The sequence below is a fragment of the Curtobacterium sp. 24E2 genome (assembly GCF_016925595.1).
GTDB lineage: Bacteria > Actinomycetota > Actinomycetes > Actinomycetales > Microbacteriaceae > Curtobacterium.
Map to the genome: position 1 here is coordinate 3,249,808 of NZ_CP068987.1, position 109,997 is coordinate 3,359,804.

General features: G+C 71.9%; 113 protein-coding genes, 3 tRNA genes, 14 pseudogenes and 1 riboswitch (1 of these 131 running past the window's edge). Of the genes and pseudogenes, 56 read left to right on the forward strand and 74 right to left on the reverse strand.

Annotated elements, in window-relative coordinates:
* Both JN350_RS15810 and JN350_RS15815 read right to left on the reverse strand, forming a co-directional pair.
* Positions 1-234: the 5' portion of a MaoC/PaaZ C-terminal domain-containing protein gene (locus tag JN350_RS15810; protein WP_205462784.1), read on the reverse strand. The gene continues 192 nt to the left of window position 1, outside the view; only the first 234 of its 426 coding nucleotides appear in the window; its start codon is at positions 232-234; its stop codon lies off the left edge, out of view.
* Positions 231-679: pseudogene (locus JN350_RS15815) on the reverse strand (FAS1-like dehydratase domain-containing protein). The gene JN350_RS15810 and the pseudogene JN350_RS15815 overlap by 4 nt, the downstream one beginning before the upstream one ends.
* Before the next feature lie 128 nt (positions 680-807).
* Between JN350_RS15815 and JN350_RS15820 the strand changes: the two are divergent.
* Positions 808-1,206 (forward strand): hypothetical protein, encoded by a 399-nt coding sequence (locus JN350_RS15820; RefSeq protein ID WP_205462785.1) that lies wholly within the window; start codon positions 808-810, stop codon positions 1,204-1,206.
* 253 nt (positions 1,207-1,459) lie between these two features.
* On the opposite strand, the gene JN350_RS15825 is transcribed toward JN350_RS15820, so the two are convergent.
* The 5 genes from JN350_RS15825 to JN350_RS15845 form a co-directional block, all read right to left on the reverse strand.
* Positions 1,460-1,533, reverse strand: a tRNA-Met gene (locus tag JN350_RS15825).
* A 32-nt stretch (positions 1,534-1,565) separates the two neighbouring features.
* Positions 1,566-1,636: transfer RNA gene (locus tag JN350_RS15830), tRNA-Thr, on the reverse strand.
* 93 nt (positions 1,637-1,729) lie between these two features.
* Positions 1,730-2,953 carry a M23 family metallopeptidase gene (locus JN350_RS15835; protein WP_205462786.1) on the reverse strand — a complete coding sequence of 408 codons (1,224 nt, stop codon included), beginning with the start codon at positions 2,951-2,953 and terminating at the stop codon, positions 1,730-1,732.
* 148 nt (positions 2,954-3,101) lie between these two features.
* On the reverse strand, positions 3,102-3,923 hold the full coding sequence (locus JN350_RS15840; RefSeq protein WP_205462787.1) for an inositol monophosphatase family protein: 822 nt from the start codon (positions 3,921-3,923) through the stop codon (positions 3,102-3,104).
* A gap of 57 nt (positions 3,924-3,980) precedes the next feature.
* A tRNA-Tyr gene (locus JN350_RS15845) sits at positions 3,981-4,065 on the reverse strand.
* 193 nt (positions 4,066-4,258) lie between these two features.
* Here JN350_RS15845 and JN350_RS15850 point away from each other — a divergent pair.
* Both JN350_RS15850 and cls read left to right on the forward strand, forming a co-directional pair.
* Entirely contained in the window at positions 4,259-4,747 is a 489-nt protein-coding gene (locus tag JN350_RS15850) for a YajQ family cyclic di-GMP-binding protein (protein WP_111084269.1), read from the forward strand.
* A gap of 5 nt (positions 4,748-4,752) precedes the next feature.
* Positions 4,753-6,213, forward strand: coding sequence for a cardiolipin synthase (gene cls, locus JN350_RS15855; RefSeq protein ID WP_205462788.1), 1,461 nt, complete (start codon positions 4,753-4,755; stop codon positions 6,211-6,213).
* Between the two features lie 179 nt (positions 6,214-6,392).
* Here cls and JN350_RS15860 read toward each other — a convergent pair whose 3' ends face one another.
* From JN350_RS15860 to JN350_RS15875, 4 genes and pseudogenes are all read right to left on the reverse strand, one after another.
* On the reverse strand, positions 6,393-7,568 hold the full coding sequence (locus tag JN350_RS15860; protein WP_205462789.1) for a heparan-alpha-glucosaminide N-acetyltransferase domain-containing protein: 1,176 nt from the start codon (positions 7,566-7,568) through the stop codon (positions 6,393-6,395).
* A gap of 5 nt (positions 7,569-7,573) precedes the next feature.
* Positions 7,574-8,946, reverse strand: a pseudogene (locus JN350_RS15865) (FAD-dependent oxidoreductase).
* 86 nt (positions 8,947-9,032) lie between these two features.
* A complete protein-coding gene (locus tag JN350_RS15870; protein WP_205462790.1) occupies positions 9,033-10,109 on the reverse strand; it encodes a polyprenyl synthetase family protein in 1,077 nt (358 codons plus the stop codon).
* Positions 10,110-10,141: 32 nt separating this feature from the next.
* Entirely contained in the window at positions 10,142-10,933 is a 792-nt protein-coding gene (locus JN350_RS15875; protein ID WP_111084274.1) for a demethylmenaquinone methyltransferase, read from the reverse strand.
* Positions 10,934-11,241: 308 nt separating this feature from the next.
* On the opposite strand from JN350_RS15875, the pseudogene JN350_RS15880 reads away from it, so the two are divergent.
* Positions 11,242-12,323, forward strand: a pseudogene (locus JN350_RS15880) (isochorismate synthase).
* 90 nt (positions 12,324-12,413) lie between these two features.
* Here the strand turns inward: JN350_RS15880 and JN350_RS21145 are convergent.
* Together JN350_RS21145 and JN350_RS21150 are read right to left on the reverse strand one after the other, a co-directional pair.
* Positions 12,414-13,409 carry a hypothetical protein gene (locus tag JN350_RS21145; protein WP_461964499.1) on the reverse strand — a complete coding sequence of 332 codons (996 nt, stop codon included), beginning with the start codon at positions 13,407-13,409 and terminating at the stop codon, positions 12,414-12,416.
* A 431-nt stretch (positions 13,410-13,840) separates the two neighbouring features.
* Positions 13,841-14,677, reverse strand: a pseudogene (locus JN350_RS21150) (thiamine pyrophosphate-binding protein); the annotation flags it as partial.
* On the opposite strand from JN350_RS21150, the gene JN350_RS15890 reads away from it, so the two are divergent.
* The gene (locus JN350_RS15890) at positions 14,571-14,906 is read left to right on the forward strand and encodes a DUF4229 domain-containing protein (RefSeq protein WP_205462791.1); all 336 of its coding nucleotides are present in this window, start codon (positions 14,571-14,573) and stop codon (positions 14,904-14,906) included. The pseudogene JN350_RS21150 and the gene JN350_RS15890 overlap by 107 nt on opposite strands.
* Positions 14,907-14,918: 12 nt before the next feature.
* On the opposite strand, the gene JN350_RS15895 is transcribed toward JN350_RS15890, so the two are convergent.
* The 4 genes and pseudogenes from JN350_RS15895 to JN350_RS15910 form a co-directional block, all read right to left on the reverse strand.
* Entirely contained in the window at positions 14,919-15,920 is a 1,002-nt protein-coding gene (locus tag JN350_RS15895; protein ID WP_131845706.1) for a 1,4-dihydroxy-2-naphthoate polyprenyltransferase, read from the reverse strand.
* A gap of 50 nt (positions 15,921-15,970) precedes the next feature.
* Positions 15,971-17,101, reverse strand: coding sequence for an AMP-binding protein (locus tag JN350_RS15900; protein WP_205462792.1), 1,131 nt, complete (start codon positions 17,099-17,101; stop codon positions 15,971-15,973).
* Positions 17,102-17,117: 16 nt separating this feature from the next.
* Positions 17,118-18,046 (reverse strand): annotated as a pseudogene (locus JN350_RS15905) (1,4-dihydroxy-2-naphthoyl-CoA synthase).
* A 22-nt stretch (positions 18,047-18,068) separates the two neighbouring features.
* Complete coding sequence (locus JN350_RS15910) at positions 18,069-18,479, reverse strand: hypothetical protein (RefSeq protein WP_205462793.1); 411 nt, start codon at positions 18,477-18,479, stop codon at positions 18,069-18,071.
* A gap of 133 nt (positions 18,480-18,612) precedes the next feature.
* On the opposite strand from JN350_RS15910, the gene JN350_RS15915 reads away from it, so the two are divergent.
* The gene (locus JN350_RS15915; protein ID WP_205462794.1) at positions 18,613-19,602 is read left to right on the forward strand and encodes an o-succinylbenzoate synthase; all 990 of its coding nucleotides are present in this window, start codon (positions 18,613-18,615) and stop codon (positions 19,600-19,602) included.
* A gap of 119 nt (positions 19,603-19,721) precedes the next feature.
* Here JN350_RS15915 and ccsB read toward each other — a convergent pair whose 3' ends face one another.
* The 6 genes from ccsB to JN350_RS15945 all read right to left on the reverse strand — a co-directional run bounded on the left by ccsB (position 19,722) and on the right by JN350_RS15945 (position 26,025).
* Complete coding sequence (gene ccsB, locus JN350_RS15920; protein ID WP_205464483.1) at positions 19,722-20,750, reverse strand: c-type cytochrome biogenesis protein CcsB; 1,029 nt, start codon at positions 20,748-20,750, stop codon at positions 19,722-19,724.
* A 5-nt stretch (positions 20,751-20,755) separates the two neighbouring features.
* A complete protein-coding gene (resB, locus tag JN350_RS15925; protein WP_240347363.1) occupies positions 20,756-22,465 on the reverse strand; it encodes a cytochrome c biogenesis protein ResB in 1,710 nt (569 codons plus the stop codon).
* Positions 22,449-23,147, reverse strand: a complete 699-nt coding sequence (locus tag JN350_RS15930) for a cytochrome c biogenesis CcdA family protein (protein WP_123292336.1) — start codon at positions 23,145-23,147, stop codon at positions 22,449-22,451. The genes resB and JN350_RS15930 overlap by 17 nt, the downstream gene beginning before the upstream one ends.
* A 45-nt stretch (positions 23,148-23,192) precedes the next feature.
* Positions 23,193-23,813 (reverse strand): TlpA family protein disulfide reductase, encoded by a 621-nt coding sequence (locus JN350_RS15935; RefSeq protein ID WP_173169313.1) that lies wholly within the window; start codon positions 23,811-23,813, stop codon positions 23,193-23,195.
* A complete protein-coding gene (locus JN350_RS15940) occupies positions 23,810-24,466 on the reverse strand; it encodes a histidine phosphatase family protein (protein ID WP_123292091.1) in 657 nt (218 codons plus the stop codon). Before JN350_RS15940 ends, JN350_RS15935 begins: the two co-directional genes overlap by 4 nt.
* Positions 24,467-24,534: 68 nt before the next feature.
* A complete protein-coding gene (locus JN350_RS15945; RefSeq protein WP_205462795.1) occupies positions 24,535-26,025 on the reverse strand; it encodes a SulP family inorganic anion transporter in 1,491 nt (496 codons plus the stop codon).
* Positions 26,026-26,094: 69 nt separating this feature from the next.
* On the opposite strand from JN350_RS15945, the pseudogene JN350_RS15950 reads away from it, so the two are divergent.
* Positions 26,095-26,442 (forward strand): annotated as a pseudogene (locus JN350_RS15950) (MerR family transcriptional regulator); the annotation flags it as partial.
* Between the two features lie 253 nt (positions 26,443-26,695).
* On the opposite strand, the gene JN350_RS15955 reads toward JN350_RS15950, so the two are convergent.
* Positions 26,696-26,995 carry a hypothetical protein gene (locus tag JN350_RS15955; RefSeq protein ID WP_205462796.1) on the reverse strand — a complete coding sequence of 100 codons (300 nt, stop codon included), beginning with the start codon at positions 26,993-26,995 and terminating at the stop codon, positions 26,696-26,698.
* 226 nt (positions 26,996-27,221) lie between these two features.
* Here JN350_RS15955 and aspS point away from each other — a divergent pair, with 226 nt between their 5' ends.
* On the forward strand, positions 27,222-28,562 hold the full coding sequence (gene aspS / locus JN350_RS15960) for an aspartate--tRNA(Asn) ligase (RefSeq protein ID WP_123292088.1): 1,341 nt from the start codon (positions 27,222-27,224) through the stop codon (positions 28,560-28,562).
* 150 nt (positions 28,563-28,712) lie between these two features.
* Here aspS and JN350_RS15965 read toward each other — a convergent pair whose 3' ends face one another.
* From JN350_RS15965 to JN350_RS15985, 5 genes are all read right to left on the reverse strand, one after another.
* Positions 28,713-29,006: a Dabb family protein gene (locus tag JN350_RS15965; protein ID WP_205462797.1), complete on the reverse strand. Its 294-nt coding sequence runs from the start codon at positions 29,004-29,006 to the stop codon at positions 28,713-28,715.
* Positions 29,003-29,257 (reverse strand): glutaredoxin family protein, encoded by a 255-nt coding sequence (locus JN350_RS15970; RefSeq protein ID WP_123338836.1) that lies wholly within the window; start codon positions 29,255-29,257, stop codon positions 29,003-29,005. Before JN350_RS15970 ends, JN350_RS15965 begins: the two co-directional genes overlap by 4 nt.
* A 69-nt stretch (positions 29,258-29,326) precedes the next feature.
* Positions 29,327-29,425 carry a 30S ribosomal protein bS22 gene (locus JN350_RS15975; RefSeq protein WP_003792170.1) on the reverse strand — a complete coding sequence of 33 codons (99 nt, stop codon included), beginning with the start codon at positions 29,423-29,425 and terminating at the stop codon, positions 29,327-29,329.
* A 128-nt stretch (positions 29,426-29,553) separates the two neighbouring features.
* The gene (locus JN350_RS15980; RefSeq protein WP_205462798.1) at positions 29,554-29,748 is read right to left on the reverse strand and encodes a helix-turn-helix domain-containing protein; all 195 of its coding nucleotides are present in this window, start codon (positions 29,746-29,748) and stop codon (positions 29,554-29,556) included.
* A gap of 100 nt (positions 29,749-29,848) precedes the next feature.
* Positions 29,849-30,364 (reverse strand): ArsR/SmtB family transcription factor, encoded by a 516-nt coding sequence (locus tag JN350_RS15985; RefSeq protein WP_111084288.1) that lies wholly within the window; start codon positions 30,362-30,364, stop codon positions 29,849-29,851.
* A gap of 74 nt (positions 30,365-30,438) precedes the next feature.
* On the opposite strand from JN350_RS15985, the gene JN350_RS15990 reads away from it, so the two are divergent.
* Together JN350_RS15990 and JN350_RS15995 are read left to right on the forward strand one after the other, a co-directional pair.
* Positions 30,439-31,872 carry a TrkH family potassium uptake protein gene (locus tag JN350_RS15990; protein WP_205462799.1) on the forward strand — a complete coding sequence of 478 codons (1,434 nt, stop codon included), beginning with the start codon at positions 30,439-30,441 and terminating at the stop codon, positions 31,870-31,872.
* 22 nt (positions 31,873-31,894) lie between these two features.
* Entirely contained in the window at positions 31,895-32,560 is a 666-nt protein-coding gene (locus tag JN350_RS15995) for a potassium channel family protein (RefSeq protein WP_111084290.1), read from the forward strand.
* Between the two features lie 39 nt (positions 32,561-32,599).
* Here the strand turns inward: JN350_RS15995 and proC are convergent, their stop codons facing one another.
* A complete protein-coding gene (gene proC, locus JN350_RS16000) occupies positions 32,600-33,430 on the reverse strand; it encodes a pyrroline-5-carboxylate reductase (RefSeq protein ID WP_205462800.1) in 831 nt (276 codons plus the stop codon).
* Between the two features lie 64 nt (positions 33,431-33,494).
* Between proC and JN350_RS16005 the strand changes: the two genes are divergently transcribed.
* On the forward strand, positions 33,495-34,451 hold the full coding sequence (locus tag JN350_RS16005) for a cation diffusion facilitator family transporter (protein WP_205462801.1): 957 nt from the start codon (positions 33,495-33,497) through the stop codon (positions 34,449-34,451).
* On the opposite strand, the gene JN350_RS16010 is transcribed toward JN350_RS16005, so the two are convergent.
* Positions 34,432-34,866, reverse strand: a complete 435-nt coding sequence (locus JN350_RS16010) for a nucleoside deaminase (RefSeq protein ID WP_123938773.1) — start codon at positions 34,864-34,866, stop codon at positions 34,432-34,434. The two genes, JN350_RS16005 and JN350_RS16010, sit on opposite strands and share 20 nt — an antisense overlap.
* Before the next feature lie 76 nt (positions 34,867-34,942).
* Between JN350_RS16010 and upp the strand changes: the two are divergent.
* The 7 genes and pseudogenes from upp to JN350_RS19790 all read left to right on the forward strand — a co-directional run bounded on the left by upp (position 34,943) and on the right by JN350_RS19790 (position 40,432).
* Positions 34,943-35,577, forward strand: a pseudogene (upp, locus tag JN350_RS16015) (uracil phosphoribosyltransferase).
* 497 nt (positions 35,578-36,074) lie between these two features.
* Positions 36,075-36,844 (forward strand): annotated as a pseudogene (locus JN350_RS16020) (winged helix-turn-helix domain-containing protein).
* Positions 36,845-37,121: 277 nt separating this feature from the next.
* Complete coding sequence (locus JN350_RS16025; RefSeq protein ID WP_240347364.1) at positions 37,122-37,634, forward strand: MarR family winged helix-turn-helix transcriptional regulator; 513 nt, start codon at positions 37,122-37,124, stop codon at positions 37,632-37,634.
* Positions 37,631-38,980 carry a cryptochrome/photolyase family protein gene (locus tag JN350_RS16030; RefSeq protein ID WP_205462803.1) on the forward strand — a complete coding sequence of 450 codons (1,350 nt, stop codon included), beginning with the start codon at positions 37,631-37,633 and terminating at the stop codon, positions 38,978-38,980. The genes JN350_RS16025 and JN350_RS16030 overlap by 4 nt, the downstream gene beginning before the upstream one ends.
* Positions 38,977-39,315 (forward strand): serine hydrolase domain-containing protein, encoded by a 339-nt coding sequence (locus JN350_RS16035; RefSeq protein WP_205462804.1) that lies wholly within the window; start codon positions 38,977-38,979, stop codon positions 39,313-39,315. Before JN350_RS16030 ends, JN350_RS16035 begins: the two co-directional genes overlap by 4 nt.
* A 2-nt stretch (positions 39,316-39,317) precedes the next feature.
* Positions 39,318-39,668 (forward strand): annotated as a pseudogene (locus tag JN350_RS21155) (serine hydrolase domain-containing protein); the annotation flags it as partial.
* A gap of 107 nt (positions 39,669-39,775) precedes the next feature.
* Positions 39,776-40,432 (forward strand): hypothetical protein, encoded by a 657-nt coding sequence (locus JN350_RS19790; protein WP_240347365.1) that lies wholly within the window; start codon positions 39,776-39,778, stop codon positions 40,430-40,432.
* A gap of 54 nt (positions 40,433-40,486) precedes the next feature.
* On the opposite strand, the gene JN350_RS16050 is transcribed toward JN350_RS19790, so the two are convergent.
* Positions 40,487-41,458: a carbohydrate kinase family protein gene (locus JN350_RS16050; RefSeq protein WP_205462807.1), complete on the reverse strand. Its 972-nt coding sequence runs from the start codon at positions 41,456-41,458 to the stop codon at positions 40,487-40,489.
* A 154-nt stretch (positions 41,459-41,612) separates the two neighbouring features.
* Here JN350_RS16050 and JN350_RS16055 point away from each other — a divergent pair, with 154 nt between their 5' ends.
* The gene (locus JN350_RS16055; RefSeq protein WP_205462808.1) at positions 41,613-42,188 is read left to right on the forward strand and encodes a hypothetical protein; all 576 of its coding nucleotides are present in this window, start codon (positions 41,613-41,615) and stop codon (positions 42,186-42,188) included.
* A gap of 84 nt (positions 42,189-42,272) precedes the next feature.
* Here JN350_RS16055 and JN350_RS16060 read toward each other — a convergent pair.
* From JN350_RS16060 to JN350_RS19795, 4 genes and pseudogenes are all read right to left on the reverse strand, one after another.
* A pseudogene (locus JN350_RS16060) lies at positions 42,273-42,888 on the reverse strand (superoxide dismutase).
* A 44-nt stretch (positions 42,889-42,932) separates the two neighbouring features.
* The gene (locus JN350_RS16065; RefSeq protein WP_111084301.1) at positions 42,933-43,442 is read right to left on the reverse strand and encodes a flavin reductase family protein; all 510 of its coding nucleotides are present in this window, start codon (positions 43,440-43,442) and stop codon (positions 42,933-42,935) included.
* A 144-nt stretch (positions 43,443-43,586) separates the two neighbouring features.
* A complete protein-coding gene (locus JN350_RS16070; protein ID WP_205462809.1) occupies positions 43,587-45,110 on the reverse strand; it encodes an MFS transporter in 1,524 nt (507 codons plus the stop codon).
* A gap of 226 nt (positions 45,111-45,336) precedes the next feature.
* The gene (locus JN350_RS19795) at positions 45,337-45,903 is read right to left on the reverse strand and encodes a substrate-binding domain-containing protein (RefSeq protein WP_240347366.1); all 567 of its coding nucleotides are present in this window, start codon (positions 45,901-45,903) and stop codon (positions 45,337-45,339) included.
* Positions 45,904-45,959: 56 nt separating this feature from the next.
* Here JN350_RS19795 and JN350_RS19800 point away from each other — a divergent pair, with 56 nt between their 5' ends.
* Positions 45,960-46,181, forward strand: coding sequence for a hypothetical protein (locus JN350_RS19800; protein ID WP_240347367.1), 222 nt, complete (start codon positions 45,960-45,962; stop codon positions 46,179-46,181).
* A 47-nt stretch (positions 46,182-46,228) separates the two neighbouring features.
* On the opposite strand, the pseudogene JN350_RS21160 reads toward JN350_RS19800, so the two are convergent.
* Both JN350_RS21160 and JN350_RS16080 read right to left on the reverse strand, forming a co-directional pair.
* Positions 46,229-46,369 (reverse strand): annotated as a pseudogene (locus JN350_RS21160) (LacI family DNA-binding transcriptional regulator); the annotation flags it as partial.
* Positions 46,348-48,383 (reverse strand): annotated as a pseudogene (locus tag JN350_RS16080) (aldo/keto reductase). The pseudogenes JN350_RS21160 and JN350_RS16080, both read right to left, overlap by 22 nt.
* Positions 48,384-48,585: 202 nt before the next feature.
* Here JN350_RS16080 and JN350_RS21165 point away from each other — a divergent pair.
* The 3 genes from JN350_RS21165 to JN350_RS16100 all read left to right on the forward strand — a co-directional run bounded on the left by JN350_RS21165 (position 48,586) and on the right by JN350_RS16100 (position 49,716).
* On the forward strand, positions 48,586-48,735 hold the full coding sequence (locus JN350_RS21165; RefSeq protein ID WP_205462810.1) for a twin-arginine translocation signal domain-containing protein: 150 nt from the start codon (positions 48,586-48,588) through the stop codon (positions 48,733-48,735).
* A gap of 196 nt (positions 48,736-48,931) precedes the next feature.
* On the forward strand, positions 48,932-49,456 hold the full coding sequence (locus tag JN350_RS16095) for a TetR/AcrR family transcriptional regulator (protein WP_240347368.1): 525 nt from the start codon (positions 48,932-48,934) through the stop codon (positions 49,454-49,456).
* A gap of 89 nt (positions 49,457-49,545) precedes the next feature.
* Positions 49,546-49,716: a hypothetical protein gene (locus JN350_RS16100; RefSeq protein ID WP_159574085.1), complete on the forward strand. Its 171-nt coding sequence runs from the start codon at positions 49,546-49,548 to the stop codon at positions 49,714-49,716.
* A gap of 445 nt (positions 49,717-50,161) precedes the next feature.
* Here the strand turns inward: JN350_RS16100 and ribH are convergent, their stop codons facing one another.
* The 7 genes from ribH to JN350_RS16135 all read right to left on the reverse strand — a co-directional run bounded on the left by ribH (position 50,162) and on the right by JN350_RS16135 (position 59,214).
* Entirely contained in the window at positions 50,162-50,641 is a 480-nt protein-coding gene (ribH, locus tag JN350_RS16105; RefSeq protein ID WP_123292070.1) for a 6,7-dimethyl-8-ribityllumazine synthase, read from the reverse strand.
* Positions 50,638-51,318, reverse strand: a complete 681-nt coding sequence (gene ribB, locus JN350_RS16110; protein WP_205462811.1) for a 3,4-dihydroxy-2-butanone-4-phosphate synthase — start codon at positions 51,316-51,318, stop codon at positions 50,638-50,640. The genes ribH and ribB overlap by 4 nt, the downstream gene beginning before the upstream one ends.
* A complete protein-coding gene (locus JN350_RS16115) occupies positions 51,318-51,971 on the reverse strand; it encodes a riboflavin synthase (protein ID WP_205462812.1) in 654 nt (217 codons plus the stop codon). The genes ribB and JN350_RS16115 overlap by 1 nt, the downstream gene beginning before the upstream one ends.
* An 89-nt stretch (positions 51,972-52,060) precedes the next feature.
* Positions 52,061-52,195, reverse strand: a riboswitch (FMN riboswitch).
* Between the two features lie 166 nt (positions 52,196-52,361).
* Positions 52,362-54,728, reverse strand: a complete 2,367-nt coding sequence (locus JN350_RS16120; RefSeq protein WP_205462813.1) for a bifunctional lysylphosphatidylglycerol flippase/synthetase MprF — start codon at positions 54,726-54,728, stop codon at positions 52,362-52,364.
* 53 nt (positions 54,729-54,781) lie between these two features.
* Positions 54,782-56,122: an alpha/beta hydrolase-fold protein gene (locus JN350_RS16125; protein ID WP_240347369.1), complete on the reverse strand. Its 1,341-nt coding sequence runs from the start codon at positions 56,120-56,122 to the stop codon at positions 54,782-54,784.
* 163 nt (positions 56,123-56,285) lie between these two features.
* On the reverse strand, positions 56,286-57,815 hold the full coding sequence (locus JN350_RS16130; RefSeq protein ID WP_205462814.1) for a hypothetical protein: 1,530 nt from the start codon (positions 57,813-57,815) through the stop codon (positions 56,286-56,288).
* An 88-nt stretch (positions 57,816-57,903) separates the two neighbouring features.
* Positions 57,904-59,214 (reverse strand): hypothetical protein, encoded by a 1,311-nt coding sequence (locus JN350_RS16135; RefSeq protein WP_205462815.1) that lies wholly within the window; start codon positions 59,212-59,214, stop codon positions 57,904-57,906.
* A gap of 111 nt (positions 59,215-59,325) precedes the next feature.
* On the opposite strand from JN350_RS16135, the gene JN350_RS16140 reads away from it, so the two are divergent.
* Positions 59,326-59,757: a GNAT family N-acetyltransferase gene (locus JN350_RS16140; protein ID WP_205462816.1), complete on the forward strand. Its 432-nt coding sequence runs from the start codon at positions 59,326-59,328 to the stop codon at positions 59,755-59,757.
* Between the two features lie 13 nt (positions 59,758-59,770).
* On the opposite strand, the gene JN350_RS16145 is transcribed toward JN350_RS16140, so the two are convergent.
* Both JN350_RS16145 and JN350_RS20310 read right to left on the reverse strand, forming a co-directional pair.
* The gene (locus JN350_RS16145; RefSeq protein WP_205462817.1) at positions 59,771-60,298 is read right to left on the reverse strand and encodes an Lrp/AsnC family transcriptional regulator; all 528 of its coding nucleotides are present in this window, start codon (positions 60,296-60,298) and stop codon (positions 59,771-59,773) included.
* Between the two features lie 9 nt (positions 60,299-60,307).
* On the reverse strand, positions 60,308-60,874 hold the full coding sequence (locus tag JN350_RS20310; protein ID WP_205462818.1) for a TetR/AcrR family transcriptional regulator: 567 nt from the start codon (positions 60,872-60,874) through the stop codon (positions 60,308-60,310).
* A 112-nt stretch (positions 60,875-60,986) separates the two neighbouring features.
* On the opposite strand from JN350_RS20310, the gene JN350_RS16155 reads away from it, so the two are divergent.
* Positions 60,987-62,462: an MFS transporter gene (locus JN350_RS16155; RefSeq protein ID WP_205462819.1), complete on the forward strand. Its 1,476-nt coding sequence runs from the start codon at positions 60,987-60,989 to the stop codon at positions 62,460-62,462.
* A 197-nt stretch (positions 62,463-62,659) separates the two neighbouring features.
* Complete coding sequence (locus tag JN350_RS16160; RefSeq protein ID WP_205462820.1) at positions 62,660-63,100, forward strand: phage holin family protein; 441 nt, start codon at positions 62,660-62,662, stop codon at positions 63,098-63,100.
* A gap of 20 nt (positions 63,101-63,120) precedes the next feature.
* On the opposite strand, the gene JN350_RS16165 is transcribed toward JN350_RS16160, so the two are convergent.
* Positions 63,121-63,627, reverse strand: a complete 507-nt coding sequence (locus tag JN350_RS16165; RefSeq protein WP_205462821.1) for a hypothetical protein — start codon at positions 63,625-63,627, stop codon at positions 63,121-63,123.
* 39 nt (positions 63,628-63,666) lie between these two features.
* Complete coding sequence (locus JN350_RS16170) at positions 63,667-64,056, reverse strand: DUF5997 family protein (RefSeq protein WP_111084320.1); 390 nt, start codon at positions 64,054-64,056, stop codon at positions 63,667-63,669.
* 33 nt (positions 64,057-64,089) lie between these two features.
* Between JN350_RS16170 and JN350_RS16175 the strand changes: the two genes are divergently transcribed.
* The gene (locus JN350_RS16175; RefSeq protein WP_205462822.1) at positions 64,090-64,902 is read left to right on the forward strand and encodes a LysR family transcriptional regulator substrate-binding protein; all 813 of its coding nucleotides are present in this window, start codon (positions 64,090-64,092) and stop codon (positions 64,900-64,902) included.
* Positions 64,899-65,369: a GNAT family N-acetyltransferase gene (locus tag JN350_RS16180; RefSeq protein ID WP_205462823.1), complete on the forward strand. Its 471-nt coding sequence runs from the start codon at positions 64,899-64,901 to the stop codon at positions 65,367-65,369. Before JN350_RS16175 ends, JN350_RS16180 begins: the two co-directional genes overlap by 4 nt.
* Before the next feature lie 63 nt (positions 65,370-65,432).
* Here the strand turns inward: JN350_RS16180 and JN350_RS16185 are convergent, their stop codons facing one another.
* From JN350_RS16185 to JN350_RS16205, 5 genes are all read right to left on the reverse strand, one after another.
* On the reverse strand, positions 65,433-66,245 hold the full coding sequence (locus JN350_RS16185; protein WP_205462824.1) for a DJ-1/PfpI family protein: 813 nt from the start codon (positions 66,243-66,245) through the stop codon (positions 65,433-65,435).
* Between the two features lie 56 nt (positions 66,246-66,301).
* The gene (locus tag JN350_RS16190; protein ID WP_205462825.1) at positions 66,302-66,943 is read right to left on the reverse strand and encodes a DNA-3-methyladenine glycosylase I; all 642 of its coding nucleotides are present in this window, start codon (positions 66,941-66,943) and stop codon (positions 66,302-66,304) included.
* 49 nt (positions 66,944-66,992) lie between these two features.
* Positions 66,993-67,409: a VOC family protein gene (locus JN350_RS16195; protein ID WP_123338810.1), complete on the reverse strand. Its 417-nt coding sequence runs from the start codon at positions 67,407-67,409 to the stop codon at positions 66,993-66,995.
* 284 nt (positions 67,410-67,693) lie between these two features.
* Positions 67,694-68,029 carry a hypothetical protein gene (locus tag JN350_RS16200; RefSeq protein ID WP_111084327.1) on the reverse strand — a complete coding sequence of 112 codons (336 nt, stop codon included), beginning with the start codon at positions 68,027-68,029 and terminating at the stop codon, positions 67,694-67,696.
* Positions 68,030-68,051: 22 nt separating this feature from the next.
* The gene (locus JN350_RS16205; protein WP_205462826.1) at positions 68,052-69,722 is read right to left on the reverse strand and encodes a sodium:solute symporter family protein; all 1,671 of its coding nucleotides are present in this window, start codon (positions 69,720-69,722) and stop codon (positions 68,052-68,054) included.
* A 142-nt stretch (positions 69,723-69,864) separates the two neighbouring features.
* On the opposite strand from JN350_RS16205, the gene aroQ reads away from it, so the two are divergent.
* Positions 69,865-70,308 (forward strand): type II 3-dehydroquinate dehydratase, encoded by a 444-nt coding sequence (aroQ, locus tag JN350_RS16210; protein WP_123313893.1) that lies wholly within the window; start codon positions 69,865-69,867, stop codon positions 70,306-70,308.
* 330 nt (positions 70,309-70,638) lie between these two features.
* Here aroQ and JN350_RS16215 read toward each other — a convergent pair whose 3' ends face one another.
* Entirely contained in the window at positions 70,639-71,235 is a 597-nt protein-coding gene (locus JN350_RS16215) for an NAD(P)H-dependent oxidoreductase (RefSeq protein WP_205462827.1), read from the reverse strand.
* Positions 71,236-71,324: 89 nt separating this feature from the next.
* Between JN350_RS16215 and JN350_RS16220 the strand changes: the two genes are divergently transcribed.
* A complete protein-coding gene (locus JN350_RS16220; protein ID WP_205462828.1) occupies positions 71,325-71,837 on the forward strand; it encodes an MSMEG_6728 family protein in 513 nt (170 codons plus the stop codon).
* On the opposite strand, the gene JN350_RS16225 is transcribed toward JN350_RS16220, so the two are convergent.
* The 7 genes and pseudogenes from JN350_RS16225 to JN350_RS16250 form a co-directional block, all read right to left on the reverse strand.
* Complete coding sequence (locus JN350_RS16225; protein ID WP_205462829.1) at positions 71,797-72,087, reverse strand: hypothetical protein; 291 nt, start codon at positions 72,085-72,087, stop codon at positions 71,797-71,799. The two genes, JN350_RS16220 and JN350_RS16225, sit on opposite strands and share 41 nt — an antisense overlap.
* A gap of 354 nt (positions 72,088-72,441) precedes the next feature.
* A complete protein-coding gene (locus tag JN350_RS20315; protein WP_275897996.1) occupies positions 72,442-72,576 on the reverse strand; it encodes a hypothetical protein in 135 nt (44 codons plus the stop codon).
* Between the two features lie 92 nt (positions 72,577-72,668).
* Positions 72,669-73,850, reverse strand: a complete 1,182-nt coding sequence (locus JN350_RS16230; protein ID WP_205462830.1) for a cysteine desulfurase family protein — start codon at positions 73,848-73,850, stop codon at positions 72,669-72,671.
* 2 nt (positions 73,851-73,852) lie between these two features.
* Positions 73,853-74,731 (reverse strand): carboxylating nicotinate-nucleotide diphosphorylase, encoded by an 879-nt coding sequence (gene nadC / locus JN350_RS16235; RefSeq protein ID WP_205462831.1) that lies wholly within the window; start codon positions 74,729-74,731, stop codon positions 73,853-73,855.
* Positions 74,728-76,427 (reverse strand): annotated as a pseudogene (locus JN350_RS16240) (L-aspartate oxidase). Before JN350_RS16240 ends, nadC begins: the two are co-directional and overlap by 4 nt.
* Before the next feature lie 44 nt (positions 76,428-76,471).
* The gene (gene nadA / locus JN350_RS16245) at positions 76,472-77,743 is read right to left on the reverse strand and encodes a quinolinate synthase NadA (RefSeq protein WP_205462832.1); all 1,272 of its coding nucleotides are present in this window, start codon (positions 77,741-77,743) and stop codon (positions 76,472-76,474) included.
* 8 nt (positions 77,744-77,751) lie between these two features.
* The gene (locus JN350_RS16250; RefSeq protein ID WP_111084339.1) at positions 77,752-78,450 is read right to left on the reverse strand and encodes an NUDIX hydrolase; all 699 of its coding nucleotides are present in this window, start codon (positions 78,448-78,450) and stop codon (positions 77,752-77,754) included.
* Between the two features lie 166 nt (positions 78,451-78,616).
* Here JN350_RS16250 and JN350_RS16255 point away from each other — a divergent pair, with 166 nt between their 5' ends.
* The 4 genes from JN350_RS16255 (at position 78,617) to JN350_RS21170 (ending at position 81,958) form a co-directional block, all read left to right on the forward strand.
* Complete coding sequence (locus JN350_RS16255) at positions 78,617-78,898, forward strand: acylphosphatase (protein WP_240347370.1); 282 nt, start codon at positions 78,617-78,619, stop codon at positions 78,896-78,898.
* A 203-nt stretch (positions 78,899-79,101) separates the two neighbouring features.
* Entirely contained in the window at positions 79,102-80,511 is a 1,410-nt protein-coding gene (locus JN350_RS16260) for an MDR family MFS transporter (protein ID WP_240347371.1), read from the forward strand.
* A 41-nt stretch (positions 80,512-80,552) separates the two neighbouring features.
* A complete protein-coding gene (locus JN350_RS16265) occupies positions 80,553-81,536 on the forward strand; it encodes an FAD-binding protein (RefSeq protein WP_205462834.1) in 984 nt (327 codons plus the stop codon).
* The gene (locus JN350_RS21170) at positions 81,455-81,958 is read left to right on the forward strand and encodes a D-arabinono-1,4-lactone oxidase (RefSeq protein ID WP_461964473.1); all 504 of its coding nucleotides are present in this window, start codon (positions 81,455-81,457) and stop codon (positions 81,956-81,958) included. The genes JN350_RS16265 and JN350_RS21170 overlap by 82 nt, the downstream gene beginning before the upstream one ends.
* Here the strand turns inward: JN350_RS21170 and JN350_RS16275 are convergent.
* Entirely contained in the window at positions 81,942-82,436 is a 495-nt protein-coding gene (locus tag JN350_RS16275) for a 2'-5' RNA ligase family protein (RefSeq protein WP_205462836.1), read from the reverse strand. The two genes, JN350_RS21170 and JN350_RS16275, sit on opposite strands and share 17 nt — an antisense overlap.
* A 147-nt stretch (positions 82,437-82,583) precedes the next feature.
* Here JN350_RS16275 and JN350_RS16280 point away from each other — a divergent pair, with 147 nt between their 5' ends.
* Genes JN350_RS16280 through JN350_RS16290 form a run of 3 tightly spaced genes read left to right on the forward strand, consistent with a single transcriptional unit; the run spans position 82,584 to position 85,245 of the window.
* Entirely contained in the window at positions 82,584-83,537 is a 954-nt protein-coding gene (locus JN350_RS16280; RefSeq protein WP_205462837.1) for a MetQ/NlpA family ABC transporter substrate-binding protein, read from the forward strand.
* Positions 83,537-84,577 (forward strand): methionine ABC transporter ATP-binding protein, encoded by a 1,041-nt coding sequence (locus JN350_RS16285; RefSeq protein ID WP_205462838.1) that lies wholly within the window; start codon positions 83,537-83,539, stop codon positions 84,575-84,577. The genes JN350_RS16280 and JN350_RS16285 overlap by 1 nt, the downstream gene beginning before the upstream one ends.
* 50 nt (positions 84,578-84,627) lie before the next feature.
* The gene (locus tag JN350_RS16290) at positions 84,628-85,245 is read left to right on the forward strand and encodes a methionine ABC transporter permease (RefSeq protein ID WP_111084480.1); all 618 of its coding nucleotides are present in this window, start codon (positions 84,628-84,630) and stop codon (positions 85,243-85,245) included.
* Between the two features lie 282 nt (positions 85,246-85,527).
* Here the strand turns inward: JN350_RS16290 and JN350_RS16295 are convergent, their stop codons facing one another.
* Both JN350_RS16295 and JN350_RS16300 read right to left on the reverse strand, forming a co-directional pair.
* Positions 85,528-86,304, reverse strand: coding sequence for an endonuclease/exonuclease/phosphatase family protein (locus tag JN350_RS16295; protein ID WP_111084345.1), 777 nt, complete (start codon positions 86,302-86,304; stop codon positions 85,528-85,530).
* 163 nt (positions 86,305-86,467) lie between these two features.
* The gene (locus JN350_RS16300; RefSeq protein ID WP_205462839.1) at positions 86,468-87,877 is read right to left on the reverse strand and encodes an MFS transporter; all 1,410 of its coding nucleotides are present in this window, start codon (positions 87,875-87,877) and stop codon (positions 86,468-86,470) included.
* Between the two features lie 159 nt (positions 87,878-88,036).
* Between JN350_RS16300 and JN350_RS16305 the strand changes: the two genes are divergently transcribed.
* The 6 genes and pseudogenes from JN350_RS16305 (at position 88,037) to JN350_RS16330 (ending at position 93,432) form a co-directional block, all read left to right on the forward strand.
* On the forward strand, positions 88,037-88,822 hold the full coding sequence (locus JN350_RS16305) for a type III PLP-dependent enzyme domain-containing protein (RefSeq protein WP_205462840.1): 786 nt from the start codon (positions 88,037-88,039) through the stop codon (positions 88,820-88,822).
* Positions 88,768-89,256 (forward strand): type III PLP-dependent enzyme domain-containing protein, encoded by a 489-nt coding sequence (locus tag JN350_RS16310; RefSeq protein ID WP_205462841.1) that lies wholly within the window; start codon positions 88,768-88,770, stop codon positions 89,254-89,256. The genes JN350_RS16305 and JN350_RS16310 overlap by 55 nt, the downstream gene beginning before the upstream one ends.
* Entirely contained in the window at positions 89,256-90,101 is an 846-nt protein-coding gene (locus JN350_RS16315) for an IclR family transcriptional regulator (protein WP_240347750.1), read from the forward strand. Before JN350_RS16310 ends, JN350_RS16315 begins: the two co-directional genes overlap by 1 nt.
* A complete protein-coding gene (locus JN350_RS16320; protein WP_205462843.1) occupies positions 90,098-91,075 on the forward strand; it encodes a sugar kinase in 978 nt (325 codons plus the stop codon). Before JN350_RS16315 ends, JN350_RS16320 begins: the two co-directional genes overlap by 4 nt.
* Positions 91,076-91,130: 55 nt before the next feature.
* Positions 91,131-91,685: pseudogene (locus tag JN350_RS21175) on the forward strand (bifunctional 4-hydroxy-2-oxoglutarate aldolase/2-dehydro-3-deoxy-phosphogluconate aldolase); the annotation flags it as partial.
* Positions 91,686-91,785: 100 nt separating this feature from the next.
* Positions 91,786-93,432: an N-acyl-D-amino-acid deacylase family protein gene (locus tag JN350_RS16330; RefSeq protein WP_205462844.1), complete on the forward strand. Its 1,647-nt coding sequence runs from the start codon at positions 91,786-91,788 to the stop codon at positions 93,430-93,432.
* A gap of 50 nt (positions 93,433-93,482) precedes the next feature.
* Here JN350_RS16330 and JN350_RS16335 read toward each other — a convergent pair whose 3' ends face one another.
* The gene (locus JN350_RS16335; protein WP_205462845.1) at positions 93,483-93,884 is read right to left on the reverse strand and encodes a RidA family protein; all 402 of its coding nucleotides are present in this window, start codon (positions 93,882-93,884) and stop codon (positions 93,483-93,485) included.
* Positions 93,885-94,090: 206 nt separating this feature from the next.
* On the opposite strand from JN350_RS16335, the gene JN350_RS16340 reads away from it, so the two are divergent.
* Positions 94,091-94,873 (forward strand): hypothetical protein, encoded by a 783-nt coding sequence (locus JN350_RS16340; RefSeq protein WP_205462846.1) that lies wholly within the window; start codon positions 94,091-94,093, stop codon positions 94,871-94,873.
* Positions 94,855-95,331, forward strand: a complete 477-nt coding sequence (locus tag JN350_RS16345) for a hypothetical protein (RefSeq protein ID WP_205462847.1) — start codon at positions 94,855-94,857, stop codon at positions 95,329-95,331. Before JN350_RS16340 ends, JN350_RS16345 begins: the two co-directional genes overlap by 19 nt.
* 152 nt (positions 95,332-95,483) lie before the next feature.
* Here the strand turns inward: JN350_RS16345 and JN350_RS16350 are convergent, their stop codons facing one another.
* Together JN350_RS16350 and JN350_RS16355 are read right to left on the reverse strand one after the other, a co-directional pair.
* A complete protein-coding gene (locus tag JN350_RS16350) occupies positions 95,484-95,975 on the reverse strand; it encodes a pyridoxamine 5'-phosphate oxidase family protein (protein ID WP_205462848.1) in 492 nt (163 codons plus the stop codon).
* Positions 95,976-97,124: 1,149 nt separating this feature from the next.
* Positions 97,125-98,234, reverse strand: coding sequence for an LLM class flavin-dependent oxidoreductase (locus JN350_RS16355; RefSeq protein WP_240347373.1), 1,110 nt, complete (start codon positions 98,232-98,234; stop codon positions 97,125-97,127).
* Between the two features lie 88 nt (positions 98,235-98,322).
* On the opposite strand from JN350_RS16355, the gene JN350_RS16360 reads away from it, so the two are divergent.
* A complete protein-coding gene (locus tag JN350_RS16360) occupies positions 98,323-99,231 on the forward strand; it encodes an SDR family oxidoreductase (protein WP_205462849.1) in 909 nt (302 codons plus the stop codon).
* A gap of 49 nt (positions 99,232-99,280) precedes the next feature.
* On the opposite strand, the gene JN350_RS16365 is transcribed toward JN350_RS16360, so the two are convergent.
* Positions 99,281-100,072 (reverse strand): NRDE family protein, encoded by a 792-nt coding sequence (locus tag JN350_RS16365; protein ID WP_205462850.1) that lies wholly within the window; start codon positions 100,070-100,072, stop codon positions 99,281-99,283.
* 40 nt (positions 100,073-100,112) lie between these two features.
* On the opposite strand from JN350_RS16365, the gene JN350_RS21180 reads away from it, so the two are divergent.
* The 9 genes from JN350_RS21180 to JN350_RS16405 all read left to right on the forward strand — a co-directional run bounded on the left by JN350_RS21180 (position 100,113) and on the right by JN350_RS16405 (position 106,907).
* Positions 100,113-100,916, forward strand: coding sequence for a flavoprotein (locus tag JN350_RS21180; RefSeq protein ID WP_461963212.1), 804 nt, complete (start codon positions 100,113-100,115; stop codon positions 100,914-100,916).
* Positions 100,802-101,410, forward strand: coding sequence for a phosphopantothenoylcysteine decarboxylase domain-containing protein (locus JN350_RS21185; protein WP_461963214.1), 609 nt, complete (start codon positions 100,802-100,804; stop codon positions 101,408-101,410). Before JN350_RS21180 ends, JN350_RS21185 begins: the two co-directional genes overlap by 115 nt.
* 30 nt (positions 101,411-101,440) lie before the next feature.
* A complete protein-coding gene (locus JN350_RS16375) occupies positions 101,441-101,839 on the forward strand; it encodes a DoxX family protein (protein ID WP_123672409.1) in 399 nt (132 codons plus the stop codon).
* Positions 101,836-102,627, forward strand: a complete 792-nt coding sequence (locus JN350_RS16380; protein WP_205462851.1) for a DUF2071 domain-containing protein — start codon at positions 101,836-101,838, stop codon at positions 102,625-102,627. The genes JN350_RS16375 and JN350_RS16380 overlap by 4 nt, the downstream gene beginning before the upstream one ends.
* The gene (locus JN350_RS16385; RefSeq protein ID WP_240347374.1) at positions 102,624-103,097 is read left to right on the forward strand and encodes a DUF1810 domain-containing protein; all 474 of its coding nucleotides are present in this window, start codon (positions 102,624-102,626) and stop codon (positions 103,095-103,097) included. The genes JN350_RS16380 and JN350_RS16385 overlap by 4 nt, the downstream gene beginning before the upstream one ends.
* An 80-nt stretch (positions 103,098-103,177) precedes the next feature.
* The gene (locus tag JN350_RS16390; RefSeq protein ID WP_205462852.1) at positions 103,178-103,828 is read left to right on the forward strand and encodes a GntR family transcriptional regulator; all 651 of its coding nucleotides are present in this window, start codon (positions 103,178-103,180) and stop codon (positions 103,826-103,828) included.
* Positions 103,829-104,014: 186 nt separating this feature from the next.
* Positions 104,015-104,470 carry a MarR family winged helix-turn-helix transcriptional regulator gene (locus JN350_RS16395; RefSeq protein ID WP_131921792.1) on the forward strand — a complete coding sequence of 152 codons (456 nt, stop codon included), beginning with the start codon at positions 104,015-104,017 and terminating at the stop codon, positions 104,468-104,470.
* Positions 104,471-104,881: 411 nt separating this feature from the next.
* Entirely contained in the window at positions 104,882-105,649 is a 768-nt protein-coding gene (locus JN350_RS16400) for an aggregation-promoting factor C-terminal-like domain-containing protein (RefSeq protein WP_205462853.1), read from the forward strand.
* 91 nt (positions 105,650-105,740) lie between these two features.
* Entirely contained in the window at positions 105,741-106,907 is a 1,167-nt protein-coding gene (locus JN350_RS16405) for a low temperature requirement protein A (RefSeq protein ID WP_240347375.1), read from the forward strand.
* 166 nt (positions 106,908-107,073) lie between these two features.
* On the opposite strand, the gene JN350_RS16410 is transcribed toward JN350_RS16405, so the two are convergent.
* From JN350_RS16410 to JN350_RS16425, 4 genes are read right to left on the reverse strand one after another with little or no spacing between them, the layout of a single operon-like run.
* Positions 107,074-107,382, reverse strand: coding sequence for a hypothetical protein (locus JN350_RS16410; RefSeq protein WP_205462854.1), 309 nt, complete (start codon positions 107,380-107,382; stop codon positions 107,074-107,076).
* Positions 107,379-108,017: a hypothetical protein gene (locus JN350_RS16415; protein WP_205462855.1), complete on the reverse strand. Its 639-nt coding sequence runs from the start codon at positions 108,015-108,017 to the stop codon at positions 107,379-107,381. The genes JN350_RS16410 and JN350_RS16415 overlap by 4 nt, the downstream gene beginning before the upstream one ends.
* Before the next feature lie 22 nt (positions 108,018-108,039).
* Positions 108,040-108,567 (reverse strand): RNA polymerase sigma factor, encoded by a 528-nt coding sequence (locus JN350_RS16420; protein ID WP_461963218.1) that lies wholly within the window; start codon positions 108,565-108,567, stop codon positions 108,040-108,042.
* 9 nt (positions 108,568-108,576) lie between these two features.
* A complete protein-coding gene (locus tag JN350_RS16425; RefSeq protein ID WP_205462856.1) occupies positions 108,577-108,747 on the reverse strand; it encodes a hypothetical protein in 171 nt (56 codons plus the stop codon).
* Positions 108,748-108,850: 103 nt separating this feature from the next.
* On the opposite strand from JN350_RS16425, the gene JN350_RS16430 reads away from it, so the two are divergent.
* Positions 108,851-109,498 (forward strand): MOSC domain-containing protein, encoded by a 648-nt coding sequence (locus JN350_RS16430; protein ID WP_123938558.1) that lies wholly within the window; start codon positions 108,851-108,853, stop codon positions 109,496-109,498.
* On the opposite strand, the gene JN350_RS16435 is transcribed toward JN350_RS16430, so the two are convergent.
* Entirely contained in the window at positions 109,499-109,873 is a 375-nt protein-coding gene (locus tag JN350_RS16435) for an MmcQ/YjbR family DNA-binding protein (RefSeq protein ID WP_205462857.1), read from the reverse strand.
* Positions 109,874-109,997: the final 124 nt, after the last annotated feature.

Genomic DNA, 109,997 nt, shown 5'->3' on the forward strand with positions numbered 1-109,997 from the left:
GCCGCTGTCGCCGAGCCACTCCGAGACCGGCTGCACGGCGAGGCCCATCGTGAGCATGCCGTGCGCGAGGACGCCGGGCAGGCCGACCGAGGCGGCGACGTCGTCGCGGTAGTGGATCGGGTTGAAGTCACCGGAAGCGCCGGCGTAGCGGACGAGCGAGTCGCGGGTGACGTGCACCTCGCGCTCGGCGACGACCGCGCCGACCTCGATCGCGGTGGCGGCTGCGGCGGTCATGCGTCGTCTCCTCGGACCACGAGGGTCGACGTCGCCGTGACGACGTGCTCCCCGAGGCGTCGTTCATGGTGCTCTGGGCCGTGACCATCGCGTTGCCGCCGAGCGTCTTGACGCTCGTCACGGTCAGGGTCGCGGTGAGCTCGTCGCCGGCCACGATGGGCCGGTCGTAGGTGAAGGACTGCTCGCCGTGGACGACACGCGAGAAGTCGATGCCGGCGTCCGGCTCGGCCAGGAGCTGCGCGAGCGTGGCTTCCTGCACGACGACCGCGAAGGTCGGCGGGGCGACGACGTCGGCGTACCCGGCGGCGCGGGCCGCGTCGGGCTCGTGGTGGACGGGGTTGGTCGCGAACACCGCGCGCGAGAACTCGCGCACCTTCTCGCGACCGACCAGGTAGGGCTGGGCCGGCGGGAACGTCCTGCCGACGAGCTCGGGGTTCACTGACACGTCGGCAGTCTACCGACGCCCGTCCTGGGGCCTGTCGATGCTGAGGATGCATCGGCTAGGCTGGCCGCGCCGGTTCGGGGGAATCGGCGGTCCGGTCGCGACTCCGGATCAGGGGACGGGGAGCAACCATGGACACCAGGACCGAGTTCGCCGTGCACACGGGCGACCGCTGCACCGCGATGGAGGTCGCCGGCGCGGCACTCCGCACGGCGGGACACCACGTCGAGTCGACCGGTGGGACCCTCACCGCGACGACCGGCAACCGGCTGCTCACGATCCTGCTCGGCGCGCTCGTGCACCCGTCCCGCGAGTTCCGCCGCTACGAGCTGTCGACGACCGTCACCGGAGCGTCCACCACGATCACGCTGCGGCACAGCGGACACGGCACGGCCGTCTCCGGCGGCAGCATCGGCGCAAGCCGTCGACGAGCCGCATGGCACGAGGTGAACGCGGCGATCGAGCGCGCACTGCGCGGCGCCGGCGTGCTGCAGACGCGCACCGACACCGGGTCGCACTCCGCGCTGTAGGCGCGCGGGTCGCGCGCGGTCGGCGCGCGGTCGCGCGGTCGCGACGTGACCGGCGCACAACGCAAGTGCATCTGCACAACGCGAACACACGGCGCGGACGCACTTTGATCGTGTGTGCGGCGCGACAGCCGCACTGGACCCGGCCACGCACCGGACAGGAGGCACGGAGCACGCCCGCCACGCGCCTCCCGACCGGAACGCCGTCGCGCCCGGGAACGACGAAAGCCCGGCGAACAGATCGCCGGGCTTGATGTAGCGAGGGCGGGACTTGAACCCGCGACCCCACGATTATGAGTCGTGTGCTCTAACCAACTGAGCTATCCCGCCAGAGATCCGGAGCGACACGCGCACCGGGTCGGAGCCCCGAGTCAGGATTGAACTGACGACCCCTCCTTACCATGGAGGTGCTCTACCACTGAGCTATCGGGGCGATGTGCCGCGAACGGCACCACACGAGGATAGCAGACCTCCGACGCTGCTCCGGAACCGGGCGAGACGCCCGGGCGTGCCGCGTCGGCGACCGCTAGTTCGCGTTGGTCTGGAGCCAGGCCAGCGGGTCCACGGGGACCCCGTCGACGTGCACTTCGAGGTGCAGGTGCGGGCCCGTGGAGTTGCCCGTGCTGCCCACGAGACCGAGCTCGTCGCCGACCTCGATCTGCTGACCGGTGACCACCTTGAAGGAGTTGTCCTCCATGTGGCCGTACACGCTGACGAACTGCTTGCCGTCGACGTCGTGCTCCACCCAGACGTCGTTGCCGAAGCCGCCGTCGTTCGCCTGGACCTTGATGACGGTGCCGGCGGCGATGACCCGGATCGGGGTGCCCTCGCCGGGAGCGAAGTCGACGCCCATGTGGTTCGTCGAGCAGAACGAGCAGCCCGCGACCTGACGACCGCCGAAGCCGGAGGTGATCGGGACGCCGGTGAGGAACGGCCACTGGATCGTGCCGGTCGGGTCGTTGGTGAAGCTCGAGGCGTCGACGTTCTTGTACTGCGTGGCGTCCGACACCGTGTACTGGTCGCGGGTCGTCGACCCGTCGGCTGCGGCGCCGACGCTCATCGACTGGGTCGTACCGCTCGCCGTCGACCGGACCGCGGTCGAGCCGGTCTCCGGCACGTAGAGCGCCTGGGCGGGCAGCGACGTCGAGACGACGAGACCGGCGACGAAGAGGAGCGCACCAACGGCCGTGACGCGCGAGGCCGCACGGCGGAACGAGGCGCCCTGCGTCCGGGCGGCAGGAGCCGGGGCGGGCGCGGCAGCGGTGCGGCCGGCCGCGATGTGCCGGGTGGCGCGGTCGACCTGCACGGCCGATGCGGCACGGCCGGTCCGCCGACGGGACGCCGGGACCTGGCCGATGACACGGCGGGGCTGCGGTGCGACGGGCTCCGCAGCGGCCGGCGCGGTGCGCGGTGCCGAGGCGCGGACGTCCGGCGACGAGGGAGCCGGTGGCGTCGTGATGCGCTGCGCCGGACGGACCGCCGACCCGGGCAGCGCGGGCGAGACCGGCGCGAGGTCGATCGGCGACGCGGGAGCGGCGGCCGACGACGGCGTGGTGAGCCCGACGACCTCGTCGAACGACGGGCCCGCGGCACGGTCAGGCGCGACGTCCTGCGTGTGGTCCTGCGTGACGGGGGCGCCCTTCGCAGCCGCTCGCTCCGCCTCGATCCGTGCTCGTCGGGTCAGGTGGACGACCGGGGTGGCGGCGTCGACGGGACCGGTGGGGACGGACGTCAGTGGGGAGTGGGGCATGCGTGCGGTGGCGATCCTGATCGGGGAAGGGGCGCGCTCGTTGGTAACGAGCAGGTAACGGGACCTGAGCACGGTAGCAAACGTCGTCGCACGTCGCCAGTCGTGGTCGCGTCCACCGGGCACCCCCAGAGCGAGGGACCGGCGGACCTCAGACGCCGAGCGCCTCGGCTTCCAGCCCGCGCAGCAGCGCCTCGAGGTCGTCGGCCACCGCGGGGCTCGCGAACAGGAAGGAACGGGTCCCGCCGGCCTCCCAGACGCGGATCGACGCCCCGGCCTCGCGTGCGACGACGGAGCCGCCGGCCATGTCCCACGGGTTGATCCCGCGCTCGTAGTAAGCGTCGACGACCCCGGCACCCACCGCGCAGCAGTCGAGCGACGCCGCTCCCCCGCGCCGGATGTCCCGCACCTCGCCGATCAACCCGGCGAGCACGGACACCTGCTCGCGGCGCCGGTCCGCCGTGTACCCGAAGCCCGTCGCCACGAGCGTCTCGGCGAGCGAGGCCGGAGCACTGACGGACAGGGGCACGCCGTCACGGGTGGCGCCCTGTCCGGCGGCGGCACGGAACACCACCCCGGTCGCGGGGGCGACGACGACGCCGGCGATCGGCTCCCACGTCGTGGGGTCGGCGGAGCCCCGCACGACGCCGATGCTCACGCCGTACTCGGCACTGCCGTACAGGTAGTTCACCGTGCCGTCGATCGGGTCGACGACCCAGGTGATGCCCGACTCGCCCGAGGCCGACCCCGACTCCTCACCGTGGAACGCGTCGTCCGGCCGGGCCTCGGCGATACGGGCCCGGATGAGCGCCTCGACCTCGCGGTCCGCAGCTGTGACCACGTCGACGATGCTCGACTTCCGGTCGGCGATCTCGACCCCCTCGGCCCGTCGTCGTGCGGCGAGCCTGGCCGCTTCGCGCGCGATCGTCTCGGCGAGGTCAGCGAACTGGGACGGTGTGCGGTCGGATGCCATGCACCGATCCTGCCAGGGACGACGAAAGCCCCGTCCGGGTCGGACGGGGCTTTTCGATGGTGGCAAGTGAGGGATTCGAACCCCCGAAGGCTACGCCGGCTGATTTACAGTCAGATCCCTTTGGCCGCTTGGGTAACTTGCCATGCGCACCCAGCCGGTGTGATCACCAACCGAAGGCGCGCACAAAAGCATAGCGGATCCAGAACGGTGGTCGTGACCACCGCCGGCCGACCGCCGGAGCCGAACCGGGCCTCCCCATCGGCACGGCCCGGGCGCCGCTGCGCGCCGCCCGGGTACCGGCGACGTGGGCCCTGTCCGCCGTTAGGCTGTCCGGCATGGCAGACAGTTCCTTCGACGTGGTCAGCAAGGTCGACAAGATGGAGGCGGAGAACGCCCTCAACCAGGCGGCCAAGGAGATCGAGCAGCGGTACGACTTCAAGGGCGCGGACGCGTCGGTCGCCTTCAGCGGCGAGGACGTCCTCATCAAGGCGAACTCGGAAGAGCGCGCGAAGGCCGTCCTCGACGTCCTGCAGAGCAAGGCGATCAAGCGCAACATCAGCCTGAAGAGCCTCGACGCCGGCGACCCCTACCCCTCGGGCAAGGAGTACCGCATCGAGGTGAAGTTCAAGAACGGCATCGAGCAGGACGTCGCGAAGAAGATCGGCGCGTTCCTGCGGGCCAACGCCCCGAAGACCGTGAAGAGCCAGATCCAGGGCGACGAACTGCGGGTGTCCTCGAAGAGCCGCGACGACCTGCAGAACACCATCCAGCTGCTCAAGGGTGAAGAGTTCGACGTCCCGTTGCAGTACATCAACTTCCGCTGACGTCCGTGGAGCACTGGCTCACCGTCGCGATCACCGTCCTGGCCGTCCTGCTGGACCTGGCGATCCGCGCCTTCTCGATCATCTACGTCCCGATCAACCGGAAGCCGCAGACGGCGACCGCCTGGTTGCTGGCGATCTTCCTCATCCCCTACATCGGCTTCATCGTCTTCCTGGTCATCGGGTCGACGAAGCTGCCGCGTGCCCGGCGTGAGAAGCAGACCGAGATCAACGCGTACATCCTCGAACAGACCGAGGGCATCGAACGCGTGCGGCGTGACCACCCGTGGCCGCTGTGGCTCGAGAGCATCACCACGCTGAACCGCGAACTCGGTGCCATGCCGCTGGTCGGTGGCAACTCGGCGGAGCTCTACCCCGACTCCGAGGAGTCGATCGCGGAGATGACCCGGGCGATCGACCAGTCGCGTCGGTTCGTGCACGTCGAGTTCTACATCGCGACGCTCGACGACACCACGCGGCCGTTCTTCGACGCGCTCGCCCGTGCACAGGCCCGCGGCGTCACCGTCCGGTTCCTGCTCGACCACTGGGCGAGCCGCGGCTACCCCGGGTACAAGGACACGCTGGCGTTCATGGACCGCGCGGGCATCGAGTGGCACCTCATGCTCCTGCTGCTGCCGCTGCAGGGGAAGTTCCAGCGCCCCGACCTCCGCAACCACCGGAAGATCATGGTCATCGACGGCTCGGTCGCCTTCACCGGGTCGCAGAACCTGATCGACGCCTCGTACGACATCAAGTCGCACATCGAGAAGGGCATGGTCTACAAGGACCTGTTCGCCCGGTTCGAGGGTCCGGTCGTCGCGGGGTTGAACGCCCTGTTCGTCACCGACTGGTACAGCGAGACCGACGAACTGCTGCTGCGCGAGAGCGACCCCGTCCAGCGGGCCGACCGCGGCGACGCCCTCGACTGCCAGGTCGTTCCGTCCGGGCCCGGGTTCGACGGCGAGAACAACCTGCGCCTGTTCAACGCGCTGCTCTACTCGGCGCAGAAGAAGGTGTCGATCACGTCGCCGTACTTCGTGCCGGACGACTCGATGCTCTACGCGATCACGACGACCGCCCAACGCGGCGTCGAGGTCGAGCTCTTCGTCGGCGAGATGGGCGACCACGCCATGACCTGGCACGCGCAGCGCTCGTACTACGAGGGACTGCTCCGCGCCGGTGTGAAGATCTGGCTGTACCGGGCACCGACGATCCTGCACGCCAAGCACTTCACCATCGACGACGAGGTGTCGGTGATCGGGTCGAGCAACATGGACATGCGCTCGTTCAGCCTGAACCTCGAGGTCTCCGTGATGGTCCGGGGCCACCGCTTCGTCGATGCCCTGCGCGAGGTGCAGGACGCTTACAAGGAGCACAGCTTCGAGCTGACGCTCGACGAGTGGGACGACCGTCCGCGCCGGTCCAAGGTGCTCGACAACGTCGCGCGGCTCACGGCAGCGCTGCAGTAGCCCACGACCGGGAGGCGCGGCTCGCCTCCGCCACGCACCGTGCGCCGTCCTCCACCCGGTGCGACCTTGGCCGCTCGGTGCGTCGCCACAGCGGGGCACCCAGCGAGCACGCCCGCACCGGACGAACAACGCTGCACCGTGCGGCAGCGCTCCTGGCCGGGTCGAGCCCGGCAGGGCGCTCAGCGCATCGGAACGAGGGACGCCAGGGCGGCGACGGCCCGCTCGAGCGGGCCCCGGCCGAGGAACCGGCGCCAGACCATCGCGAACAGGATCGAACCGAGCGCGAACCAACCCCACGCGGACGCCGACTCCGGGTACTCGGGCAGCATCGCGATCACCACGAGGTGTCCCGAGTAGATCGTCAGGGGCATCGACCCGACGGCGGCGAGCGGGAACGCGATCCGCTCGGCGACCCGCCCGCGGCCGTCGAACAGCAGGGTGCAGAGCGCGATGACCGCGACCGCCACGCCCGCGGTGCCGACCACGTCGACCGTCGTCGACGAGTGGTCGCGCGGTGACAGGAAGAGCTGGGCGAGGGCCTCGGCCGGAGTGCTGCCCTCCGCGGCGTACGGGACCCCCGGGAACGCGAACGCGGCCCCGGACGGAAGCGGCGCGATGACCGTGCCGACGACGTACGCGGTGACGGCGACCAGTGCGCCGGACGCGAGGAGCACGACCTGCGTGCCCCGCGCCTCTCCCCACCGGCACGGCCCGGACGCCGCTGGCGCGTCGTCCGGGAACCGGCGGCGTGGGCCCAGACCGGACCTGGCAACCGCGAGACCGACCAGGACGTACGCCAGGAAGGTGACCACGGGGTAGACCAGACCGAGCTGCACGCCGACCATGCCCGCGTCGGCGTAGGCCGGTGCGGTCGATACGGCGACGATCGGCGACAGCACGGCGCAGGCGCCCGCGATGGCGAGGAGCCACGCCGGGCGGACCCGGAGCACCGGGATCACCAGCAGGAACAGCACTCCGTACGTCGGCAGGATCACGTAGACCGGTGTCTCCAGCGCGATGAGCACGAAGCCGACGGCGACGACGGCTGCGGCACGGATCACCAGACGAGCCCGCACTCGGCCGATCGTCGGCGGACCCGGCGGAGTCGTCCGACCGCTCGTCAGGCCGATCGAGACCCCGGCGAGGACCGCGAAGAGTGCGGACGGCCGCCCGTTCGCGACCGCGGACCACGTCGTCGGGTCGACCCAGTCGAGCTGCTCCGCGATGCCGCCGATGTGCGCGGCCATCATGCCGAGCAGCGCGACGGCGCGCGCGACGTCGACGCCCTGCAGTCGCGCAGCGGACGCGGACGCGCCCCGCACCGCCGCGGGCGGGACGGGGCGCGTGTCGGTCATCGCTGTCAGTTGGTGGGCGCGTCGACGCGGCCGAGCGACACGTCGATCATCTCGTCGCGGGGCACGACCTTGATGCGCTCACGGCCCTCGGTAGCGCCGAGCGCGAGCTCGTGGGTGTCCAGGTGGTGCCAGCCCTCGAGGTCGGTGTACTCGACGCCACGCTCGCGGAGCAGCGCCGGGATCGCACCCTCGGAGGGGTCCTCCGGAGTCCACCAGCTCGCCTGGTCGTTGACGATGTGCTGCACGGTCTCCATGGCGTCGGACTTCGTGTGGCCGATGAGACCGACCGGACCGCGCTTGATCCAGCCGGTGGCGTAGACGCCCGGGATCTGCTGGTTGTCGTCGTCGAGGACCTGGCCCTCGTGGTTCGGGATGACGCCGTGGCGCTCGTCGAACGGCAGCCCGGGCAGGGGGAACCGAAGTAGCCGACGGCACGGTAGGCCGCCTGGATCGGGATCTCGCGGATCTCGCCCGTGCCCTCGACACCGCCCTCGCCGTTCGGCCGGGTGCGCTCGTACCGGATCGCGGTGAGGTTGCCCTGCTCGTCGCCGACGAACTCGGTCGGCTTCGCGTAGAAGTGCAGGTGCAGCCGCCGGCTCGCCTGGCCCGTCTCGCGGGTGCGCCACTGCTCGAGCACGCGGTTGATGACCATGACCTGCTTGTTCGTGGCGATCGCGGTCTTCGACGCCTCGTCGTGGTCGAAGTCCTCGTCGTAGACGACCATGTCGACGTCACGGACCTCGCCGAGCTCGCGGAGCTCGAGCGGCGTGAACTTGACCTGGGCAGGACCACGGCGGCCGAAGACGTGGACGTCCGTGACGGGCGACGCCTTGAGGCCCTCGTACACGTTCGCCGGGATCTCGGTCGGCAGCAGGTCGTCGGCGTGCTTCGCCAGGATGCGGGAGACGTCGAGGGCGACGTTGCCGACCCCGATCACCGCGACGCTCTCCGCGGTCAGCGGCCAGGTGCGCGGGACGTCGGGGTGGCCGTCGAACCAGCTGACGAAGTCGGCGGCACCGTAGGAGCCCCGCAGGTCGACGCCGGGGATGTCGAGGTCGGCATCCTTGATCGCCCCGGTCGAGAAGACGACCGCGTTGTAGTGCTTCTTCAGGTCCTCGAGGGTGATGTCCTCGCCGAAGCGGACGTTGCCGAACAGCCGGACGACACCGCGGTCGAGCACGTCACGCAGGGCGTTGACGATGCCCTTGATGCGCGGGTGGTCGGGGGCGACGCCGTACCGGACGAGTCCGTACGGCGCGGGGAGCTGCTCGAACAGGTCGATCGACACGTCGTGTCCGTGGGCCTCGCGCAGCAGGATGTCCGCGGCGTAGATGCCGGCGGGTCCGGCGCCGACGATGGCGATTCGGAGGGTGGGCACTGATCGTCTCCAGTTCGTTCGGGTGGGGTGCTCCCGGTGGTGCGTCCCGCGCGGCGACCGTGGGGCCGTCCGGTCGCGGGCGGTGTTCAGCGGCTGCGGTCGACGACGGAGTCGGCGAAGCGGGTGAGTGCTCGCTTCACGGTGCCGTCGGGCAGCGGGGCGAGGGCGTCCACGGCTTCGCGGGCCCAGCGGACCGCGACCGTGCGCGTCGACGCGGTCGCCTCGTGGTCGCGCAGTGCGGCGACGGCCGACTGGTACGGGACGGAGCCGACCGCGTCGTCCGGAGCGCCGTTCACGTCGCGCTCGATGCGCAGGACGAGGTCCTGCGCCTCCGGGTCGGTCGCCGCGTGCCGACGCAGGTGCAGCATCGGCAGCGTGTCGACGCCGGCACGGAGGTCGTTGCCGGCGATCTTGCCGGTCTTGTCCGTCGCCGGTGCAAGGTCGATGACGTCGTCGACGAGCTGGAAGGCGACGCCGACCTTCTCGCCGAAGGTCCCGACGGCGTCGAGGTAGGCACGGTCGGCGCCGGAGAACATGACACCGGCGCGGGCGGCGGTCGCGATGAGCGAGCCGGTCTTGTCGCTGAGCACCTGGATGTAGTGCTCGACCGGGTCGTCGTCGGGCTGCGGGCCGGTGGTCTCGTGCAGCTGCCCCATGCAGAGGCGCTGGAAGGTCTCGGCCTGCATCCGGATGCCCTCGGTGCCGAGGTCGGCCGTGATGAGGCTGGCGCGCGCGAAGAGCAGGTCGCCGGTCAGGATCGCGACGTTGTTGCCGTACGTGATCTGCGCGGCGGGGACCCCGCGGCGGACGGGCGCCTCGTCCATGACGTCGTCGTGGTAGAGCGACGCCAGGTGGGTCGTCTCGATGCTCACGGCGGCCTTGACCACGGCGTCGGTGACCCCGTCGCCGAGCTGCGCGATGAGCAGCGTCAGCGTCGGGCGGATCCGCTTGCCGCCCGCGGACAGCAGGTAGCGACTCGTGGTGTCGGCGAGGGTGTCCGTGGAACGCATGGCGTCCTCGAGCCCCTGCTCGACGAGCTCGAGACCGTCGTCGACTGCGGCGATGAAGCGGCGGTCGGCGGGCGTGGCGAACAACCGCTCGCCGATGCCCAGCGAGGCGCGGAGGCTCGGCGCGCGACGTGCGACCGGGACGCTCGGATTCAAGTGCTGCTCCGTCTTCGGGGGATGGTGACCGGTCAGTCGTCGGCCGGGTCGACGCGCGGCTGCTCGCCGGTGGTCTGGTGGTCGCGGCGTGCCTTCGCACGGCGGGCCGCGGACTCGCGCACCGTGTCGGCGACGGGCTTGCGGCCACGGTGCAGTGCGACGATACCGGCCGTGAGGTTGCGGTAGGCGACCACGGAGAACCCGACGCCGCGCAGCCACTGGGTGAGGACCTGCTGGTCCGGCCACGCGTCGATCGACTCGGCGAGGTAGCGGTAGGCGGCGGGGTTGCTGCTCGAGAGCTTCGCGATGCCCGGGAGCACGCGCTTCAGGTAGGTGCCGTAGCCGAGGCGCAGCAGCGCACGCGGCGGGGTCGAGAACTCGCAGATGACCACACGGCCGCCCGGCTTGAGGACCCGCAGCATCTCGGCGAGCGCCTGCTTCGGGTCGTTCACGTTGCGCAGCCCGAACGAGATCGTGACGGCGTCGAACGTGTCGTCGTCGAAGGGCAGGTGCTCGGCATCGCCCTCGACGAAGGTGATCTCGGGGTGTCGCTCGCGACCGACCGCGATCATGCCTGCGGAGAGGTCGAGCGCGCTGACCTCTGCCCCCTTCTTCGCGAAGGCCGCGGCACTCGTCCCGGTGCCCGCGGCGATGTCGAGGACCTTCTCGCCGGGCTGGGGATCGACGGCCCGCACCGTGGCGACACGCCACAGCGGTGCGTTGCCCGCCGACAGGATGTCGTTCGTGAGGTCGTACTTGGCCGCGACGTCGTCGAACATCGCCGCCACCTCGTCCGGCCGCTTGTTCAGGTCCGCTCTGCTCACCCGACCAATCCTAGAGGTCCCGACCGTACGTTCACCGGACTCGCAGCAACGGCCCGCGCCGGACTCGCAGCAACGGCCGCGCGACGAGCGCCCGGCCGGGTGGTCCACCAACCGCGCGTAGCATCGGAGCCGTGACCCGAACCACCACGGCGGCGCCCCCGCTGACGGTCTCCACCCGGATCCTCGACGACCCGGGCACCGTCCTCCGCCACACCCTGCGCGACCGTCCCCTGGCATTCGTCCGGAACGGTGACGGCATCATCGGCATCGGGGAGGCGCTGCGGTTCACGTTCACCGGCGCCGACCGGATGCGTGACGCAGCCGCGGTGTGGCGCACCGTCGTGGAGTCGGCCGTCGTCGACGACCCGGTGCAGCTGCGCGGCTCGGGTCTGGTCGCGTTCGGCTCCTTCGCCTTCGCCGACGACTCCGCCGACGAGAGCGTCCTGATCGTCCCGCGCGTGGTCATCGGCCGTCGGCGCGGCAAGGCCTGGCTCACCGCGATCGACACGACGGTCGGTGCCGAGCCGCTCGCGTTCACGCGGACCTCGGTGCCGGTCCCCCACGTCGGACCACACGTCTCCGTCGCACTGCGCCCCGGCCGGATCGACGAGGCCACCTACGCCGCGAGCGTCGCCGAGGCCGTCCGGCGCATCGCCGCCGGGAGCGCGCAGAAGGTCGTCCTCGCCCGCGACCTCGTCGGCATGCTGCCAGCGGGCGCCGACCGTCGTGCCGTGCTGCTCGACCTCGCCTCCGCCTACCCGCAGTGCGTCACGTTCGCGGTCGACGGCCTGGTCGGTGCGACCCCGAGACGCTCGCCCGCACCGACGGCACCCGGTTGACGGCGCGGGTGCTGGCCGGGAGCGCTGCACGCGGTGCCGACGAGGTGGCGGACCGTGCCGCTGCCGAGGCCCTCGCCGCCAGCGCGAAGGACGTCGAGGAGCACGCGTTCGCGATCGACAGTCTGCTCGCCTCGCTCCGCCCGCTCGTGACCGAGTTGCGCGCCGACCCCGAGCCGTTCCGGCTGCAGCTGCCGAACCTGTGGCACCTGGCGACCGACGTGCAGGCGACGCTGCCGCCGGACACCACCTCGCTCGACGTCGCCGACGCCCTGCACCCGACGGCCGCCGTCGCGGGCACCCCCACCGACGTGGCCGTCCGGCTCGTCGCCGAGCTCGAGGGTGTCGACCGCGGCCGCTACGCCGGTCCGGTGGGCTGGATGAGCGCCACCGGCGACGGCGAGTGGATGCTGGCGCTCCGCAGCGCCCGCATCGACGACGACGGCACCGTCCGGGCCTGGGCGGGTGCGGGCGTCGTCGCGGGGTCGGAACCGGCGCGCGAGGTCGCCGAGACCGCCCTGAAGTTCCGACCGGTCACGGACGCGCTGGCCTGAGCGGCGCTGCGGCCACGCGGTCGCGTTGCGTCGGTCCCGCGGTCGCGGCGCTGCGGCCACGCGGTCACGTTGCGTCGGTCCCGCGCCCCGTCAGTCGGCCAGCGGCACCTCGATCACGACGCGCTCGGCCGGGTCGGTGAGCACCCGCTCGAGGTCGCCCCACGTCTCCGCGCGGCGGTACTCCCAGCCGAGGCCGGTCACGACCCGTTCGACGTCGACGTGCTGCGGCGTCGACATCATCCGCCGCATGTCCTCCGGCGGGGTGGTGCGTGCCACCTCGAGCCCGCGGAAGATCGCGCCACCGTGGTCGTTGCCGACGACGATCTGCACCCGGTGCGTGCGTTCCTCGGTGCCGGTGACGAACGCCCCGAGGTCGTGCAGCAGGGTCAGGTCGCCCAGCAGCACGCGCGTGGTGCCGACCGACGCCGACGACTGCTCGAGCGCTGCGGCGATCCCGAGGGCCGTCGACACGGTGCCGTCGATGCCGGCGAGCCCGCGGTTCGCGTGCACCCGGATCTTCTTGCCGAGCACCCGCCCGTCGGCGACGCGGATGATCTGCGATGCACCGAACACGAGCCGGTCGTGCGGCCACGTCACGCCCCACACGGCGTCGGCGAGCATCGCACGGTCGACGGGTCGGCGGCGGAGGGCGACCTCGTCGCGCAGGAACTTGTTGCGTTCGGCGCGGTCCGGGGACCGCTTGGCGCCGAGGTCGGGTCCGGCGTCACCGTCGCCGAGCAGTGAACGGCTCGCGCCGACCCAGCGACCGACCCACGCGCGGTGCTCCGGCCGGGTCCGGCCCGACACGCGGACGTCGGACACGAAGGTGGTGTCGGAGGGCCGGGAGGCGCGGGCCGGGTCGAAGGGGTCGGCCGTGTGTCCGCGGACCACGATCGTCTCGACCCCCTGCCGCTGCAGGAGCGCCGGGACCTCACGGCTGAGGGTGGGGTGGCCGAGCACGACGGCACGACGGACCGCCCCGCCGAAGTCCTCGTCGCGCAGGAGTTCGCGGTAGGCGACGACGAGGTTCCGGCCGAACCGTGCGCCGCTGGAGACCTCGGCGAGCAGGGGCGCCCCGAGCTCCACGCGATGCGCTCGGCGTCCTCGCCGGCGTCGTGCCCGGCGATGACGACCGTACCCGGCTCGTCGTCCGGCGACAGCTCGGCCACCGGGAGTCCGCCGTGCGCCCGACGGGTGGCGAACGCGGTGTCGACCTCGTCGTCGGGGACGCCCTCCACGTGCTCGGCGTCGAGGCCGGCGGACAGGGGTTCACGGAACGCGACGTTGAGCTGCGCCGGCCCCGGCTGTCCGGTGTGTCCGGCGGCCGCGGCCACGGCCTGGCGGGCGAGGTCGCGGAGCGCTGCACGCACCGACGCGTCGGCTCCGTGCGCGGAGGGCGCCTCGACGTCGCGGACGAAGGCGACCGCGTCGCCGAACATCCCCGGCTGGACGGTGGTCTGGTTGCTGCCGATGCCGCGGAGTTCGTCCGGCCGATCGGCGCTCAGCACGAGCATCGGGACGCCGGAGTGGTGCGCTTCGAGGACCGCGGGGTGGAGGTTCGCGACGGCGGTGCCCGAGGTCGTCACGACCGCCGCCGGTCGACCGGACTCCACCGCGAGACCGAGGGCGAAGAACCCGGCGGTGCGCTCGTCGAGCCGGACGTGGACGGTCAGGCCGCCGGCTCGCTCGAGCGCGACGGCCGCCAGCGCCAGGGCCTGGGAGCGCGAGCCCGGGCTGACGACGACGTCGGTGACGCCGGCGCGCACGAGTTCCTGCAGCAGCGTCAGGGCGGCGTCCGTCGCCGGACTGCCTGATCCGACGGGACCGTCAGCGATCGGTGCGGCCGTCGTCGTCTCGGTCGTGGAACTGGTCTTCGAGGTCTCGGAGGGTCGCGTCGTCCTGGTCCTTGTCCGTGAGGGTGTCCCCGGAACGGGCGTGGTGCCGAGGAAGTCCGGGTCGTCTTCTGGTCCACGGTACCGGGCGGTGGTGCCCGGGGATGCCGGCGAGCGGCCGAGCAGGAACCACAGCACTCCGCCGAGGACGGGGAGGACGATCACGAGGAGGATCCAGACACCGCGTCTGAGGGATCGGACACGTTCGCGGGGCATCGTCGCGCAGTCGATGGCCGCGTACACCGTGAAGGCGACAGCGGCGACGACGACGATCAACCACAAGCGGACCATGCTCGGGAGTCTAGGTCGCGAGCCTGTGACGACCCTGCCGGTCGGCCGTCCGTAGACTCGCAGGGTGAAAGCGTGGCTCCTGTACACCCTGGCCCGGCTCGGCATCTTCGCGGCGGCGCTCGTGCTGCTCCTGCTCCTGACCCCGATGCCCTGGTACTGGGCGACGATCATCGCCGCCCTCGTCGGGCTGTTGATCTCCTACATCGCGCTCGCGAAGCTCCGTGCCACGGTCGCAATGAGCCTGGCGAACCGCCGCGGTGGCCCGGAGCGCGATGCGGACACCGACTTCGAGGACGACTTCGTCGACGCGGCGGACACCGACGCCGCGGACGCCCCGACCGTGCGCCCGGTCTCGGACGCCGACCGGCACGCCGCGCGCCGGGACGCCGACGCGGAGTAGTCCGGCGGAGTCCTACGGCTGGACGGCGAGCGTGATGCCGAGCACCACGCCGAACACCAGCGACGCGAACGACGACAGCTGCAGTGCCGTGATGAGTTCACGGGGCTTGCGCGACGACACCCCGATCGCGAGCGCCGGCAGGGCCAGCAGCAGCGAGAAGTACGTGAAGCCCGTGCGGAAGTAGAGCAGGACGAACCAGAGCAGCACGACGTACGGCAGCAGCAGGAACAGGCCGTACAGCACCCGTGCCACCGGTCGGCCGACGACGACCGCGAGGGTGCGCTTGCCGGCGAGACGGTCCTCGTCGATGTCGCGGATGTTGTTCACCATCAGGACCGCGCAGGCGAAGAACCCGGCGGCGACAGCGGCGGCCCACCCGCTCGTGGTGGCCTGGCCGATGAGCACGTACTGGGTGCCGAGCACGGCGACGAGGCCGAAGAACACGAAGACGAAGACCTCGCCGAGCGCGTTGTAGCCGTAGGGCTTCTTGCCGCCGGTGTAGAACCACGCGGCGACGATGGCGGCGGCGCCGACGAGCAGCAGCCACCACAGCTGCGTGAGCACCACGATGACGATCCCGGCGACCGCGGCCAGCCCGAAGAACGTCAGTGCGACGGTCAGCACCGTCCGGGGCTTCGCGAGGCCGGCACCCGTCAGGCGAGCCGGGCCGACGCGGTACTCGTCGGTGCCGCGGACCCCGTCGGAGTAGTCGTTGCTGTAGTTCACGCCGATCTGCAGGAACAGTGCCACCGCGAGGGCGAGCAGCGCGATGGCGAGGTGTCCGTCCTGCGCCAGGAACGCACCGAAGTCGCCCGTGGTACCGCTGTCGACGAAGCCCACGGTGGTGCCGAGCACCACCGGGACGACGCCGAGCGTCAGGGTGCGGAGTCGTGCCCCGCCGATCCAGTCCCGCGCGGTCGCCCGCCGCTTCGAGCGGACCGGGGCCGCAGCCTTGGCCGGGTTGCCCGAGCGGCCCTGCTTGTGCGTCGTGTTCTTCGTTCGTGCCACGACCACCGATCCTATCCGCGCCGCGCCGCACTGCACCGCGGTGCCGTCGAGCGCACCTACCGTGCCGCGAGGTCCTGGATCGCCCGCCGGTCGGGCTTGCCGGACGCGAGCATCGGCAGTCGGTCGACGACGACCACCGCAGCCGGACGTGCGGCGCGGCCGAGGGCGTCGCCCACGTGGGACCGGACGGTGTCGAGGTCGAGCGGCTGCTCGGTGACGACGACCGGCACCTCGCCCCACTCTCCCGAGGCCCGTCGGGTGACGACTGCACCGTGCTGGTCGGGCAGGTCGCGCACGAGCCGCTCCACCGCGCCGAGCCGGACCTTCTCGCCGCCGGAGATCACCACGTCGTCGAGGCGTCCGAGCACCCGGACCACGTCGTCGGACACCGTGGCGGCGTCACCCGTGCGGTACCAGCGCAGGCCGTCGCGGTCGACGAACGTCGCGGCCGTGCGGTCGTCGTCGCCGAGGTACCCCTCGGCGAGCATCGGACCCGACAACTGGAGCTCGTCGTCCACCACCGCGGTGCGGACGGTCCCGAACGGCACGCCGTCGTACACGCAGCCGCCGCTCGTCTCGCTGGCGCCGTAGGTCGTCACGATGCGTACGCCGGCGGCCACCGCTCGGTCGCGGAGCGCCGCCGGGGTCGCCTGCCCGCCGACGAGGACCGCGTCGAACCCTGCCAACACAGCCGTCGCGCGGTCGTCGTCGAGCACACGGGCGAGCTGCACGGGGACGAGCGACGTGTAGCGACGCGGGGAGGCAGGACCGGTGACGAGCTGGTCCGCGGCGTCCGCGAACGCCGCTGCGTCGAAGTGGCCCGGTGCCACGACGACCGGCGTCGTCCCCGCGGCGATCGAGCGGGTCAGGACGTTGAGGCCCGCGATGTAGTGCGTGGGCAGCGCCAGCACCCAGCCGCCCGGTCCGCCGAGCGCTGCGTCCGCCGCGGCGGCACCGGCGAGCAGCGCCTCGGACGAGAGGGCCACGCGCTTGCCGGTACCGGTGGACCCGCTCGTCTCGACCACCAGGGCGACCCGCTGCCGGACGTCGGCCGGCGGCGGGGTCGGCAGCGCCGGTGCCCCCTCGGCGACGGGGAGCAGCGCGGGGCCGCCTGCGAGTGCTGCCTCCAGGCCGCGGAGCACGGCCAGCGGATCCGACGTGCCCAGCGCGACCAGTGGACGGGTCATGCCGGCACCGCCGGGCTCAGTAGTGCCACGGGAACGACGTCCACTCGGGAGCGCGCTTCTCGAGGAACGAGTCGCGGCCCTCGACGGCCTCGTCGGTGCCGTAGGCGAGCCGCGTCGCCTCGCCCGCGAAGACCTGCTGGCCGACCATCCCGTCGTCGACGGCGTTGAACGCGTACTTGAGCATCCGGATCGCCGTCGGGGACTTGCCCAGGACGATCTCGCCCCAGCGGATCGCCTCGCGCTCCAGGTCCTCGTGCGGGACGACCGCGTTCACGGCCCCCATCTCGTACGCACGCTGCGCCGAGTACTCCTGTGCCAGGAAGAAGACCTCGCGGGCGAACTTCTGGCCGATCTGCTTGGCGTAGTAGGCGCTGCCGTAGCCGCCGTCGAACGACCCGACGTCGGCGTCGGTCTGCTTGAACCTGCCGTGCTCGGCGCTCGCGATGGTCAGGTCGCAGATCGCGTGCAGCGAGTGCCCGCCGCCGGCTGCCCAACCGGGGACCACGGCGATGACGACCTTGGGCATCATGCGGATCAGGCGCTGCACCTCGAGGATGTGCAGACGTCCCATCGAGGCCTGCGCGGCCGCCGGGTCGACGCCCTCGGGCGGTGCGCCCTCGTCACCGACGTACTGGTAGCCGCTGCGCCCCGGATGCGCTGGTCGCCGCCGGAGCAGAACGCCCAGCCGCCGTCCTTCGGACTCGGGCCGTTGCCGGTCAGCAGGACGACGCCGACGCGGGGGTCCTGGCGCGCGTCGTCGAGCGCCCGGTAGAGCTCGTCGACGGTGCGCGGACGGAAGGCGTTCCGCACCTCGGGCCGGTCGAACGCGACCCGGACGATCCCCTTCGAGACGTGCTTGTGGTACGTGATGTCCGTGAACTGCTCCGCGATCGGAGCCGCGGTCCAGACGTCGGGGTCGAACAGGTCGGAGACGGGAGCAGCCATGCCCCCAACGTACCGCCGCCGGTCAGGCGCCCATGCCGGTCAGGACCTCGGGTGCGACGAACACCAGGATGACGATGAGGATCACCGGGTTGGCGAAGAAGGCCACCACGACACCGATCGCCCCGTACCACCGGCCGAGGCCACCGACGGCCGCGACGAAGCCGAGCACCGCCGCGATGAGGGTCAGGAAGACCACGACGAAGCAGATCCCGAACGCGAACTCGGTGTCACCGCCCATGAAGACCGCGAAGGCGCTGGCGTCCACCGCGGCGGACACCACCGCGAGGCCGAGGGCGATCTTGCCGACGATCGGGCTGCGGCGCTGACGAACCGCCGTCTGGCGGACGTCGACGGTGCTCTGCTGCATGAGCCGCGCGAAGTCGTCGGTGTCGCGACCGGGGCGCTGCGCACGCTGCTGCGGTTCCCGCGCCACCGCGCCTCCCTCGTTCCGGACGGTTCGATCCGGGTCGTGACCAGTGCCGACCTGGGCCGACCGATGCATGCTAATGCCCTGCCCTGGCGGTCCCCTCCGAGGAACCGGCAGGTGCCCTGGGTGCGGTGGGAGGATGGCCGACGTGCTCCCCGACCTCGCCGAACTCACCGCCGACGCGCACGTGGTCGCCCTGCCCATGCGGGTGCGGTTCCGCGGCATCACCACGCGCGAGGCGCTCGTCCTCCGCGGTCCCTCCGGGTGGACCGAGTTCTCGCCCTTCGTCGAGTACGACGACACCGAGGCCGCCGCGTGGCTCCGGGGCGCCATCGACTTCGGCTGGACCACGCAGGAGGCCGCCGCGGACTCGGTGCCCGTGAACGCCACCGTGCCGGCGATCGCCCCGGACCAGGTCGCCGCACTGCTCGCGCGCTACCCCGGGTGCACCACCGCCAAGGTCAAGGTCGCCGAACCCGGCACGACCATCGACGACGACGTCGCCCGGGTCGCCGAGGTCCGACGGGTGATGGGCCCCGCGGCCGCCGTCCGGGTGGACGCCAACGGGCTCTGGACCGTCGACCAGGCCACCGAGGCACTCGAACGCCTCGCCCCCTTCGACCTGCAGTACGCCGAGCAGCCCTGCCGGACCGTGCCGGAGCTCGCCGCGCTGCGGTCTCGGATCGACGGCCTCGGCGTACGCATCGCCGCGGACGAGAGCGTCCGCAAGGCCGCGGACCCGCTCGCCGTCGCGCGGGCCGGAGCGGCCGACGTCCTCGTCGTCAAGGCACAACCCCTCGGAGGCGTCACCGCGGCACGCGCCGTCATCGCCGAGGCCGGGTTGCCGTGCGTGGTCTCCAGCGCGCTCGACACTTCGGTGGGGCTCGGCATGGGGGCGTTCCTCGCCGCGGCCGCGATGTCCCCGGGGTACGCCGCCGGGCTCGGGACCGCTGCGATGTTCGCGTCCGACGTCACCGCGGACCCACTGCTGCCGGTCGGGGGTCGCGTCCCGGTGCGCCGCGCCACGGTGTCGGCGGGCCTGCTGGACCGGAACGCGGCGTCGCCGGAGCGCACGGCGTGGTGGCTCGCGCGGGTGGCGCGGGTGCACGCCGTACTGTCCGCCGCGTAGACCCGTCTTCCTGGCCCTGCACGCGACCGGACGGCGGACGGGAGGCACGGTGCCAACTGGCACCGTGCCTCCCGTGCGGTCCTGGTCGCGACCAGGGTCGCGTCAGTGACGCGCGTCGCTCACAGACCCGAGTAGCTGTGCAGGCCCTTGAAGAAGACGTTCACGACCGAGAAGTTGAACATCACGGCAGCGAAGCCGATGAGCGCCAGCCACGACGACCGCGCACCGCGCCAGCCGCGCGTCGCACGGGCGTGGATGTACCCGGCGTAGACGACCCAGATGATGAAGGTCCAGACCTCCTTGGTGTCCCAGCCCCAGTACCGACCCCAGGCACGCTCCGCCCAGACCGCACCGGCGATCAGGGTGAAGGTCCAGAGGACGAAGCCGACGAGCAGGACGCGGTAGGTCAGGACCTCGAGGCGGTCGGCGTCCGGCAGGGTCGCCATGAAGCGGAGCTTGCCCGACGCGGTCCGGCCCTGGCGGTACGTCTGCACGAGCTGCGCCACCGCGAGTCCTGCACCGAGTGCGAAGAACCCGGTGCCGGCGATCGCCACGAAGACGTGGATGACGAGCCAGTACGACTGCAGCGCCGGCTGCAGCGGGACGACGGGGACCCAGTAGTTCACCGTCGCGATGCCGAGCAGGATGATCGTCAGCCCGGTGATGAAGACACCGAGGAACTTCAGGTTCTGCCAGAACTGCACGAGCAGGAAGATGAGCGTGATGAGCGCCGTGCCGGTGAGCGAGAACTCGAACATGTTGCCCCACGGCACCCGGTCGGCCGCGATGCCGCGCAGGACCACGGAGCCGATGTGCAGCACCAGGGCGAGGACCGTCATGGCCATGCCGACGCGCTCGAACTTCGTGCCCCGCCCGGCGGAGCCGCCGGCGTTCGCCGGAGGTGCCGCGACCGGCTCGAGCACGACGGTGCCGCCCCGGACGGTGGCGACGGTCTTCACCGAGCGCGCCGCGTCCACGGACCCCGTCGCCGCTGCGTCGTCCGAGTCCGCACCCGTCTTCTTCGCCGCCGCTGTCACCTCGCCGGAGCGTTTCGCCATGTCCAGCGCGAACGAGATGAACGCGATGACGTAGACCGCCATCGCGGAGTACGTCAGCACGACCGAGTAGGTCGCGAGGTTCGTGGTCATGTCGTTCACTGGGGCATCCTAACTCCGAGGTCCGACGTGTGGCGTTGTGCGATGTCCCCGACGGCCCGCTCGAGGTTGGGGTCCTCGCCACGGGCGAGACCCGCGTACTCCAGGTCGTACTCGCCGTTCGCTGCGCCCTTCCGGGGCACGACCTTCACCCACACGCGTCGGCGCGGGACGAAGAGCGACGTGAGCAGCCCGAGGGTGGAGAGCAGCGCGAAGCCGGCGACCCACGCCTGCGACGGGTCGTGGTGCACGTCGAGCGACACGTAGCGCTTGACGCCGTCGAAGGTGATCGACCCCGCACCGTTCGGCAGCTTCTTGGTCTGCCCGGGCTCGAGCGCGATGCTCGCCGTGTCGGACTGACGGCCGGCGATCTGCGTGAGCCCCTTGGTGTCGAGCGTGTAGACGCTCTGCGGCACGCCGCTGTCGAGCCCGAGGTCACCGGTGTAGACCTGCAGCGTCAGCAGCGGGTTCTGCGTGTCCGGGTAGGCGCTCGTGTACGCGCCGGAAGCGAGCTTCGACGCCGTCGGGTAGAAGAACCCGACCATGCCGAGCTGGTCCGGCAGCGCGTCCGGCACCTTGATGACACCCGTGGACGTGTAGTTGGCGTCCTCGGGCAGGAACGGCACGACGTCCTGGAACGCCACGTTGCCCTCGCCGTCGCGCACCGTGACGTTCATCGCGTAGCCGTTGCCGAGCAGGTAGACGTTGGTGCCGCCCACGTGCAGCGGGTCGTTCACGCCCAGGCGGCTGGTCGTCGACTCGCCGCCCTTCTCCTTGCTCGTCACGGTCGCCGAGTAGTCGAGCGCCTGGCCGAGGGCGTCGAGGTTGCGCTCCTCGTACTTCGTGACGAACTTGTCGAGCGTCAGGTTGTAGCCCTTGAGGTCGGTCTGCTGGAACCAGCGACCTGGGTTGAACGAGTCGTAGGAGCCGAGGACGTTCGAGAACGTCTGCCCCTCGACCAGCAGCCGCTGACCGGTGAACCCGAACCCGCCGCCGACACCGACGGCCAGCAGGACGCCCACGAGCGCCGCGTGGAACACCAGGTTGCCGGTCTCGCGCAGGTAGCCGCGCTCCGCGCTCACCGAGTCGCCGAAGCGCTCGACGCGGTACCCGGAGCGCTTCAGGATCGCCATCGCGCGCGTCACCGCGTGCTCGCTGGACGGGAGGCCCGTGGCCGCGTCGATCCCGGTGGTGCCGTCGATCATCGCGTCGGGCTGCACCGCCACGGTGCGGAAGCCCGCCAGTCGCGTCAGGCGGACGGGGGTGCGGGGCGGACGGGTGCGGAGCGCCTGCCAGTGGTGCTTCGTGCGCGGCACGATGCAGCCGATCAGGGAGACGAACAGCAGCAGGTAGATCGCCGAGAACCACACCGAGGTGTAGGTGTCGAAGACCTGCAGCTTGTCGAGGATCGGGTAGAGCGTCGCGTGGTCGGCCTTGTACTGGACGACGCCGTTCGGGTCGGCGGTGCGCTGCGGCACGAGCGAGCCCGGGATCGCCGCGAGGGCGAGCAGCATGAGCAGGAACAGCGCGGTGCGCATGCTCGTGAGCTGTCGCCAGAAGAACCGGAGGGTGCCGACGAAACCGAGCTTCGGCTGGTTGATGCCGGCTTCGCCGGGTCCGGAGCCGTCGACGTGGTCGGACGGTCGCTGCGGGTCCGACGCGGTGTCGGCGCCCGTCGCTTCGGTTTCGGGATCAGACCGCGGGGACAAAGCTCTGGATCACCGCCCCGACGCTCGACATGACGGCCGACCAGATTCCGGTGACCATGAGCAGACCGATGACGATCAGGATCGCTCCTCCGATGATGTTGACGGTGCGCATGTGGCGCTTCACGGCGCGGATCGCACCGGTCGCCCAGCCGGCCCCGAGGGCGACGAGGACGAACGGGATGCCGAGGCCCAGGCAGTACGCGACGCCGAGCCACATGCCCTGCCAGGCACTGCCCGACTGCACGCTGAGCAGGTTGATGGCGGCGAGGGTCGGACCGAGGCACGGGGTCCAACCGAGGCCGAACACGATGCCGAGCAGCGGGGCGCCGACGAGTCCGGTCGCGGGCGTCCAACTCGGCTTGATGGTGCGTTGCATGAACGTGAACCGGCCGACGAACACCAGCCCCATCGCGATGACGACGACGCCCAGGATCTGCGTGATGAGGTCGCGCCACCGTACGAGCCAGAACCCGAGCGCACCGAACACCGTCGTGTACGCGACGAAGACCGCCGTGAAGCCGAGGATGAACAGGAGCACGCCGAGCACGACCCGCCCACGGCGCTGCCCACCCTCGGCGATCCCACCGACGTACCCGAGGTACCCGGGCACGAGCGGGAGCACGCAGGGCGACAGGAACGAGACGAGCCCCGCGAGCGCCGCCACGGGCAGCGCGACGGCCATCTGGCCGCTGAGGATCGCCTCGGCGAAGGGGTTGGAGGCCACGGGTCAGGAGGCCTTGCCGGCGTCGACTTCGTCGCTGATCAGGGTCTTCAGGATGCTCGTGCCGTCGACGGCACCGAGCACCCGGGCAGCCACGCGGCCCTTGGTGTCGAGGACGATCGTGGCCGGCACGGCGTTCGGGGCGATCTGACCGGACAGGGCGAGCTGCATCGTGCCGGTCTTCTGGTCGAGGACGGTCGGGTAGTCGACGCCGAAGGTGCGCTCGAAGGCTGCTGCGGTCGCTGCCTCGTCGCGGACGTTGACGCCGATGAACGCGACGTCGTCGGCATCGGCGTAGGACTCGTGCACCTCGTTGAGGTACTTCGCCTCGGCGCGGCACGGCGGGCAGCTCGCGTACCAGAAGTTCAGGACGACGACCTTGCCCTTGAGGTCCTTCGACGAGACGGTGTCGCCGTCGGAGTCCTTCGCCTCGAAGTCGACCGCGTCGGACCGCTTGTCGGCGGTGACCTCGGTCACCGCGCCGTCGCCGGAGATGTAGTTCTGGGTGGTGCCGTTGCCGTACTGCTTGGCGAGGCCACCGTTGTCCGACGAGCACCCGGACAGGACGAGCGCCGCGGCGACCGCCGTCGCTGCGAGGACCGCGAACCGCTTGCTGATGACGCTCACACTGCTCCTTCGTCGATGGCGGTCGCGCGCAGCTCCTGCGCGGGATCCGTGTACCCGACCTCGGTGAACCGACCGGTCGACGTGGCGGGCACCCGTTCGACGGTCGTGATGCTCGACAGGTCGCAGCGGCGCTTGCGTGGGTCGTGCCAGAGCGACTCTCCCGCGAGCTTGCGGTGGACCGTCCAGATCGGCAGCTGGTGGCTGACCAGGACGACGTCGCCGCCGTCCACGCTCTCCCACGCCGTGGTCATCGCGGCGAGCATGCGGTTCGCGATCGACTCGTACGCCTCGCCCCAGCTCGGCCGGAAGGGGTTCGCGATCCAGGGCCACTCCGCCGGACGGCCGAGCGAACGCTTCGTGAAACCCGGGGGCTGCCCCTCGTACCGGTTCGTCGGCTCGATGAGGCGCTCGTCCAGCGTGACGTCGAGCCCGTACGCGGCCGACCACGGCGCCGCGGACTCTTGCGTGCGCTGCAGCGGCGAGGCGACGATCCGGCGCACGTCGACACCGGCGTCCTTCCACGCGGTCGCCGAGGCGAGGGCCATCTGCTTGCCGAGGTCGCTCAGTCCGAAGCCCGGGAGCCGCCCGTACAGGACGCGGTCGGGGTTGTGCACCTCGCCGTGCCGGACGAGGTGGAGTCGGGTGGCGGGCATGGGTTCCAGTGTAGGTCGCCCGTCGGTGCTCACCGGCCCCACAGCCGATTCACCGGATGCGGAAGCGCTCAGCCGAGCTCGCCCGACAACCGCCCGTGGATGGCCACCGACCCGGTGTTGAGGCCCACCACCTCGACCGTGGACCCGTGTTTGGCGAACCGCTGCTCGACCCCGTCGAGGGCCGCGACCGTCGAGGCGTCGAAGACGTGCGCGTCGGACAGGTCGATGACCACGTGCTCCGGGTCCTCGGCGTAGGAGAACCGCGTGACGAGGTCGTTCGACGACGCGAAGAAGAGGGCGCCGCGCACCCGGTACCGCACGGTGTGCTCGTCGACCGGCTCGCGCACGACGGTGACGACGTGCGCCGCCCGGCGCGCGAAGACCAGCGCCGCGACGACGACCCCGACGAGCACCCCGGTCGCGAGGTTCTCGGTCACGACGACCACGACGACGGTGATCAGCATGACCGCGGTCTCGCCGAGCGGCATCCGCCGCAGGGTGCGCGGACGGATGCTGTGCCAGTCGAATGTCGCCACGCACACCATGAGCATCACGGCGGTCAGCGCGGCCATCGGGATCTGGGCGACGAGGTCGTGCAGCACGATCGTCAGGACGAGCACGGATGCACCGGCGACGAAGGTCGAGATCCGGGTCCGTGCGCCCGCGGTCTTCACGTTGATGACCGTCTGGCCGATCATCGCGCAACCACCCGTGCCGCCGAAGAACGCCGACGCGATGTTCGCGATGCCCTGCCCCCAGGACTCCCGCCACTTGCTCGAGCCGGTCTCGGTGATGGAGTCGACGAGTTGCGCGGTCAACAGGGTCTCGATGAGGCCGACGATCGCGACGCCGAACGCGTACGGCGCGATGACCTGCAGCGTCTCGAAGGAGAACGGGGTGACGATGCCGGTGAACCCGGGCAGCGCGGTGGGCAGTTCGCCCTCGTCGCCGACCGTGGGGACGACGACGCTGAAGAGCATGGTGATGCCGGTGATCACGACGACCGCGACGAGCGGCGCCGGGACCGCCTTGGTCAGGAACGGGAAGCCGACGATGATCGCGATGCCGAGGGCGGTGAGCGGCCAGACGACGAACGGGACGTCGTCGCCGAGCAGGTTGGGCAGCTGCGCGGTGAAGATGAGGATCGCCAGCGCGTTGACGAACGCCACGTTGACGCTGCGCGGGATGAAGCGCATCAGGCGCGCGACCCCGAGGAACCCGAGCACGAGCTGGAACACGCCACCGAGCACGATCGCGGGCACGAGGTACTCGATGCCGTGTTCGCGGACGAGCGGCGCGATGACCAGGGCCACCGAACCGGCGGCGGCGGACACCATCGCCGGACGGCCGCCGACGATCGAGATGACGACCGCGATGACGACGCTCGAGAACAGGCCCACCGCGGGGTCGACCCCGGCGACGACGGAGAACGAGATCGCCTCGGGGATGAGCGCGAGCGCGGTGACGACCCCGGCGAGGAGTTCGCGGGTCAGCATGCGGGGTGAGCGGAGGGCGGTGAGGACGCTCGGGGCCGCCGGCGCGTGTGTGATCACGGACATCGATGGGAACTCTACCCTCACGTGAGGGTAGAGTTGTGCACCGTGAGCACCACCGACACCCCGGACACGATGCACATCGGCGAGCTGGCGGACCGTGCCGGCATGTCCCTGCGGACGATCCGCCACTACGACGAGGTCGGGCTGCTCGTGCCGAGCGGCCGCACCACGGGCGGGTTCCGGGTCTACACCGCGCAGGACCTGGACCGGCTGCTCGTGATCCGCCGCATGAAGCCGCTCGGGTTCACGCTCGACGAGATGGCGGACCTGCTGCGGGTCGTCGATGCGCTGGCGGCGAAGGACCCCGACGACGAGCCCGCGCTGGCTGCACGCCTCGACGAGTACCTCGACGACGCCCGGGCCCGGCACGCCAAGCTCGTCGAGCGCGCCGGCATGGCCGAGGAGTTCATCGGCACCCTGGGGTCACTCCGCGCTTCGCTCCCTGACCGTGCGGCGCCCACCGCCGCGGTGGCCCCCAGGCGCGCGCGCTCGGCGCGGAGCCGCGCGCGCTCGTGATGGGCTGCGTCCCATTCGCGCAAGCGACGCCGGATCTCGTCGTGCTCCCAGATGACACGGCGCGCCTTCCTCGGTCTGAACCGGTACTTCCGCCTGATGCGTTCTCGCCACTCGGCCTCTCGACGCTCCAAGAGCTCGACCACCGGATCACGCTCCGTCACTCCGTGTTCGTCCACGTTGCCTCTCTTCCCGTGATGAGTTCCAACACGATGTTGCCCACCGCCTCGTCGTCGTCCCGAAGAATCTGCATTTCGTACATCGCTTTCGCGCTGGCGCGACCGAGCTCGGCGCGACCGATGTCGTCGGCGCACGTCTGCTCCACCGTCCAGACGAAGCGCGACCAAGCTCGGTCCCGCTGCTCGCGCGCGACGTCCCGCCGCCACCGGATGACCGCCCACAGCCCACCGACGAACGCCGCGAGCAGCGTGAACGCCGCTGTGCACAGCGCTGCTGCCACGACCGCGACCGCCGCAGGCGGCCAGGTCGCGAGCTCCCCGTCCCCGTCCCCACCCGGTCCCCCTCTCGTCCCGCGACCCGGCCACGTCGAGAACGCTACGGACCCACGCGACGCCCCACGGGCCTCCCGGTCAGACCTGTGGACGACGCCGAGCGCAGGCCGCCCTGTGGAGGGGAACACCCTGCGGACCGACACCGCCGGACGCAGACGGTTAGACTCGACCACCGTGATCGAACGCACCCGCATCGCCGACCTCGCTGCCCTCCCCGACGGCCCCGTCTCCGTGGCCGGATGGGTCGAGACCGTCCGAGACCAGAAGAAGGTGCAGTTCGTCGTCCTCCGCGACGAATCCGGCGCCGTCCAGCTCGTGAACCCCGCCACGCGCGAGGCCGAGGACGGTGACGACGCCGCCCAGGCCGCGCTCGCCACCACCACCGAGATCTCGGCCCTCGCCCACGGCACCTTCATCCACGCCACCGGCACCCTGAAGCACGACGAGCGCGTCAAGCTCGGCGGGCTCGAGGTCAAGGTCGGCACGCTCGAGGTGGTGAGCGCCGCGATCCCGGAGACCCCGATCGCCGACGACTCGTCGCTCGACAAGCGGCTCGACTGGCGCTTCCTCGACCTGCGCAACCGCAAGCAGAACCTCATCTTCCGCATCCAGACGACGCTGGAGCACGCGTTCCGCACCTACTGGGTGGACCGCGACTACATCGAGATCCACACGCCGAAGCTGATGGCGTCGGCGTCCGAGTCGCGCGCCGAACTCTTCCAGCTCGAGTACTTCGAGACGACCGCCTACCTGGCGCAGTCGCCGCAGAACTTCAAGCAGATGGCGCAGCCGGCCGGCTTCGGCGCCGTGTTCGAGATCGCCGACGCGTTCCGCGCGGACCCCTCGTTCACGAGCCGCCACGCGACCGAGTTCACGAGCGTCGACGCCGAGTTCTCGTGGATCGAGTCCCACGAAGACGTCATGGCGATGCACGAAGAGGTCCTGGTCGCCGGCATCACCGCCGTCAAGGAGAAGTACGGCAAGGACATCGAGGAGGTCTTCGGCTTCGAGCTGCAGGTCCCCGCGACGCCGTTCCCCCGCGTGACCCTGGCCGAGGCCCGGAAGATCGTGGCCGACAGCGGACACGACGTCGTCCGCGCCGACGGTGACCTGGACCCCGAGGGCGAGCGCCGCGTCGCCGCCTGGGCGAAGGAGCACCACGGTTCCGAGTTCGTGTTCGTCACCGAGTACGACGCCTCGATCCGGCCGTACTACCACATGCGCAAGCCGGGCGACCCGTCGCTCACGAACAGCTACGACCTCATCTTCAACGGCGCGGAGATCTCCACGGGCGCGCAGCGCGAGCACCGCGTCGACGTGCTCGAGGCGCAGGCCGTCGAGAAGGGCCTCGACCCCGAGGAGCTCGGCTGGTACCTCGACTTCTTCCGCTACGGCGTACCGCCGCACGGTGGGTTCGGCATGGGCCTCGCGCGCGTGCTGATGCTCATGCTGGGTGAGCCGTCCATCCGCGAGGTCACGTACCTCTTCCGTGGACCGACGCGCCTGACCCCGTAGTCACGTCACGCGTCTCCCCGCGCGAGCGCACTTGGTGAACAGGAATGGTCGCCTCCCGATGTGGGAGGCGACCATTTCTGCGCACGCAGCGCACGCAGCGCACGCAGCGCACGCAGCGCACGCAGCGCCGGGGCGGGACGGAGGCCCGGCTCAGCTCTGCCAGTCGATGGCAGCCCGCCCCGTGACCAGTCCACGGATCTCGGCTGCGGCAGCCTGGTGATCCGGGTGCACCTGGTACTCGTCGAGTCCGGCGAGGTCGTCGAACGACGCGACGACGGCGACGTCGCTGTTCTTCTCCGGGTAGGCGACGTTCTCGACGACCTCGAGCGAACGGATCGACCCGATGGTGCCGCTCAGGCCGGTGAGGAGTTCGCGGATCCGGGCGATGGTCGCGGCGCGGTCGAGGTCTTCGCGCAGGGTCCAGGCGACGACGTGGGAGATCATGCGGGGGAACCGGCCTTCTCGAGGGCACGTGCGAGCCGGTCGGCGTCGACGTGCCAGTTGCTGTGGACGCGCCCGTCGACCAGCACGACGGGGATGTCCTCCGCGTACTCCTGGCGGAGGGCGTCGTCGTCGAGGATCGAGCGTTCCTGCAGGGTCACGCCAGGGTGTTCGGCGACGACGCGTTCGACCACGGGCCGTGCGTCGTCGCAGAGGTGGCATCCGGGCTTCGTCAGGAACGTCACTGCGGGCATGGCTCCAGCGTAGCCCGGGAACGCAAAAGCCCCGGCGAACCGGGGCTTCACGTGCAGACCTCTCTCGATCTACTTCTTGTTGCGACGCTGGTGACGCGTCTTGCGAAGGAGCTTGCGGTGCTTCTTCTTCGCCATGCGCTTGCGACGCTTCTTGATGACAGAACCCATGTGGACCTCGCTCGGACTGTGCTGATGTATCGGACACCGGGCCGTCGAGACCGCGGAAAATCAACCCGGCCGAGTCTACCGGAGGGCTGACGCGATGTCGAACGCGCCCGGAACGGACGTGCGTGCGTTCAGCCGACGTCTGCGATGCCACCGCGCAGCACGTCGGCGACGGCTGACTCGGGGACACGGAAGGACCGGCCGAAACGGATGGCGAGGAGCTCACCGGCGTGGACCATGCGGTACACGGTCATCTTCGAGACACGCATCATCTCGGCGACCTCAGCGACGGTGAGGAAGCGCACGTCGTCGAAACTGCCGGTCATGATCCGCCTTCGGTGGCTCGCACGCGATCCGCGCACGGGTTTGGTGTGACCTGTGTGGTCACTGGCAACTGTAGAGGCGCGTGCGACCCAGTGTCCAGGCTCAGTCTTCGTCGCCGCGGCGGGTGAAGCGCTTGCGGCTGCGGTCGACGACACGCTCCCAGCCCTGCTGCGCGCCCGAGATCGCCGCGGTGGCCCGGTAGGACGCCTCGGCCATGACGCGCCCGAGCTCGGTCCCGACCTCGACGGTGGTCTTGCCGGCCGCACCGCTCCGGCGGACGGACACGGGCTGACCGTCGGGGGTCCACGCCGTGGTCGCGGGCATGCCGTCGGCGTCGACCGCCCCGGTGAACGGCAGGACCCAGTCCTCCAGCGACACGAGCGGTTCCGGGTCGAGCCGGTAGAAGCGGTGCTGCCCCTCTTCACGGCTGGTGACGAGTCCGATGTCGCGCAGGACCCGGAGGTGCTTCGACACCGTCGGCTGGCTGACGCCCAGCCGTTCCACCAGCTGCCCGACGCTGAGTTCCCCGCCGGTGACGTCCGATCCGTACGCGGCGAGGAGGGTCCCGAGCAGCTCGCGCCTCGTGGGGTCCGCCACGACGGAGAAGATGTCGGCCATGCGAGCAAGGCTAGCCGGGGCACCACGGATGTACCATGACGAACCGTCCCGGCCCATGTCCTCGGAGGCATACGATGCTCGACCGTACCGAGCCGCTCCCGCGGCACGTGACCGTCACCCGACGACGGGGCGGACGGATCGCGACGGTCCTGCGCTCGTCGCCGTCACGTCTGGCGATCCTGGTGTTCGTCGCCCTCATCTTCGTGTTCACGGCGCTGTTCATGACCCCGTGGGCGGCGGCCGACGGCACCGGCACGCACTTCTCCGACGCGCTGTTCACGGCGGCCTCGGTGGTCTGCGTCACGGGCCTCGCGACCGTCGACATGGCCACGCACTGGTCGGTGTTCGGCAAGGTCCTCGTGGTGATCGGGACGCAGATCGGCGCGGTGGGCGTCCTGACCTTCGCGTCGATCCTCGGGCTCTTCGTGACCCGCAAGCTCGGGCTCCGCGCGAAGCTGATGGCCGCCGGCGACTCGAACCCGCTCCGCACCCACCACGGGGCCGTCCCCGAGGGGCAGGCCGTCCGCCTCGGCGAGGTCGGCACCCTGCTCGCCACGGTCGCGGTGAGCACCCTGTCGATCGAGATCGTCCTCGGCCTGCTGCTGCTGCCGTCCGTGCTGATCGCCGGCATCCCGTTCTGGACCGCGGTCGGCGACTCCTTCTACTACGCCGCCATGGCGTTCACGAACACCGGCTTCTCGCCGAACGCGGACGGCCTCGACCCGTTCGCCCACGACTACTGGTTCCTGACGCTCCTGATGATCGGTGTCGTCGCGGGGTCGATCGGCTTCCCGGTCATCCGCACCCTGACGAAGCAGCTGCGCACCCCGCGCCGGTGGCCCATCCACGTCAAGCTCACGCTGGCCACGAGCGCCGTCCTGCTCGTCGGCGGTGCGATCGTCTACACCGCGCTCGAGGCGTCGAACCCGACGACCTTCGGCGAAGAAGGAGCCGGCCGGACCGCGTTCCAGGCGCTCTTCCTGTCGACGATGACCCGGTCCGGCGGCTTCTCGCTCGTCGACTTCGACCAGCTGAACGGGTCGAGCCTGCTCGTCACCGACATGCTCATGTTCATCGGCGGTGGGTCGGCCTCGACCGCCGGCGGCATCAAGGTCACGACCCTCGCCGTGCTGTTCCTCGCCGCGGTCGCCGAGGCACGCGGCCGCCAGAGCATGGAGGCGTTCGGCCGCCGGATCCCGAGCGACGTGCTGCGGGTCGCGGTCGCCATCGTGCTCTGGGGCGCGACGATCGTGGCGGTCGCCACCGTTGTGCTCCTGCAGATCACCGTCGACTCGCTCGACCGGGTGCTGTTCGAGGTGATCTCGGCGTTCTCGACCAGTGGGCTGTCCTCCGGCGTGTCCGCGAACCTGCCCGAGTCCGGCAAGTACGTCCTGGCCGCCACCATGTTCCTCGGCCGGGTCGGTACAGTGACCATCGCCGCAGCCCTGGCCGCGAGTCAGAGCCGGCAACTGTTCCGCCGTCCCGAGGAGAGGCCGATCGTTGGCTGACCGAACCCGTCCCCCGCACCCGATGGGTGCGATCAGTCACGACGCACCCGTGCTCGTCATCGGCCTCGGCCGGTTCGGCGCCGCCACCGCCGGTCAGCTCGAGCGCCAGGACCGCGAGGTTCTGGTCGTCGACACCGACCCGGGCCTGGTGCAGAAGTGGTCCGACCGGGTCACGCACGCCGTGCAGGCCGACGCGACCGACATCGACGCGCTGCGCCAGATCGGTGCGCAGGACTTCGCGATCGCGGTCGTCGGCACGGGCAGCGACCTGGAGTCGAGCGTGCTGATCACCGCGAACCTGGTCGACCTCGGCATCCCGCAGATCTGGGCGAAGGCCATCAGCCGGTCGCACGGCACGATCCTGTCCCGCATCGGCGCGAACCACGTCGTCTACCCGGAGCGCGAGGCCGGCGAGCGCACGGCGCACCTGGTGTCCGGGCGCATGCTCGACTTCATCGAGTTCGACGACGACTTCGCGGTGGTGAAGATGTTCCCGCCGCGGGCGGTGCGCGGCAAGGACCTCGCGACCACGGTGATCCGCACGCGGTTCGGTCTGACGGTGCTCGGCATCAAGCCGCCGGGCAGCCCGTTCGTGCCGGCGACCCCGGAGAGCATCATCGGCGAGAACGACGTGATCATCGTCTCGGGGTCCGAGACGGACCTGGAGCGCTTCGCCGCCTACGAGTAGCGCGCTCGGCGTCGGTCGAGCCTGCCGCGCCGGCCGTGCCTACGACGCCGCGATCTCCTCCGCACGCGCGACCGCCGCGCGCGACGCGCGCAGGAACGTGTCGGCCAGGTCGGCGTCCTGCAGCACCGCGACTGCCCGCTCGGTGGTGCCCTTCGGGCTCGTGACGGCGCGCCGCAGGTCGGCGGGTCCGCGATCCGACCGGTCGAGCAGCTCGACGGCGCCCCGGAGCGTGCCCTGCACCATCGTGGCTGCCTGGTCCGGGGTGAAGCCGAGCGCTTCGGCAGCGCGCTGCCACTCCTCGACGAGCAGGAAGACGTAGGCGGGGCCCGAGCCGGACACCGCCGACAGGGCGTCGAGCTGCGCCTCGGGCACCTCGATCACCCGTCCCGACGCCGTGAACACCGACGACGCGAGCGCGACGGCATCGGCGTCCGCCGAGGCCCCGGCGCTGATCCCCGTGACGCCGTGGCCGACGCCGATCGGCGTGTTCGGCAGCGCACGGACGACGCGGACCCCGTCCGGCACCCGCGACTCCATGCTCGCGGTGGTGGTGCCGACCGCGACGCTGACCAGCACCGCGCCGGGCTCCAGCTCGGCGGCGACCTCGTCGAGCAGGTCCGCGATCATGTACGGCTTCACGCCGACGACGACGAGTGCCGCACCACGGACGGCCGCGCGGTTCGCGCCGGGGTCGGTGTCGCTCGCGGTGGCGTCGAGCCCGCGCTCCCGGTGGGCGGCCGCCGACGCCTCGGACTTCGTCGTGAGGGTCACGGTTGCCGGGTCGAGTCCGGCGGCGAGCAGGCCGTCGAGGACCGAGCCGGACATGGAGCCGACGCCGAGCAGGGCGGTACGGGGCAGGTCGATCGTCATGCTCCCGACCCTACCGACCGGCCTCGCCTAGGATCGTCTTCCAGATCCGGAGAAGGGGACAGCTGTGAGCGCTTCAGGAGGCACGAAGGCGATCCTCGCCGCACTCGGTGCGAACGTCGGCATCGCGATCGTGAAGTTCGTCGCGGCGGCGATCAGCGGGTCCGCGTCGATGCTGGCCGAGGGCGTGCACTCCCTGGCCGACTCCGCGAACCAGCTCCTCCTGCTGCTCGGCGGTCGCCGGGCACGCCGTGCCGCCGACGAGGAACACCCGTTCGGCTACGGCCGCGAGCGCTACGTGTACGCCTTCGTCGTCTCGATCATCCTGTTCTCCGTCGGCGGCGTCTTCTCGCTCTACGAGGGCATCGAGAAGCTCACCCACCCACATCCGCTCGAGAACTGGTGGCTGCCGCTCCTCGTGCTCGTCATCGCGATCGGGCTCGAGGGCTTCTCGCTCCGCACCGCCCTGAAGGAGGCCCGGCCGCAGAAGGGCTCCCAGAGCTGGGTCCAGTTCGTCCGCCGCGCCAAGGCGCCGGAACTCCCCGTCGTCATGCTCGAGGACACCGCGGCACTGCTCGGCCTGGTGTTCGCACTCTTCGGCGTCGGACTGACCGCGATCACCGGCAACGGGGTGTTCGACGCGATCGGCACGATCTTCATCGCCGCCCTGCTCATCGCCGTCGCCGTCGTCCTGGGCATCGAGACGAAGAGCCTGCTCGTCGGCGAGGGTGCGACCGCCGCCGACGTCGAGCGGATCAAGCACGCGGTGCTCGACGGCCCGGAGGTCGACTCGATCATCCACATCAAGACCCTGTACCTGGGCCCGGACGAGCTGATGGTCGGCGTGAAGGTCGCCGTCGACGGCGACCGCCGCCTGGGGGACGTCGCCGCGGGCATCGACACGGTCGAGCAGCGGGTGCGCTCCGCGGTGCCGATCGCCCGGGTCATCTACGTCGAGCCCGACGTGCTCCGCACCGGTCCGCGCCCGCCGACCGAGGCGATCGTCATCCTCGCCGCTGACTGAAGAACGCGTCGAGCAGCGCGGCGCACTCGCGTTCGAGCACGCCGCCGACGACCTCGGAGCGGTGCGGCAGCCGGCGGTCCCTGGCGATGTCGTAGACGCTGCCGGTCGCGCCCGCCTTCGGGTCCCACGCGCCGAACACGACCCGCGGCACGCGCGCGGCCAGGATCGCCCCGGCGCACATCGGGCACGGCTCGAGCGTCACGACGAGCGTGTGCTCGTCGAGGTGCCAGTCCCCCGTGACCGCGGCTGCCGCACGGAGCGCGAGCACCTCGGCGTGGGCGGTCGGGTCCTGCAGCGCCTCGCGCTCGTTCCGGCCGACGGCGACGACCACGCCGTCGCGGTCGAGCACCACCGCCCCCACGGGCACGTCGCCGGTCGCCAGGCAGGCCCGGGCCTCGTCGAGCGCGCGCTCCATCGCCGGGACGAACGGGCGGGCAGCGGGCGCTTCCACGGGACCTCCAGGTGGTCGGCAGCACGGTAGGCTCGACCCTATGCGAGTCCACGTCGCCGACCACCCGCTCATCACCCACAAGCTCTCGGTGCTCCGCGACCGGACCACACCCTCCCCACGTTCCGCGCCCTGACCGAAGAGCTCGTCACGCTCCTCGCGTACGAGGCCACGCGGAACGTCCGGGTCACCGCGACGCCCATCGACACCCCCGTGGCGCACACCATGGGCGTCTCGATCGCCAAGCCGCGTCCGCTCGTCGTCCCGATCCTGCGTGCCGGCCTCGGCATGCTCGAGGGGATGGTCAAGCTCGTACCGACGGCCGAGGTCGGGTTCCTCGGCATGGCCCGCAACGAGGAGACGCTCGAGCCGCAGACCTACGCCGAGCGCCTGCCCGACGACCTGTCCGGCCGACAGTGCTTCGTGCTCGACCCGATGCTGGCCACCGGCGGCACCCTCGCCGCCGCCATCGACTTCCTGTTCGCCCGCGGCGCCGAGGAGATCACCTGCGTGTGCATCCTCGGTGCGCCGGAGGGGCTCGCCATGGTCGAAGAGGCCGTCGGCGACCGCAACGTCTCGATCGTCCTCGGTGCCCTCGACGAGAAGCTCGACGAGAACGGGTACATCGTGCCCGGTCTCGGCGACGCCGGCGACCGCCTCTACGGTCTGGCCGAGTAGGCAGTCGACGTCACCGACGATCGACGGGAGGCCCGTGGCGACACCGCCACGGGCCTCCCGTCTTCCGTGAGCCCGGTCCACCGCCACCGGTGCGCGGAACGCACCGTCTGCCCGGACGGTTGACACCGCCTTGGTATACCGCCGATACTCATCCCATGACTGCAACCGTGTCCACCCGCGTCCTCTCCGAGGTCCAGGGGACTGCCGGCATGATGATGCCGGTCGCCGTCATGCGTTGTCGAATGTGTGCCTGATCGGCACCCGTTCCAGCCGGATCCCCCGCGACACCACCCCGGTCGCGAGCGTGTGATCCCCGGGTGACGGACACCGTCGGCGACGCGCACCACGTCACGAGGTCTGTCTCCCGTTCCCCCGGGTCCGCCCCGGTCCGCAGCAGGACCGCAGGGCACATCGGCATCCAGCCGTACCCGGGTCGACGCATTCGACACCGCCGCCAGCGCCACACGCGCACCGGCCACATCGCCCGGAGAACCACCATGTCGCTCACCATCGCCCAGCCCCGCACCGCGCTCCGCACCGCCGCTCCGGCGCCGACCGACCTCGGTACGGTCACCCCGATCCGTCCGCGTCCCGCGACACCGGCCACGACCGGGCAGACGAGCGTGCCGACCAGCCCGGTCGTCGCACCGCCGCGCAACCGCTCCCTGCCCGAGGGCACGGAGGCCCGTGGCTTCGCGCTCTACGTCGGGATCGACGAGGCGAAGGCGGCAGCGGCCGGCACGACGCTCGCAGCCGTCGTCGAGCAGCTGAAGGCACTGACCGCGCAGCTGGTGCCGAGCTCGGAGACCTACGCGGCCGTCGCCGTCGCCGCGGAGCAGTCCGGCGGCCGTGACGTCGACGTCGTGCGACTGGCCCTGCAGGACCGGTCCGCGGTCGCCGCCCGCAAGCAGGCCGAGAAGCCCGAGCCGGAGGAGACCGGGGTCGTCATCGACATCTCCCGCAAGCGCGTCACACTCGACGGCGAAGCAGCTCCCTGACCTACAAGGAGTTCGAACTCCTGCAGTTCCTGGTGCTGCGCGAGGGCCAGACGGTGGACCGCTCGGCCATCATCGACGGCCTGTGGTCGGACGGCGAGGACGAGACCCCGAACGAGCGCACCATCGACGTGCACGTGCGTCGTCTCCGCTCCAAGCTCGGCGCGTTCGAGGAGATCGTCCGCACCGTCCGCGGCGTCGGGTACCGGTTCGACCGGCATGCCGACGTGGCCGTGCGGTACGCCTCGACGCCGTCGCCCGACCTCTTCTGATCCTGATCGGTCGCTCTTGGTGAACTCGCAGCGAACGACGCACGGGGAGGCTAGCGCGCCGTTACCGCTTCGTTATACAGTCGGTCGAGCAGACGGTGTTTGCTGTGGCACCGCCTGCGGAATGTGATTGCAGGAAACTCTTGGTGCAAGGGAGAGGGCCGGTCGCTCGGAAGAGCGGCCGGCCCTCGTGCATGTCCGAGCGCATGCATGTCGAACCCGCGCCTGTCGGGCGCCGTCGGTAGTGTGGACGGACCGTCCGACCAGAGGGAGCGCCATCGTGAGCGAGTCACGCCGCAGCGAGAAGGCGACCGCCGTCGCTGCCTGGGAATCACTGTTCCGCGCCCAGGTCACCGTGATGCGGAGCCTCAACGCGGACTTCCCCGGCGGCGAGATCTCCTTCAACGAGTACGACGTCTGCTTCAACCTGTCGACGCAACCCGGCCGACGCTGCCGCATGCGTGACCTCACCGGCCACCTGCTCCTCACCCAGCCGAGCGTGAGCCGTCTGGTCGATCGCCTGCTCGCCCGCGGGATCGTCGAGAAGCAGCCGGATCCGTCCGATGCCCGCGGCGTGATCGTGGCACTCACCCCGCACGGGTTCGACGTCTACCGCCAGGTGGCCGTGCAGCACGCGGCGAGCATCGCGCAGCAGGTCGGCGCCGGACTGTCCGACGCCGAACTCCGCACCCTCACCGAGCTCTGCACGAAGCTTCGCCTCGCGGTCGGCACCGCACCGGGCCGACGATCCGTCACGCGGTCGGTCTCCGAGTCGGACCCGGCACCGGTGTGACCGGCGCACTGGTCTGGCTCCGCGACGACCTGCGGCTTGCCGACAACCCAGCGCTGCGTGCCGCGATCGACCACGGTGGCGACGTCACGGTGGTCTACGTCCTCGACGACGAATCCCCCGGCATCCGTCCCGCCGGCGCCGCCAGCCGCTGGTGGCTCCACCACTCGCTCACCGCACTGGACGGCGAACTCCGTGACCGCGACTCGCGGCTGGTGCTGCGACGGGGTGCGGCCGCCGCGGTGATCGACGCCCTCGTCGCCGACACCGGTGCCGACGCCGTGTTCTGGAACCGTCGGTACGGTCCGGCCGAGCGCGAGGTCGACGCCGGCATCAAGAGCGCCCTGCACGACCGCGGCATCGAGGCCCACAGCTTCGCGGCGAGCCTGCTCTGGGAGCCGTGGACCGTCCGCACCGGACAGGGCGAGCCGTACAAGGTGTTCACCCCGTTCTGGCGTGCTGCCCAGGCGATGCCGGAACCACGGCACCCGCTCCCGAAGCCCCGCGACCTGCCCGCTCCGGCGCGGGTCGCGAGCGACGACCTGAGCGAGTGGGACCTCCTGCCGACCCGTCCCGACTGGGCCGGCGGACTCCGCGACGCCTGGGAGCCCGGCGAGCACGGCGCACACCAGCGACTCGAGCACTTCGTCACCCACGCGCTCGAGGACTACGACCAGCGCGACGAACCCGCCATGGCCGCCACGAGCGACCTGTCCCCGCACCTGCGCTGGGGCGAGGTCAGCCCGCACCAGGTGTGGCACCGGCTGCACGGAGCGCTCGAGCCCGAGCAGCGCCAGAACGCCTCCGCCTTCCTGCGACAGCTGGCGTGGCGCGAGTTCAACTGGAACGAGTACTTCCACTGCGAGGACATCACGACGGTGAACGTGCGTCGCGAGTTCGACGCGTTCCCGTGGCGGGACGCCCCGGCGGCCGAGGTCGACCGGTGGCGCACCGGGACGACCGGGTTCGACCTCGTCGACGCCGGCATGCGCGAGTTGTGGCACTCCGGCGCCATGCACAACCGCGTCCGGTTGGCGACCGCGAGCTTCCTCGTCAAGAACCTGCTCGTCGACTGGCGCGTGGGCGAGCAGTGGTTCTGGGACACCCTCGTCGACGCCGACTCCGCCAACAACGCCGCGAACTGGCAGTGGGTCGCCGGGTCGGGCTTCGACGCGGCGCCGTACTTCCGGGTGTTCAACCCCGACCGGCAGCTCGAGCGCTTCGACCCGCACCGCGAGTACGTGCACCGGTGGGTGCCGTCGGAGGAACTCCGGCCCGAGCCGATGGTCGACCTCAAGGTGACCCGGCAGCGCGCCCTCGACGCCTACGCCGAGATGCGCCGGTCATGAGCCCGTGGGACACCGCCGTCACGCAGGTCGACGCGCTCTTCCGTGACCGTGTCGACCGGGGCGTCGCACCGAGCAGTGCGTGGGGCGTCTTCGACCGGACGGGCCTCGTCGCCTCCGGGGGCCACGGCGATCGCGGCGACGGGCAGCGGCCGGACGCCGACACCGTCTACCGGATCGCGTCGTGCACCAAGAGCGTCACCGCGGCGACGCTGCTGACGCTGGTGTCCGACGGTCGGCTCGACCTCGACGCGCCGATCACCGCGTTCGTCCCGGCGTTCGGCGCCGTGCCCCTGCCCACGCCGGACTCCCCGTGCCGACCGTGCGGATGCTGCTGACCATGTCGGCCGGCTTCCCCACCGACGACCCCTGGGCGGACCGGCAGGAGTCGATCAGCGACACCGAGCTCGACGACGTCCTGCGCCGCGGGCTGTTGTTCGACTCCGTGCCCGGCACCCGGTTCGCGTACTCGAACCTCGGCTACGCCCTGCTCGGGCGGGTCGTCGCCGTCGTCACCGGCCGTCCGTTCACCGAGGCGGCACGCGACACCGTGCTCCGTCCGCTCGGTCTCGACCACACGGTGTTCAGCGCCGCAGAGGCGCTGGGACCGGTCGTCACCGGGTTCCGCCCGCACGACGGCGACTGGGAGCCCCTGCCGATGACCGGCCCGGGGGCGTTCTCGTCGATCGGTGGCCTGTTCTCCACCGTCCGCGACCTCGCACGGTGGGCGACGCACCTCGGGTCGGCGTCCTCCGATGCTCCGGAACCCGGCCCGGTCTCCCCGCGGACCGCCGTCTCATGCAGCAGGCGATGCGGGTCGTGCCGTCGTCCGTCATCCCCGGCGCGTCACGCGCCACGGCGTACGGCTTCGGGCTGTTCGTCGAGCAGGACGCCCGGTTCGGCGAACTCGTCTCGCACTCCGGCGGCTACCCGGGATTCTCGGCGCACATGCGCTGGTCCGCTCAGACCGGGCTCGGCGTCGTCGCGTTCGAGAACGCCACGCAGGCGAAGGTCTCCGCCGCAGCCCAGCAGGCGCACGACCTCCTGCTGGATGCAGCGCGTCCGGCGGCGTCCGACGGGCACGCCGACACGACGACCGGACCGGTCCGCCGCCCCGGCGCCGAGCCGACCATCCGCGCGACGCGAGCGGCGCAGGCTGCCGTGACGGGCCTCCTGACCGACTGGCAGGACGCCGTGGCGGACGCGGTCTGCACGCCGAACGTGGCGATGGACGTCCCCTACGACCGTCGCCGTCGTGCGATCGCCGCGGCGGTGGCCGAGGTGGGCGCTGACCTGACCGCCGCTCCCGTCGCCGAGGAGTCGTCGACGCCGTCGCACCTCCGGTGGTGGCTGCCCGGCACCTGCGGGCGCTTGCGCGTCGAGATCCGGCTCGCCCCCGCCGCGGCCGGACGCGTCCAGACCCTCACCGTCGTGGCGGAGCCCGCCGAGCACTGACGTGGTGGAGCGCACGCGAGAAGCCGGCCAGGTCCGCGCCGCGCTCCTTCCTCGTCACACCGGAGGGCGACCACCCACGAACCCGAGTGCTCGGGCCGCGACGCGGGTGCCCTCACGTGCAGCCGCTCCGACCCGCACGGGATCCGTCGCCCACGCCCGCACGAAGCCCGCGGCGAACGCGTCACCAGCGCCGACGGTGTCGACGACCGTGGCCGGCGTCGCGGGGACGCGGTGGACGCTCCGTCCGCGTCGCCCCACCAGCACGCCGTCGGCGCCCACCGTGACCACCACGAGCGGTACGTGCTCGGTCAGTCGCCGCACTGCGTCGTCGAGGTCGGTCGTGCCCGTCAGTTCGAGGGCCTCCTGCCCGCCGGGGAAGAGGACGTCGACGCCGACGAGGGCCTCGAGGAAGGCGGGGGCACCGACCGACCGGACGATGGCCGCCGAGGACGGGTCGAGCGACACCCGGGCCGACCCGAGCCGAGCACGGGCGACCAGGGACGCGATACGGTCGGCGCCGCCTCCGAGCATGGCGTGCCCGGTCAGGTGCACGATGTCCGCGCGTCGGGCCACGGCCTCGGGGACGTCCGTGGCGGTGAGCTTCCCGCTCGCGGCAGGGTCGGACATCGCCGTGCGGCCGCTGTCGTTGCGCACCGACACCACGACCCCGGTCGAGGTCATTGCGTCGTACCGCAGGTGCGGACGGACACCGGCGTCCTCCAGCGACCGCTCGTGGCGGTAGACGTCGTCGACGCCGACCCGCGCGACCAGGTCGACCTCGGCACCGAGCCAGCCGAGCCAGGCAGCGGTGTTGCCGGCAGCACCGGTCGGTCGGTGACGGATGACGGCGGCGGGATCGTGGACGCCGATGGTGTGCGCGGTCGTCTGCACGAGCACGCCGTCCAGGACGTCGCCGACGACCAGGAAGCGTTTTCCGGCTCCCCGACGGCGCCCCGCGACCACCCGTCCGGCACGGGTCCCCTCGGGCTGCGACACGGGCACGGAGCCCTCTTGCGGCATGGACATCTGCCCCAGTGTACGGGGAACCGAGTATTGCTCCGTTTTCGGGCCGGTACAGGCGGTTGCAGCAGGTGACTCCCCGACCGAGCGACCGGTAACATACTCCATGACACCGAGCGGTCGATCGCGTGACCGCCGCCGCCGATCCGACGGAGAAGCCATGCCCCGGAAGCCCGACCCGACACTCAAGCCGGCGATCCTCGAGAAGGTCACCCTGCACCTGCTCGACACCAAGCTCGAGGACGTCTCGGTGCGCAGCCTCGGTCGCGTCCTGGGCACGAGCGCCTACCCGATCGTCTACCACTTCGGCTCACGCGACGCGCTCATCGACTCGGTCGTCGAGCACCTGGCCGACACGGTCTGTCACGCCGTGCTCGATCCCGGCGCGGACCGCGCCGCGCTCGGTGACTACCTCGTCACCACCTTCGGCGGGCTCGGCGACCCGCACCGAGCCCTCGCCGCGCGGCTCACCTTCGAACTCGGTTCGGTCGAGGCGTTGGACGGCCGCACCCGACAACGCGGTCTGCACCGAGACCGCGTCGCCGCGATCGCCGCGTGGTGCCTCGCGCACGGCTACGACGCCGCGGCAGCCGACCGCGCCGCGCACGACGCCGTGATGGCCGCGCGCGGTGCGCAGTGGAGCGCGATCGTCGACCGGGAGCGCACCGACGCCGACGCCGTACTCCGCGCGATCGCCGACCGGCTCGCCGCGGGCGCGGCCGTCCCCGCGGCCTGATCCACGAACGGGAGGCACGGTGCCAGCTGGCACCGTGCCTCCCGTTCGTCCGTCGGTCGCGTCACGCGACCCGCGGTCGGTGGGTCAGAGCGTCACGAACGACTGCGACTTCGCGTTGGCGAAGCGCGCCGCGACGTTCTCCCAGTCGACGATGTTCCAGACGGCCTTGACGTAGTCCGCCTTGACGTTGAGGTAGTCGAGGTAGAAGGCGTGCTCCCACATGTCGAGCAGGAAGATCGGCACGAGACCGAACGGCACGTTGGCCTGCTGGTCGAACAGCTGGAACGTGGTCAGCTTCTGGCCGACGGTGTCCCAGGCCAGGACGGCCCAGCCGGAGCCCTGGATGCCGTTCGCGACAGCGGCGAACTGCGCCTTGAAGGTGTCGAACGAGCCGAAGAACTCGTCGATCGCCGCGGCGAGCCTCGCCCTCGGGGACCTTGGTGTCCGGGCCGAGGTTGGTCCAGAAGATCGAGTGGTTGACGTGGCCACCGAGGTGGAACGCCAGGTCCTTCTCGAGCTTGTTGATCGCACCGAAGTTGCCCGACTCGCGCGCTTCACCGAGCTGCTGCAGCGCGGTGTTCGCTCCGGTCACGTAGGCCTGGTGGTGCTTGTCGTGGTGCAGCTGCATGATCTTGCCGCTGATGTGCGGCTCGAGTGCGGCGTAGTCGTACGGCAGCTCCGGCAGGGTGTACTCAGCCATGTGAGGTCCTTTCGATCAGTGGGTTGCGGATGGGATTCCGCGGCTCACGAGAGCCGGGAACGATCGGTGAGGGAGTGGAATTCCCGGTTGTGGTAGACCAGCGGCTCGCCGTGCTCGAGGCCGACGACGATGTCGAGGACCTCGGCGACGACGACGGTCGAGCTGCCGATCGGGGTCGTGGAGAGCGGACGGCACCGGAGCGCGCTGGCGGCGCTGGGCAGGTAGCGGTCGCCCGAGGGCAAGGTGCCCCAGATCGGGTCGTCAGCGGTCGGGCTGCCGGTCGAGGCGAAGCGTCGCGCGAGTGCGACGCTCAGCGAGTCGACCAGGTGGACGACGAAGACCGGCGCGCCGAGCACGACCCCGGCGGACCCGGAGTTCGTGGAGAGCGAGAACACGAGCACCGGCGGGTCGACCGCCACACTCGCGACGCTCGAGGCGGTGAGTCCGGTCGGACCGTCGGGCCCCTCGGCGGTGATGACGGCGACGCCGGCCGGGTGCCCGCGGAACGCGGACTTGTACGCTTCGGCGATGTTCGCCGGGGCTTCGTCGGGCATGGTGTTCGTCGTCGTTCCTTCGCGCGGGGTGTGCCGTCACTCGGCGGCCATGTCCCAACGTATGACCTGAACCATGGTTGAGGTCAACGATTCACAGGTTCGACCGCTCCCGGGCGCGCCGCATGACGCCGCGTGACGCGTCGCTCAGCGGCGCTTGAGCATGACGACGGCGCCCGCGGCGGCGATCACCATGAGCACCGCAGCGACGCCGGCCGTGATCGTCACGCCGGAGTCGAACGCCGCCCGCGCCGATTCGAGCAGGGCCTGACCGGCGCCGCCGCCGAGGGACGACGCGGCGGACACCGCACCGCCGAGCGTCTCCTGGGCAGCGGTGTGCGCGGTCGAGCTCAGTCCGCCCGGCACGACGACGTGCGCCCGGTAGGTGCTCGCCAGGATCGTGCCGAGGACAGCCGTGCCGAGCACCGCGCCGATCTCGTACGCCGTCTCGGACATCGCGGACGCCGCACCGGCCTTGTCCGCCGGGGCGGTCGAGATGATGAGGTCGTTCGTGACGGTCTCGGACGCGCCGATCCCGATGCCGAGCAGCACGAACGCGAACGCCAGCGCCGCGATCGACGCATGGTGTCCGAGGATCGCCACCAGGGCGTACGCGGCCGCCGAGAACAGCAGCGAGACCGACACGACCCAGCGCGGCGCGACGCGGGCGACGACCGGCACCACCGCGAGGCCCGCGACGATCGTGAGCACCGAGCCGGGGATGAGCACGACGCCCGAGGCGAACGGGTCGAGCCCCGCCACGAGCTGCAGGTGCTGCGCGATGAAGAACAGGAAGCCGGTCAGCGAGAACATCGCCATCAGGTTCATGAGCACACTGCCGGTGAACGCTGTGCTGCGGAACAGGCGCAGGTCGAGCATCGGCGTGCGCGACCGCAGCTGCCGGCGGACGAACGCGATGCCGCAGACGACCCCGACGGCGAGCATCGCGACGGCGAACCCGCGCTCCTCCGGGTGCACGAACGACTTGATCGCCCAGGCGATCGGCGCCAGCGCCCCGAGGGACAGGAACATGCTCGGCACGTCCACGGGCCCGGGCATCGGGTCGCGCGACTCCGGCACGCAGAACGGGACGCCGACGAGCATGAGCACGAGGATCGGCACCGCGACCAGGAAGACGCTGCCCCAGTGGAAGTGCGCGAGCAACGTGCCACCGACGAGCGGACCGAGGGCGTTGCCGGCCGCGAACATGGTCGACCAGACGGCCAGCGCCATCCGCCGCTCCCCCGCGTCGACGAAGACGTTGCGGATGATCGAGAGCGTCGCGGGCATGAGCATCGCCCCGAACACCCCCATCGCGATCCGGGCAGCGACGAGCATCCAGGCGTCGGTCGCGAAGGCCGCGGCGACGGAGAACAGCGCGAAGCCGCTGGCCCCGATCACGAGGATCCGACGGCGGCCGATGCGGTCACCGATGCTGCCCATCACGACGAGCAGCCCGGCCAGGACGAGCGGGTACGCGTCGACGATCCAGAGCTGCGTGGTGGCGTCCGGGTTGAGCGCACGACTGATCGACGGCAGTGCGAAGCTCAGCACGGTGTTGTCCACCGAGATGAGCAGGACCGGCAGCATCAGCACGGCGAGCGCGAGGAACCGTCGAGCGCGGCTGCCGGTGACGCGAGTGGCGATGGGGCTGGTGAGCAGTGCGGACACGGCGGACTCCTGGGACTTCGAGCCGGACCTGGTCGACGGCGGGCGGTGCGTGGGGCAGACGAGACGGGACGCGGGATGGACACGCGCCCCGTCAGGACTCCGTCAGTGTACCGTCTGGACGGTGATGGTTGCAAATGCAACCAACAGACTGACGGGAGGCCCGTGGCGGGCTCGCCACGCGCCTCCCGTCCGACGGTTGGTCCCGCCCAGAGCGGGGCGGCCGTCGTCAGGCGGAGTCGCGGACCAGCAGGCTGTGGCGCACGGTGCGCTGCACTGCAGCGCCGTGCCGCGGCAGCTCACCGGCGAGCATGCCGAGCGCGAGCGTGAGGGCCTCACGCGCGACGGCGTCGAGGTCGACCGCCAGGGTCGTCAGCATCGGCGACACCAGAGCGCCGAGCGGCAGGCCGTCGACGCCGACGACCCGGACCTCACCGGGGACGTCGACGCCCGCGCGGCGGCAGGCCTGCAGCACGCCGAGCGCCATCACGTCGTTGAAGGCCAGGATCGCGTCGAGTCGGCGCTTCCGAGCCAGGATCCGCACCGTCTCGTCGGCACCGCACTCGGCGGTGCCGTGCGGCGCGTGCACGAGCTCCGGCAGGTAGCCGCGGCGGCGCAGCGCGCCCAGCATGAGCAGGCCGCGCGCGCTCGTGTGGTCCGGCGACGAGTTGTCGAGCACGACGGGGTGCCGCACCCCGGTCGCCACCAGGTGGTCGGCGAGGGCTTCGATCGCGTCGGCGGGGTCGATCCACACCGCTGCCGTGGGCGGGTCGGAAGACGGGTCGAGCTCGACCATCGGCACGTTGCCGAGGAGCTCTGCTCCACCGGTGCCGGCGCGAGCCGAGGTAGCCGATGACCACGTCGGTCTGCGCGCCGAGCGCCTGCACCATCCGGTCGGCGTCGCTCGCCAGGTCGACGTCGGCGAGCATGACGTTCCACCCCTGCTCGGCGGCGAGCCGGAACACGGCGGACGCGAGCTGGGGCGTGTACGGGTTCCGCAGGTCGTTCACGACGAGCCCGAGCTGGTGGTCGCCGCCGGTGACCAGCCCGCGGCCGAACCGCGACGGCCGGTAGTCGAGCGACGCCGCGACGGCGAGCACCCGTTCCTTCGTGGTCGCGCTGATGCCGGACATGCCGTTCATCGCGCGGGTGACGGTCTGCCGGGACACCCCGGCGGCCGCGGCGACGTCGATGATCGTCGCGCGGCCGCCGGAGTGCGGGCCGTCCGGTGGCGACTGGGTCAGTCGCGGAGGTCCAGCCATGCCACCTGTTCCGGGGTGAGGTCGACGGAGAGGCCCGTCATGGACGATCGGGCTTCCGCGATCGTACGCGGTCCGAAGAGCGGGAACGTCGGGAACGGCTGGTTCAGCACGTACGCCAGGGCGATCGCCGTGGCGGGGACGCCGAACCGGTCGCCGAGCTCCCGCGCGCGACGGAGCCGCTCGAAGTTCTCGTCGCTGTAGTAGCAGCGGACGAGCTCGGCGTCGCTGGTGTCCTCCGGCGTCGCGCGGCCGGTGAAGAAGCCACGGGCCTGCGACGACCACGGCAGCAGCGGGACCTGACGCTCCTCGAGCCACGCCTTCGACGCGGCGTCGGTCGCGTGCTCGCAGCCGTCCCACGGCACGTCGTACGCCTCGGCCAGGCCGAAGTGGTTGCTGAGGACCTCGAACTCGTGCTTGCCGTTCGCCCGCGCGTAGGCGTTCGCCTCGTCGAAGCGTGCCGGTGTCCAGTTCGACCCGCCGTACACGCGGATGCGGCCGGCCCGACGGTGCTCGTCGAGGACGTCGACGAACTCCCCATCGGGATGTCCGGGTTGTCGCGGTGCATCATGTAGATGTCCGCGTAGTCGGTGCCCTGGCGCTCGAGGCTCTCGAGCAGCTGCTTCGTCAGGGACTCCGGGTCGCAGAACGGCGTGTGCGCACCCTTCGTGATGACCACCACGTCCTCGCGGACACCGCGGTTCTGGATCCACTTGCCGAGCCGGCCCTCGAGCACACCGCCGCCGTAGATGTAACCGGTGTCGAAGACGTTGCCGCCCTGCTCGACGAACAGGTCGAAGATCGCGCTGGCGTGCGCCAGGTCCGGCTGGTTGTCGACGCCCATCACCAGGCGGGACATGCGCTTGCCGACGCCGGGCACCTCGCCGTACTGCATGGGGTTGTCGGCCGCCACGGTGAGCGGACGGCCGCTGACGGTCGGGATGTCGGCGGTCTCGGCCTCGAACGGGTAGCGCAGGCCGATCGCGGCGCGCCACTTGTCGAGCGTGCGGGCCGTCGCGAGGGACTCGTCGATCGTCATCTGTGCTGCCTCGACCGCACCGGCACGCAGGGCGTCGGTGGTGGCGTCAGCCTCGCGGGCGTAGGGGTGCTCGCCGGCGAAGGACAGCGTGCGCGGGTCCTCGTCGACGGTGTGCACCTCGATCGTCGGGTCGGCGCCCAGGGTCCACGGGTCGGCGAGCAGGAGGCGGCCACGCGTGCCGTACACCGCGACCGCGTTGTCGTCCTGCACGAAGATGCCGGTGCGGACGGATGCCGTGATGCCGCCGCGGTAGGTCAGCTGCGCGACGGTCCACTCGTCGACACCGGTCGGCCCGAGGGTTCCGGTGGCGGTGAGCTCCGTCGGCTCGGCGACGGCGACACCGGTCGCGGCCTGCACGATCGCGGCGGCCATCGTCACCGGGTACCCGCCGACGTCGAGGATCCCGCCGCCTGCCGTGTCGACGTCGAACAGTCGGCCGCTCCGCTCACCGGTACGGAACGCGAACGAGGCGTCGATGTGCGTGACCTCGCCGATCACGCCGTCCCGCACGAGGTCGAGCAGTGCGGCGGTCTGGGGGTGGAAGCGGTACATGAACGCCTCGACCAGCGGCAGGCCGGCCTGGCGTGCGGCATCGGCGAGCGCCATGGCGGTGCCGTGGTTCGGGGCGAGGGGCTTCTCGCACAGGACGGCCTTGCCGGCCTCGAGCGCGGCGAGGACGAGCCGCGCGTGCCCGGTGTGCACGGTCGAGACGTACACGGCGTCGACGCGCGGGTCGGCGAGGACCTCGTCGTAGGTCGCAGCGGAGACGTCGGCGAACCCGAGCTGCGCGGCTTCGTCGGCGAAGGTCTGCGCCCGCTCGGTGGACGAGCTGCCGGCGGCCACCAGGGCACCACCGCTCGCGGGCAGCTGGGAGAGGAAGCGGCGGGCGATGCCCCCGGGGCCGAGGACGGCCCAGCCGGGGCGGTCGGCGACCGTCGGAGTCGGGGTGCTGGCGGTGTTCGCGGTCTGCGCTGACATGCGGATCCTTGTCGTCTCGTGAACCTTCACGGTGACGACGACGCTAGTGCCACACGCCCGTTGGATCAATGCGGAACTGCTTGACACGGCGTGTCTCACAGAGGATGCTCTGGACCACTTCGTGAGCGTTCACGGTCGAACGCTCCGGGGACCCGGTATCGCTGTGTCCAACCCGATCTCAACGACGAGAGCAGGTAGTTTCGTGACGTCATCTCCATCGATCAGTCTCAGCAGGCGGGGGTTCCTCGCCGGCGCAGGTGCCCTCGGAGCCCTCGCCGCCACCGCCCTGTTGGCCGGGTGCTCCACGAGCACCGCCATCTCGAAGGACCCTGACGAACTCGTCCGGCGGTGATGGCCGGCGCCGTGATCAGCGTGTTCCCGCTCATCGGAGTCTTCATCATCGGCTCGCGCCACTTCATCGCCAACATCGCCGCCGGAGCGCTGAAGGGCTGACGGGCCGAGCGCCCCGACCGGCAGGGTGCAGGCGTCGCGGGACGGCCCGCGACGCCTGCACCTGCTCGCGCACAACTCCTCCTAGACTCGTGCCCATGGCCAGTGCCCGCGACCGCGTCCTCGACAGCTTCGTCGCCATCGTGTGCGAAGACGGCGAACGTCCCGCGACGCTCGACGCCGTCGCCGCCCGCGCCGGTGTCTCCAAGGGCGGGCTGCTGTACCACTTCGGCTCCAAGGCGGCCCTGGTCGAGGGGCTGTGCGAGCGGCTCTCCGACCTGTCCGCCATCGACGTCGAGCGCATGGCCGAGGCCGAGGACGGCGCCGCCCGCTACTTCGTCCGCAACTGCCTGTTCGTCGGCAGCGAGCTCGACCTCGCGCTCCTCGCTGCGAGCCGCCTGCAGCAGGCCGGCTACGAAGAAGCGGGCCGGACCCTCGACGACACCGAGAACGCGTGGCTCGAGACCCTCGTCGACGCGCTCCACGACGAACCCACCGCCCAGGCGGTCAAGCTCCTCGGTGACGGCCTGTACCACCAGGCCTCCTCGGTGCCGCGAGCGACGGTCGACCGAAGCGCAGCACCGTCGACATGGAGGCGCTCCTCGCCGTCGTCGACCGTCTGATCGCGACGAAGCCCGGCGCGTGAACGACCATCCCCGTTCCTGGGGATAGACTTGGCGACGTTCCACTCGTCGACACCCGGAGGTATCCCGTGGGCCGCGTCATCGCCGCTGTTTTCTCGATCCTGCTGCTGCTGGTGTCGATGTACCTGTTCGGGTTCGCGTTCCAGGTCGACTCGGGCCAGGCGTTCATCTTCATGGGCGGTCTGATCCTCATGACCCTCTCCTTCTTCCTGCCGATCCACGTGTTCGGCAAGCGGTAACCACTCCGCACGCAGAACGGCCCCGCACCTCTCGAGGTGCGGGGCCGTTCTGCGTGCCGGCATCCGCAGCCGCAGCCGCAGCCGCAGGCAGCGTGCTGTGCACAGCCTGAGTGCATTCGAGCCGCGGCACCACGCGGCGCGGATGCACGTTGGTTGCGCAAACGGTCACGTGCTCGGAACGCGCGACGCCACGGACGGGAGGCGCGGCGCGCGACCGCCACGGGCCTCCCGTCCGCCGTCGCGCACGTCCACTGCCCGCTGCACAACCACAGTGCGCTCGCGCCGCGACATCGCGCGGTTCGGGCGCATCGTGGTTGTGCGCAGCGCCAGCCGCGCCAACCGCGACGAGCGCGACGAGCGCCAGCCCCGCGCGCCGCGCGAGCGCGCGCTGCGCGCCGCGCGGGCGCGCCGCGCGCACCAGCCGCCAGCCGCCAGCCGCCAGCCGCTACGCGAGCACGCGCAACGAGCGCAGCGTCACCGCGGTCGCGACGGCGGCGTGCACGGCCTCGGCGCCCTTGTCCTCCTTCGAGCCGGGCAGCCCGGCACGGTCGATGCCCTGCTGCTCGTCGTCCAGGGTCAGCACGCCGAACCCGACGGGCTTGCCGGTGTCGATCGCCACGCGGGTGAGCCCGCTCGTGGCGGCGTCGGACACGTACTCGAAGTGCGGGGTGCCGCCCCGGATGATCACGCCGAGCGCGACCGCGGCGTCGAACCCGGCCTCGAGGGCGGTCTTCGCGACGACGGGCAGCTCGAAGCTCCCCGGGACCGGGAACACCGACGCGGTGGCGCCGAGCCGTTCGACCTCGCGCTGCGCCCCGGCGAGGAGGCCCGCCGCGATCGTGTCGTGCCACTGCCCGGCGACGATGGCCACCCGGATCCCGGTGCCGTCGACGTGGTCGCGGTCCGCCGCGCCTGCTCCGCTCATCGTGCTGTTCCTTCCGTGGACAGGGCAACTGCTGCCGCCGTCCGGTCTGCCGCGTCCAGCCACTCGACGAGCGCGGCGATGGTGATGACGGGCACGCCCTCGCGCGCCCCGAGTGCGACGAGCGCCGGCAGCCGCATCATGCTGCCGTCCTCGTCGACGATCTCGCAGATCGCCGCGGCGGGCCGGAGCCCGGCTGCGGTGACGAGCTCGATCGCGGCTTCGGTGTGCCCCGCACGCTCGCGGACCCCGCCCGGTCGTGCCCGCAGGGGCACGACGTGGCCGGGGCGGTGCAGGTCGTCGCGCACCGAGGTCGGGTCGGCGAGGACCCGCAGCGTGCGCGCTCGGTCGTGGGCGCTGATGCCGGTGGTGACCCCGACGGCTGCGTCGACGGTGACGGTGTAGGCGGTGCCACGGACGTCCTCGTTGTGCTGGACCATCGGCGGCAGGTCGAGTGCGTCGGCGATCTCGGCGCTCACGGGCGCGCAGATGAACCCCGACGAGTGCGCCACGGTCCAGGCGATCCACTCCGGCGTCGCGAGCTCGGCGGACAGGATGACGTCGCCCTCGTTCTCGCGGTCCTCGTCGTCGACGACGATCACCGGGCGGCCGGCCGCGACCGACGCGATCGCGGCCTCGACGCTCGACGAGCCGAGGGCCTGCGGGACCGCGGCGACCATCACCGGGCCTCCGAGCCGACGGTCTCGAGCGAGCCGACGGCGGCGTCGAGCCGCAGCATCCGGCGCACGTGCCGCGCGAGCACGTCGGTCTCGACGTTCACCCGGTCCCCCGGCACGCGCAGGCCGAGGGTCGTGGCCTCGAGCGTCTCCGGGATGAGGCTGACCTCGAACCAGGCGGCGTCCGGCGCGGTGTCCTCCGGCGAGACGGCGCTGACGGTGAGCGAGACGCCGTCGAGCGCGATCGACCCCTTGTCGACGACGAGCGGGCTGAGCGCCGGCGCGAGCGAGAACCGCACCCGGCGCCAGCCGTCGCCGTCCGCGGTCTCGAGCACGGTGGCGGTACCGTCGATGTGGCCCTGCACGATGTGGCCGCCGAGGCGGTCGCCGACCGACGCGGCGCGCTCGAGGTTGAGGCGGTCGCCCACCCGCAACGCTCCGTGCGCGCTCATGTCGAGCGTCTGCTTCATGACGAAGGCCGTGAAGGAGTCGGGGGTCTGCTCGACGACGGTCAGGCAGACGCCGCTGGTGGCGATGGAGTCGCCGTGGCTGGCGTCCGCGACCACGATCGGCCCGCGGACGGTGAGCGCGACGGAGTCGCCGTGCTGCTCGACGGCGGTGACGGTGCCGAGTTCCTCGATGATGCCGGTGAACACTGGTGTCCTCTCAACGGGACTCCGGGGTGTTCGACGATCGTCGGCATCGACGGACGGGTCGTCCCACGCAGGGTGGGTCGTCTCGTCCGCCAGCGCGCCTCCCATCCGGACTCTCACCGTCGGTCCCGGAGTTTCACCGAGTCAACCTCTGCCGGGTTCGCACCCGTCATCAGTTCGTGGACTGTCACCACCGGTTCGGAATTGCACCGACCCCGGAGCGCTTGCGTAGTCGGAACGATACCCCAGACCGGTGACCGACGTGTCGGGCCGGAGCGGGGCACGTAACGGGGCGACGCGGCGCACGACCGGGAGGCCCGTGGCGGCCCCGCACCGCGCCTCCCGTCCGCCGCCCGGTCGCGTCCACCGCACCGACCCCGCCGACCGTGCGCCTCAGCCGCGTCCGCGCGCGAGCGCGACCGCCTGCCGCAGCGACAGGTCCGGCAGGTACGCCCGGACGACCGCGAGGCCGATCGACGGCAGCGCGACCGGGTCGGGGTAGGCGAGGACGAGCGGGTGCAGGTCGGGGCCGAACTTCTGCTTGAACCGGAGCAGCGAGCGGAACCCGTAGACCGGTTCGAGGACGCCCCCGACGAGCTCGAGCAGGCTCTGCACCCCGTCGCTCGGTGCCGCGTTCTCGCCCGCCTGTGCGAGCGGCGCCGCCGACAGGCTGAGCCGCTCGACACCGTCCTCGCGCATCCGCTCCGCGGCGCTGGCGACGAGGAACTCCATCACCCCGTTCGGGGCCGCACCGGTCCGGCGCATGACGTCGAGCGTCCACCCGACGACGCGTCCCGCGCGGTGGCTGGGGAGCCAGCTGGTGACGGCGAGCACCGTCCCCGCGGCGTCCTGCGCGACGAGGACGCGGACCGCGGGGTCCCGCATCTCGTCGACGCCGCCGAGCGTGAAGCCCATCTCCGGCAGCTCGCGCTCGGACACCCACTCCTCGGAGATCGCCTCGATCTGCCGCGTGGTCGAGGCCGGCAGCTCCTGCCAGGACGACCACGTGGCCGTCGTGCCGTCGCGCTTCGCCTTGTTCACGGCCGTCCGGACGTCCTGCTTGCGCTTGCCGCTCGTCGTCCAGACCCGCGGGTCGAGGTCCGCGTCCTCAGCGACCGGCAGCGTGCTCCACCCCTGCGCCGTGAGGGTGCCGGCGGTGTCCGTCCCGATGCCGTAGAAGACGGCCGTCCAGCCGACGTCGTCGCACCACCTGGCGAACGCCGTCATGGCGTCGGCGCGGGCGTCCGGCCAGCCGAACGGACCGCCGACCGTCACCGCAACCCGTCCGTTCCGGCGGAAGGCGACACCGGCACGGCCGTCCGCGGCGAACCAGTACGCGTTGCCCCGCCAGGTCGTCATCCACCCGAACGCGTCACCGCCGCCGGCCTCGAGGAGCGCCCTGGCACGTTCACGGTCGCCGTGGGCCCGGTCACCGTCCGCATCGGGCTCGACCGCCCCCGTCGGTCGGACGGCTGCGAACGCGATGACGAACCAGAGCAGCGGACCGGCCAGGCCGATCACGACGCGGAGCGTCGGGTGCAGTGACGGGAGCCGGTCCCAGAACGTCACCGGCGCGATCGGACCGAGCGCGGCCACGGCCAGACGCAGGGGGTCCTCGACGTGCTGCGGCGACGAGGCGGCCGTGACGAGGACCGCGGTCACGACGACGCCCGCGGCCGCGAGCACCGTCACCGCGAAGGTGACGACCCGTCGGCGGGAGGGCAACACGGTGAACGACCGACGGAGCAGCACGAGCACCACGGCGGTCGCGAGCGGGACGACGATCGACGCGGCGATGGACACGTCGACGACGAACCGGTCCTCCGACCCGCGCAGCTGCTCGACCCGTCCCGGCACGGCACCGTACGTGACGGCCGCAGCGACCGCCGTGACGACGTCGACCACGACCACGAGCCACACGGCGAACCGGCTGCCGCGGAACAGGCCGAGGCCGCCGACGACGAGCACGAGGAGCGGTGCGGCAGCGAGGACGAGGCTCCACGGGTCGGTCGCGCGGAACGCGAGCAGCGCGCGGAGGCACTCCCCCGCGACCCCGTCGGCGCGGCACCCGTGCACCGGCGTGACCGGACCGGCGCCCACCACTGCCGCGATCGGCGCGAGGATGCCGACCCGTGCGCGCGAGACCAGCGCGATGACGGGGCCGACGGCGGACACCAGCACGACGGTGCCGAGCAGGACCCGGGTCTCGCGGTGGGAGCTCCGTACCCAGCCGCTGCGCTTCGGTGTCCGACGGAGCAGTTCGCCGAGCAGCCAGCCGGCACCGGCGGCCAGCACGGCGTAGAGGTCCGAGGCGTGTCCGGCGTACAGCAGCAGCGCGGCCACCACGGCGAGCGCGTTCACCCGGATCCGGCGTCGCCACAGGGGTCCGGCGAAGGCGCTCGCGGTGACGATCGTCCCGACGATCGCGGTCCACGGGTCGAAGCTCGTCGCACGACCGAGCAGCAAGGACCCGACGTCGCGCCCGTCGGAGTCGACGAAGGCACTGAGTGCGCCGATCCCGGTGCCGACCGTCGTCGTCACCACGAACGCGAGGACGGTCCGCCACGACCCCATCAGCCGTTCGGCCGCACCGACGAGGACCACCACCCCGGCCAGCGTCACGAGCAGGGCCACGACCCCGGTCGACCCCGCGAACACCCGGAACGGGCCGTACGACACCGGTCCGCCGCCGTGCAGGACGCGGAGGACGACCGCGGCGGCCGAGGTTGCGAGTACGAGGACGACGATCGCGGTCGTCACCGGGTGGCGACGGACCGCCCGCAGTGGTCCGCGCCAGCCCCGCGCGGTGCGGGTCACAGGGCGCCCGTCGTCGCGGGCAGCCCGAGGTGTGCGATGACCGTCGGCAGACCGTGTGCCAGGACGTACCGCACGGTGTTCCAGTCGTGCGCGGAGCCCGGAGACACCACGAGCGGTGCCTGCATCCCGACGCGTTCGGCGACCGCTCGGAGGGCATCGGTGGACGCCCGGTACGGAGCGTCGTCCTGGCCGAACCCGAAGACCGTCAGGTGGTCGCCGTACCGGCCGTGCGCGGTCATGATGGCGCTCGGCGACGCTGCGCGGTACGCGGCGGCCGACCCGCCGAAGCCCAGGGCGATCGTGTTCTGGAGGGTACCGTTCCGTGGCCCGGCCTCGCTCGAGATCGCCAGCGCGGACCCGAACACGTCCGGGTGCGCGGTCGAGAACTGCATCGCGCAGGTCGCCCCCTGGGAGAACCCGACGATCCCCCACGCGCTCGGCGCCGTCGCGACCGGCAGGTGCTCCCGGATCCACCGCACCGTGTCGGTCATCACGTACGTCGCGCTCCGGCCGAGGCGCCGGGAGTCGACGCACATCGGGTTGCGCTCCGGAGCACCGAGCTGGTCCGGGGAGACGACGATCGGGGCGAGACCGTGGTGGGCGTCGGCATAGCGCTCAAGGTACCGGCCGAGGTCACCGGTCTGGAACATGTCCGCCGGCTGCCCGGGTTGGCCGGAGAGCGCCACGAGCACGGGCAGGGTCGGCGGGTGGGCGACCCGTGCGGCCGGCGGCAGCCACACCACGGCCTTCCGGGCGCGGAAGTGCGACACCGTGCCGGGGATCCGGACGCTCAGGGTCTCGCCCTCGCGCGGCATGCGCGCCGGAGCCCGCCAGCGCGCGGCGTCGACCACCGCCCCGCCGTGCGCACCGTGCTGCTGGACGGCGAGGGACCGCGTCGCGTACGGGTTCGTCGCGACCGCCTGCTCGAGGTCCTTGTAGAAGCCGAAGTCCACGTTCACCCCGAGGCCGGCCGACAGCGCGACCGCGGCGGCCGCACCGACGGCGACCACCCGGAGCGTCCAGCCGCCCTGCACGAGGACCACGATCAGCAGGGCGACCGCGGCGAACGCGAAGGCGATCCACATCCGGGTGACCGGGGTGAACGCGACCCCGAACAGGTCCTGGACGTCGCCCGTCCACCAGACCGCGACGAGCCCGGCCCCCGCGCCGACGAGCAACGCCGCGAGCCGGACGAGCACGCCACGGACGGGGTGCGCACGGGTGCGTCGGAGCACGGGGGCCGTGACGACCCAGGCGGTGAGCAGCACCGCGAGGACGTCCACGGGGACGAGGACGTCGCGGCTGGTGACTGGGAGGCGCAGCAGGTCGTGGAACACGATCTCATCGTGGCGTCACCCCGCTGCTGGCCGGCCGCCGAGGCACTTCGGCTACGCACAGGTTCGCCACCGTCCGGTCACAGCGGCCTGGCGGGATCCTCCCAGCCGCGGGCAGGGCGACGAGGGGCACCGCAGGTGCGGTGCCCCTCGAGCCCCGTTCGTGTCAGCGCCGCGTGCGCAGCACCAGGGTCCCCGCTCCGGCGAGGAGCAGCAGGAGCGCGAACCCGAGGGGGACGACCGGCGAGGTCGCTCCCGTGTAGGCGAGCTCGGTCGCGCCGTCGCCGCTGGCGACCGTGTCCGCCACCGGCCGCGCGACGGCTGACACCCCGCCGGTCGCCGCGACCGTGGTCGTCACCACACCCGTCGTGGAGGCCAGGGTCGGCCCGTCCGCACCGGTGGCACCGGCCGGGGTGGTCACGACGCCGGGCGTGGTGCCGTTCCCGGCGTCCGTGCCGTCACCGGGGACCGTGCCAGGGTCCGTCCCGTCACCGGGCGTCGTGCCCGGGTCGGTTCCGGGGTCCGTGCCGGGGTCGGTGCCCGGGTCCGTGCCGGGGTCGGTGCCCGGGTCCGTGCCGTCGCCGGGCGTGGTGCCGGTGCCCGGGGTGGTGGCGGTGCCGCCACCGAGGACGCCGATGCCGTTCCCGCCGACGGTGATCGGCAGGCTGATCACCGGGACCACCTGGGTGCCGGAGAGCAGGCCGCCGTCGCCGGAGGTCGAGCCTCCGGTCGACGGGGTCGTGCTGCCCGGGGCGGTGCCGGTGGCCGGGGTGGTGGCGGTGCCGTCACCGAGGACGCCGATGCCGTTCCCGCCGATCGTGATCGGGACCGCGACCGCCGGGGACACCTGGGTGCCCGAGGCGGTGCCGTTCGACCCGTCCGTCGTGCCACCGGCGGCCGAAGCCGGACCGGCAGCCGTGCCGGTCCCCGCAGCGGGCGTCGTGCCCGCCGAGGTGCCGTCACCGAGCAGCCCGATGCCGTTGCCGCCGATCGTGACCGGGACGTCGACCAGTCCGCCGACCTGCGTGCCCGAGAGCAGTCCGTCGTCGCCGGACGTGCTCGGCGTGGTCGTGGCCGGAGCGGCCGGTGCCGGCGTCGCCGCCGGGCCGGACACGGCAGCGGTGCCGTCCCCGAGGACCCCGATGCCGTTGCCGGACACCGTCACCGGGACCGACACGACCGGGGCGACCTGGGTCCCCGAGGCCGTGCCGTCCTCACCCGAGGTGACCGGTGCCGGAGCAGCGGGCTCGGCCGGTTGCGCCGGGGCGGACGCCACCGGAGCCGGAGCAGCAGCCGGGATCGACACTGCGTCACCACCGACGGCGACGGCGTTGCCACCGACGGAGACCGGGGCGGTCACGGCCGGCGCCACCTGGGTGCCGGAGGCCGCGCCGTCGGCACCCGAGGTCGTCGGCGCCGGGGCAGGAGCTGGAGCCGGTGCGGGAGCGGCCGCTGGGGCTGCAGGAGCCGCAGGAGCCGCGGCGGGCGAGGTCACCGACGACACCGCGTCGCCGAGCACCCCGAGGGCGTTGCCGGTGAGGGACACCGGAGCGTCCACCGACGGAACCACCTGGGTCCCGGACACGGCGCCGTCCGCTCCGGAGGTCGTGGCAGCGTTCGCGGCTGCCGCCCCTCCGAGCGTGAGGCCGCCGACGAAGAGGGCGAACCAGAGCCCTCTCGAGACGTACTTGTTCATGGTCGTACTCCCTGATCGAGATCGTTGGCCGACCGCGGTCGCGGTCGGTGTGTGTGCGTGCCTGCCGTGCCGGACAGGCGCACCGATCTCAGTCAGGGGCGACGTCGTGCTCGCCGACGACCGATGCGGGGACCTCGTCGTCGGAGAGCGTGCCGCGAGACCCCGCGGCGAGGGAGACGATGTCGTCGGTCGAGCCGACGATGCCGACGGCTGCGACGCCGCCGGGAGTCGAGGTGGCACTGCCACCGAGGACGCCCGCGCCGCCCGGGCCGTCGGACGGCGTTCCGTGGCCGTCGCCCGGCTCGGGGACGAGCAGGGCGGTGCCGCCCAGGGTCGCGTCCTGCACGGCACCAGCGAGCGTGCCGGCGAGCGGTCCGGTCACGAGGGCGGACGGCGCGGTCACGCCCGACCGGCGCTCGGCGTCGGGAGCGGACGTCGGGCCCGAACCCGTCGACGCGACCGTGGTCGCGGACGGAGTCGTCGCCGGAGCGGCAGCCTGCGGCGGTCGCGCGGACGGGGCCGGCGAGCCGGGCACGCCGGACGGGGTGGGGCCGACGGCGACCGGAGGTGCGGGGACGTCGATGACGGGATCCGTGCCTCCTGGCAGGACGCCACCGACCGACGGGACCACGCCCGCGACGACGTCGGGGACCTGCCCGACGATCGTGCCGACACCGCCGAGGGTGTCGTCGACCAGGCCGGTGACCGGAGCGGTGACCGTGCCGAGGGTGTCGTCACCGACGACGGGGCCGACCACGGGGACACTGCCGAGCGAGTGGTCGAGCGTGTCGACGACCGTGGTCACCGGTCGCGCGTCGCCGATCGTCTGCACGGTCCCGGTGACGGGACGCAGCGCTGTCGCGAGGGTGTCGGTGACGGGCCGGGAGGCGGTGCCCACGTGCTCGACGACGCCCTGCACCGGGTGCGTGGCCGGCTCGGCCGCAGGGGCGGTCGTGGCCGGCACCACGGGCGTGGTTGCGGGAGCGGCGGGGGTCGGAGCTGCGGGAGCCGGAGCGGCTGGGGCGGGGGCGACGGGAACCGGCGCGGGCACCGAGGCCGCCGGGGCCGGCTTCGGGGGTGCCGGAGCCGGAGCCGGTGCCGGTGCTGGTGCCGGCTTCGGAGCTGGCGCAACCGCCGTGCGGACGGGATCCACGACGCCGCCGACGACCTGTCCGACGCCGCCGGACACGTCGTGCACGGTCTCGCCGAGCCCCTCGACCACACCGCTGACGAGCCCGCGCTGCTGCGTCTGGGCGGACGGAGTGGACGCTGCCTCGGTGGCCGAGGCCGGACGGGCCCCGAACGCCAGGGACAGCAGCACGAGGGCAGCGAGGGTCCCGACGCCCACCAGAGCGATCCGGAGCACCGCGAGCCAGGGTGCGCGCGACGTCGTGTCCATGCGCTCACCTCCTGATCTCGGCTGCGCACGTAGAGTGGTTGACCGGCAATGTACGCCGGTCCGTTCCGGAACGCACCCCGTTCTGGAAGAAATTCTCAGGAAAGGCCGTCCGTGGTCTCGATCTTCTCCGCCCCGACCCGCAACCTCGACATCGTCACGCTGCACGAGATCCTCCGCCTGCGACAGGACGTCTTCGTCGTCGAGCAGGGGGCCGCGTACGGCGACATCGACGGGCGCGACCTCGAGCCCGGCACCGTGCAGTTCTGGGCGGGCCAGGGTTCGGTGGACGCCACGCTCCGGCTCCTGCGCGAACCCGACGGCACCGAACGCATCGGGCGGGTCGTCACGGCGGCGCACGCCCGCGGTCAGGGCCTGTCCGGGCAGCTGATCGAGGCCGCGATCGCCGAGTCCCGCTCCGCGGCCATCGCCCTCGGCGCCCAGTCGCACCTCGAGCAGTGGTACGCCCGCTTCGGGTTCGTGCGGTCCGGCGACGAGTACCTCGAGGACCGGATCCCGCACGTCCCGATGACCCGGCAGCGCTGAGCGAACCGGCGCGTCAGGCGCGCCAGCGCCGGAGTTCGTCGAACGAGCGGCCCTGCGTGGACCGGTCGGCGACGAGCCGCTCGAACACGATGTTCGTCTGGGTCGTCGCCACCGACGGGTCACCGCTGAGCTCGTCGGCGACGAAGTCCCGAAGCTGCTCGGTCGACTCGCACGCGATGTGCACGAGGAAGTCCTTGTCGCCGGCCAGGAACGAGACGTCCTGCACGACGGGCACGCGGAGCAGTCGCTTCGCGAAGTCGCGGAGTTCGTGGCGGGCCGCGGCGTGGACCCGGACGGAGACCATCGCCTCGATCGAGAAGCCGAGGCGCGCGATGTCGACCTCGGCCCGGTAGCCGCGGATCACCCCGGCGTCCTCGAGGGCCCGGACCCGGGTCAGGCACGTCGACGGCGCGATGCCCACGGCGGCCGCGAGGCGGTTGTTCGGGATCCGGGCGTCGCCGACCAGGGTCCAGAGGATGCGCTCGTCGACCTCGTCGAGGCGCGGGGCGGGGTCGGGACGGCGAGCTGGTCGGTCGGACACGGGTCGACGCTACCGCGACGGTGCGAGCAGGGCGCGGAGCGCGTCGTCGAGCGCCCCGGCCACGACGTCGTCGTCGGCCGACGCGAGCGGCTCCACCGCGGTGGACCGCCGGAGCATCGTCATCCCGAGCACCACCGACAACGCGATCTCGGCCCGGACGAGCAGTTCCTCGGTGGCCTCGCCGCCGACGGCCGTGGCGAGCCGTTCCGCGTACCGGCGGAGGGTCTCGCGGCGGATGGCGTCGGCACCGTCGTCCCCGGAGGACCGGAGCAGCAGCATGAGCTGGAGGGAGTCGTCGTCGGTCGGCGTACGGACCACGTGTGAGACCAAACCGGACAGCGCGCGCTCGAGGCCACGCTCGACGGGCTGCTCGGCCCCGAGGTCCTGCACCACCCGGTCGAGGCAGGAACGGAACAGCCCCTCCTTCGACCCGAAGTAGCGGTTGATCAGTGCGACGTTGACCCCGGCGTCGGCGGCGATGTCCCGCACCGTCGTCGCCTTGTACCCGTCGAACGCGAACCGGTGCCGTGCCGCCCGCACGAGCAGCAGTCGGGTGGCGGCGGCGTCCTTGCTCATGGTCGAAGCGTAGCGGCCCGGCCCGGGATGTAAGCAAGTGTTGACATCGTGTGAGAACTGCGTACCCTCGTCAAGTCAGCAATTGTTTACATCACCCGAGACACGGAGCACGATGACCGACACCATGCAGAGCCCTCGCACGGGCTCGCACCCCACCACCGCCGGGCACCGGCCGAACAGCACGGCGATCATCGTCTACCTGTCCCTCGGCGGTCTGTCGTTCGCGGTCCTGCAGTCGCTCGTCGCCCCGGCGCTGTCGACCATCGGACAGGACCTCGGCGCCTCGACGAGCGCGACGAGCTGGGTGCTCACCGCCTACCTGCTCTCCGCGTCGGTGCTCACACCGATCCTCGGACGCCTCGGCGACATGATCGGCAAGCGCAAGGTCCTGATCGTCGTGCTGTCGATCCTGCTCGTCGGCGCCGTGCTCGCCGCCCTGGCACCGAACCTCGGCGTCCTCATCGTCGGCCGTGCGCTGCAGGGCGCCGCCGGTGCGGTGATGCCGCTGTCGATCGGCATCGTCCGCGACGAGCTGCCGAAGGAGAAGGTCAGCGTCACGATCGGCCTGCTCTCCGCGATCTTCGGCATCGGCGCCGGCGTCGGCATCGTCGCCGCCGGACCGATCGTCGAGCACCTGTCGTGGCACTGGCTGTTCTGGCTGCCCGCCGTGCTCGTCGTCATCGCCCTGCTCGGCGCGATCTTCGGCATGCCGGAGTCGCCGGTCCGCAAGCCCGGCCGCCTCGACATGGTCGGCACGTTCGTCCTCGCCGTCTCGCTCGTGTCGATCCTGCTGGCCGTCAGCGAGGGCGAGACATGGGGCTGGGGTGACGGCAAGACCATCGGCCTGCTGGTCCTCGGCGCCGTGGCACTGGTCGCGTTCGTCCTGGTCGAGCTCCGCGTCGCCGAACCGCTCATCGACGTCCGCCTGTTCGCCGTCCGCGGCGTCTGGACGGCCCACGTCGTCGCGCTCGTCTTCGGCTTCGCGATGTTCGGCACCTTCGTGCTCGTGCCGACCCTGCTGCAGCTGCCGAGTGCGCTCGGCTACGGCTTCGGCAAGGACGTCACCCAGGCCGGTCTCTTCCTGCTGCCGACCGTCCTGATGATGATCGTCGCCGGGCCGATCGCCGGCATCCTCGTCCGCAAGGTCGGTCCGAAGCCGCCCATGCTGCTCGGCGGGATCGCCATCGTCGCCGCGTTCCTGCTGCCCGCGATCGCGCACGGCGAGCTCTGGCAGGTCGTCGTGTCCGGCATCCTGACCGGCATCGGCATCGGCCTGGCCCTCGCAGCGTGCTCGAACGCCATCATCGAGAGCGTCCCCGCGAACCAGACGGGCGAGGCCATCAGCGCCAACACCGTCGTCCGCACGATCGGCTCGAGCGTCGGCACCGCGGTCATCGCGGCGCTCATCACCTCGCACAGCACCCCGCAGGGCCTGCCGACGGACGACGCCTTCACGATCGGGTTCTGGGCGTGCACCGGCGTCGCGGTCCTCGCCGTGCTCGCCGCCCTCGCGGCCCCGTCGATGCGCGCGCGCCGCGCAGCGGCGGCGGCCCGTGGCATCGACGACCTCGAGGAGATCGCCGACTAGGGCCCTCGGCCCGACCACCCCGGGAGGCACGTCCTGCGTCGTCGACGCGGGGTGGGCCTCCCGGCAGTCGCGCCCACCGCCACCGGCGGCTCCGCAAGCTGGGAAGCGACCGAGCACGCCGCCGCCGGCGTGACGATCATCGGACCGGACGCGTCACAGGAGGTGGACGCGATCACCGCACCCCGAACAGGAGACCCATGAGCACCACGGACCACGACGACACCACGACCAGCAGCAAGCCGTCCTTCCGCGACACCGTCACCGCCGGCCTGGTGCAGAAGGCACTGGAGCCCGTGCTGCGCGCCGTCCGTGACGAGGTGGCGTCGGCTCGGCGGGAGATCAGCGAGCGGGCGAACGGCGCGAAGACCGGCCTGGTGCTCACCGGCGCCGCGGTGGCCTTCGCGCTGACCACACTCGTGCTGCTGGCGGGCCTCGTGGTGGCGCTCCTGGCTCTCGCGCTGCCGATCTGGGCCGCGACTGGGATCACGTTCGTCGTGTTCGCCGTCGTCACCGCGATCCTGTTCGTGGTCGGGCTCCGCGGCATCCGACGGGGCGTGCCGCCGGTGCCGAAGGACACCATCCGCGCAGCGAAGGACCGAGTCACGCACACGAGCGACTCGTCGGCCACGACCGACTGAGCCCCGACGGCGCTCCGGCGCTACATCGCGAGGGTCATGCCGACGACGGCGACCGTCATCGCGAAGACCTCGCCGCTGCGCACGGCCCGACGGTCCTCCTGCGCCCACTCGTGCCGCAGCAGCCACCCGCTGAACGCGCAGTAGCCGATCACGCCGGCACCGAGCACCGCGGACAAGGCGATGCCGTGCCCGGCGTGCCCGTCGGCGACGCCGGTCGCGTGCCCCATCAGGAGCATGCCGGCCATCACGACCGCCGACAGCGCGCGGTGCACGTCCATCGGCTCGGCGCGACGGCCGTCAGCACGGCGTCGGCGCATCACCGGCAGCGGTGCGAGCAACAGCAGGAGCGTCGCAGCGAACAGCGTCCACACCGCGCCCGCGTGCACCACGGGCATGAGCATCGCGACGAGCATCACCGCGGCCGGCACGATCACGCCGGGGCGCGGTCGGTAGCGGTCACCGACGATGCAGCACACCGACGCGAACTGCGGCACGACGAGCATGGCGTCGGCGACGGTCTCGTGCACGGCGGGTCCTCAGGTGCGCCCGGCGCGGTGCCGGGCGGGTCAGTCCTCGGCGCGGGCAGCGGCCTTGGCGGCGCGCTCCTGCTTCACACGGGCGTTCTCGGCGTGCACGGCGGCCTGGGTCTCGCGCTCGCGGACGAGCCACTCGGGCTTCTGCTCCAGCAGCGTCTTGATCTCCGCCGTGGTGAGCGCGTCGTCGATCCCCGCACGGGTCAGGCCCGAGATGGAGACGCCGAGCTTCTGCGCCACGACGGGTCGCGGGTGCGGGCCGTCGCGTCGGAGGTCCTCGAGCCACGTCGGGGGTTCGGTCCGGAGCTCGTCGAAGGCGGTCCGTGTGACGGGAGCGCCCTGGAAGGACTCCGGAGCGGCCGCCAGCAAGATGCCGAGCTTCTTCGCAGCCGTTTCGGGCTTCATGGTCTGTTCCTGCGCCATGCCCCCTAGAGTACGGCCCCTATGCTCGTCTGCATGACCGCGGCACTCACCATCGCATTCGTGCCCGGGGTCTCCCCGGCCAAGTGGGCCCGTGTCTGGCGGGATCGACACCCCTCGATCGAGCTGCGGCTGCGGCCGATCGGGTCCGACGACGTCGACGACACGCTCGACGGCGAGGTCGACATGGTCTTCGCACGCATGCCCGTCTCCGACCGCCACAACGCCATCCCGCTCTGGACCGAGACGGCCGTGGTCGCGATGCCGAAGGACTCCCCACTCGCCGACCTGGCCGAGGTGGACCTCACCGACGCCGAGGTGCACGTCGTCGACGCCGGTCCGGTGCCGGCCGACATCGCCGCCGCGCTCGACCTGGTCGAGGCGAACGTCGGCGTCGTCGTGCTCCCCCAGTCGCTCTTCCGCGCGGCGAGCCGCAAGGACCTCGTCGCGCGCCCGCTCTTCGGCGCCTCCGGCACCCAGATCGCGCTGGTCTGGCGTGACGAGGACGCCACCGAGACGACCGAGGAGTTCATCGGCGTGGTGCGTGGACGCACCGCCAACAGTTCGCGGACCCAGCCGACCGGCACCGATCGCGACGTCGAAGCGGCCCTGCGCGCGGGAGCCGGCGGCTCCACGGCCGGCGGCGGGTCCGGCAAGGGCGCTGCGGGCAAGGGCGGGTCGGCCAAGGGCGGAGCGGGTGCCGGAAGCGCCGGCGGCAAGGCGAAGGCCAAGTCGCCCGGCAGCGGCAAGTCCGGCAGCGGCAAGAAGTCCAACACCGGCAAGGGCCCCACCCCCGGCCGCGGGAAGATGCGCGGCAAGCCGAGCCGGGGTTCCAAGGGCAACCGATGACGGACACGCGCCTGCAGGAGATGCCGGCCACGCGCCTCCCGGCCTGGCTCGACCGGACCATGGCCGAGTACGTGGCGTCGCGGATGCAAGCGGGCGAGACCCGCGAACAGGCAGAGGCGAACAAGCAGAAGTCGCTCGACCAGTGGTTCCCGGACGGGTCTCCGGCCGACGGGCACCTGGTGTGGGACGTCCTCGACCAGGACGACACCGCGGTCGGCTACCTCTGGATCGGACCGTTCGCTCCGGGCGGGACCGACTGGTGGGTGTTCGACGTCGAGATCGACGAACCGCACCGTCGTCGCGGGCACGCCCGACGTGCACTCGAGCTCGGCCAGCGGGCGGCAGCGGAGCACGGCGCGACGAGCATCGGGCTCAACGTGTTCGGCTACAACACCGGCGCGCAGGACCTGTACGCCTCGCTCGGGTACGAGGTCACCGCGACGCAGATGCAGAAGCCGCTGGTCTGAGGGTTCTGCCGCTGGGTTCTGCCGCTTCGTCGGGGCGGGTGCTTCGTCAGGGCAGCTGTGTCGTCACGGCAGGACGGCAGCAGCTGCGCGGGTGACCCGGTCCCCGCGCGCTGCCTCGGCCGCAGCCCGTGCACGGGCGACCACGACGGCGTCGGCGCGCTCCGCGGAGCCCGCGTCGAACGGCGGTTGCGGGTCGTACTCGATCTGCAGCTGGATCGCCTCGGCCGCTGCCCGCCCCGCGAGCTCGGCCGCCAGCCACAGCGCCATGTCGATGCCGGCACTGACGCCGGCCGCCGTGACGACCGCGCCGTCGTCGACGATCCGGTCGTCGACCGGCTGCGCACCGAACGCCTCGAGCATCGGCTTCGACGCCCAGTGGGTGGTCGCCCGCTTGCCGGCCAGGAGCCCCGCGGCACCGAGGACGAACGCCCCCGTGCAGACCGAGGTCACCCAGGTGGCGAGTTCGGCCTCGCGCCGCACGAACCCGATGAGCTCGGGGTCGAGCATCGCATCGAAGGCACCGTCACCGCCGGGGACCACGAGGACGTCCGCCGGACCCGCGTCGGCGATCGTCGTCGTCGGGACCAGCGCGAACCCGCAGTCGGTCGGCACCGGGTCGAGCGTCGCCGCCACGTACTCGACGCGTGCGCCGGGCACACGGGAGAGCACCTGCGCCGGGCCGGTGAAGTCCAGCTGCGTCAGGTCCGGGAAGAGCAGGAAGGCGATCCGGATCTCGGTGGGGTCGTGGTCCGGCGTCGTCGCCGAGTCCCCGGCCGGGTCCGGCGTGGGGGCGGGCACGTCGACGGGCACCTCGACGACGTCGGCGTCGACCGGGTGGACGGGACGCACGCGCGGGTTCGGCTGGTCGGTGCTCATGCCGCGACCCTAGCCCGGTGCGGTCGCCGGCGGCGGCGGCGGGGTCGGCGTCCTGGTCAGTTCCAGACGCCCGAGGTCCCGCGCCGGTGGCTGCCGAGCAGGTGCGTGTCGACGATGCCGAGCGCCTCCATCAGGGCGTGCATCGTGGTCGGACCGACGAACGCGAAGCCGCGCTTCCGCAGTGCCTTCGACAGTGCGACGGACTCGTCGGAGGTCGTCGGGACCTGGGCGTACGTCTCCGGCTCGGGCGTCGTCGCCGGACGGAACGACCAGACGAAGTCGGACAGCCCGCCGTCCTGCCGCAGGGCGACCGTCGCGTTCGCGTTGGTGATGGTCGCGAGGATCTTCGCCCGGTTCCGGACGATGCCGGCGTCGGCCATCAGCCGAGCGACGTCGTCCTCGCCGAAGCCCGCGACGGTGTCGGGGTCGAAGTCCGCGAACGCCGCACGGAACGCCGGACGCTTCGCCAGGATCGTGCGCCAGGACAGGCCGGACTGGAACGCCTCGAGTGACAGCCGCTCGAACACCCCGCGCTCGTCCCGCACGGGCATGCCCCACTCGGTGTCGTAGTAGTCGCGGAGCAGCTCGTCCGTCGATGCCCACACCGGCCGGGCGAGTCCGTCGTCGCCGGTCACCAGGTCGGAGTGGGGCGCGGGCTCGGTGGCTGCGGGCTCGGTGGCTGCGGGCTCGGTGCTCATCACACCATCCTGGCGTGCGCCGCCGACACCGTCGTTGCCAGCCGTGTGGTCACTCGGCCGGCGGGCCGTCCTGGGCGGCCTGCGGGTCCATCCACACGTACTCCCACCGGTGGCCGTCCGGGTCGGTGAAGCTCCGCTGGAACATGAAGCCGAGGTCCATCGGCGCGCGGTCCTCGCTCCCGCCGGCCGCGACGGCGGCGTCGACGATGCGGTGCACCTCGTCCTTCGACCCGGCGGTGAGCGAGTTGATCACCTCGACGGTGCCGGCGTCGGCGATCGTCTTGTCGGTGAAGTCGGCGAACTTCGCGTGGGTGAGCGCCATGACGTAGATCGTGTCGCTGATGACGATGCACGCGGCGGTGTCGTCGCTGAACATCGGGTTGATCGAGTAGCCGAGAGCCTCGTAGAACGCCTTCGAACGGTCGAGGTCGGTGACGGGCAGGTTGATGAAGACCATCGTGTCCATGGGGAGGTTCCTTTCGTCACGCTCAACCTGGCCCGTGGTGCGGCGATGCGCAACCGTTCCGTCGCGGTACGGGAAACGCAAAACCCCGGTCCCGCGCTGGCTGCAGGATTCTCCGGGGCTCACTTTCGATCGAGCAGCACGCGGTCGACATATCAATTTTACGAGTCCAGCGCGGGCCACGTCAAGTGATCCAGGACACCGACTCGGAACGACGAAGCCGCTGTCGTGCGACAGCGACGTCGTCGTTCCGCGTTCCGAGTCGGCTCAGTGGTGCGCGACCGAGCTCAGGCGGACGCTCGGCCCTCGCCTGCGGCCTTCTGGTCGGCCTCGGCCTCGGCCTGGCCGATGATGTCCTCGGCCGGCACCGGGTTCAGGCGGTCCCAGAGGAAGAACAACAGGCCGCCGACGAGCATCGACAGTCCGACCCACAGGTTGATGTGGATGCCGCCGGTCTTCTCGGGGTCGGTGTCCCAGTGGACGATACCGACGATCGTCACGATGACGCCGTAGAGCACGAACAGGCCGCCGAGGATGCGGCGCAGGTCGAGACGACGGGTCGAGCGGACGAGGGCGGCCTTCTGCTCCTCGGTCAGCGCGCCGGGGGTGGTGGTGTCACTCATGGTCGGTGATCTCCTTCGCGGATCAGAGGAACGGCAGGTACAGGACGACGCACAGGATCAGTGCGACGGTGCCGAGCAGTGCGGGCGAGCGGTACCAGGCGGTGTCGGTCGCCACGGAGTCGCCGTGCAGGTCGATCTTGCCGATGCCGTAGACCAGGCCGCCGAGCTCCTTCTCGTCCTTGGGCGTGGTGAACATCGAGACGACGAACCCGACGATCAGGACGGTCACGAACGAGATGATCGCGCCGTACAGGGTCTCGGCGGTCGCGGTGGCGAACAGGTCCGGGTTCACGAGGTACGCGATCCAGGTGATCGTCGGCGTGACGATGCCGAGCACGTAGCCCCAGAGCGCGCCCTGCGTGGTCATCCGCTTCCAGAGCAGACCGAGGATGAAGACGGCGAACAGCGGCGCGTTGAAGAACGAGAAGAGCGTCTGCATGTACGTCATGATGTTCGACGCCTGGGCCGCGATGAACGCGGTCGCGATGCCGACCAGGACGCCGACGACGGTCACCCAGCGACCGGTCTTCAGGTAGTGGATGTCCGGCATGTTCGGCTTGATGTAGCGCTGCCAGATGTCGTACGTGAAGACGGTGTTGAAGGACGAGACGTTGGCCGCCATCCCGGCCATGAAGGACGCGAGCAGGCCGGTCACCGCGACGCCGAGCACACCGGTCGGCAGGTACATCTGGATGAGCTTCGGGATCGCGTCGTTGTAGGTGAGCGAACCGTCGGCGAACTGGTTGCCGACGACCGCCGCGGCGATGAGACCGGGGATCACGACGATGGCCGGGATGAAGAGCTTCGGGATCGCGGCGATGAGCGGGGTCCGGCGCGCTGCGGACATGTTCTTCGCCGAGAACGCGCGCTGCACCTCGGTGAAGTTGGTGGTCCAGTAACCGAAGCCGAGGACGAAGCCCAGGCCGAGCACGATCGCGAGCCAGTTGGCGCCGATCGGGTTGGTGACGCCACCGAAGCCGGTGCCGGCCCATGCCTGCAGGTGCTGTACGCCCTGGGTCTCGGTGATCGCCTTGCTGAGGCCGTCCCAGCCGCCGACGCGGTGCAGGCCGACGATCGTCAGCGGGATGAGCCCGGCGATGATCACGAAGAACTGCATGACCTCGTTGTAGATCGCGCTGGAGAGCCCGCCGAGGGTGATGTAGACGAGCACGAAGCCGGCGGACACGACGATGGCCAGCCACTCCGGCCAGCCGAGCATCGCCTCGATGACGATGGCCATGGCGTAGAGGTTGATGCCCGCGATGAGCACGTTCGACACCGCGAACGCGATCGAGTTGACGAGGTGCGGTGCCTTGCCGAAGCGGCGGAGCATGAACTCCGGCACCGATCGGACCTTGGACCCGTAGTAGAAGGGCATCATCACGAGCCCGAGGAACACCATGGCCGGCACCGCGCCGACCAGGTAGTAGTGCAAGGTCGCCATGCCGATCTGGGCGCCGTTGGCGGCCATGCCGAGGATCTCGGTCGCACCGAGGTTCGCGGACACGAAGGCCAGGCCCGTGATCCACGCCGGCATCGAGCGCCCGGACAGGAAGAAGTCCATGCTCGTCCGGACCTGTTTGCGGGCGGTGAACCCGATCCCGATGACGACCGCGAAGTACACGATGATCATCAGGTAGTCGACCCAGCCCAAGTCGAGCCGGATCCCTTCGTTCGCTGCAGCGAGAACCATTCAACATCTCCACGTCAGTGTGTTGCAGTCGACAACTCCGCCGACCCGGACGGAGACGTTACACCGAATTGTGACCGTTCACATAGCCGAGGCATGTGTCCGCCGGCGGCAGCCCGTGGCCCGCGATCGCTAGGCTCGCCCCATGACCGACCAGGCGCGCATCCTCGTCCTCAACGGACCGAACCTCGACATCCTCGGGCGGCGCGACCCGGAGCAGTACGGCACCGTGACGCTCGCCGAGCTCGAGGCGATCGTGCACACCGAGGCAGCCGTGCACGAACTGGACGCGGACTTCCGCCAGACGAACCGCGAGGGCGAACTGGTCGAGTGGCTGCACGAGGCCCTCGACGACTTCGCCGCCGTGGTGATCAACCCAGCGGCCTACGCACACACCTCGGTCGCGTTGCACGACGCTGTCGAGGCGCTCTCCGTCCCCGTCGTCGAGGTGCACCTGTCGAACACGTGGAAGCGCGAGCCCTTCCGGCACGTCGACCACGTCGCCACCGCTGCGACCGCGGTCATCGCCGGCGCGGGCGCCGACGGCTACCGCCTGGCGGTCGCGCACGTCGCGTCCCTGATCGCCTGACGCCCGTCACGCCGGACGGGCGGTTCTCGTCCCGCCGAGGTTCCGAGATCTCGGAACCTCGGCGCCACCGCCGTCCCGGAGTGGAACCTCGGCGTCACGCGGACGGCGATTCGTGGAACCCCGGCGTCACGCGGACGGCAAGTCGTGGAACCTGGCGGTCGCGCACGTCGCGTCCCTCACGACGGAGACCGTGCGGTCACCGTCCCCGCTCCGTAGGCGTTCTTTCCCACGACATCTGCGATGCAAGGTCGAATCGGGCGTACCTGGTGAGGACTTCAGACCAGGTACGCCCGAATCGACCAGGAACGTGCGGAAGGCCGGGGCCGCGCGTCAGAAGTCGGCGGGGCGCCGCACGTCGGTCAGGCCGGCCGTGGCGAAGCCCCCGCGGACGATCGGGATCGCCCGGCGCACCGCCTGGTCGATGCGGAGTTCCAGGTCGACGTTGCCGATGTCGTAGCCGCCCTCGCGCTTCGTGAAGTCGCGCTCGTTGCCGAACACCCCGATCGGCAGCGTCGTCGACTGGAAGAAGCCGAACAGCGGGCGCATCTGGTGCTCGACGAGCAGGGCGTGGCGATCGCTGCCGCCCGTTGCGGTCAGCAGGACCGGGGTGTCGACGAGGTCGTACTGCCCGATCCAGTCGAAGAACAGCTTGAACGCGCCCGAGTAGGCGGCGCGGAACGCCGGGCTGCCGACGACGAGCACATCCGCGGCCTCGACGGTCTCGAGTGCCGCGCGGGTGCGCTCGGACATCGCCTCGCGCGACGTTGCCGCACCGAGGTCGGCCAGGAGCGGGCCGATCTCGATGGTCTCGGTGCGGGCACCCTCGAGCTCCTGCCCGAGGCGCGCCACCGTGGCGGCGACCAGGGTGGACGTCCTCGAGGGGTCCGAAGGGCTCCCGCTGACGCCGACGACCAGTTCTCCACTCATGTGGTCGATGCTCACACGCCCACCGCCGGGGCGGTCCGCGTGTGACGACATGTGTCGGGTGTCAGGCCCCGCGGGTACCGTCCCGCGGCATGCAGACGTTCTTGCCGTACGCCGACTTCCGGGCCTCTGCCGAGGTCCTCGACGACCGGCGCCTCGGGAAGCAGCGCGTGGAGACCCTGCAGGTGATGCGGGCGCTGACACTGCCGGGGTACGGCTGGCAGCACCACCCGGTCACCGCGATGTGGCGCGGCTACCGTCCGGCGCTGATGGCCTACCAGGAAGCGACCTGCAGCGTATGGCTCGAGCGCGGGCACGTGGACACCTGCCTGGAGAAGACGCTGCTGGACCTCGGGCGGGTGCCGGAGGAACTGGCGGCGTACGAGCGCGGTGACGTCCCGATCCCGCCGTGGAACGACGACGAGGCCCTGCACGCGTCACACCGCTCGAAGCTGGTGCAGAAGGCGCCGGAGCACTACCGCGAACTCTTCCCGGACGCACCAGACGACCTGGACTACGTCTGGCCGGGCACGCCGGACGCCCCGGGCAGCACGGCCGCAGCCGTCACGCCACCGGGATCCACCGCGCACCGTCGCGGCGCGTGACGACGTCGGAGCGGATCTCGACCACGTCGCGCAGGCCGTGCACGACCCGGTCGCGCACGACCGCTGCCGTGGCGTCGTCGTCCGACTCGAACCGGACGACCGCGCACGGAAGGCCACGCAGCAGGCGGACGTCCTGCGCCTCGACCACCGCGTGCTCGGCGACCAGACGGGCCGCAGCGGGGAGGACGGCGTCGGGCGCGGTGCCGGCGTCGAGCGCGCCGATCGCCAGGGTCACACGGTACGAGGGCATGCCCCGACGGTAGCGGGAGCGGGAGACACCGGGAGCCCGCCGTGGGCTGCAGGGGAACTGACGTCGTTCAGGGGGTCGACGTCGGCCCACGGCGGGTCGCGGTGTGTGGCGGGACGCGACGACAGGGGGAACGTCGCGCCCCGCTCCGGATGTCGATCAGGGGTATCGGCATCCGGTCTGGGGCACCGGCCGGGTCACGGGAGGAGCCGGGCGGTGTCGGACCTCAAGGGTGTTCGGTGTCCTCTCGGTACCGGTCCGTCTCGATCGGTGCGGGCATCGATCGTCGAGCGGCGGCGGGTCGGCACATGGGGAGCAGGGCGCTCCCGACGGTCGCGAGGGCTCCGACGGCGGCGATCAGCCCGAGGGGGCGGTGCCGAGGTCGTGCTGCGCAGCCAGGGCGAGCGCGACGAGGGTCGCCGGTGCGGGCAGGAGCTGCACCGCTCGGAAGCGGTCGTCCCGTCGTGTCCGGGCGATCATCACGTTTGCCATGTGGACACTCTGGCGCACATTCCGTGTCCGCATAAGGGGGACACGACCCCACTCATGGAGTAGAACGTCTAGTACACCATGGGTGCGATGTCTCAGCCGAGTGCGCGGACGGTGGCCACGGCGTCTGCGACCGCTCCGACGATGATCGGTACGTCCTCGGCGCCGAGGGAACCGTCGAAGGTGAGGCGGAGCGCGGTGCGGGCGACCTCGTCCGGGATCCCGAGCGCGGTGAGCACGTGCGACGCCTCGGTGCTGCCGGCGGCGCAGGCACTGCCCGACGAGGACACGACGTCGCGCTGCTCCAGCTCGAGCAGTACGATCTCGCCGTTGACCCCGGGGAAGCAGAACGACGCGTGCCCGGGCAGTCGGTGCTCGCGCGACCCGGTCACGAACGCGCCGGGGACGGCGGCGAGCACCCCGTCGAGCACGGCGTCACGGACGGTCGTCGCGGCGGCAGCGGCAGAGACAGCAGCACCGCCGGCGGCAGCAGCACCGCCGGCGGCAGCAGCGCCGCCGGCGGCCGCCAGCCCGAGCGCCGTCGCGACCGCCACCGCGCCGGCGACGTCCTCGGTGCCGGAGCGTCGGCCCCGCTCCTGTCCGCCGCCGTGCAGCAGCGGCTCGATGGGCACCCCCGAGCGGACCGCGAGCACGCCGGTCCCCTTCGGTGCCCCGAGCTTGTGCCCGGAGAGCGACAGTGCGTCGACCCCCAGGACGTCGAGCCCGACTGGCAGCCACGGCGCGGACTGCACGGCGTCGGTGTGGAAGCGCGCGCCGACCGCGTGGGCCTCGGCAGCGAGCGCCGGGACGTCCTGCACGGTGCCGATCTCGTTGTCGGCGTGCGCGATCGACACGAGGGTCGTGTCCGGCCGGAGCGCCGCGCGCAGCACCGACGGGTCGACCAGACCGTCCGACGCGACGGGCAGCACCGTGACGTCGAAGCCGTGGAAGCGTGCCAGGTACGCGCAGCTCTCGAGCACGGCCTCGTGCTCGATCGCACTGGTGACGACGTGGCGTCCGCGTGGGGCGGCGAGCGCGATCCCCTTGACCGCGGTGTTCGCTCCCTCGGTCCCACCCGTGGTGAAGACGACCTCGGCCGGGCGGCAGCCGAGCACACCGGCGACCGTGGCCCGTGCGGCCGCGAGCCCGCGTGCGGCTTCGTCCCCGACACCGTGCGTCGACGACGGGTTGCCGAACACCCCGGTCAGGTACGGCCACATCGCCTCGAGGACCTCGCGGCGGACGGGGGTCGTGGCCGCCCGGTCCAGGTAGAACACGGTCAGTCCCCGGCCGCCACCGCGATGTCGAGCCCGAGATCGAGCGCCCGGGCCGAATGCGTGAGCGCCCCGACCGAGATGACGTCGACCCCGGTCGCGGCGATGGCCGCGACGGTGTCGAGGGACACCCCGCCCGACGCCTCGACGAGCGCGCGACCCGCGACGATGCCGACACCCGTCGCGAGCTCGGCCGGCGTGAAGTTGTCGAGCATGATCGTGTCGACGCCCGCCGCGACGACGGGCTCGATCTGGTCGATGCGGTCCACCTCGACCTCGACGTGCACGGTGTGCCCGAGCCGCTGCCGTGCTGCGGTGATCGCGTCACCGATGCCGATGCCACCGGCGAGCAGCACGGCCAGGTGGTTGTCCTTGGCGAGCACGGCGTCGGACAGCGACGTGCGGTGGTTGTGGCCGCCGCCGCAGCGCACGGCGTACCGCTCGAGGGCGCGGAGGCCGGGCGTGGTCTTCCGGGTGTCGACGATGCGCGCCGAGGTGCCCGCTGCGGCCGCGACGTGGGCCGCGGTGGCGGTGGCGATGCCCGACATGCGTTGCACCAGGTTCAGCGCCACCCGCTCGGCGCGGAGCACCGAACGCGCCGACCCCGTCACGGTGGCGAGCGTGTCACCGGCGGTGAACGCGTCCCCCTCGTCGGCGTGCACGGTCGCCCGGATCGACGGGTCGACCGCGTGCATGACGGCCACGAAGACGGTCCCGCCGCTCAGCACCCCGGGTTCACGGGCCGCAAGCGTCGCCGTCGCGGTCGCGTCGGCCGGGATGAGCGTCTCGCTGGTGACGTCGCCCCAGGGCGCGTCCTCTTCCAGCGCGGTCTCGATGACGCGGCGCAGGGCGTGCGGCGGGATGGTGCCGGGGTCGATGGTCATGCGGGAACCTCCTGCGGGACGGCGATGCGTCGAGTGACCGTCTCGGCGACCCAGGCGTACGAGGCCGGGGCTGCTGGATCGGTGTCGGGGTGGTCGGTGCGGGCGTGGGTGCCGCGGGACTCGGTGCGGGTCTCGGCGGCGAGCGCGACCAGCCGTGCCAGGTCGAGCAGTGCGCGGTCCTCGTGCTCGCGCACGCCGCCGGTGGCGGGCGCGGTGAGCGCGTCGAGGTCGCACCGGGCGCTCGCCAGTCCGGTCGCGTCACGCAGCAGCCCGACGCGGTCGGTCATGACGGCCTGGACCGCCTGGCGGACGTCGGTGGACCCGTCGCGGTGATCCGGGCCTCCTGGCCAGGTCTGACTGGGCCCACGCCTGCCGGTTCCGGCGCGCTGCGGAGCCTGCGGAGCGGCGTGACGGCCGAGCAGGTGGGGAGAGGTGCGGATCACGTCCGCCGCGCGGGGAACGCTGGTCACGCGCAGGTCTGCGTTCCCCCGCAGGCGGAGCAGGCCGGGTCGGGGTCCGGCGACCGCGTCCGCTGCGCGGACCGCGAAGACGAGTCCCTCGAGCAGGGAGTTCGAGGCCAGACGGTTCGCTCCGTGGACCCCGGTGCAGGCGGCCTCGCCGATGGCCAGCAGCCCCGGGAGGCTGGTGCGCCCCTCGGCGTCGGTGGCGATGCCGCCCATCGAGTAGTGGGCCGCCGGCGAGACCGGCACGCCCTGGCGGGTCCAGTCGAAACCGGCCGCGCGGGTGGCCCGGGTGAGTCCGGGGAAGCGTCCGGTCAGGAAGTCCGCGCCGAGCCCGGTGGCGTCGAGGAGCACGGGTGCGCCGCCCTGGTCGCGGACGGCGGCGGCGATGCCGCGGGCGACGACGTCGCGCGGAGCGAGCTCGGCGTCCGGGTGGACAGCCGTCATGAAGCGGCGTCCGCGCGCGTCGCGGAGGACGGCTCCCTCGCCGCGGACGGCCTCGGAGACGAGCCCGCCGTCCGGGACTGCGAGGCGGGTCGGGTGGAACTGGACGAACTCCAGGTCGGCGACCACCGCTCCGGCACGCCACGCGGCGGCCACGCCGTCCCCCGTCGCCACGAGCGGGTTGGTGGTCTCGCGGTACAGGTGTCCCGCTCCCCGGAGGCGATCACGACGGCGTCGGCGTCGATCCGTCGGGGTTCGCCGAGCAGGTCGAGGACGTCGACGCCGACGACGGCGCCGTCGCGCACGACGAGGTCGGTGAGGCAGGTGCGCTCGAGGATCGTGACGTGCTGGCGGTGCAGCGCGTCGATGAGCGTGCGCTCGATCGCCGCGCCGGTGGCGTCGCCGTCGGCGTGCACCACGCGCCAGCGTCCGTGTGCGGCTTCGCGCCCGCGGGCCAGGTCGTCGCCGTACCGGTCGAGGGCCGACGGGTCGGTCGAGCGGTCGAACGGCACACCGAGGGCGAGCAGGTCGCGGACGCGGGCCGGTCCGTCGCTGCAGAGGACCTCGACGGCGCGCGCGTCTGCGCTGCCGGCCGCCGCGACGTGGGTGTCGGCCTGGTGCAGTGCCGGCGAGTCGTCGGCACCGAGCGCCACCGCGACCCCGCCCTGGGCGTACGCGGTGGCACTGTCGGCGAGCGCGCCCTTCGTCACCAGCGTGACGTCGTGGACGGCGCTGGCACGGATCGCTGCGGTCAGTCCGGCGATGCCGGAGCCGACGATGACGACGTGCACGGTGGTCTCCCTCGGTCGTTCGGGTTCGGGATCGGGCTCGGGCTTCAGCCGCGGGGCTTGGCCGCGAGCATGCGCTCGAGCGCGACCTTGGCGTCGGCCTGGACCTCGGCGGGGACCACGATCTCGTTGAGGACCTCGCCGCGCACCAGGGCCTCGAGCACCCAGGCGAGGTAGCCCGGGTGGATCCGGTACATCGTCGAGCACGGGCAGACGACCGGGTCGAGGCAGAAGATCGTGTGCTGCGGGTACTCGGCGGCGAGCCGGTTCACCATGTTGATCTCGGTGCCGATCGCGAACGTGGTCGGTTCGGTGGCCGCGGCGACGGTCTTCCGGATCAGGTCGGTGCTGCCGGCGTGGTCGGCGGCGTCGACGACGGCCATCGGGCACTCCGGGTGGACGATGACCTGGACGCCGGGGTGCTCGCGTCGGGCCTGATCGATCTGGTCGACGGTGAAGCGGCGGTGCACCGAGCAGAAGCCGTGCCAGAGGATGACCTTCGCCGCTTCGAGGTCGCTCTCCTCGTTGCCGCCCAGGGGCTTCCGGGGGTTCCACATCGGCATCAGGTCGGTGCTGATCCCCATGGCCTTGGCGGTGTTCCGACCGAGGTGCTGGTCGGGGAAGAACAGCACGCGCTGCCCGCGCTCGAACGCCCACTCGAGCACCGTCGCGGCGTTCGAACTGGTGCAGACGATGCCGCCGTTGCGCCCGCAGAACGCCTTGAGGTCGGCAGCGGAGTTCATGTAGGTGACGGGGATGACGGGCACCCGGCCATCGGCGTCGGGCTCGGTGCCGTAGACGGCGGTGAGCTCGGCCCAGGCGGCCTCGACGCTGTCGATGTCGGCCATGTCCGCCATCGAGCAGCCCGCGGCCAGGTTCGGCAGGATGACGCGCTGGTCGTCGCGGGCCAGGATGTCGGCGGTCTCGGCCATGAAGTGCACGCCGCAGAACACGATGGCCTCGGCGTCGGGCTTCGTCAGCGCGGCGTTGGCGAGCTGGAACGAGTCACCGAGGAAGTCCGCGTGCCGGACGACCTCGTCGCGCTGGTAGAAGTGCCCGAGGACGACGACCCGGTCGCCGAGCGTGGCCTTCGCCCGCTCGATGCGCGCGTGCAGCTCGTCGGTCTGCGCGGTCTTGTACTCCTCCGGCAGCACGCCCTGCCGCGGTGCGCTCGTCGGGATGACGTCGGTCATCGACGAGCCCGGGCCGTACCCGGGCCGGGAGTCGAAGTCCCACGTGGGCATGGCGAGGTCGGGCGTGCAGGTGCTGCCGCCGGCCTTGCCGTTCGAGATGAGGTCGATGGTCGTCGCGATGGACACGGTGGTTCCTATCGGTTCTGCGGTCGTGTGCCCTGCTGCAGCGGGCCGTTGTCCGCGTAGGCCAGGTCGGGGTTCGAGCGGTACAGCCGGGCCGGACGGTGCCGACCCCCGCTCGTGGTCTCGTCGGTCGGCAAGATCGCGTCGGTCTTCTCCACCTGCCGACGGAAGTTCGCGGGGTCGAGCGCGCGCCCGAGCACCGCCTCGTACACCCCGCGCAGCTCGGCGAGGGTGAACCGGTCCCCCAGGAAGGCCTGGGCGATGCGGGAGTACGACATCTTGGTGCGGAGCCGCCAGAGCGCGTACTCCACGATCCGGTCGTGGTCGAAGGCGAGCGGCGGGTGCTCGTCGGCGAGGAACCAGCGGACGTTCCAGTCGTCCGGCACGACGTTCGCCTCGTCCGGGTGCACGAGCGCCCAGTACACGATCGACACCACCCGGCTCGGTGAGCGGCCGACGTCGCCGAACGCGTAGAGCTGTTCGAGGTAGCGGGGCTGCACGTTCGTCGTCTCGCGCAGGCGGGCTGCGGCGGAGTCCTCGAGTCCCTCGTCGACGCCGACCCAGCCGCCGGGCAGTGCCCATGACCCCTCGAACGGTTCGGCCACCCGGCGTACCAACGGCATCCACAGCGCCGGCGCCCCGGTGTCGGGGTGCGGGCGCAGCGCGACGATCACGGTCGAGACCGCGACGCGGATGCCTGCTTCGTCCATGGCGGACCTTAATGTCATTCTGACTTGAAGTGTTCGGGTTGCGATGACACTATCACCGCTGCACGGTGTGTTGCGCCCGTGCGGGACTCCGGGTCGTCACGAACCGGAAACAGATCGTCACGAGGCCGAAAACTCCGGGAGGCCCCGCGTGGATACGGTGAGCAACATGACGACGGTGACGAGGATGCATGCCGTGGTGTCGGGGACCGTCCAAGGGGTCGGCTTCCGGTACTGGACGGCGCGGAAGGCCGACGGGCTCGACCTCGTCGGGTACGCCAGGAACCTCTGGGACGGCACCGTCGAGGTCGAGGCCGAGGGACCGTCGGTCGCGGTCGAGACGTTGATGGAGTGCCTGCGGAGCGGGCCACCGTCGGCCACCGTGACGGACGTCGCGCTCCGGCCGGTCGTACCGCACGGCGACGCCGACGGGTTCGCGATCCTGCACTGACCCGGTCGCACCGACCGTTCCCGTGCGGATGTCGGTGCGGAGCGGAATAATCGAATCCACTCAGGCGGTTGCCCTGTCTGCGCGTCCTGCGCCACCTCGTTCCACCAGTCGTGATCCACCAGGAGCTCCCGCATGACCCAGGCCGTCGATTCCGCCCCCGCACGGGAAGCGTCTCGCAACCGACCGCTGCCGAGACCCGTCTCGTGATCGGGCTGCTGCTCGTGTCCGCGTTCGTCGTCATCCTCAACGAGACGATCATGGGCGTGGCGCTGCCGCGGCTGATGGACGACCTCGACATCAGTGCGGCGACCGGGCAGTGGCTGACCACGGGCTTCCTGCTCACCATGGCGGTCGTCATCCCGATCACCGGGTTCCTGCTGCAGCGGTTCAACACCCGCCCCGTCTTCGTCTGGGCGATGGGCCTGTTCTCGGCCGGCACCCTGATCGCCCTGCTCGCACCCGGGTTCACGCTGCTGCTCGTCGGCCGCATCGTCCAGGCGAGCGGCACCGCGATCATGATGCCGCTCCTGATGACGACGGTGCTCACCCTCGTCGACCCGGCCCACCGTGGCCGCATCATGGGCAACATCTCGATCGTCATCTCGGTCGCACCGGCCATCGGCCCGACGATCTCCGGGCTCATCCTCAACGCGTTCTCGTGGCGCTGGCTGTTCGGCTTCGTCCTGCCGATCGCGATCGCCGCGCTCATCCTCGGCATGGTCAAGGTCCGCAACGTCTCGACGCCCCGCAGGGCACCGCTCGACGTGTTCTCGGTGATCCTGTCCGCGTTCGCGTTCGGTGGGATCGTCTACGGCCTGTCCAGCATCGGCGAGGCCGGCACCACCGGCCTGTTCGTCCCGGTCACCGCGCTCGTCGTCGGTGCCGTCGCCCTGGCGGTGTTCATCCTCCGACAGACCCGCCTGCAGCGCACCGACAGCGCCCTGCTCGACCTGCGCACCTTCCAGACCCGCGGCTTCACCGTCCCGATCGTCGCGATGGCGCTGAGCTTCATGGCGATGTTCGGCACGCTCATCCTGCTGCCGATCTACCTGGAGCGCGTCCTCGGGCTCGAGGTCCTGAACGTCGGACTGCTGCTGCTCCCCGGCGGGCTGCTCATGGGGCTGCTCTCCCCCATCGTCGGGCGCATCTACGACCGTCGCGGACCGCGCGTGCTGCTCATCCCCGGCTCGATCATCGTCAGCGCGGTGCTCTGGGCGCTGTCCACGGTCGGCGTGGACACCAGCGTGTGGTTCGTCCTCGGGGCGCACGTGGTGCTGAGCATCGGCCTGGCGCTCACCTTCACCCCGCTGTTCACGGCGGCACTCGGTGGCCTGCCCCCGAAGCTCTACTCGCACGGCAGCGCGGTGCTCGGCACGGCGCAGCAGCTCGCCGGAGCCGCCGGCACCGCCCTGTTCGTCACCCTGCTCACGATCGGCGCCGCCACGGCAGCGACCGGCGCGGGTGCGGACGCCGTGGCCGCAGCGACCGCCTCCGGCGTGAAGACCGCGTTCCTGGTCGGCGCGGTGATCTCGCTGTTCGGCATCCTGGCATCGGTCTTCGTCACCCGTCCGGCGGTGCCCGAGGGCGCGCCAACGCCCCCGCCCGCGCACTGACCGCGGTGCCGCCCACGGGTCCACGTGGCATCGTGGGCGGCATGCGGTCGACGGCGAGCGAACTGAACTGGTCCGGCACGGTCACCTACACGGCCGAGCAGGTGCTCCGACCGGGCTCGATCGACGAAGCAGCCGAGGTCGTCGCGCGGTCCACCCGGGTGCACGGGCTCGGCACCCGGCACTCGTTCAACGACGCCGCCGACGCCCCGGGGGTCCTGCTCGACCTGACCGCGATCCCCACCGACCTGGTCGTCGACCCCGACCAGCGGACGGCGACCCTCGGAGCCGGCACCCGCTACGGAGTCGTCGCTCCCGACATCGAGCGCGCCGGGTTCGCGCTGCACAACCTCGGCTCGCTCCCGCACATCTCCGTCGGCGGCGCGGTCGCCACCGGCACCCACGGCTCCGGCACCACTCTCGGCTCGCTGACCACCGCGGTCCGGTCCCTCGAACTGCTCGGCCCCGACGGTACGCTCCGGACCGTCGACCGCACCGATCCGGCGTTCCCCGGCACCGCCCTGCACCTCGGGCTGTTCGGCATCGTGACCCGGGTCACGCTCGACCTCGAACCCACCTACCGGATGCGACAGGACTCGTACGGGCCGTTCCCGTGGAGCACGTTCACCGACCACGTCGCCGCGGTCCACGCAGCCGGGTACTCGGTGTGCGCCTACACGGTGTTCGGCGACGAGATCAGCGAGGCGCTCGTGAAGTCCCGGGTGCCCGACGGCGCCGACGACGTCGCCGTGCCGGACGACCTGTTCGGCGCACCCCGGCTGCCCGGTTCCCCGGCGACGGCCACCACACGGCGCGCGACGGCTCCGTGGGACCGTGGTGGGACCGGCTGCCGCACTTCCCCATCGAGTCCGTGCCGAGCCACGGGTCCGAGGTGCAGAGCGAGCACTTCGTCCCGCTCCGGCACGCGGCGGCGGCGCTCGACGCCCTGCGCGGGCTGGCCGACCGCATCCAGCCGCACCTGCACGTGTGCGAGCTCCGGACGATGGCGGCCGACGACCTCTGGCTGAGCCCGACCCAGGGCGAGGACGTGCTCTGCATCGCGTTCACCTGGCAGAAGCACCCGGAGGCGGTCGCTGCACTGCTGCCCGACCTCGAGGCGCGGCTCGCACCGTTCGACGGGCGACCGCACTGGGGCAAGATGAGCCTCGCTCGACGGCGACGCGATCGCGGAGCTGTACCCGCGGGTGGCGGACGTCCGTGCGCTGATCGCACGAGCCGACCCGGACCGGACGTTCGCATCCGCGTTCGGCGAGCGGGTGCTGCGGGCCTGACCCGGGCCTCCCGTCCGACGCCCCGTTGCCCCGGAACCAGGTTCCGGACACAGCACCACGCGATCGCGCAGTTCCGTGTCCGGAACCTGGTTCCGCAGGTGCGTCGCGACCGGGAGGCCCGGTGCCGGTCCGCAGCGCGCGTCAGCGCAGTCGGGTGACCACCTTCACGTCCCCGTCCCAGTGCCGGAGACCGCCCACGGTGAGCACCTCGGGCAGGGGCGCGTCCGCAGCGAGGACCCGGAGCGCCGCCGGCAGGTCGACGTCGCGGATCCGCCGAGCGAGGGTGACGTGCGGTGCCCAACGACCCGGCAGCGACGAGTCGAGCGAGCCGGGAGCGGCGGCGTCGACCGCGCGGTGGAAGCGGGCGAGTGGCTCGTCGACGACCACGCCGATGCCGAGCACGTGCCGACCAGGGCCGGCGGGGAACAGCAGGACACCGGCGACGCGCAAGGTCTCGGGCACCGCGACGTCGAGGTCCGGCGGCACGGGAACGGCCTCGCCGGCCACCAGGGTGACGTGCGGGTCGTTCGTGCCCGAGTGGCCGAGGCTCGGCAGCTCCGCGGCGACGAGGGCCTGCCAGAGCGCCCGGACCGCCGCGTCGGAGGGGCCGTCGAGGACGAGTTCGATGCTGCGCACGTACCGAGTGAACCAACGCACCCCGTGACGGCGATGTAACACGGCGGAACCGAACTCGCACCGGGGACCCGCGCCCGTCACACTCGACTCCACGCCGCGTACCCGACGCGGCTCCCCCGCACAGCACGGCCCACGAGGAGCACCAGCATGTCCGCAGCCCCCGCACTGCCCGAGAAGCCGAAGGGCAAGCGCCCGATCGGCTGGATCATCGCCGCCGTCATCGTCGTCGTGGCGATCGTCGTCGCCGTCATCGTCGGAGTCGTGCGCTCCGGTGGCGACAGCGGTGGCGCTGCCGCCGGTGACGCCGCCCCGAAGACCGTCACCATCGGCGTCTCGGACAAGTCGCTGCCCTACTGGAACACCTACGTGAAGGCCGCCAAGGAGCAGCTCAACGTCACCGTCAAGCTCCAGAACTTCTCGGACTACTCGCTGCCGAACCCTGCGCTCAAGGACAAGCAGATCGACATCAACCAGTTCCAGCACATCCAGTACCTGGCGAACTACAACGTCACCTCGGACGACGACCTGCAGCCGATCGGCGCGACGGCCGTCTACCCGCTGCCGCTCTACTCGACGAAGGTTTCCGACGTCAAGGACTTCGAGGACGGCGCGAAGGTCGCCATCCCGAACGACGCCATCAACGAGGCCCGTGCGCTCCTGGTCCTGCAGGCCGCCGACCTGCTCGAGCTCAAGGACGGCGGCAACGCCTTCTCGACCACGGCCGACATCACCTCGCACAAGGTCGACGTGCAGACGCTCGACGCCTCGCAGACCGCGAACGCCCTGCAGCAGGGCTCCGTCGAGGGCGCGATCGTCAACGTGAACTACGCCACCTCGGCCGGGCTCGACACCAAGGACGCGATCTTCCAGGACGACCCGAAGAGCGCCTCCGCCGCCCCGTACGTGAACGTCTTCGCCGTCCGCGACGCCGACAAGACCAACAAGACGTACCTCGACCTGGCGAAGCTGTTCCAGGACGACGCCGTGCAGAAGGTCTTCGCGAAGGACTACCCGGACGCCGTCCCGAGCGACGAGAGCGCCGCCTCGCTGCAGAAGGAGCTCACCACGGTCGAGTCCGACGCGAAGGCGGCAGCGGAGTAGTGCCGGTCCTCGTCGAACTCCGCGGCGTCTCGAAGCACTACCGCCGCGCCGACACCGGCGAGACCGTGGTGGCCGTCGAGGACGTCTCCCTGGACGTGCACCAGGGAGAGGTCCTCGGCGTCATCGGGTACTCCGGTGCCGGCAAGTCCACCCTGGTCCGTCTGGTGAACGCCCTCGAGCTCCCCAGCTCCGGGACGGTCACCGTGGCGGGCAAGGAACTGACGGCGATCCCCGAGCGGGATCGCCGTCTGGCGCGTCGCAACATCGGGATGATCTTCCAGCAGTTCAACCTGTTCCGGTCCCGCACCATCGCCGGCAACGTCGCGTACCCGCTCAAGGTCGCCGGTGTGCCGAAGGACGAGCGGGACCGTCGCGTGGCCGAGCTGCTCGACTTCGTCGGGCTCCTCGAACGCGCCCACGCCTACCCGGAGCAGCTGTCCGGCGGTCAGAAGCAGCGCGTCGGCATCGCGCGGGCCCTCGCGGCGTCGCCCGACCTGCTGCTCGCCGACGAGGCCACGAGCGCCCTCGACCCGGAGACCACGTCCGAGGTGCTCGGGCTGCTCCGCCGGGTGAACAAGGAACTCGGCGTCACGATCATCGTCATCACGCACGAGATGGACGCCGTCCGCCAGATCGCCGACCGCGTCGCCGTGATGGAGCAGGGTCGCGTCGTCGAGGTCGGGGACGTCTACGACGTGTTCTCCGCGCCGAAGACGGGTGCTGCGCAGCGGTTCGTCCGCACCGCGCTGCACGACCGCCCCTCGGTCGACACGCTCGCTCGCCTGCGCGAGCGTCACCCCGGTCGCCTGGTGACCGTGCAGATCACCGACGAGGCCGGGCTGCAGAACCGGATCGACGCCGTGTTCCGGTCCGCAGGGGTCACCGCCGAGCTCGTGTACGGCGGGGTCGGCGAGATCCGCGAGCGGCGGATCGGTTCGCTCACCTACGAGCTGACGGCCGGCGACTCCGCCACCATCGACCGCGCCGTCGCCGCACTGCGCGCCGACGGCGTCACGACCGACGAGGAGGCAGCAGCGTGAACAACTCGTTCCAGAGCGTGATCGACACGTTCGACGTCTTCCTCGCCGCCATGCGCGACACCATCGTGATGTCGCTCGTGTCGCTCGTCATCGCCGGCGTCATCGGGCTCGCCCTCGGGCTGCTGCTCTACGCGACGCGGCCCGGCAACCTGCTCGGTAACCGCACCGCGTACACGATCATCAACGTCGTCGTGAACCTGGTCCGGCCGATCCCGTTCGTGATCTTCCTCGCCGCGATCGCGCCGCTGTCGCGCGTCGTGGTGCAGACCACGATCGGCGTGCCCGCGGTGACCTTCGCGATCTCGCTGGCAGCGGCCTTCGCCGTGTCGCGCATCGTCGAGCAGAACCTGCTCGCGGTCGACCCCGGCGTCGTCGAGGCGGCGCGAGCATCGGGTGCGCACCCGATCTCGATCCTGCTGACCGTCCTGATCCCCGAGGGCCTCGGGCCGCTCATCCTCGGCTACACGTTCATCTACATCGGCATCGTCGACATGACGGCGCAGGGTGCGTTGATCGGTGGCGGTGGACTCGGCGAGTACGCGATCACCTACGGCTCGCAGCGGTACGACTGGTGGATCGTGTACGTCTCGGTGGCGGCGATCGTCGTCATCGTGCAGCTCGGCCAGTTCGTCGGCAACCGGCTCGCGCGCGCGACCCTGCGTCGCTGACGCGGGCGCGCCGTCCGCGGTGGGTGCTGCGACCTCGGCACGTGCCGTGGTCGTGACTGCCTGGAGGCCCGGTGCCGGTTCCTGGAACCGGCACCGGGCCTCCAGTGCGTTGCCGCGTTGCGGGCGCGCCCCGCGTCGTCCGCCGAGCGGTCACGGGGCGTCCGCGACGCGCCGCTCACGTCCGCCGAGGTTCCACGACTCACCGCTCGCGATCCGCCGAGGTTCCACGAACGCCCGCTGCGAGCGCCGAGATGCCGAGATTTCGGAACCTCGGGTTCCGCGTCAGGCGGCCGGGGACTCCACGGTCTCGATCGTGCCGGTCGCTCCGGGGTGCTCGTAGTGCGCGCGCACCAGGATCGGACGGTGGTCGGAGATGCCCGCCGGCAGGGTCTCGACACCGGCGATGTGCAGCCCGACGCTCGTCGCGAAGTCGAAGTGGCCCGTGAACTTGCGGTAGCGCAGGTACGTCGGCTGGTCGGACAGCGACAGTGCGAACCCGCCCTGCTCGATCTTCCGACGCAGGTTCGTCTGGAACCAGGGGTAGTTGAAGTCGCCGACCATGACCGCTGGGACGTCCTTCGCGAGCTCGCGGAGGAACTGGTGCGCCGCCTCGATCTGCTTGCGGCGGAGGGAGTTCGTCGCGGTCAGCGGTGAGGCGTGGAACGAGGCGACGACGACCTCGGCATCGGCCTCGGTGTCGCGCAGGTGCATCGCGATGAGCCGTTCGTGCGCGGGTGCGAGGACCCGGTCGTGCAGGGACTTCTGCAGCGAGTGGATGCTGAAGTCCTGCACCTCGAAGCGGTCGTCGCGCTTGTAGATCGCGAGTCCGAGGCGGTTCGTGCGGGTCGACGCGGCGAGCGAGAGCCCACCGATCGACGGGGCCAGGTCGTTGCTGTCGCACTCCTGCACGCAGAGGACGTCGGCGTCGGAGGCCTCGGCCAGGGCGGCGAGTTCCCCGTTCGCGGTGTGCTCCCGGAGGTTGTAGCTGACGACCCGGAGGGCAGTGGGCGGCACGCCTGCGTCGGTGGCGATCGTGCTCTGCTGTTCTGGCGCGGCCATGCTGCCTTCCTGTCCGGGTGGTCCGGTCACCCTGCCGCGGCAACCGTACTCGGCGTTCGCAAACGGATGCTGAGACTGTAACGCCTGTCGGGTTTCGCGCGTGTGACCGTGACGGAAACGGACAGCCGCGAGCCGGGCGCTGGGCTGCGCGGAACCGCGCGGGTCAGACGCGGACCCGGCGGGCGGGCCGGACGGTGTCCCCCGCTGTGCGGCTCATCAGGATGCCCTCGACGCACGCGACGGCGAGCAGCGCCGCGATCACCCAGAACGCGACGGTGTACGGACCGTCGCCACCGAGCCCGCCGGCCGCGCGGATCACCACCGCTGCGACGGCGACGCCGAACCCGGCGGCGGTCTGCTGCAGCGTCGACGAGAGCGTGTTCGCCGGGGTCATGTCGGCCTGCTCGACGTCGGCGAAGGCGATGGTGTTGTACGCCGTGAAGCCGACGGAGCGGGCGGCGCCGCTGACGACGAGCAGCACCGCGAGCAGCCAGAACGGGGTGTCCTCGGTCATGAACGCCATCGCGACGACGGTCAGCGCCGCGATCGCACTCGACACGATGATCACCGGGCGGTAGCCGAACCAGCGCAGGAACGGCGTCGTCATCGGCTTGATGCCGAGGTTGCCGACGAAGACCCACAGCACGGCGGACCCGGCGAGCACGGCGCTCCAGCCCCAGGCGTCCTGGAACAGCAGCGGGAGCACGAACGGCACCGCGGAGACCGCCAGGCGGAACAGGCTGCCGCCGGCGTGCGACACCCGGAACGTCTCGAGGCGGAACGCCTCGAGCCCCATGATCGGGTGCGGTGCCCGGCGGAAGTGCCGGATCGCGAACCAGCAGCAGACGGCCCCGACGACACCGGACACCACGACGGCCAGGACCGGGATGACGTCGAGTGCGAGCAGGGACGCCATCACGACGAGCGACCCGAGGCCGAAGCACGCGAGCAGCGATCCGAACCAGTCGAACGGCACGCGTTGCGCGGCGCGCTCCTGCGGGACGAGCACGAGCGCGGCGACGAACGCGATGACGCCGAGCGGGATGTTGATCAGGAAGATCCAGTGCCACGTCAGGGTGTCGACGAGCACGCCGCCGATGAACGGGGCGATGATCGGCGCGGCCAGGGCGGGCCAGGTGAGGATCGCGATGGCCGTGACGAGCTGCTCGCGCCCGGCGCTCCGGAGCACCACGAGGCGGCCGACGGGCACCATGAGCGCACCGCCGAGCCCCTGCAGGATGCGCCAGAGCGTCAGGTCGACGAGGCCGGTCGACATCGCGCAGAGTGCCGACGCGATCGTGAAGAGCGCGATCGCACCCGCGAAGACGGTGCGGGACCCGATCCGGTCGGTGAGCCAGCCCGAGACGGGGATGAAGACCGCCAGGGTGACCAGGTACGCGGTGATCGCGACGCCCACGGCGGCCGAGTCGACGCCGAGGTCACGCCCCATCGCGGGCGCCGCGGTCGCCAGGATCGTGCCGTCGAGGAGCTCCATGAAGAAGGTCCCCGCCACGAGCACGGCGACCGCCGTGCTGCCCGTCCGTCGTCTGGGTGTCGTCGTCGTCGTCGCCATGTCGCGTCAAAGGCTATGCCCGGTGCCGGGTCGCGCGGGGATCGTGTCGGGAGGTTCCCCGATCGTGTTGTGCATTGCAGAATGATGCGCACCAGTGCGTTGCCCCGCGGGTCCGCCGAGCGCGAGCGTGGAGGCTGCGCGACGACAGGAGGCTCACCGATGACCGACGCCGACACGACGACCGGGACCGTGACCACGAAAGGCGCCTTGGACCCGGCAGCGGGGACTCCGCACCACGTCCTCGACCACGCCCACCTGCCCGTGATGACCGTGCGGGAGTCCGCCCTGGCGAACAACACCGCCGTCATGCAGGCCTACGTCGACCGCCACGGGCTGCTGTTCGCGCCGCACATGAAGACGCACATGGCGCCCGACCTCGCCGCGCGGCAGATCGACGCCGGAGCGTGGGGCGTCACGGTCGCGTCCGTGCAGCAGGCGATGGTCGCGTGGGAGCACGGGGTGCACCGGATCCTGGTCGCGAACGAGGTCCTCGACCCCGCCGGCCTCGCCTGGCTCGCGTCCCGGCGCACGGTCGACCCGGACGCCGACGTCCTCTGCTACGTCGACTCCGCCGCGGGCGTCACCGCCGCCGTCGCCGCGCAGGGCACCGTCGCCGGCGAGCTGCACGTCCTGGTCGAGCTCGGGTTCCCGGGCGGGCGCACCGGGGTCCGCTCCCCGACGACGCGCGTGCCCTCGCGCTGCTCGCCCACGACGCCGGGCTCGTGCTCCGCGGTGTCTCCGGCTACGAGGGCGGGCTGCCCGGCGTCGACGCTGCCCGCGAGTACGTCGCCGGCGTGCTCGACGTCGCCGAGGACGTCCGCGGGCTCGTCGACGGTCGCGGGCTCCTCAGCATGGGCGGCAGCGCCTGGTTCGACGCCGTCGTCGACGCGGTGGCGCACCGCACCGACGACCTCGACGTGCTGCTGCGGTCGGGTGCGTACCTGACCCACGACGACGGCTTCTACGCCGAGCGCACGCCGTTCGGCCGCCACCCGGCCGAGGGCTCGCTCGTCGCCGCGATCGAGGTCTGGGGACGCGTGACGTCCTGCCCGGAGCCCGGGCTCGCGTTCGTCGCCGTGGGCAAGCGCGACATCTCCTTCGACGAAGGGCTGCCGGTGGTGCGGTCGGTGCGGCCGGCCCTGCCAGGAGGCCCGGCGGGCGCCACACAGGTCGTCCCGCCGCCCGGGGCGGTCACCGTCACCCGCCTCGACGACCAGCACTGCTACCTCGCGCTGGCGGACGGTGCCCCCGAGCTGACACCCGGTGACGTCGTCGTGTTCGGCATCTCGCACCCCTGCACGGTGTTCGACAAGTGGCGGCAGGTGCACGTCCTGGCCGACGACGACACCGTGCTCCGGACGATCGCGACGTGGTTCTGATGCGCGCGACCACCGCGGCCCCGGTGCCGACGGACGGCGACGGTCCTGCCCGGAACGCCGCACTGTCCCTGCGTCGTGGGCTCCGCCTGCTCGACTGCATCGCCGACCGGACCCGCAGCGGCGCGGTGTCCGTGAGCCTGTCCGTGCTGGCCACCGAGCTCGGCGCCTCGAAGTCGACGGTGCTCCGCCTGACGGCCCCGATGCTCGAGAACGACCTGCTGCGCCGCACCCCGGACGCCGGGTTCACGCTCGGCCTCGGCGCCCTGCTGCTCGGGCAGAGCTACCTCGAGGGGATCGACCTGCGCTCCGCCGCCGCGCCGTTCCTGCGTCGGACCGCGGAGCAGACCGGGCTGACGTGCCACCTGGTCGTGCCGGACGGCACGGACATCGTCTACGTCGACAAGGTCGAGACCCGCGGCACCGTCCGCATGGGCTCCCGGATCGGGAACCGCCTGCCGATGCGGAACACGGCCTCCGGCAAGGCGATCGTCGCGTTCGGTGAACCGGAGCTGCTCGACCGCGTGCTCGCCGAGCCGGCCCAGGTCATGACGGAGCACACCATCACGGACGACGACCGCTGGCGGCACGAGGTCGACCGCACGCACGGACGGGGCTACGGCATCGACGACCGCGAGAACGAGCCGGACATCCGGTGCGTCGCCGCCCCGGTGTTCGACCACGCGAACCAGGTGGTCGGCGCGATGAGCATCTCCGGGCTGGCCTCGCGGTTCCCCGCAGCAGCGGTCCGCGAACTCGGCGACGGCGTCGTGCGGACCGCCCACGAGATCTCCGTCGCGCTCGGGTCCTCGTCGGCGCAGCTCGCCCTCGCGCGGGGTGCCCGGTGACCGGCTCGGTGCTGACGTTCGGCGAGACGATGCTGCTCCTGACCGGGCGCGACGTCGGCGCGGTGCCGGACCTGGAGCACATGCGGGTGGACACCGGCGGCGCCGAGAGCAACGTCGCGATCGGCCTCGTCCGCGCCGGGGTGCCGGCCACGTGGATCGGTCGGGTCGGCACGGACCCCGCCGGCGACCGGGTCGCCGCCGACATCGGTGGTGAGGGCGTCGACGTGCTCGCGGTCCCCGACACCGAGCGATCCACCGGCATCATGATGAAGGAGCGGCTGCTCGACGGCCGTACCCGGGTGACCTACCACCGCCGTGGTTCGGCCGGCTCGGCGTTGGCCGCGACGGACCTGCCCGGCAGCGTCGTCGAGACCGCTGCGCTCGTGCACGTCACCGGGATCACCCTCGCGCTCTCCGAGTCCGCACACGACACCGTGACCGCAGCGCTCGACCGGGCGTCCGCCGCCGGTGTGCCGGTGTCGTTCGACGTCAACCACCGGCCGAAGCTCATCGGCGCCGACGCTGCACGCGACCGGTACCGGGCCGTCGCAGCACGGGCCGCCGTGGTGTTCGCCGGCGACGACGAGGCCCGGCTCGTGCTCGGCCGCGACGACCAGGACGACGACGAGGAGTCACTCGCGCACGAACTCGCCGCACTGGCACGGGGCCGCGCGGTCGTGAAGCTCGGCTCCCGCGGTGCCGTGGCGTCGATCGACGGCGTGTTCGTCCGTCGGCCCGCGACCCCGGTGCGCGTCGTCGACCCGGTCGGTGCCGGTGACGCGTTCGTCGCGGGCTGGCTCGCAGCGAGCCTGGGTGGAGCGGACGCCGCCGAGGCACTCGACCGGGCCGCCGACGCCGGCGCACTCGCCTGCACCGTCGAGAGCGACTGGCGCCGTCCGGACCCAGCCGCGTTGCACCACGCCCCGCACCCGTCGGACACCGACCACACCGTGCACGACCACGTCGACCGCTGACGCCGTGTCCGCCGACACTGTGCCCGCCGAACACCACCACTCGAGGAAGCGCACCATGACGAACGACACCACGAGCACCGAAGAGCACGCCGCCGCACGGCACCGTCACCAGGCCGGACCGGCGATCGCGATCCTCCGCGGCGGCACCGGCGACCACGTCGAGGACGTCATCGCCACCCTGGTCGACTCCGGCGTGACGGCGATCGAGATCACCACGAACACCCCGCGCTGGCGCGAGGGCATCGCGTGGGCGGTCGATCGGTACGGTTCCGCGGCCTCCATCGGCGTCGGCACGGTGCTCGACGTCCGACAGCTCGACGAGGCCGCCGCTGCCGGAGCCTCGTTCGCCGTCAGTCCCCACCTCGACGCCGAGCTCGGCGAGCGCGCGCACGAGCGTGGCCTCGGCTGGTACCCCGGTGCCGCGACCCCGACCGAGATCGTCCGCGCGTGGCGGCTCGGCGCCCGTGCGGTGAAGGTGTTCCCAGCTGCGCAGCTCGGCGGCCCCGCGTTCCTGCAGCAGGTCCTGGCACCGCTCGACTTCGTCGACGTCATCCCGACCGGTGGCATCGGGGTCGACGACGCCCCGGACTACCTGGCCGCCGGTGCGGTCGCCGTCGGACTCGGGTCCCCGCTCGTCGGTGACGCGCTGACCTCGGGCGACCTCGACGCCCTGCGGGGCGGGCCGGCCGCCTCGTCGCGGCACTCGACCGATGACCGGGCAGCCGCCCACCGGCGAGCAGTCCGCCGTCGGCGTCGTCCTGCTGCGCGGCGGGTCGGTCCTCGGTGCGGACGGGTCCCCGGTGCGCGCCGACGTCCTCGTCACCGACGCCGTCGTCCGCGCCGTCGGTGCCGATCTGGGCGCCCCTGCCGACGCGCACGTGATCGACTGCGACGGACGCCTGGTGCTGCCGGGCTTCGTGGACGCGCACTCGCACGCCGGATCGCTCGTGTTCGACGAGGGCGTGCAGCTCGCGCTCCTGCGCCAGGGCGTGACGACGATCGTGACCGGACAGGACGGCGTCGGACCGGCTCCGGGCGACGGGTCGCACGCCGACACGTACTTCGCCGCCATCGACGGTCCGCACCCGACGTACCGAGGTGGCGGGGTCGACGGCCTGCTGACGACCTACGACGGCACGACCCCGATCAACGTCGCGACGCTCGTACCCGCCGGCACGGTCCGTCACCAGGTCATGGGCGACGATCCTGGACCGGCGGACAGCACGCAGCTGGCCACGATGCGAGGGCTGGTGCGCAACGGCCTCGCGGACGGTGCGGTCGGTCTGGCGACGGGGCTCGACTACGTCCCCGGTCTGTTCGCCGGCACCGCAGAACTCGCGGCACTCTGCACCGAGGTCGCTGCCGTCGACGGCCTCTACGTGTCGCACATGCGCGGCGGGTACGAGGGGAACGCCCGTGCCGGCCTCGACGAGATCGCCGACATCGTCCGCGCGTCGGGCGTCCGCGCGCACGTCTCCCACCTGCACGCGCCCGTCGACCTCGCGGTGACCGCACTCGCCGAGCTCGAGGCCGAAGGCGCCCCGATGTCGTTCGACGCCTACCCGTACTCGCGTGGCTGCACGATCCTGTCGATGCTGCTCCTGCCCGCGGCCCTCGCCCGCCCCGGCACCGAGGACCTCGCCCACGCCATCGCCGACGACGAGGGTCGCGCTGCGGTCCGGGCGGCCGTGCTCGACCGCGTGCTGTCCCGCGCCGACCTCGGCACCGGCTGGGCGGAGCAGATCACGCTGTCACACGTACCCGCCGCCGAGTTCCACGCGCTGCAGGGCCGCACCCTCGCCGACGCCGCCGAGGCGACCGGGACGGACCCGGTGGACCTGGCCCTCGACGTCCTGGTCGACTCGGCACTGCAGGTCACCGCCGTGATGCGCGTGCCCCGTCCCCGGACTGCCGACGACCTGGCACCGCTCTTCCGGCTGCCCGGGCACACGGCCGGTTCCGACGGCATCTTCGTGGGCACGCACCCGCACCCGCGGGCGTACGGCACGTTCGCCCGCTACCTGCAGGACTTCGCCCGCACAGGGCTCCTGTCGTGGCTCGAGGCCTCGCGGCACCTGTCCACCACTGCGGTCGAACGACTCGGCCTCGGTCGACGTGGCGCGGTCGCCGTCGGGGCGGTCGCCGACCTCGTGGTCGTGGATCCCGATCGGGTCGCGGCGCGGTCGTCCTACGACGAACCGATGCGCCTGGCCGAGGGCATCGACGACGTCCTCGTCGCCGGTGTCCCCGTGCTGACGGACGGCGCCCTGACGCACGCGACCCCCGGCGCCGGGCTGCGTCGCCACCCGGGTCGGATCGACCACGAGCAGGGAGCAGCCGGCACCGGGGGTCGGTGACCCGGCGCGGTGACGCGCCTCGGTGAGGCTTCACACAGCCTGTACCGGCGTCACGCAGCGCTCGGCAGCACCGCCACGACGTCGATCTCGACCAGGATGTTCGCCAGGTGCGACTGCACGGTCGTGCGGACCGGGTACGGCTGCGAGAAGTGCTTCGCGTACTCCTCGTTGAAGGCCGGGAAGTCGCGATCGGAGTGCTCGAGGTGCACCGTGGACTTCACGACGTCGTCGAGGGTGGCACCGTGCTCGGCCAGCACCGCTGCGACGTTGGCCAGCACCTGCGCGGTCTGACCGGCCACGTCGTCGGCGATCGCCCCCGTGGCGGGGTCCTGCGGGCCGAACCCGGCGGTGTAGATGAAGCCGTTGGCGACGATGCCCTGGCTGTAGGGCCCGGCGGGCTTCGGGGCGTCGTCGGTCACGATGGCGGTCTTCGGCGCGGTGGAGTTCGGCACGGTTGCTCCTGGGGTTCGTCGGTCGTCGGCGGAGACTCCAGGCTAGGCGGACGCCAGGCGGTGGGGCCGACCACCCGGCCAGCGCATTCCGCATTGCAGAACGCGAGTCGGGCCTCCCGTCCGGTTGCCGCACCGACCACCCAGGCGGAGGGCGGCTACCCTGGCCGGGTGCCGTCCTCCCTGCCCGAACGCCGCGGAGCGCGCGCGTGAGCCGGCTCGACGGCGCGGTCACCGGGACCGCCGCGACCGGACGACGCCGCGCACTCGACACCGTCACCTCCCTGCCGGCGTGGGCGGCCGTGCTGCTCGTCTGGACCGGCGGCCGGATCGTGTCGACGCTGTGGCTGGCACTCGCGTACCCGCTCATCGGACGGGCGATGCCGGACAACGCCATCTGGGGCAACGGGCACGGGTTCACGGCGTTCCTCACCGCCTGGGACGGCCAGTACTACGAGCAGATCTCGTTGCACGGGTACCCCGACGTGCTGCCGCTCGACGCCGCCGGCAACGTGGCGCAGAACGCCTGGGCCTTCCTGCCGGCGTTCCCGTTCACGATCCGGATGCTCACCGCCTCGACCGGGCTGCCGTTCACCGTCGGTGCCCCGCTCATCTCCGTGCTGGCCGGTCTGCTGGCGACCTACCTGCTGCACCGCCTGGTCCGCGACCGTGCGGGCAACGCCGCGGCGATGTGGGCGGTGTTCTTCTTCACGTGCGGGCCGCTGTCGTTCCTGTTGCAGGTCGGCTACGCGGAGAGCATGTTCCTCGCGCTCACGTTCGGCGCACTGCTCACTCTGGAGCGTCGCCGGTACGGGCTGCTCACCGTGCTCGGGGTCGCTGCTGCCTTCACCCGTCCGGGGGCGCTGGCCGTCCCCCTCGTGCTCGGGGTCATCGCCCTGGTGCGGTGGGTCCGGGCTCGCCGTGAGACCGGGCGGGTGCTCGACACCTTCCGCTCCGCGAGCAGGTGCAGGTCGTGGCCGCCGGTGTCGTGATGGTGCTTGCGGGTCTCGCCTGGCCGGTCATCGCGTCGCACGCGACCGGCACGCCGAACGCGTACCTCGAGACCGAGATGTCGTGGTGGGTGAACTTCATCGGCCGCGTGGACTTCGTGCCCTTGTCGCCGTGGTTCCTCATCGCCGGGCGCTGGCTCGGCGTCGGCGGGATCCTGATCGTGGTGTTCCTGCTCGTCGGGTTCCCGATCTGGCTGCTCCGCCGGTCGACGAAGCGGCTCGGTTCGACGACCGTGCTATACTCGGCCGCGTACGCGCTCTACATCTTCGCGGTGTCCCTGCCGATGGCCTCGACCCCGCGATTGCTCATGCCCCTGGCGCCGTTGTTCGGTTCGCCGGAGCTCGTCGCGAAGCCGTGGATGCGGTGGACGTTCGTCACCGCGGCGCTGGCCGGGCAACCGGTGCTCGTCGCGGTGCTCTGGCTGCTCGGGCCTCCGTAGCGGGGACGGCGGCAACACCGACACCACGGCCGCCTCCGACGCCACCTCCGACTCGGAACGACGGAACCGACGTCGTACGACATCGATCCCGTCGTTCGGAGTCGGATCGAGCCGAGCCGAGCCGAGCCGAACCCGACCCGACCCGTCCGCTCCTAGAGCTCGACGGTCCCGTGGTCCCCGGTGTCCGGCTGGCTCTGCTTGCGCAACGCTGCCTTGAGCGTCTGCACGAGGCTGCCGACCGGACCGGTGTCCTGCGTCCAGTACTCGACCGAGTCGCCCGACACCGTGAGCAGCCGGATCGAGGGGTCGTCGCGGCCGTCCGGGAACCAGGCCTCGGCGAACGGCGACCACAGCTCGTCGATCACGGCACTGTCCTGCGTCACGGTGGCGGTGCCGGCGATGGACAGGTAGCCGCCCTGCGACTCGATGGAGACGTTGACGTGCGGGTTCCTGGCGATGTCGTCGACCTTCTCGCTGCCGTCCTGCACCAGGAAGCGGAGGGTCCCGTTGAACGCCTTGTCCTGCACGGCGAGCGGCCGGGCGTGCAGCTGGCCGTCCTCGCTCACCGTCGTCAACAGGGCCGTGTGGGCGCCGTGGACGATGTCCGAGATGGCGGCGCGCTGGTCCGTCTGCGTGTCGGTCATGATGCTCCTTTGCGTCGTGCGCCCCACCCGTCCCGACGTTCGACAGCGGGTCCGGCGGGGCCGTACCGTTCCCGCAAGTGTGCCCCTCGACGCTGGGCGCGTCCGGCACGCGGCAGCTCCACCCCGACCGGGAGGCCCGTCTCGACTCCCCGGACACGTCCGGCCACGCAGGTGGCAGGTCCGCAGTGCCCGCGCCCGGTCCGGCGCACTCCATGCGTCCGCACACGGCGACACTCCACCAGACGATCACCGCGTGCATCGTCGGAACATGCACACACACCGGATGCATGCGCAACGAGCGACACTCCACGAGTCGATCCGCGGGCGGTTCGTCGGAACATGCACACGCACCGGATGCGCCCGCACGGAACAGGTCAGGCCGGCTCGCGGATGGTGGTCTCGACGTCGATGACCTGCGGCACCCGCGGCATCGAGGCGAAGCCGAACGCCACGGGTGGGTCGAGCGGCGCCAGGGTGCCGAGGGGCTCCCCGCCCAGGTCCCGCGCACACCGGTGACGTCGTGGGCCCCGGTCACGCCGTAGTACTCGCGCCGACCGTTCCCCGCCGAGCCGGCGGTACCGGATCCGGGTGCGACGAGCCGGGCGATCGGGTCGATCGCGGCGAGCCAACGGGGGTCGCGAGCGATCGGCTTCGGGACGACGCGAAGGATGCGTCCGAGCGGGGAGATCGTGCCGACGTCGACCGACATCTGCAAGGCGCCAGCGTCGAGCTCCAGGCCACGGGCCGTCCGTCGCGCCCGGACGTCCACCACGGACACGGTGTCGAACCGGTAGGTGCCGGAGACGTAGGCGGCGACGATCTCGTCCGGCGCGAGCAGCACGCTGGTGCCGTCGGGCAGCTCGAGGAACACGTCCGTGAACGCTCCGAAGGGCGAGCGGTCCCACATCCCGACGACGATCCGGACACCCGAGGTGGTGCCGACGCCCATGATCCGGCCGCGGAACCGGCGCTCGACGGGAGGGGTGCTGGGACGTGACGGCATGCCGTGGACCGTACCCGGCGCGCCCGTGAGGCGGACCGACGGAGCTGACCCGCGCCTCCCGGCTGACGGGTTCGCGAAAGCGACAGATCGCCGCGAACGTTCCACGGCGATCTGTCGCTCTCGCGGGGTGGGTTCGGGGTGACCGCCTACGGGACGGGGACGGGCTCGGCGAGCAGCTCTCGCACGCGCGGCGCGACCTTCGTGCCGTAGAGCTCGATGGACCGCAGCATGTCCTCGTGCGGCAGGCGACCGGTCGCGTACCGCATGTCGAACCGCGAGGCGCCGAGGATCCGCATGTTCCGGGCGATCTTCCGCGCCACGGTCTCCGGCGACCCGACGTACAGCGAGCCACCGGCGGACAGGCCCGCGTGGTACCCGGCGACGTCGAGGGGCGGCCAGCCGCGCTCCCGGCCGAGCTGGTCGGTGACGGCCTTGTGGTACGGCCAGTAGCGCTCGGCGGCTTCCTCGTCGGTCGCCGCGACGAAGCCCGGCGAGTGCATCGCGATGGGCTGCTGCGGCAGGTCGAGCTGGGCGAGCGCCTGACGGTACAGCCGTGAGAACGGGGCGAACTGCGCCGGCTGCCCGCCGATGATGGCGAGGAAGAGCGGCAGGCCGTAGGACGCCGCACGGATCACCGACTGCGGCGAGCCGCCGACGCCGATCCAGGTGGGGATGGCGCCGTGCTCGAGCTTCGGGAACACGTCCTGGTCGACCAGGCTCGCGCGCTTCGTGCCGGACCAGGTCACGGCGTCGCCGCCGCGCAGGGCCGCCCAGAGCTGCAGCTTCTCCTCGAACAGGACCTCGTAGTCGGACAGCTCGTAGCCGAACAGCGGGAACGACTCGGTGAAGGAGCCACGCCCGAGGATGACCTCGGCACGACCGTCCGAGATCGCGTCGACGGTGGCGAAGCGCTCGTAGACGCGCACGGGGTCGTCGGACGACAGCACCGTGACGGCAGAGCCCATCCGGATGCGGGAGGTCGAGGCGGCGATCGCGGCGAGGACGACCTCGGGTGCGCTCACCACGAAGTCGGCGCGGTGGTGCTCACCGACGCCGATGAAGTCGATGCCGACCTGGTCGGCGAGGACGGCCTGGGCGACGACGTCGCGGATGCTCTGCGCGTCGGACTTGAGACTGCCGTCGGCGAGTTCGGTGACGTCGCCGAAGGTGTCGATGCCGAGCTCCACGGGGCCGATCCGTTCGGGTGCGGGCGGCGGGACGTCCGAGGGGCGGTCGGTGCCGAATGCGTTGCTCATGGTTCCTCCTGATCGCACTTCCATGCGTTTGCATCAAACTACCACGGCAAGGCCGGCACGGCCAGCGCCCGCGTGTACGGTCGCCCGCATGCCGAAGCTCCCTGACCAGACCGGACGCAGGATCGTCGTCACCGGCTCCAACAGTGGCACCGGGAAGGAAGCCGCGACCCGTCTCGCGGCCGCCGGCGCGAGCGTCGTGCTCGCCGTGCGCACGACCGCGAAGGGCGATGCCGCCGCGGCCGAGATCCGCGCAGCCCACCCGAACGCCGACGTCGAGGTGCGCGAACTCGACCTGGCGGACCTGGCGAGCGTGCGCCGCTTCGCCGAGGGCATCGTCGGCGAGGACCGCCCGGTCGACGTCCTGGTGAACAACGCCGGGGTCATGGCGCCGCCACAGCGCTTCGAGACGGTCGACGGCTTCGAGCTGCAGTTCGGCACGAACTTCCTCGGTCCCTTCGCGCTGACGAACCTGCTGCTGCCCTCGCTGTTGCGCGCCGAGGCACCGCGGGTCGCGACCATGTCCAGCCTCGCCGCGATCCCCGGCCGGATCCGCTTCGGCGACCTCCAGTGGGAACGCGGGTACAACGGCTGGCGCGCCTACGGCCAGTCGAAGCTCGCCGACCTGCTCCTCGCACTGCACCTGCACCGGCTGACCGTCGAGGCGGACGTCCCCCTCGTCAGCACCGCCGCGCACCCCGGCTACACCCGCACGAACCTGCAGTCGGCCGGACGCTCACTCGGACGCGCGAAGCCGGTGCGGCCCAGCAACCGCGCACTCCCCTTCACGCAGGCGGTCGAGCAGGGCACCGAGCCGCTGCTCTACGCCGCGGTCGGCCCGAACGCGGTCGGTGGCGCCTACTACGGCCCGGCCGGCCCCTTCGGCCTGACCGGACCGACGACCGCCGTCTCGATCCCCGGGTCGGCACGGAGCGCCGACCTCGCCCGCTCGCTCTGGGCCGTCGCCGAGGACCTCACCGGGACACGTCCGCCCCTCTGAGCGCGGGGGCGGCCGGGAGGCCCGTGGCACGTCCGGCGCACCGCCCGCGTCAGGCGCGGTGCAGCTCCACCGAGCCGTCCAGCCGTCCGGGTTCGGTCAGGCGGGCGTGCTGCAGGGCCGTGCGGTCCGGACCGATCGCCGCGGCGACGATCGACAGCGTCGTCATGTGCCCCTCGGACTCGTGCGCGTCGCGGAGGATCGCGTCGGGGTGGTCGCTCGGCAGCGCAGCGGACTCGGCCAGGACACCGAACCAGCCGCCCCACCCGTCCCCGGCGTCGTCGCCCGCGTCCACCGTCCGGAGTTCGTCGAAGGGCCCGAGCACGGGTGGTCCGACCGGGGCGTGCGCCGCACGGAAGGCCTCGAGCCACCGGCCGATGCGCGGCGCCGCCGGGTCGTCCGGTTCGCCGTGCGTCACCATGTGCACGCCGGGGCCGAGGTCTGTCGTGCGGACCCGCGTGCCGTCCCAGGTCAGGACCGCGGCGCCGTCGGCGGTCGCCCGCACCAGGTTGAACGCGCGGGTGGTCGGCAGTGTGCCGTCGTGTCCGGGCAACAGGTCGTCGGCGACGGCGTCGACCGGCACCACGCCGCGGGTCGTCCACGTGCCGTCGACACTCGGCACCGGTTCGCCGCGGTTGAGCACGACCGCCAGTCCGGCGCGGTCCGAGGCAGCGAGCCACGCACCGCCGGCAGCACGGTCGCGGACACCGCGGACCCCGGGGTCGCGATCGGGCCACCAGGCCGCCGGCGGGTCCCACGGACGCTCGGGCGACTCGTCCCGCAGGGCGAGCACGGTGACGGGCCACGCGGACCCGGGGTCGACGCGGACGACGACGGTGCACATGCCGTCGGTCCTCGCACGTGCCCCCGGTAGCGTGAGCGGCGTGAACGCAGCAGCAGAGCGCACCCTGACCGTCATCGTGGGGATCACCGGGGGCATCGCCGCCTACAAGGCCGTCGGCGTGGTCCGCGACCTCGTCAAGCGCGGGCACGAGGTGCACGTCGTCCCGACCGAGGGAGCGCTGCGCTTCGTGGGGCTGCCGACGCTCGAGGCGCTCAGCCGCAACCCTGTCACCACGAGCGTCTGGGACGACGTCTCCGAGGTCCGCCACGTCGCCCTCGGCCGTCGCGCGGACCTGGTCGTGGTGGCCCCGGCGACCGCGGACTCCCTGGCGCGGATGGCGAACGGCCTGGCGAGCGACCTGCTCGGCACGACGCTGCTCGCCACCGACGCCCCGGTCGTCGTCGCGCCGGCGATGCACCCGCAGATGTGGGAGCACCCCGCGACCCGGGCCAACGTCGCCGTCCTGCGCGAGCGGGGCGTGCACCTGGTCGGACCGGTGGTCGGCGCACTGACGGGCGACGACGCTGGCATCGGCCGGATGGCGGAACCCGAGGACATCGTCACCGCCGCGCTCGCCGTGCTGGACGGCCCGGCCGGTGCGGGGGCGGGGCGTCGCGCCGGCACCGACGGGGGACGCAGTCCGGCGCCGGGGCCCGTGGCGAACAGGGCGACCTGTCCGGCGTCCGCGTGGTCGTCAGCGCGGGCGGCACCCGCGAGCCGTTCGACCCGGTGCGCTTCGTCGGCAACCGGTCGAGCGGCCGACAGGGCCTGGCGATCGCCGCCGATGCCGCAGCGCGCGGCGCCGTCGTCACCGTCGTCGCCGCGAACGTCGAGGCCGGCCTGACGGCAGGCATCGACGCGACCGTCGTGCCGGTGGGGTCAGCGCTCGAGCTCGCCGAGGCCGTGCACGCCGCGGCGGTCGACGCCGACGTCGTCGTGATGACCGCCGCCGTCGCCGACTACCGGCCGGCCGAGGTCCTCGCCGAGAAGCTCAAGAAGGACGCCCAGGGCGAGCGGATGACGCTCGAGCTGGTGCGGAACCCCGACGTGCTCGCCGACCTGGTGGCGGCGCGGCGCACCGGGCAGGTCATCGTCGGGTTCGCCGCCGAGACCGAACCCGACCGCGACGCCCGCATCGCACTCGGGCGCGCGAAGATCGCCCGCAAGCCCGCCGACCTGCTCGTCGTGAACCACGTCGGCTGGTCCGCCGGGTTCGAGCGCGAGGAGAACGCGATCGAGGTCCTGGTGCCGGGCGGCGAGGTGGTCCGCGAGACCTCGGGCACGAAGGCCGAGGTGGCTGCGGCGGTCCTCGACCTCGTCGCGACCGCACTGACCTGATTCCGAGGACGGGCGAGCACGATGGGAGCCATGCGACGACGTGAGCGGATCAGACGAGCCACCCGGACTGCCACCCTGCTCGCCGTGCTGCTCGGCGGGGCCGGCGTCACCCACTTCCTCCAGCCGCGCCACTACGACCGGATCGTGCCGGACACACTGCCACCGCGCCTGACGACGGTCGCGTCCGGCGTGGCCGAACTCGGCATCGCCGCCGGGCTCGCGTTCCCGGCCACTCGCCGGGCCTCGGGGTGGGCTGCAGCTGCCCTGTTCGCCGCGGTCTTCCCCGCGAACGTGAAGATGGCGAACGACCTGCTCGACAGCCCGCGGTCGACCCGGGCGATGCGGCTCGTCTCCGTGCTGCGGCTCCCGCTGCAGGCCCCGCTCGTCCTGTGGGCCGTGCGCGTCGGTCGGCACGCACCGAAGCGGTGACCCAGCCGTCCTGGACCCGTGCGGCCGCACCGCTGCTGCACCGGCCGGTGACCCAGCACGCGTGGGACGACGTCGTCTTCGCGCACTGGCGGCACGATCCGGGTCCGCTGGCGCGACTCGTGCCGCGGGGGACGCGCCCCGACGTGGTCGACGGCAGCGCCTGGGTGGGACTGACGGCCTACGTCTTCCACGAGACCCGGGTGCCGCCCTTCCCCTCCGCCGGCCGCCTCGGGCGCATGACCGAGCTCACCATCGAGGTCCTGACCGTGGACGACCAGGGCCGGCGCGGCGTCGCCTACCGCACCGTGGACACCGCGAACGTGCCGGCGATCGTGGCCGCACACGCCCTGCTCGGCGTGCCGTACACCTTCGCGCACGCCCGATCGCGCCGCCGCGGCGAGGTCGTCGCGCACCGGTCGGTCCGGCACCCCGCGCGTGCACTGCACCCGGTGCGCTGGGCGCGGTCGCTGCGGCAGGAACGCCCCTCGGGCACGGCCAGACCCCGGCACGCGGCCTCGATCCGCGTCACCGCCGGCGACGTCGTCGAGACGCCACTGGCCGCCGAGCTGACCACCCGCGCCGGCATCCACGCCCGGTACCTGGCCCAGACGCTGTTCTGGCAGCGACAGCACCCGCCGCTGACGGTGCGGGCCGCGCACCTCGACCGGCTCGAGGGGGACCTGCCGGACGCCGTCGGCATGCCGGGGCTGTTCGACCGGGCACCCGACTCGCTGCTCGTCGTCGACGGCACCACCGTGCGGTACGCCTGGGGCGGGGTCGTGCGGTGAGCGACCACGCCGCGGACGATGCCGCCCTGGACGACCTCGACCGCTTCGTGCGGGCGCAGGACGGCGTGCACGACGACGCCCTCGCCGAGTTGCGGCGCGGACGGAAGACCTCGCACTGGATGTGGTTCGTCTTCCCGCAGCTCGCCGGCCTCGGGCGGAGCGCCACCGCCGAGCGCTACGGCGTGCGCGGGCTCACCGAGGCCCGCGCGTACCTCGCGCACCCGGTGCTCGGGGACCGGCTCCGGACCGCCGCGACCGTCGTCGCGGCTGCGCCGGCTCCGTCGGCCGAGGCGCTGCTCGGTGGGACGGATGCCCTGAAACTCCGGTCCTCGATGACACTGTTCGCCCGGGCGGCGACCGACCCGGAGCCCTTCGCAGCGGTGCTCGACCGGTGGTACGGCGGGGCGGAGGACCCGGTCACCGTCCGGCTGCTGGACGCGGGCGAGCGAGCGACCGGTGACACGCGCTGAGCCGAGCGGAACGCCGGTCTCATATCAGGTACGTTGATCGGTGCGCGTGCATCGACCGCGCCCCGATCGAAGGAGAACGCATGCCGGTCCCCCGCAGCGCCCCGACCGAGCACCAGCTGCTCCGCGACACCGTCCGGCACAAGATCCACGACGCGATCATGGACGGCACGCTCGTCCCCGGCGAGCGGCTCAACGACGACGAGCTCATCGCCTGGCTCGGCGTCTCCCGCACGCCGATCCGCGAAGCGCTGAGCCAGCTCTCCCGTGCCGGCCTCATCGAGATGGCGCCGAACCGGTACACGCGCGTCACGACGCCGGACCCGGCCGAGGTCGTCGAGGCGATGCAGACCCTCGGGGTGCTGTTCGGCGGCGTCGTCCGCCTCGCCGTCCCCCGCCTCGGTGCCGGCGCACGGAAGAAGATCCTCGCGCAGCTCGACAAGACGATCGCCGAGCTCGAGTCGCACGACGTCCCCGCGGTGAACCACGACGCGCTCGACGTGTTCGCGCTCTACGTCGCCGAGTGCGGCAACGAGAACCTGCAGCGCGTGTGCCGCGACACCATGGACGGTCTGGCGTTCCGCCTGCGCCTGCCGAACCTCGACGAACTCGTCGACTGGGACCGGATGACCGAGGACTTCCGTCGACTGCGCACCGCGACCGAGTCCGGCGACAACGTCGCCGCCGAGCTCGCGGCCGAGGCGATCCACCAGCTGCCGGGCGAGAAGCGCTGAGTCCGGCTGTACCCCCGTACAGGAACCCGCCCGTCTCGCGCACGCGAGGCGGGCGGTCCGCGTTCCACGGGCCTCCCGGACACCCCGTCCAGGCCCGTGACCGACGCGCACGACGCTCCCAGACTGCGGCTCCGGCGAGCCGATAGCATCGCTGGCGACCACCCGATCGCCCACCCGGAGCAGCAGATGAGTCCTCGATCGACGGACCGTACCGAGGTCGCCGCACGTCTGGCCGCGGCGGTCGGACGCATCAACCGGCGAGCACGGACGGACTCGGCCTCGCTCGGGTACGGGATCGTGTCCGCACTCGCCACCATCCAGCGCGAAGGCCCCCTGCGCCCGGGCGACCTGTCGCGGATCGAGGTGGTCACGAAGCCCACGATGACCCGGATCCTGACCGAGCTCGAACAGCGCGGCTTCATCGCGCGCGAAGCCGATCCGCGCGACGGCCGCGCCTTCATGGTCTCGGCCACCGACGAGGGCATCGCGGCGGTCGAACGGGCACGCTCGGACCGCACCGGGATCGTCGCCGAGCTCATCGCCGAACTCGGTGAGTCCGACGTCACCGCGATCGCCGGAGCGCTCGACGCCCTCGAACGCGTCGCCCAGGGCGACCGCACCCAGGAACCTCACACGTTCTAGGTCCGAACCGGCCGTTACCGAACCGTTACCAACGGGTGGACGGACGGTTCTGCCAGCGATCCTGGACGCGCCATCCAGTCTGACGGGTCATCGTGTCGGCTTCGCCCGACGGCGGCCTCCCCGGCCCGGTCGCGGCGGACGGACGGGCCCCACACCACCGTCCGGTCCTCCCCGGTTCGCCAGACTCCCCCTGTTGCGCGCATCCCGACGCGCGCAGCATCGCTCACCGTCCCCGACGTGCCGAGCAGCGCGGAGTCCCGCACCACGAACCGCCCGACCACCGGAACCGATGCCAGGACACACTCCCGACCTCCCCACCACCACCGCCTCGACCCGACGTGAGGCCCTGGACTCCCCAGCCGGCGCGTGCGCCGCGCCCTCCGCCACCGTGCGCTCCGACACCGTGCGACGTTGATCGTCGGCGGTGCCGCGGTCCTCGCCGTCGCCGGCGGTGCCGTCACGGTCGGCACCCAGCCCGCCATCGGTGAAGCGCTCGGCATGCCGACCGGCACCGCGAGTGCGTCCGAGACGGCCCAGCCCGCCCTGCGCGGCACCGCCCTCGACCGTGCCCAGGCAGCGGCGACCATCTCGACCGCGAAGACCGTGATGACGACGGCGAACGCCAAGACCGACACGGCCTCGCTCGAGCAGCACATCGACGCACTCAGTGACTACCCGGAGCTGTCCGGCGCCGCGCTCACGACGCGCATCTCGTCGACCGTCGAGTCGACCGCGCACGTCGCGCAGGCCAGCGCCACGCAGGACAAGCGGGACGTCGACGCGAAGGCAGCAGCCGTCGCGAAGGCCGCCGCCGAGAAGCGCGCCGCAGCGGCAGCAGCGGAGGCCGCCCAGAAGCTGGCGGCGGGCAACACCGTCGCGGGTGCCAAGGCGACGGCGACCTCGCTGGCGTCCTCGGAGTACGGCTGGGGCTCCGACCAGTTCCAGTGCCTCGACAACCTGTGGACCAAGGAGTCGGGCTGGAACTACCAGGCCGTCAACGCGAACGGCGGGGCGACCGGCATCCCGCAGGCGCTGCCCGGGTCGAAGATGGCGACCATCGGCTCGGACTGGCAGACGAACGCCACGACCCAGATCAAGTGGGGCCTGCAGTACATCAGCGCCGCGTACGGCACCCCGTGCTCGGCGTGGGCGCACTCGCAGGCGAACAACTTCTACTGAGCGGCGCGGGAGCGGCCTGCCGGCTCACGCACCTGCACGTCGAACGGCCCCGGGTACCGCCCGGGGCCGTTCGTGCTGTAGGCATGCCGGGGTGACGACGATCGGACTGCGCCGGATGGCGCCCCGCGACCCCGCCGAGGGACACCGTGCCGCGAGCCCCCTGGAACTGCTGTTCGACCTGGTGTTCGTCGTCGCGGTGGGCTTCGCCGCCACCAACCTGCACGAGATCGAGGCCGAGGGGCACGTCAGCTCCGCGGTGGTGGCGTACGCCATGGTGTTCTTCGCCATCTGGTGGGCGTGGCTGAACTTCAGCTGGTTCGCGACCTCGTTCGACACCGACGACTGGCTCTACCGCGTCACGACGTTCGTGCAGATGGCCGGCGTCCTCGTGCTCGCCGCCGGGGTGCACGCCGCCATGACCGCGGGCGACTTCACGGTGCCGGTGATCGGCTACGTCGTGATGCGCCTGGCGATGGTGGCGCAGTGGCTCCGCGTCGCCGCGTCGTCCCCGCGGTACCGCCGCACCGCACTCCGGTACGCCGTGGGCATCGTCGTCGTGCAGGTGCTCTGGGTCGGCATGCTCGCGCTGCCGCAGGGATCGACGGCGTGGGCGTTCCCCGTCCTCGTCCTGCTCGAGGTGCTCGTCCCGCCGATCGCCGAGGGCACGGGCGAGACGACGCCGTGGCACACGCACCACATCGCCGAGCGGTACGCGCTGTTCACCCTCATCGTGCTGGGCGAGGGACTCGTCGCCTCGGCGAACGCGGTCATCGACGGCATCGCCGAGGCCGACCACCTGGCGTCGCTGCTCGTCCTGGCCGCCGCCGGGCTCGTCATCGTCGCCGGACTGTGGTGGATCTACTTCTCGCGCGAGCAGCACGACCACATCCGGAACCTGCCGAGCGCGCTCGTGTTCGGCTACGGCCACTACTTCGTCTTCGCCGCTGCGGGTGCGCTGCCGGCCGGGATCGAGGTCGCGGTCAGCGCGGACGCGGGTGAGGCCGACCTGTCGCACGCCACGGTGGCTGCGACCGTGACCGTCCCGGTCGCGCTGTTCGTGCTCGCGATCTGGGCGCTCGCACTCCGGCCGTCGCTGTCCGCCGGGTGGAACGCGATCGTCGTCGTGCTCGCCGTCGCGATCCTCGCGACGATCGCGGTGCCCGACGTCTCCCTCGTCGCGACCGCGCTGCTCCTCGCCGCGATCGTCGTGGTGCTCGAGGTCGCCGAGCGGCGACCAGGGACGCGCCGCGTGCGCTGAGGACGCGACCGCGTGTCGGACGGGAGGCCCGTGGCGGCGCCGCCACGGGCCTCCCGTCCGTCGTCGCCGAAACGACAGAATCCCGCAAACTGTTCACGGGATCCTGTCGCTTCAGCGGGACGGTCCGTGCACGGTGACGGCACTGTGTCGCGTTGACGAGCCGGGGTCACCCCACCCGCGCGACCCGCACGTCGACCCGCGTGAGGTCCAGGCCGTGTGCCGACGCCGTCGTCAGGGCGACGTCGTGCACGGCGCGGGCGACCTCGGGCGCGGGGCGGTGTCCGTCGGTGCCGATGACGACCCGCAGGACGCCGTCGTCGACCACGATGCGTGCGGGGGACGTGCTGGACGCCATGCCGCGGACGGCGCTGACCGTGCTGGCCACGGTCGGGCGGGCACGGTAGAGGTCGGTGACGCCGGGGACGTCGACCACGGCCTGTTCGACCGCAGCGAAGGTGTCGTCTGTGGTGCTCATCGGGTCCCCTCCGTGTCGGTGTCGTCGGTGTCGTCGTCGTCGGCGGCGTCGGTGTCGCGCTGCGGTTCGAGCAGGTCGCGGACCACCACGTCGATCGAGTCGACGACCAGGTCGGTCTGCTCGGCGAGCGCCTGGGCGACCCCGGTGCGGACCAGGTCCGCCGTCGCGACGATCGACGGGCCGGACATGATCGCGACCTCGACGACCACGCGGATCGGTGCGGCGAGTTCGGTGACGTCACCGTCGAGACTGCACCGGGCGACCAGGACGCCGGGAACACCGTCGCCGGTCCGGCGGATGAGCGACCGGATCGCTCCCTCGGTCATCACCGGGCGCTCCGACTCGGACAGCGCGCGGAGCGGGACGTCGCGTCCGGAGCGGGACTCCAGCGAGATGTTGGCGAGCACACCGCCGATCCACGACTCGTCGGCCGGGGCTTCGTCGCGGGCGGCAGCTTCGAGGGACCCGAGCGACGCGTGTCGCACCCGCAGGATCGCCGCGAGGGCGTTCTGGCACGCGGGTGAGCCGTCGATGCTGGGATCCGGCGGCTGCATGCCGGCATCCAGGTAGTCGGCGAGCTCGTCGATGGAGTGGCCGTCGAGGTCGTCGAGTTCGAGTGCGTCGAGGTCGCTCATCGCCATCCCTCCATGAGTCGGATCATGTTCTTCCTCGCTCGGGACAGGAGTCCGCGGACCGTCGAGGGGGCAGGTCGAGTTCGGCGGCGATGTCGTCGTAGCTGTACTCGAGCACCTCCTTCATGATCCAGCAGCGTCGTTGGGCTTCGGGCAGTTCGGCGAGCGCTGTCTCCGCCGCTTCCTCGCGCGAGCGGGCTTCGGCGACCCGGTCGGGTGCGTCGTCGGCGGGTGCGGCGACCTCGAGTTCGGTGACGTCGTCGTGGAACCGTCTGGCCCGGATGCGGTCCAGGCACTTCCGGCTGAGGATCCGCATCAGCCAGGACTTCACCTTGGCGTGGTCCTCGAGACGGTCCAGGCGGTCCCACGCGGTGATGAAGGTCTCCTGCACGACGTCGTCGAGTTCGTCGGTCGATCCCAGGGTCCGACGGGCGTAGGCGCGCAGGAGCGGTGTGTAGCGGCGGATCAGGACCTCGAAGGCCCGGACGTCGCCATCGGACGACCGGCCGGCGAGGACCGCGTCGTCGAGCTCGGCGAGGGACTGGTGGTGCACGCTTTCCTTCTACTGGTGGTGGATGGTGATCCGCTGGACGCGCTTCCGGACGGGGACGACGCGCAGCGGACCGACCGGTCGGGAGCCGAGCGAACGGATCCGGACCTGCGCCAACCCGTGCGCCGGTGCGTGCCTGCCGTGCGACGTCAGGCGGACGGCAACGATGTCGTCGTCGAGCATGGAGACTCCTCGGTCGGACCACCGGACGTGGTCCCTCACCGGTGTGACGCACCGAACCGGCGGTTCGTCACACGTGCCGACGGACTTGCGCCAGAGTTGTGGCATGTCGCTCGTCACCGCCGTCTGCCGCGTCGACCGCCTGCTGCCCGACTCGGGCACGATCGGCGTCACCGCCATCGACAAGCGTCCGGTCGACGGGAAGGTCCGGGTTCGACCGCTCGGGCTGTACGCCGACGTCCAGGCCGACCGGAAGCACCACGGTGGCGAGGACCAGGCCGTGTACGCCTACGCCGACGAGGACGCCGCGTACTTCGCCGCGTCGCTGGAGCGCGAGATCCCGCCGGGCCTCTTCGGCGAGAACCTGCGGACCACGGGCGTCGACGTCACCGGGGCCGTGACGGGCGAGCGGTGGCGCATCGGCGAGACGCTGGAGCTCGAGGTGACGATCCCGCGGATCCCGTGCGGCACGTTCGCTCGCCGGATGGGCGTCGACAAGTGGGTCCGGCGGTTCACCGAGGAAGGCCGTCCGGGCGCGTACCTGCGGGTCGTGAAGTCCGGCCCGGTGGCAGCGGGTGACCCGGTCGTCGTGACGTACCGGCCGGAGCACGGGGTGACGATCGGCGAGGTGTTCGCGGGGCTCACCCCAGAGCGTGCCCGGGCCGTGCTCGAGTCCGGGGAACGACTCGCACCGAAGGTCGTCCGGGACGTCTCGAAGGTGCTCGCCCGGTCTTCGGCAGCCGCCAGCTCCTGATCAGTCGCTTCGCGTCGGGTCGAGGGGACGCTTCGCTCGGGGCAACCCGGCGACGACCAGGTCGTAGGCGTTCGCGACGAGGTCCTCGACCAGGGTCTCGTCGATGCCGTCACCGGGAGCGAGCGTGATCCAGTGCCGCTTGTTCATGTGCCACCCCGGTGTGATCTCGGCGTGGTCGCGGACGAGTGCGGCCCCGTGCGGTGGTGCGCACTTCAGGTTGACGATCGGCACGCCCCGGAGCTCGCTCGTCATCACGAACATCTTGTCGACGACCTTGTAGACGACGGCGCCCTCGCCGAACGGCTCGGTCTCGAACACCGCGGGCAGCCCCATCGCGGTGCGACTCGCGATCTCGTGCAACTGCTCGCCGTCCATGCACCCAGCATGCCGCAGACGCCCGACACGGCAGCGCGCGAACAGGACCTGTTCGGGGGCATGTCGTGAGTGTCGTTCACATCGTAGGATCAGCTCGCCGCGTACCCGACGCGGCGGTCGCCCC

Excerpts from the sequence above, each read along its gene's own strand:
- proC (WP_205462800.1), bottom strand. The coding sequence starts at position 33,430 with ATGACGATCGACCTGCCCCGTACCGCCCTGCTCGGCGTCGGCTCCATG.
- JN350_RS16360 (WP_205462849.1), top strand. The coding sequence starts at position 98,323 with ATGCCGAAGCTCCCTGACCAGACCGGACGCAGGATCGTCGTCACCGGC.
- JN350_RS16415 (WP_205462855.1), bottom strand. The coding sequence starts at position 108,017 with ATGAGCGACCTCGACGCACTCGAACTCGACGACCTCGACGGCCACTCC.
- JN350_RS16300 (WP_205462839.1), bottom strand. The coding sequence starts at position 87,877 with ATGGCGACGACGACGACGACACCCAGACGACGGACGGGCAGCACGGCG.
- JN350_RS16205 (WP_205462826.1), bottom strand. The coding sequence starts at position 69,722 with ATGGTTCTCGCTGCAGCGAACGAAGGGATCCGGCTCGACTTGGGCTGG.
- JN350_RS16365 (WP_205462850.1), bottom strand. The coding sequence starts at position 100,072 with ATGTGCACCGTCGTCGTCCGCGTCGACCCCGGGTCCGCGTGGCCCGTC.
- JN350_RS16265 (WP_205462834.1), top strand. The coding sequence starts at position 80,553 with ATGCGGTCGACGGCGAGCGAACTGAACTGGTCCGGCACGGTCACCTAC.
- JN350_RS15975 (WP_003792170.1), bottom strand. The coding sequence starts at position 29,425 with ATGGGTTCTGTCATCAAGAAGCGTCGCAAGCGCATGGCGAAGAAGAAG.
- JN350_RS15900 (WP_205462792.1), bottom strand. The coding sequence starts at position 17,101 with ATGACCCGTCCACTGGTCGCGCTGGGCACGTCGGATCCGCTGGCCGTG.
- JN350_RS15995 (WP_111084290.1), top strand. The coding sequence starts at position 31,895 with ATGGGTGCGATCAGTCACGACGCACCCGTGCTCGTCATCGGCCTCGGC.
- aroQ (WP_123313893.1), top strand. The coding sequence starts at position 69,865 with ATGACCGACCAGGCGCGCATCCTCGTCCTCAACGGACCGAACCTCGAC.
- JN350_RS16035 (WP_205462804.1), top strand. The coding sequence starts at position 38,977 with ATGAGCCCGTGGGACACCGCCGTCACGCAGGTCGACGCGCTCTTCCGT.
- JN350_RS16155 (WP_205462819.1), top strand. The coding sequence starts at position 60,987 with ATGACCGACACCATGCAGAGCCCTCGCACGGGCTCGCACCCCACCACC.
- JN350_RS15915 (WP_205462794.1), top strand. The coding sequence starts at position 18,613 with ATGGCCGACGTGCTCCCCGACCTCGCCGAACTCACCGCCGACGCGCAC.
- JN350_RS16160 (WP_205462820.1), top strand. The coding sequence starts at position 62,660 with ATGAGCACCACGGACCACGACGACACCACGACCAGCAGCAAGCCGTCC.
- JN350_RS16280 (WP_205462837.1), top strand. The coding sequence starts at position 82,584 with ATGTCCGCAGCCCCCGCACTGCCCGAGAAGCCGAAGGGCAAGCGCCCG.
- JN350_RS16425 (WP_205462856.1), bottom strand. The coding sequence starts at position 108,747 with ATGCTCGACGACGACATCGTTGCCGTCCGCCTGACGTCGCACGGCAGG.
- JN350_RS16295 (WP_111084345.1), bottom strand. The coding sequence starts at position 86,304 with ATGGCCGCGCCAGAACAGCAGAGCACGATCGCCACCGACGCAGGCGTG.
- JN350_RS16050 (WP_205462807.1), bottom strand. The coding sequence starts at position 41,458 with ATGTCCATGCCGCAAGAGGGCTCCGTGCCCGTGTCGCAGCCCGAGGGG.
- JN350_RS16095 (WP_240347368.1), top strand. The coding sequence starts at position 48,932 with ATGGCCAGTGCCCGCGACCGCGTCCTCGACAGCTTCGTCGCCATCGTG.
- JN350_RS19795 (WP_240347366.1), bottom strand. The coding sequence starts at position 45,903 with ATGGTCGAGCTCGACCCGTCTTCCGACCCGCCCACGGCAGCGGTGTGG.
- JN350_RS16250 (WP_111084339.1), bottom strand. The coding sequence starts at position 78,450 with ATGGACGAAGCAGGCATCCGCGTCGCGGTCTCGACCGTGATCGTCGCG.
- ribH (WP_123292070.1), bottom strand. The coding sequence starts at position 50,641 with ATGAGCGGAGCAGGCGCGGCGGACCGCGACCACGTCGACGGCACCGGG.
- JN350_RS15970 (WP_123338836.1), bottom strand. The coding sequence starts at position 29,257 with ATGCCCGCAGTGACGTTCCTGACGAAGCCCGGATGCCACCTCTGCGAC.
- JN350_RS16135 (WP_205462815.1), bottom strand. The coding sequence starts at position 59,214 with ATGGACACGACGTCGCGCGCACCCTGGCTCGCGGTGCTCCGGATCGCT.
- JN350_RS16220 (WP_205462828.1), top strand. The coding sequence starts at position 71,325 with ATGCAGACGTTCTTGCCGTACGCCGACTTCCGGGCCTCTGCCGAGGTC.
- JN350_RS16435 (WP_205462857.1), bottom strand. The coding sequence starts at position 109,873 with ATGGACGGCGAGCAGTTGCACGAGATCGCGAGTCGCACCGCGATGGGG.
- ribB (WP_205462811.1), bottom strand. The coding sequence starts at position 51,318 with ATGGTCGCCGCGGTCCCGCAGGCCCTCGGCTCGTCGAGCGTCGAGGCC.
- JN350_RS15840 (WP_205462787.1), bottom strand. The coding sequence starts at position 3,923 with ATGGCATCCGACCGCACACCGTCCCAGTTCGCTGACCTCGCCGAGACG.
- nadC (WP_205462831.1), bottom strand. The coding sequence starts at position 74,731 with ATGACCATCGACCCCGGCACCATCCCGCCGCACGCCCTGCGCCGCGTC.
- ccsB (WP_205464483.1), bottom strand. The coding sequence starts at position 20,750 with ATGACCACGAACCTCGCGACCTACTCGGTCGTGCTGACGTACTCCGCG.
- JN350_RS15940 (WP_123292091.1), bottom strand. The coding sequence starts at position 24,466 with ATGCCCGCCACCCGACTCCACCTCGTCCGGCACGGCGAGGTGCACAAC.
- JN350_RS16350 (WP_205462848.1), bottom strand. The coding sequence starts at position 95,975 with ATGACCGACACGCAGACGGACCAGCGCGCCGCCATCTCGGACATCGTC.
- JN350_RS16225 (WP_205462829.1), bottom strand. The coding sequence starts at position 72,087 with ATGCCCTCGTACCGTGTGACCCTGGCGATCGGCGCGCTCGACGCCGGC.
- JN350_RS16195 (WP_123338810.1), bottom strand. The coding sequence starts at position 67,409 with ATGGACACGATGGTCTTCATCAACCTGCCCGTCACCGACCTCGACCGT.
- JN350_RS15980 (WP_205462798.1), bottom strand. The coding sequence starts at position 29,748 with ATGACCGGCAGTTTCGACGACGTGCGCTTCCTCACCGTCGCTGAGGTC.
- JN350_RS15820 (WP_205462785.1), top strand. The coding sequence starts at position 808 with ATGGACACCAGGACCGAGTTCGCCGTGCACACGGGCGACCGCTGCACC.
- JN350_RS19790 (WP_240347365.1), top strand. The coding sequence starts at position 39,776 with ATGCAGCAGGCGATGCGGGTCGTGCCGTCGTCCGTCATCCCCGGCGCG.
- JN350_RS16315 (WP_240347750.1), top strand. The coding sequence starts at position 89,256 with ATGCGCGCGACCACCGCGGCCCCGGTGCCGACGGACGGCGACGGTCCT.
- JN350_RS16430 (WP_123938558.1), top strand. The coding sequence starts at position 108,851 with ATGTCGCTCGTCACCGCCGTCTGCCGCGTCGACCGCCTGCTGCCCGAC.
- JN350_RS16185 (WP_205462824.1), bottom strand. The coding sequence starts at position 66,245 with ATGAGCACCGACCAGCCGAACCCGCGCGTGCGTCCCGTCCACCCGGTC.
- JN350_RS16130 (WP_205462814.1), bottom strand. The coding sequence starts at position 57,815 with ATGAACAAGTACGTCTCGAGAGGGCTCTGGTTCGCCCTCTTCGTCGGC.
- JN350_RS16390 (WP_205462852.1), top strand. The coding sequence starts at position 103,178 with ATGCCGGTCCCCCGCAGCGCCCCGACCGAGCACCAGCTGCTCCGCGAC.
- JN350_RS15985 (WP_111084288.1), bottom strand. The coding sequence starts at position 30,364 with ATGGCCGACATCTTCTCCGTCGTGGCGGACCCCACGAGGCGCGAGCTG.
- JN350_RS16065 (WP_111084301.1), bottom strand. The coding sequence starts at position 43,442 with ATGCCCGACGAAGCCCCGGCGAACATCGCCGAAGCGTACAAGTCCGCG.
- JN350_RS15835 (WP_205462786.1), bottom strand. The coding sequence starts at position 2,953 with ATGCCCCACTCCCCACTGACGTCCGTCCCCACCGGTCCCGTCGACGCC.
- JN350_RS16330 (WP_205462844.1), top strand. The coding sequence starts at position 91,786 with ATGACCGGGCAGCCGCCCACCGGCGAGCAGTCCGCCGTCGGCGTCGTC.
- JN350_RS16190 (WP_205462825.1), bottom strand. The coding sequence starts at position 66,943 with ATGAGCACCGAGCCCGCAGCCACCGAGCCCGCAGCCACCGAGCCCGCG.
- JN350_RS16355 (WP_240347373.1), bottom strand. The coding sequence starts at position 98,234 with ATGAGCAACGCATTCGGCACCGACCGCCCCTCGGACGTCCCGCCGCCC.
- JN350_RS20315 (WP_275897996.1), bottom strand. The coding sequence starts at position 72,576 with ATGGCAAACGTGATGATCGCCCGGACACGACGGGACGACCGCTTCCGA.
- JN350_RS16010 (WP_123938773.1), bottom strand. The coding sequence starts at position 34,866 with ATGGAGCGCGCGCTCGACGAGGCCCGGGCCTGCCTGGCGACCGGCGAC.
- JN350_RS20310 (WP_205462818.1), bottom strand. The coding sequence starts at position 60,874 with ATGAGCAAGGACGCCGCCGCCACCCGACTGCTGCTCGTGCGGGCGGCA.
- JN350_RS15860 (WP_205462789.1), bottom strand. The coding sequence starts at position 7,568 with ATGACCGACACGCGCCCCGTCCCGCCCGCGGCGGTGCGGGGCGCGTCC.
- JN350_RS16410 (WP_205462854.1), bottom strand. The coding sequence starts at position 107,382 with ATGAGCACCACAGACGACACCTTCGCTGCGGTCGAACAGGCCGTGGTC.
- JN350_RS16175 (WP_205462822.1), top strand. The coding sequence starts at position 64,090 with ATGACCGCGGCACTCACCATCGCATTCGTGCCCGGGGTCTCCCCGGCC.
- JN350_RS16215 (WP_205462827.1), bottom strand. The coding sequence starts at position 71,235 with ATGAGTGGAGAACTGGTCGTCGGCGTCAGCGGGAGCCCTTCGGACCCC.
- JN350_RS16290 (WP_111084480.1), top strand. The coding sequence starts at position 84,628 with ATGCGCGACACCATCGTGATGTCGCTCGTGTCGCTCGTCATCGCCGGC.
- JN350_RS19800 (WP_240347367.1), top strand. The coding sequence starts at position 45,960 with ATGACCACGTCGGTCTGCGCGCCGAGCGCCTGCACCATCCGGTCGGCG.
- JN350_RS16395 (WP_131921792.1), top strand. The coding sequence starts at position 104,015 with ATGAGTCCTCGATCGACGGACCGTACCGAGGTCGCCGCACGTCTGGCC.
- JN350_RS16375 (WP_123672409.1), top strand. The coding sequence starts at position 101,441 with ATGCGACGACGTGAGCGGATCAGACGAGCCACCCGGACTGCCACCCTG.
- JN350_RS16305 (WP_205462840.1), top strand. The coding sequence starts at position 88,037 with ATGACCGACGCCGACACGACGACCGGGACCGTGACCACGAAAGGCGCC.
- JN350_RS16200 (WP_111084327.1), bottom strand. The coding sequence starts at position 68,029 with ATGAGTGACACCACCACCCCCGGCGCGCTGACCGAGGAGCAGAAGGCC.
- JN350_RS15965 (WP_205462797.1), bottom strand. The coding sequence starts at position 29,006 with ATGATCTCCCACGTCGTCGCCTGGACCCTGCGCGAAGACCTCGACCGC.
- JN350_RS16055 (WP_205462808.1), top strand. The coding sequence starts at position 41,613 with ATGCCCCGGAAGCCCGACCCGACACTCAAGCCGGCGATCCTCGAGAAG.
- JN350_RS15930 (WP_123292336.1), bottom strand. The coding sequence starts at position 23,147 with ATGGCCGTCGCGCTGCCCGTGGCGGCGCTCGCGGGGCTCGTCTCGTTC.
- JN350_RS15990 (WP_205462799.1), top strand. The coding sequence starts at position 30,439 with ATGCTCGACCGTACCGAGCCGCTCCCGCGGCACGTGACCGTCACCCGA.
- JN350_RS16180 (WP_205462823.1), top strand. The coding sequence starts at position 64,899 with ATGACGGACACGCGCCTGCAGGAGATGCCGGCCACGCGCCTCCCGGCC.
- JN350_RS15945 (WP_205462795.1), bottom strand. The coding sequence starts at position 26,025 with ATGTCCGTGATCACACACGCGCCGGCGGCCCCGAGCGTCCTCACCGCC.
- JN350_RS16170 (WP_111084320.1), bottom strand. The coding sequence starts at position 64,056 with ATGGCGCAGGAACAGACCATGAAGCCCGAAACGGCTGCGAAGAAGCTC.
- JN350_RS15850 (WP_111084269.1), top strand. The coding sequence starts at position 4,259 with ATGGCAGACAGTTCCTTCGACGTGGTCAGCAAGGTCGACAAGATGGAG.
- JN350_RS16255 (WP_240347370.1), top strand. The coding sequence starts at position 78,617 with ATGACGACGGTGACGAGGATGCATGCCGTGGTGTCGGGGACCGTCCAA.